Origin of the sequence: Aliidiomarina indica (assembly GCF_015354615.1) — a bacterium.
GTDB lineage: Bacteria > Pseudomonadota > Gammaproteobacteria > Enterobacterales > Alteromonadaceae > Aliidiomarina > Aliidiomarina indica.
In genome coordinates this window covers 57,672-173,014 of the sequence record NZ_JACAVQ010000001.1, presented here as the reverse complement: position 1 = coordinate 173,014, position 115,343 = coordinate 57,672, and the positions used below count along the sequence as shown (strand labels likewise).

Genomic DNA, 115,343 nt, shown 5'->3' with positions numbered 1-115,343 from the left:
AGAAATTTCATTAAAACTGGCGAACTCGCCCTGGACTCGCCCCGAGCTATTATCAAAAACCAACTCAACACTGGCCTGAGATACCGGCTTGCGCGATTGCGAGCCGTTAAAGATAACGTCGGTCATGGCATCGCCCCGCAAGTTCTTCGCGGAGCTTTCCCCTAGCACCCAGCGCACGGCGTCAATCACGTTGGATTTGCCACAGCCGTTCGGCCCAACAATACAGGTCATTTGCTCGGGAAACGCCACTTTCGTTGGATCAACGAAGGATTTAAAGCCAGCAAGCTTAATATGTTTTAATCGCATGAAATCCGTTTAGGGGGCTGTGCCCTCGTTATACTTATGATTATCATCAGATTTCCAAGCCTCAGCGGAATTGGCCAATGCTTAGTGAATGCTTCTCTAATGCTTCAGTGTAAAGCGAAAAGGTATAATGAGACAACATCTCTACATTTTCCTTACACGATAATTCTTGCGCCCGTCTCCTAGGCCTTTTAAGATCTGGTCTGATCTGGTTTGTGCTAGTCTAAGTACTTGTTATTAACGACGCTGTCAGGCACGGGTTTAAAATGCTTATTGATGTAAGCGATGCGGTAACCCAATTAGGAAGGAAAAGGATCGATTGATGTATCGAAACGGAAGGCGAAAATCTCACTTGGTTGCAGTAATGCTGGCAAGCTCTAGTCTGATCGGCGGAGCTTACGCTTACGATGATCACGCTCATTCCTCGGCAAAAGACTACGAAGACTTTCGTTTTCAGTTGCATACATCGGTATTCACAACGCACTTCAACCCCAAACCAGAACACAATAACCAGCAAGACCTTATTGGTTTAGAGTGGTACGGTGACCGTTTTGAACCCACTTATTTTGAAGGGTTGCATGATTATTTTGGTTACGGGCGACCCTTGGTAGGGGCGGCCTGGTTTCAAAATTCATTTGCTCAAGAATCTATTTATCTCTATGGCGGCGTGCGACAAGATCTCATCCGCTATAACGACATCCAAACCTACGCTAAAATTACCGCCGGCCTGATTCACGGATATCGTGGTGAATACCGCGATAAAATTCCGTTTAATCAGTTTGGTATTGCACCAGCCATTATCCCGATGGTGGGCGCCAATTACGGCTGGGGTGTTGCTGAAGTCACTTTCTTTGGTTTCAGTGGTGTAATGCTCACGTTGGGCGCGCGCTTCTAAAGGCTATCGGCAATCGCGTATTTCTGCCCTTAACTATGTTGCTTGCCATCGTTGCTCGCTATTCTCTAGGTTCATTGACTCATTAACCTATGGATAGCGAGGTAAGGCATGGACGTCTCAATCGCGGAGCACCCTTTCGATAACGCAAGTGTACGGGAACGCCCCTTTCTTTATACAGGGGATCCTAACCGACATCTTATTCACAGCGACCTGCGCAAGCCCTTCGGATTTATTTGCGTCCATGCTCGCACAAACAATGTCATCTTTTGCCCGCGTGCCGCCCAAATTCACGGCGAATGGCGCGCCAGCCGATACTCGCTTCAAGGATTCTCGCAATGGTATGAACCAGAGCAGCGTAATTTGCTGATACAAAGCTTATTGCTTGAGTCAGAGCACACGGGGTTTCAAATTGATTTGCGTATCGCTTGGAATCAACAAGCGATACGCATTTGGTTCTTATCGTGCCGTCTGCACAATGAACTATTCCGCTGCGGATGGGTAAGGCCTTTAATCAGCCATCAATCTTTCGAGGAGGCCTTTGGCAAGGTATCAGGGTCGCTGTCATCGTCCTCATCGTTGAGAAAGGCTTGATCGATGCGCTTGCCTGGATTCACCCCTAACTGGCGAAATTTCTCAACACGGCCAACAATATTACCGCGCCCCGTCGACAATTTATTGAGGGCGCTTTCATAGTGCTTGCGGGTGGTATCCAAGGAGTTACCGATTTTACTCAGGTCCTCTAAAAAGCCCACAAACTTGTCGTACAGCTTACCGGCATCGGCAGCGATCTGTTGGGCATTTTGACTCTGATGCTCATACTGCCAAATATTGTGTACCGTGCGCAGCGCCACCAACAAATTAGTGGGGCTGACCAGCATAATTTGATTATCCAGCGCTAAGCGAATTAATTCAGGATCCCGATCCACCGCTAATAAAAACGCTGGTTCGACTGGCACAAACAGCAACACATAATCAAGTGTACGTACGCCTTCCAGTTGCTGATAATTCTTCTTGCCCAGCTCGCGGATATGATTGCGCAACGAGGTGACATGGTCACTCAATGCTTTCTCCCGCACCACATCATCGTCGGTATTAAAATAGCGCTCATACGCGGCCAAACTCACTTTCGAATCAATGATTACATCCCGTTGATTCGGCAAATGAACGATGACATCCGGTTTGTAACGCTTGCCTTCATCGCTTCGGTGCTGACCTTGGGTATCGTATTCATACCCTTCGCGCAGTCCAGATTGTTCCAGAATTCGCTCAAGCACCAGTTCTCCCCACGCGCCCTGTTGTCGAGAGTCGCCTTTAAGAGCACGGGTAAGGGCTTCTGCCTCACTGGCCATCTGTTGATTCAGTTCTTTCAGGGTTAAAATTTCCCGCTGCAAGCTTGAGCGTTGTTTGGTTTCCTCGGTAAATTGCTCATTCACTTGTTTTCGGAACGTATCTAAATGTTCTTTCAGAGGTTTTAAGGTGGCACTGAGGGTTTGATTTTGCCGGGTTTCAAACGCTGCAGACTTCTGCTCAAAAATTCGATTGGCAAGATTCTCGAACTCTTTTTGTAAACGGGTTTCACTTTGCTGCAGTAGCGCTAATTTCTCTTCTAGGTGTTTTTGCTCTCGCTCCGCTCCCGTGCGTGTTGTTTCCAGCTCGGTAAACCAGCGTTGTGCTTGGCGTTGTTCCTGCTCTAGCTTTTCTTGCAAGGCGCGCAATTCAGCGCGCACTTGTTGCTCACCGGCGCGCACAAATTCCACCTCTTGGCTGGCTCGTGCCACATCAGCGCGCTCCCGTTGCAAAAGCACGCGCATCCCGAGTCCAACAGCAAGCCCACCAATGGCAACACCTATGATGCCCGCTAGCAGTATCCAAATAATTGATTCTACGCTCATCTGCTGTTCTCTTTTTTATGAATCCATGAATGGTGAAGCGTCCCTGCTCCGTAGACAATTGCAGAAATAATTAACTCATTTCAGCAATTTTCACAGCCCACACTGCAGGGCCTGTTTCGTGTGCATTTGCGCCATTGCTATCCACGGCCACCGTCACCGGCATGTCTTCCACTTCAAATTCATAAATGGCTTCCATACCCAAATCTTCGAAAGCGACCACTTTCGCTTGCTTAATCGCTTTCGCCACCAAGTACGCTGCGCCACCAACCGCCATCAAATACACGGCTTTATGCTTTGCGATACTGGCCACGGTAGCTTTACCACGCTCAGCTTTACCAATCATACCAATGATACCGGTTTGCTCGAGCATTAAATCCGTAAACTTATCCATGCGCGTTGCTGTTGTTGGACCAGCAGGCCCCACCACTTCATCACCCACAGGATCAACAGGACCAACGTAATAGATAAATTTATTGGTAAAATCGACCGGTAACGTTTCGCCCTTATCGAGCATGTCCTTAATGCGTTTGTGGGCGGCATCACGACCAGTCAATAACTTGCCGCTGAGCAGTACAGTTTCACCCATCTTCCACTCACGCACATCTTCTGCGGTTAAAGTATCGAGGTTTACACGACGCGCATTATCGCCCACTTCGAAGGTGATATCTGGCCAATCTTCTAATTTTGGCGGCTGCAGCTGTGCTGGCCCACTACCATCTAAGTGAAAATGAACATGGCGTGTCGCCGCGCAGTTTGGAATCATGGTCACCGGCTTCGAGGCCGCGTGTGTGGGCAATGCGCGAATCTTCACATCCACCACCGTAGTTAAGCCACCCAGCCCTTGGGCACCAATGCCCAGCTTGTTTACCCGCTCGTAGATTTCGAGGCGCAGTTTCTCTTCGGCATTTTGTGGTCCACGCGCGATTAATTCTTGAATATCAACTGGGTCCATCAATGATTCTTTTGCCAGAACCGCTGATTTTTCCGCAGTACCACCAATACCAATACCTAGCATTCCTGGTGGACACCAGCCTGCACCCATTTTAGGTAAGGTTTCGACCACCCAATCCGCGATGGAATCACTGGGGTTAAGCATTGCCATTTTAGTTTTATTTTCAGAACCGCCGCCTTTTGCCGCAATCATCACTTCGATGTCACCGCCTGGGACCATATCGATGTGAACCACGGCCGGTGTATTGTCTTTGGTGTTTCTGCGGGCACCTGCAGGATCCGCAACAATAGAGGCGCGTAATGGGTTGTCGGGGTTGTTGTAGGCTCGGCGGGTGCCCTCATCCACCATTTCTTGAACAGTTAAATCGGTTTTATCCCAACGCACATCCATACCGACCTTCACAAAACAAGTCACTATCCCAGTATCTTGGCAAAGGGGACGATGGCCCTGAGCAGACATCCGCGAGTTCACAAGCATTTGCGCAATCGCGTTTTTTGCCGCTTCCGACTGTTCTTTTTCATAGGCTTCGGCAAGGGCGTTCACAAAGTCTAACGGGTGATAATAGGAAATAAACTGAAGCGCATCTTCAATGCTATCAATAAAATCTTGCTGTCGAATCGTTGCCATCGGAAAACCTCTTACGGGCCAATCAATCGTATACTGAAAAAGTGCCCGTTATGATACTCTGTTCTCTATGGTGTCGCCAGTGAACCCAGATAGGAATCATGTTAGAACCTGTTGTTTTTTATGAATTGCCGTACGCTCAATACCATGATGCGCAGCGTCTATTTGCGCCGTTTTGCGACGAGCCCTGGGCGCTTTTTCTCGATTCTGCGAACGCGGAACATCCAAACAGTCGTTTTGATATATTGCTGCGCCAGCCGATTCGTACCTATCGCTATAGCCACACACACACGGATAGCCGCGATCCATTTTCACATTTAAACGCGTGGTTAGGCGCGCGCGCGCCCGTTGCGCCTGAGTATGAGCACCTACCCTTCCAAGGCGGGTTAGCCGGCCTCTTTGGTTACGATGCGGGACGCGCGATTGAGCGCTTGCCCGATACCCACAGCACGGATATTGACATACCTGATATTGCCGTGGGCTACTATGTTCATGCACTGGTGATTGATCATGCACGACAACGCGTCACTGCCATTCATCCGCAGAACTTTCAACAAAGTCCGGAAGCGTTCTGGCAGGACGAGTCACCTAAGCGTCCCTCATTTCGCCTTACCAGCGCTTGGCATAGCAATATGACGCGCTCCGATTACACCCAGAAGATTCAGCAGATTCATGACTATTTGCGCGCCGGCGATTGTTATCAAATTAATCTTGCTCAGCGTTTTCAAGCGGAGTTTCAGGGCCATCCTTGGCATGCTTATGTTGCCTTACGTCAGGCCAATCAAGCGCCGTTTTCAGCTTACTTTAATTTGCCTGAAGGTCAGATTCTCAGTGTTAGTCCTGAGCGTTTTCTGCAAACCCATGCCGATGGTCAGGTAGAAACACGACCTATTAAGGGAACGCGCCCACGCCATCCTGATCCTGAACAGGATCAACGCAATATTGCTCAATTGCAGGCGTCAGAGAAAGACCAAGCAGAGAACTTAATGATTGTGGATCTGCTTCGCAATGACCTAAGCCGAGTATGTTTGCCGGGCAGCGTCCATGTTCCTGAACTCTTTGCCATTGAATCATTTCATGCGGTGCACCACTCAGTGAGTACAGTGCGAGGGCATTTAAATGCCGATAGTTCAGCGCTGGCGCTGTTACGTGCTGCGTTTCCCGGAGGCTCCATTACCGGCGCACCGAAGATTCGAGCCATGGAGATTATCGAGGAATTAGAGCCTCACCGACGCAATGTTTATTGCGGCAGCATAGGCTACTTTAGCCAACATGGGCATAGTGATACCAGTATCACTATTCGCACCCTTTGCTGCAGCAAGGGGCGTATCTATTGCTGGGCTGGCGGCGGTATTGTGATCGATTCAGACGCTGATGCGGAATATCAGGAAACCTTCGATAAAGTTGCCCGAATTTTGCCGGTACTTGAATTTCTCGGCGATGACCCCGAGGTATCCAATACAACGAACACACCCATGCAACGTGAATCGTCCCATGACCCGAAGTGAATTTCTGCGCCGATATTATTTACAACCCGCGCCCGAGGTTTCTTGGCAAGGTCCTCTGTGGGATGATATTCAGCTGCGCCAATCTGCGGTTTTAGTCGCGCTACAAGAGCGGGAACACGGGCTTGACCTTATTCTCACCCGACGTCCTGCACACATGCGCTTTCATGCGCATCAAATATGTTTTGCTGGCGGCCGGAGAGATTCAGACGACCCTTGCTTGCAAGCCACAGCTCTACGCGAGGCAGAGGAAGAACTTGGCCTAGGTCACCAACATGTGGAATTGCTTGGTCCATTACCGCCACAACCTGTGCTGACACGCTTTATGATACATCCGTATTTAGCCTTTATTGATGCAAATGTGCAGTTACAGCCTGACCCAAGCGAAGTTCAAGAGGTGGTGCGAGCCCCCTTGCACCGCGTGCTCGACCACAGTCGCCATTATACTCAGCGCGTTGAGCGCTTGCTTTATCACGAATTAGTGTTTATCCCTGTAGATGGTCAGGTGATTTGGGGCGCAACAGCTGCTATCATCCGTCGCCTTGCGGATCACCTCTACCCGCAACGACGTTCGCTGTACCGACCAGTCCGTTAAGGGCTTGCGAATCAAGCAAAGAGTCACCACACTACACGCAGATAATTGAACGGAGTATTCATTGTTATGATTAGCGTATTCGACATGTACAAAGTTGGAATTGGCCCGTCCAGTTCTCATACCGTGGGCCCTATGCGTGCAGCACGAGAGTTTATGTTACATGTTGAACGAGAGTTCGGGCTCGACGATATCACTCACATCAAAGTCGAGCTTTTTGGCTCACTTGGGCAAACCGGTAAAGGCCACGGCACTGGTAAAGCTGTAATCCTCGGGTTAGCCGGCGAGTCGCCAGAAACCGTTGATACCACAAAGGTGGATCAGTTCCTCAGTGAGGTTTCGGAAAAACAATCGTTATCGCTACTTAGCAAGCACAGCATTGAATTTCCCCGAGAAGGCGCCATCACCTTTCATCGTCGCAAAACGATGCCCAAGCACGCAAATGCGATGGAACTTAAGGTGTTTAAAGGCGATAAAGTGCTGTTTAGTGACCTTTACTACTCTATCGGCGGTGGTTTTATTGTTCGTGATAAGGACTTCGAGGATTCGCTCGAAGAAGCCATTGAACAAGATAGTAAGCCAATCCCCTATCCGTTTAATTCGGCGGCAGAGTTACTGGCACAATGTAAAGAGCACGGCTTGCGGGTAAGTTCGCTGATGCTCAAAAACGAAATGGTATTCCGCTCTGAGCGAGAAATTAAAGACGGACTCATGCATATCTGGAAAACAATGGATGAGTGCATTGATCGCGGTATCCGTACCGAAGGTATTTTGCCGGGTGGCTTAAAAGTGCGTCGGCGCGCTCCCGATTTGTATCAACGTTTGAAAACAGAAAAATCGGCAGACCCAATGCAGGTTATGGATTGGGTCAGCCTTTACGCACTGGCTGTGAATGAAGAAAACGCGGCCGGTGGCCGCGTGGTTACCGCACCTACCAATGGAGCTGCTGGAATCATTCCCGCCGTGATGAAGTACTCGGATAAGTTCATTCAACCGCTTGATGAAGATGCGGTCACCCGTTTTCTGCTGACCTCAGCGGCCATCGGCATTCTTTACAAGAAGAATGCGTCTATTAGTGGCGCAGAGGTAGGCTGTCAGGGTGAAGTGGGTGTCGCCTGCTCAATGGCCGCAGGTGCACTAGCGGAGCTGATGGGCGGCGATGTGATCAAGGTTGAGAACGCGGCCGAGATCGGCATGGAGCATAACCTTGGCCTTACCTGCGATCCCGTTGGTGGACTTGTGCAAGTGCCCTGTATCGAGCGCAATGCGATGGGCGCTGTAAAAGCCATTAACGCTGCTCGACTCGCCTTGCGTGGCAGCGGCGATCACAAGGTATCCCTAGATAAAGTGATTAAAACCATGTGGGATACCGGCAATGATATGAAAACAAAATACAAAGAAACTGCCCGTGGCGGCTTAGCGGTCAATATTATCGAGTGCTAACACCCACCGCGTTGGGGGGTTAGGCTCCGTCTGCCCCCCGTAGCCCACGCACTGCGTTGGCCAAGCTCCGTCTGCCCCCCGTAGCCAACGCACTGCGTTGGCCTGTGCTTCCGCTTAAACACGGAAACTACACAGTCGAACTCGCCATTTTCAAACAAGTTAGATTAATACGTAGGGAGCTGTTTATCTTTAAACATCGCTTCGATTTCATCGTGATGGCGTAATGAAACCGCTTTATCAACCACATCGCGAGTTAGGTGGGGCGCGAACTCTTCAATAAAATCATACATATAACTACGCAAGAAAGTGCCACGGCGAAAGCCAATTTTTGTGGTACTTGGACGAAATAGATGGGCCGCATCAATGGCAACCAAGTCACTGTCTTTTGGTTTTTCATAAGCCATGGTCGCCACGACCCCAATCCCTAATCCCATGCGCACATAGGTCTTTATTACATCCGCATCAGTTGCCGTAAACACGATTTGTGGGCTTAAACCCGCCTCGTTAAAGGCTTGGTCTAAACGCGAGCGACCGGTAAAGCCATAGACATAGGTAACCAGCGGATACTGGGCGACATCTTGGATGGTCACATGATCGCGCTTGGTTAATGGATGATTGGGCGGCACTAGAATACTGCGGTTCCAGTGATAGCAGGGCAGCATAATGAGGTCTTGGTACAGATGTAGGGCTTCAGTCGCAATGGCAAAGTCCGCCTGCCCTTTTGCCGCTGCCTCACTAATCTGTTGCGGTCCCCCTTGGTGCATGTGCAGAGATACCGCTGGATATTTTTCGATAAAGCGCCGAATTACCTTAGGCAACGCATAGCGTGCTTGGGTATGGGTTGTGGCGATATTTAGCTTACCTTGATCAGGGCGCGTATGCTCGGCCGCAACTGCTTTAATACCTTCAACTTTTGATAAGATCTCTTGGGCGATCTTGATCACATCTTGGCCGGCAGGGGTTACATGGGTTAAATGCTTACCACTGCGACCAAATATTTGAATACCAAGCTCATCTTCAAGCATACGCACCTGCTTTGAGATGCCCGGTTGCGAGGTATATAAACTCTCGGCGGTAGCCGAAACATTCAAGTTGTTATTAAGTACTTCAACGATATAACGAAGTTGTTGCAGTTTCATGTGACATGACGTCCATAATTTGCCGAGATGAACGAGCGTAAAATGAAAACTCGTTATTCTTTTATGGACTAAGATTGTCAGTAAGTATGCTTTCTGTCAAACCAAATCCATGGGAATCCTGTTCCCGATCTGGTGTGCGAGTCAGGCTTTCGTTACACTTACCCACAGTGAACCAAAGGAATTGATATATGTCGTTGAAAGACCAGCTTTCCACTTTAGTGTATTCAACCGATAGTGGTCGCGTAAAAGAAACTGTGCAACCCGAACAGGCCCCGGTTGGTGATGGCATTGTCCGCATTAAACGGGAAACCAAAGGCCGCAAGGGCAAAGGAGTAACCACGATTCATGGGGTTCCGGGAACTGAAGCGGAATTAAAAACGCTCGCTAAAGCACTCAAACAACGGTGCGGTGTTGGCGGCAGCGTGAAAGATTTCGTGATTGAGATTCAAGGGGATCAACGGGAAAACTGCAAAAGCTATTTGCAACAACAAGGGTTTACCGTCAAGTTAGCCGGTGGTTGAATCTGGTTATTCGTAGGGTAGTTTGTCCAATGGGAAATTAAACTCAATACAACGGCCATTTTCACTCCAGCGCAAGTCTCTTGTTAACTCCCGAATGAGGTGCAGCCCGCGTCCAAAGGTGTGCTCCTGAGCCATGGGCTGATCCTGATGGTCAAAACGAAAGCCCTTACCTGAATCGCGCACTTTCACTGCAATCACCGCGTCGTCGGGTTTATAGCTAAGTTCAATATCAATCTTTCCTCGTTGGAGTCGCGCTAACCGTCTACTGCGCTCCATATAGTAACTCTCAAACCCCTCACTTGACTGTTTTGGCGCCGAAGACATATTCAACAAGCCGTGCTCTAACGCATTGTTGTAGGCTTCTGAAAGCGCGGTATATAAGCTCGGACGAAACTTCGATAGCCCTTCGACTTGGCACACTCCCCGGATAATCGTGGATACCGGATCCAGTGTGCGTGCTTCATTCGGGCCAATACGCACCTTCATCTCGAACGGAAGCCGCGAACGTTCGTCGTCTTGGTTTGGCTCTTCAAAACCAGTATCACTGCAGCGCAGCATCACGAGTGATAAATCATCATGGGGCTCACGCTCGGTCAGCTCTTTCTCAATGAATTCACATATCCCAGGCATCTTCCACTGCAGTGCTTTGCATTGCTCAAGGAAGCCATCCACACCGAGAGCGTCTTGCTGCGATATGCCAAGCTCAATAACGCCATCGGTATACATCAGCAATTGGCTATTCATGGGAACCCGCGTGGAGGTGATACCACTTTCAAATTCAGCATCTGGAAGAATTCCCAAAGGGAGGTGTTGCGGCTGTAGATAATCACTAGTGTCACCCTTTGGGTTAATAACGACAGCCGGGGGCATCCCCCCACTCCACCAGTTTAATCGATCACCGCGTGCTGAGAGCTCAACAATCAAGCCACAACAGAACATATCCTCAGGGAGTAGTTGATGCAGCTGACGATTCACCTCACGAGCAATTTGGCTTACTGGTCGGCCGCGCTCAGCCATTGCGAAAAACGTTTGCGATGCGGGAATAGTACCAATGGCAGCGGGTAGCCCGTGGCCAGTAAAATCACCTAGAAACAAGTACAGACTGCCAGTGCCGCCTTTCGCGGCGAGAAATAGATCGCCGTTATAACTCGATAAGGGGCGAAGTAGTGTTTGAATATGCGGATCAGACACCAAAGAGCGACTATAAGCATTGGTAAATATATTGTGGACTATTTTCTGTTCTTGGCGAATTCTCTCTTGCTGTAATCCCAGTGCCTTTTTTTGTTCCTGCGCTGCCTTCATTAATTGCTGATGCTCTGCAACACTCTGCAAACGCATTTTGAGCGCTACATCAAACATTGGCAGATACCACACATCAATTGCCTCGGGTGGCAGCTGTGATTGGTCAAGCTCACTCACTTGCGACAGTAAAATCACGACATGTGGGGGGTTCGTCTGAAACACTTGAGATTGGGAATGGCTATCACGGAATGAGAGATAGTGAGCCAATGCCGGTTCAGGAATCAAGATAACCTGAGCAGCGTCGGCGCTGAGAACATTGCTTAACTTATCAATAGAAGCAACTCTGGCGTGCGCAACGTCACATCGCTCTAACTGCTCCCGTAACGCTTGTAGATGTGGTGCGTCATCAGCGAGTGGTGAATCAACCGAAAGAAACCGCACAAATTACTCAATAACGAAAAGTTTATCAAAGCGCGATATGTCGAGAACTTTACGCACATCTGGACGGCAGTTAACCAAGTGAATGCTGCGGCTTCCAGCCCCCAGTGATTTGCGCATATTCAGCAGCATACCAAGCGCTGAACTATCGATATATTCAGTTTCGCGAAAATCCACGATAACGGTTCCAATTTTTTCACTCAAACCTTCGTACGCTTGGCGAAAATCATGAACCACACTGAAATCAAAAGTTCCTTTCACATGGATAATAAAATGTTTGCCATCGTTGGCATATTCAGTAAACAAATTCATTACAGCATCCCTGTTCTGACAGTTATATTTAGTTGTTATAGCATCAATGTAAGATCAAAAGCCACGCTTCGCCAGTGCTTTTAAACCAATTATATACAAACCCTAATGGATGTATAAAAAAGAGCGCTCTGCAGTACAGAGTGCTCTTTTAGTCATATCAGAATTAGGCCGTCAGCTTATACCACCGGAGCTGTTAATACGCAGCTATTAGTCAGCGTTTAAGCGTTCTTGATATTTCTCATACAGCTGACGTTGGCGGTTGCTTAGGTTCACTTCTCGACCATCGATAAACATATAAGTAATGGATTGGCCCAAGTGATCCAGTACATCGCCTTTAGAGACAATCAAGGTTGCTTGCTTCCCTGTTTGCAACGATCCCAACTGCTCCTCTACACCCAGAATTTTGGCCGGCGCGTAGGTGATTGCCGTGATTGCGGCATCATAATCAAGACCAAAGGCCACAGCATGACCCGCTGCAAACGCAAGGTTTCGAGTATCCCAAAAGCCGGGGTAAGCGATGGCAAAATCAACGCCCGCTTCGGCTAGCTTCGCTGGCGTACTAAAGGCCATATCATAGGCGTCATCGACTCTGCTTGGCAGTCCGTAGGGAGCGCCAAAGACCACGGGAACATCCGCTTCTACCAGTGCATCGGCTTCCATCCACGCGTCGCGGCCACCGACAATCACTAAATCAAACCCAAACTCTCGGGTAAACTCCAATGCTTGCACTATTTGGCGGCGATCATCAGCATGTATAAACAGCTTGAGATCACCCGTAAACAGCGCTCGCATCGCTTCCCAACGCTGATCAACGCGGTTCAGTGCACCGGCTAATCGTGCCTGATGATATGCTTTTGCCGTATTAAAGGTATCCCGTAAACGCTCTAACTGTTCCTCATTGGCCTTGCGCTGCGCCTCAGGCGAGCGGCGTTCCCACCAGGCCGTATTTAAACCGGCACGTGGCCAGGTTAAATGCATGCCCACAGGGCCTTTCTCAAGGGCATCTTGCCAATTCCAGCCATCCAATTGCATCAAACTGGATTGTCCGCGCACTAGGGGGCCTTGAGGAACTACTTGAGCGTGGGTAATACCGTTATAGCGGACCGTAGGAATAATTTCCGAGTCTGCATTAAAGGCTTGATGGGCCATAACTTCAGGAGTGACTAATCCCACTTCATTGGTATCCACGGTGGCACGAATCTGTGACATCTCAACCAACCCTAGGGTTGTGTCCATCGCAATCAGACCCGGATACACATGCTGTCCGCTAATGTCGATAACACGTGCACCTTCTGGAACCGCAAGGCCAGTTCCAATTTCGGCAATCTTACCATCCAACATTAGGATATCGGTGTTTTGCAAGGTTCCTTGGGTCACGGTATATAGCGTGCCGCCTTGCAGCAGTACCGCTTGCTCGGGCGATGAACCTGGGGTGACATTGTGTGCCTGAGCAAAAAATGAAGCACTACTAAGTGCAATAACGCATGCTAACTTTTTCATTAGTGTGCTCCTCCAAACTCATGGCCATGATGATGATCGTGATGGTGCTCGCCAAACCAATCGAGCCAGACATCATGGTTATCTTCACAATGCCATGTCGGTTGTTGTTGGCGATAGTTCGAGCGGTTGCCACGCTGGGCTTCGCTGCCGGCGGCTAGCACTTTTTGAATCAAGGCTTGCCGTTCCTGCTCCAATGCTTCGCGTTTCGCCAGATCGTCGGCGCGATCGAAATATTTACGACCTTCGATCCAGGTTTGCTGCACTTGTGCATAAGCCGATAGCGGATGATTATTCCAGAACACTAAATCGGCGTGTTTGCCTGGAGTAATGCTTCCCACATAGCGGTCAATTTCTAGTTGCTGCGCTGGGTAGTAAGTAATCATTTTCAATGCATCATGTTCATCCATACCACAATAGCGCACTGATTTTGCCGCTTCGGTATTCATTCGCCGCTGCAAATCATTACTGTCAGAGTTAATGCTGGTTAGCACGCCGGCCTCCATCATTAAGCACATGTTGTGTGGAATCGCATCAAAGGCTTCGATCTTAAATGCCCACCAATCAGCAAAGCTGGAGGCACGGGCGCCATGCTCACGCATTTCATTGGCAACCTTGTACCCTTCGAGAATGTGAGTAAAGGTATGAATACGGAAACCTAACCGTTCCACCACATCCATCAGCGCCAACACTTCAGAGGCTACATAGGAGTGCACGTGGGTATGGCGATCATTGTTCAAGATCTCCACCAAGGCCTCTAAACGATAATCCGTGCGTGGTGGCGCAGTACGACGGCGATCGGCGCGACTTAGATTTTCATAATCACGCTTTGCCTGCTCGTATTCGCGTGCTTGTTGGAAAGCATCTTGAATGATAGTGGCAACACCCATGCGGGTTTGCGGATAGCGAACCCGATACAGATCGCCCCAGTTACTTTGTTTCACGTTTTCGCCCAAAGCCATTTTGATCGTTGGCGGGGTTTGCGTGAACTTCATGTCCTCGGCAGAAGCGCCCCAACGCAGCTTAATGGTTTGCCCTTGGCCGCCAATTGGGTTGGCAGAGCCATGTAACAAGTGGGCTACTGTAGTGCCACCCGCCAGTGACCGATAGATATGAATGTCATCTGGGTTCACCACATCACCAATACGGGTTTCCGACGTAATAGCCTCGGTGCCTTCGTTCACACCAGCGGAAATGGCGATGTGTGAATGCTCATCGATGATGCCTGGCGTTATATGCATACCTGAGGCATCAATTACTGTATATCCGCGCGGTGTCGATAAATTCTGACCGACACGATGTATCAATCCCGAGCGCACAATAATATCTGCATTCTCTAGAATACCTTGATCATCGGCTGTCCATACCGTCGCATTGCGAATATGAAGATTTTGCTGAGATGGTGCTTCAGTGCGGCCAAAGCCCACATTCGGAAAGGTTAATTGACCAACAAAATCGGCCACTGCACTGGCATCATCACCACCATTTTCGCTAGCCGCTTCGGTGCTGTCAGAATCGGCTTGAGCATTAATGGCGTGTACACGCCCCATGGCATCTTGAACGGTGCCGCGCAATTGTCCAATGGCACTTTGGTTGAGTGAGAAACGGAAAACGCCTGGCATGCCTAAATCCGTTAGATCTGCACTAAAGCGCACCCGCGCGTCGGTTTTCGAAGCATTAAATAGATTAACAGATTCGTCACCAACCGAGAGCTTGCCTTGTATCCGAGTGTTGTCCGTCAATTCTAACGTCAATTCGGCACCGTCAAGCACGAGGCTGTAAGTTCCCGATAGATTACTAGGATGCATCGGCTTAAGTTTAGTCTCTTCACCTTGCAACCACACCGAGACAATTTCACCGTCGCTAAATAAATCACCACGGGCAACCAAGAAGTCTGCATTGTAACCTGCAGCTAAGCGGCCGCTTTCACCCGCAACACCTGCAAAGCGCGCCGGTATCGTGGTCAGAGCAGCAAGTGCTTGGTCCTTGCTCAAGCCGTGAGCCACTGCTTTGCGCACATTAGGCCAAAAATCACCGCGTTTACTCATACCATGCAAAGTGAACGCAAATTCAATGCCTGCTTCCGCTAAAATAGCAGGATTCGCAGGCGCCCGTTCCCAATGGCGTAAATCAGCGACGGAAACATCAAGCTCTGCGAATTGCTCAGACAAATCCGGAGCCGCAGGGAAATCCAAAGGCAGGATTAAACGCGTACCCGATGCTTTAATTTCATCTAGGCGTGAATACTCAAAACCCGAACCCACTGCAGTAATAGGAATTTCAAACTCTGCAAATACACGCGCCGCTCGCAACAGATCTTGCTCATTGTTGCTATGGAAAATGACGCCCTGTTCGGTCAGATTTTGTAACGCCGCCAATGCAGCGTTGAATTCAACACGCCCAGAACCCGTCGTTTTTCCCTGTGCTTCGCCATACCAACGGGCATCGGCCAGAGTCTGGCGGATAAGGGCGATACTCCCCATTAACGAATTCGGATATTGCTGAGTAGAACTGCCCTTATCAAAAGAGGCAAACTGTCGTGTTCGCGCTTGGTAAATTGCATAATTAGGCAAGGTGTCGGCAAGAGACACTGTTGTTGCACGACCTTGGAAAATACCATCGAGACGCGCACTTTGTACGGTAGTAAAACCATGCTCAACGTAAGCTTTGGCGGCGTCCGTATCAGCCTTAAAGGTGCTGTACCAATCTTTCTGCGAATGAATAGCCATATTCGAGGCATTCCCGCCTTCTCGCTCATTGGTATACTCCGGACTTGCACTGCGTCCGGTATTCGCCGAGCGTCCAGCTGCCTCTACACCATAATTGCTGTAGGGATCGATAAATCCTGGATAAAGCGTATAACCCGAGGCATCAATCACTCGCGCCCCAGCAGGCGCACGGTTATTTCGCTCGATAGAACGAATCTTGCCGTGTTCTATCACCAGTGTCGCATTTTCAATTCGTTGACCAGGCTCGGTCACGAGTGTTGCGTTGGTAAGGGCAACGAGGGTGGGGTTATGATGGTGGAGTCCTTGCACTGGGGTTGTTTGCCCCGCTGCGCTCGACCAAGCAACCGTCACCGCGAGTATGCCACTGCTGCAAAGTGCTGCAATTCGCTTCATGCTGTGCATCCTGTGAGTCATCGATGGTTATTTAATATAATTTTAAGCACCCCATTAAAGCGCGTCTAACCTTTACATTCAACGTTCGCAGCGATGAAATGCCCACTTAACCCGACCAAGCTCAATGCTAAATTAACGAAAATAAAACAAAATATCGTTATAGTACGTATGCTATGAATGGTAAGCGCCTCAACAGCGCCAAAATTTAAGTAACCGACACGACTATTCTGGAGTTTGGATTATGTCAATGAAAGCATGGACCATTGCCGCTTCAATCAGCGTTATCGCTATCACGGGACTAGGCATCACTGCCAATCATGCCGCTGCGAGTGCATTTACCACCGCCAGTGATGCCGTTGAATACCGCCAGAAAGCGTTTTCGCTTATTCGCGAAAACTTCGCCTATATGTCTGGCATGGTGCGGGGCGAACGAGATTATGATGCAGACGCCTTCAAGCAACGTGCCCAGGCGCTTTATCACCTGAGCTATATTCCATTTGAAGCCTTTAGCGGTGCAGGCGAAAACGTGACCGCCAATAGCGATGCCCTTCCAGTGATCTGGGAAAATTGGTCTGACTTCGAAGCGAAACGCGACACCTTCCAAGCCGCCGTAAAAGAATTAGTCAATGCCGCTGCCTCAGAAAATATGCGTGAAATTCGTCCAAAATTTATGGATACCGCACGTGGATGCCAGCAGTGCCATCAAGGTTATCGTGCCGACTAATCCGTAGATTCAAGGAGAACGGGGCATGGTTGTCACTCTATGGGATGCCTTTATAAGAGGCTTTCACTGGTTATTGGTGTTGGTTGTAACCGGCCTGTGGTTAACCGGCGGCAACATCACGTACATCGATATTCATCACAAACTTGGACTAGTGGTCCTCGCTTTGCTGCTTACCCGCATCATTTGGGGCTTTGTTGGCAGTGAATCAGCGCGGTTTCGCACCTTTCTTCGTGGGCCGCGCGCAATGATCAGCCATATCCGAAACCCTCTAAAAGGAACCTGGCTCACCCATAACCCAGTGGGTGGTTGGGCGGTTGTGTTGATGATTCTGGCCTTGCTAGCACAAGCGATCACGGGTTTGTTTACCGATGACGCTATCTTCTTTCGCGGACCCCTCGCCCATCTACTCAGCAACGACTGGGTGCGCACGCTAACGAGCTATCACAAGCAGGCTTTCGATTGGATTCTCATCTTATTGGCCATTCATATTCTCGCCAATGCGATCTATTCAATCAAAGGAAAGCGCCTGATGGGGGCCATGGTGACAGGCAAGATAGAGTCGCAAGAGCCTGTAAAACAACCAAAAGTCGTCCATGGCGGCTATGGTTTTGCCCTACTGGCGTTTAATCTCATCTGGATTTTCTGGTGGCTTGGTTAAGCGAACCGGTTCTCTTGTCGCCACGCACTCGCTTCGGGTAAATTGACTCTGAAGCATGTGCATGGCAGTCTGCACTTAAATTCGTTAATCACGGTTCGCTATGTCTACCATCCTTATTGCCGACGACGATTTCATTAGTTTAGAAGTACTCAAAGCGATGCTTAGTGCATTCCCTGTAGAAGTCATTGCAGTCACCAACGGAAGGGATGCCATTGCCCAAGCGCAAGCGCAAAAGCCAGATCTCTTGATTCTCGACTATGAAATGGGTGAACTGACCGGGGCAGAGGTCTGTACAGAGCTACGCAGCCAAGATGCGTTTAAAACCACCCCAATTATCGCCCTCACGGGACATCAAAGCCAAACCGAGCTCGATCACTGCCGCAACGCAGGTATGGACCAAACCATCCATAAACCCGTCGCGCCCGACGTTCTATCCCAACTTCTCACTACCTACAAACTCATCTAATGTACCCAACGCATTGCGTTGGCTACCAATGTCCACCGGACAAGCTAGCTCCTCCGCCCTCGAAGCGCAGGCAGAAGCTTCGAGAGCAAGGCATAATTGGAGCGATTGAGGGAGCGTACCTTAATGGTACGTGACCGATTGAGCTTCAATTATAACGCGGCTATCGGAGTTTCTGACAAGCTAGCCCCTCCGCCCCCGAAGCGCGGGCCGGCGCGCCAATAGCAAGGCGCCGGCCGAATCGAGTGAGGGAGCGTACATAAAGTACGTGACCGAGTGAGTGAGGTCGGCAACGCAGCTAGTGGGGATGCCGGACAAGCTAGCTCCTAGAGTCGGAGGTGTGTTGGAGTAAGTTGACACTCTCCCTCAAAAACTCCTCCGCATGAGGTCCAAACCAAAGTGAAACTTTTTCAAACTCACGGATAAAGCCCTCTCGGCCTTCGCTTTCTAATAGCTGTAATATGTTATCGAAGCGCTTCAAATAGCGCCGCACCATCTTCATTTTATCTTGATCCGAGAGAATAATGTCCGCATAAAGCTCACCGCTTTGCGCGAACAAGCGTCCGACCATCATGAGTTCTAACCGATAGATCGGCGAGCTTAGTTTTAAGAGTTGCTCGAGATCTGCATTCTCTTTACTTAAGTGATAGCCGTATACAAAAGTGGATAAATGTCGCATCACCTGAATCATCGACATCGCCTGATCGTGCTGTTCGGCGCCTATTTCATGTAGTTGTGTGCCCCAAATGGCAAATTGATCAAGCAGCCATTGCGCCGCTTGGCTGTCACGGCCGGGCGCGACCAAGATCGTTTGCTTAGCGAGCGTGGGTACTGACGGCCCGAACATAGGGTGTAAGCCGAGAACAGGCCCGGAATGTTGGCGCAACATGGCCTCAAGCGGTGCGCGTTTAATGGAAGTAACATCGGCCAAAATACAATCGTCGGGAAGATTTGGAAGTTGTTCAATCACATCAACGGTTTTGGTAACAGGCACTGCAACTAAGACCAAGGCTGCATCTCGTACCGCAGATTCCAGTTCATGTTGATTATCAATATCGATCACGCACACACTGTAGTTGGATAATTCTAACCAACGCACAAACAAGCCGCCTAATGCACCACGACCACCAATCACGACGATCGGGCGCTCACCACTACCCGTACGGCGAAAACCTTGGTGTTTTTGTCGTTGATAGGATTCTCGCATGGTACGGCGAAGTACATCTTCAATGAGATCCCCAGGAATACCGGCGGCCTCCGCTTCGTCACGACGCGCCTTAATCAGCTCGGCTTCGCGCTGAGGAACATAAAGAGGTTGCCCGAGCTCGTGTTTAAGCTGGCCAATGGCGCGGGAAATATCCATGCGTTTCGCAAGGAGTCGCACAAGTTCAGAATCGGTGTCGTCTATTTCCTGACGCAAAGCATTTAAACGAGGGTCCATGGCATCCTTCTACAACTCTCCTGACACGGGACTCTCCATACTAGCCAACTCATAGAACGATGCCAATGATTAATAGAGGTACTGCATTTGGATCTGCAGGAACAATCTGTGTTTGCTTTTTACACGTTAGAAATTTGGCAATAAAAAAGGGCCTCCCAATGGGGAAGCCCTTTTCTTGATCCAACAGGACCGGAAGCTTAGTTAAGCTTCTCTTTGATCCGCGCAGATTTACCGCTACGCTCACGGAGGTAGTACAGTTTCGCACGACGAACTGCACCACGACGCTTAACAGTCACGCTGTCGATCAGCGGGCTGTGCGTTTGGAACGTACGCTCAACACCTTCACCGTTCGAAATTTTACGAACCGTAAATGCGCTGTGCAGACCACGGTTACGCTTACGAATCACCACGCCTTCAAAGGCCTGGATACGCTCGCGCTCACCTTCTTTAACCTTTACATTGACGATAACAGTGTCACCAGGAGCAAAGCCTGGGACGTCTTGCTTGAGCTGCTCATCTTCGATTTGCTTCAAGATGTTTTTGTTCACTTTAGCCATGATAATCTCCGCCTAGAATATACTACCCGAGTTTCTTTTCCTGATTGGCAATGTATGCCTCAAGGAGTTTTTGTTGCTCGTCAGTCAGAGCTAGGTTATTTAATAATTCTGGTCGCCGTTGCCAGGTGCGCCCAAGCGCCTCTTGCAACCGCCACCGGCGTATTTCTTCATGGTTACCACTCAGAAGTACTGGTGGAACCTGTTTACCGTCGAGAATTTCTGGCCGCGTATAATGCGGACAATCCAATAATCCATTCACAAAAGAATCTTCTGTGGCGGAATCTTGGTGCCCCAATACACCCGGGACTTCGCGTGCTAACGTATCAATCAGAACCATGGCTGGGAGTTCGCCGCCCGAGAGAACAAAGTCTCCAATCGACCACTCTTCATCAATGTCTGCTTCAATCACACGCTCGTCAATGCCCTCGTAACGTCCGGCTACTAAAACAATACCTTGGTATTGCGATAGCTCCTTCACCCCTTGCTGATCTAACTTTCTACCTTGCGGCGATAAGTAGATTACACGAGGCTCCACGCCAGCTCGCTCCCGGACACCTAACTTGGCATCCTGAATTGCAGCTCGCAGTGGTGCGACCATCATCAGCATTCCTGGGCCACCGCCATAAGGGCGATCATCCACAGTGCGATGTTTGTCAGTGGCATAATCGCGAGGATTCCAAGCGCTTACACTAAGTAAACCATCTTGGACCGCTCGACGTGTTACGCCATACTCAGTAACCGCGGTGAACATCTCTGGAAATAAAGAGACAACACCTACATGCAGCTGTTCAGCCATTAGAAATCCGCTGGCCAGTCTACCGTAATCACCCCTGCTTCCTGATCTACCTTCACAATATATTGTGATTGAATAAACGGAATCAGGCGCTCGCGCTTACCGAATGCATCGTTACGATTTGCATTCACTACCAACACATCATTTGCGACTGTCGGTAGTAAGTGATTGACGGTTCCCATGTCGTAGTTTTCTGTATTCACGACACGAAGACCAATCAAGTCACGCCAATAAAATTCGTCGTCAGTTAATTCGGGCAATTCACTTGCCACGACAGCGATTTCCTTCCCGGTGAACTGCTGTGCAGCCTCTCGGTCGTCAATCTCTGCGAACTTGGCAACAAGGCCGTTATTGTGCCAGCGCCATTGGCTGACTTCGATCTTGTGCCAATCTCCGTTGTGCCCAATGAGCCACGGAGTGTAATCAAAAATGCCTTCTTGATTCTCAGTGTATGCGTTAATCCGCAACCAGCCTTTGATACCGTATACAGCACCAATGGTGCCGAGTACTACATGATCATGCTGCTGAGCATCTGTCATATGCGTTTGACCACCAGGTATTTACGCAGCTTTACGCGCGTCTTTAACCAACTTAGCAACACGATCAGACAAGCTTGCACCTTGACCTACCCAGTGATCAACACGGCTTAGATCGATACGTACTTTCTCTTCCTGACCACGTGCTACCGGGTTAAAGAAACCGACATTCTCAATGAAACGTCCATCACGGGCGTTCCGGCTGTCGGTAACTACCATTTGGTAGAATGGACGCTTTTTCGCGCCACCACGTTGTAAACGAATGGTTACCATTACCGTCCTCTATACTTTTTCAATGTTTTCAAAGGTTAAAGAAACCTACCTGATACTAGATCAGGAGGCCGCATTATTCTACGGATTTCCCCCGCAAATGCAAGAAAGAATGCGCGTTTCAGCGTCCAGGAAACATTCCTGGAGGCATCTTGCCGCCCATTTGACGCATCATTTTCGCCAATCCGCCGCCTTTCATTTTTTTCATCATCTTCTGCATTTGGGTAAATTGCTTAAGCAATTTGTTCACGTCTTGTACTTGGACGCCTGATCCAGTGGCGATCCGACGCTTACGCGAGCCTTTAATAATATCTGGGTATTCGCGCTCTTTTGGGGTCATAGAATTAATAATCGCTTCCATACGAATTGTCGTTTTGTCATCCATCTGACCTTGCATTTTTCCTGCCATCTGGCCCATGCCTGGAAGTTTATCCATCAACCCCATCATACCACCCATACTGCGCATTTGTTGCAGTTGGTCGCGGAAATCTTCAAGGCTAAACTTCCCGCTTTTCATCACTTTTTTCGCAACTTTCTCTGCTTTGTCGCGATCAACCTTAGCTTCAACTTCCTCAATCAGCGACAGGACATCGCCCATCCCGAGGATGCGCGATGCAATCCGATCCGGATGAAAAGGCTCAAGTGCATCGTTCTTCTCGCCAACCCCCAAAAACTTAATCGGCTTGCCGGTAATATGACGAATCGATAATGCCGCACCACCACGGGAGTCACCATCAACCTTGGTCAGAATAACACCGGTTAACGGCAGCGCTTCACCAAAGGCCTTTGCGGTATTTGCCGCATCCTGACCGGTCATGGCGTCAACGACAAACAAAGTTTCAATAGGATTAATCGCCGCATGCAATGCTTTGATTTCATCCATCATGGCTTCATCCACCGCTAATCGACCCGCGGTATCCACGAGCACGACATCGATAAACTTCTTCTTCGCGTATGCGATAGCCGCGTTGGCAATATCAACAGGTTTCTGCTCAACCGTTGACGGAAAGAATTCCACATCCACATCGGCAGCAAGTCGCTCGAGCTGTGCAATGGCGGCGGGACGATACACATCCGCACTCACGACCAATACTTTTTTCTTTTGTTTTTCTTTTAAGAAACGTGCCAATTTACCCACGGAGGTGGTTTTACCCGCCCCTTGCAAACCGGCCATCATCATCACCGCCGGCGGCTGTGTAGCTAGATCCAGTGGAGCATTGCCCTCACCCATCGCCAGCTCAAGTTCCGTGCGTACGATTTTTACAAACACCTGTCCCGGATTTAGGTTTTTATTCACCTCGGCACCGAGTGCCCGTTCTTTTACTTTCGCTATAAAATCTTTGACGACCGGTAATGCAACATCAGCTTCGAGCAATGCCATGCGCACTTCTCGGAGGGTATCTTTGATATTGTCTTCGGTGAGTCGACCTCGCCCACTAATATTTTTTAGTGATTGCGTTAATCGTTCGCTCAGGTTTTCAAACATGCGATCTTCCTGTCAGCAGAGTTTCAGGTATTATAACGGAATAAGGTTGGGTTTGGCGATGCAGACGCCTATGATAGAACAGCAATAAGGGTGACCTGCATATATTTCAAGGCCACTGAGCATTTATCACATGTGACAGAAGGAATCAGGACCCGTGGTTTTTAGCACTCTTACCGTGATTAGTATTGTCGCCTACATTTCCGGCGCGGTGATTCTCAGCCAGCGTATGGCCGGTCCGAATCGAATGCTCCGTCGCTCCCTAGGGCTAAGTGTGATTGCGCTTATCACTCACTTTGCGGTTCTCGCGCTCCAGTTTACTGAAAACGGCTTGGTATACATAAATCTGTTTACAACGCTGGCCATGATTACTTGGCTACTCAGCTTGTTAAACACATTGAGGGGCGATCACCCGGCCAGTCTATTACTCCGCCCTGCCATATTTTCCTTAGCCGCGGTAAGCCTTGTGGCTATGGCACTGGTTCCGGCTGATGTCGGTCGACCTGTGGACATGACCCCAATCTTTGCGTTACACATTAGCTTAGCGCTGCTGGCTTCAGCATTGCTTACCTTAGCAGCCTTCTACGGTGTGCAGTTACTTTATGTGAATCGGTTGTTAAAGGCGCGCAGTGCCAAAGCACTTTCCGAGCGGCTACCACCGTTGATGTCGATCGAACGCTATTTCTTTCACCTGCTAACCGCAGGCACAATTTTACTAACCCTCGCCATAGCCGTTGGATTTATCTATCTCGATAATTGGTTTGCGACAGGGCAATTGCATAAAACAATTTTATCGCTATTAGCCTGGCTCAGCTTTGGCTCCATTGTTATCGTGCATTATTGGCGCGGCCTGCGCGGCCGATTAGCGGTGTACTACACGTTAGGCGCCAGTGCATTGCTAATTCTCGGCTATTTTGGCAGCCGTTTTGTACGCGACATTCTTCTCACTTAATCATATATTTCTTGGCGCAGCCGAGCGACATTACGCTCGGCTGACTTAATTTATTCTTGACTTCGCAGGGCGTGCCCCTACATTAGGAGTCTGAGGCCACAACATAGGGTAATCTCTTGGACGACATAGCGACGAGTACGTTATTTTTCGTACTTTTCATCCTGATTCTAATTTCAGGTTATTTCTCCGGTTCTGAAACTGGCATGATGTCGGTGAACCGGTACAAGCTTCGCCATCTTGCCCAAAGCGGTAATAAATCAGCGAAGCGCGTTGTGCAGATGTTAGAGCGCCCAGATCGCCTGATTGGTCTTATCCTTATCGGCAATAATCTGGTCAACATCGCGGCATCGGCCATTGCTACCATCATCGGACTCCGTTTGTATGGTGATTACGGTATCGCCATAGCCACCTTAGTTCTTACCTTGGTTATTTTGATCTTCGCCGAAGTGACCCCTAAAACAATTGCGGCCCTACATCCAGAACGCGTGGCATTTCCAAGCTCGTTTGTGCTAAACCCGCTGATGAAGATTTTCTACCCGCTAGTGGCGGCAGTAAACTTTATCACCAACAACATTATGCGATTAATGGGTATTAATCCGAATGCGGCAAAAAAAGATACCCTTACCGCAGAGGAGCTGCGCACCGTTGTTCATGAAGCAGGATCGTTAATTCCATCACGCCACCAAGAAATGTTGATCAGTATTCTCGATCTTGAGAAGGTCACGGTGGATGACATCATGATTCCGCGCAATGAAATTGCTGCGATCGACATTAATGACGACCTTCCACTCATTATCAAGCAATTAAGCAATATGCAGCACACCCTAGTGCTGCTGTATCGAGCAGAAATTGACGATGCTATCGGTTTTCTTCACGCCCGCGACATGCTGCGACTACTTACACGCCACCATGCCGAGCCCGACAAGGCTTCTCTAGTTAGGGCGGCGCGTGATATTTACTTTATCCCCGAAGGCACCGCACTGAGCGTGCAGCTAATAAAGTTTCAACACAATAGAGAACGTATCGGATTAGTGGTAGACGAATATGGTGATATTCAAGGCTTAGTAACCCTTGAAGATCTTCTCGAAGAAATTGTCGGTGATTTCACCACGACCATTGGTGGGCAACCTCACGAACATGTGACCCGTTTGGCTGATGGCAACTTCCTTGTAGAAGGAACCGTCAACTTACGTGACCTTAATAAAGAGTTAAAGATTAACCTGCCGATTGATGGACCAAAAACCTTGAACGGCCTTATTATCGAAGAATTCGGTGATATTCCGGAAAATCCAATGTGCGTAAAAATAAATGGTTACGGCATAGAGATTCTTGAAGTGACCGATAATCGCGTTGAGAAAGTACGCATCCAGCCCAAGCCCAAACGCAAACGCAAGAAGTAGCCAACGCATCGCGTTGGCTACTCGATGCCGGACAAGCCCCCCACCGCACTCGAAGCGCAGGCCGGCGCGCCAATAGCAAGGCATAAACCGGCCGATTGAGGGAGCGTACCTTGATGGTACGTGACCGATTGAGGACGGTTTATAACGCAGCTAGTGGTGATGCCGGACAAGCTAGAACCCCACCAAACTAGAAGCGCGGGCAGAAACCTCTAGGGCAAGGCATAATTGGAGCGATTGAGGGAGCGTACCTTGATGGTACGTGACCGATTGAGCTTCAATTATAACGCAGCCATAGAGGCTTTCTGACAAGCTAGAACCCCACCAAACTAGAAGCGCGGGCAGAAACCTCTAGGGCAAGGCATAATTGGAGCGATTGAGGGAGCATACCTTGATGGTATGTGACCGATTGAGCTTCAATTATAACGCAGCCATAGAGGCTTTCTGACAAGCTAGAACAAAAGCCGGCGGAGCCATCCTCGGTCTAGCCTATCCCTACACTCATTCAACTGATGCGCATAGCGATTAGAGCGCGCATCTACCCGGCGAGCAACTTCGAGCAGCCAACCCTTTTGATTGTGGGTTTGCCGTTGATAACCGCCCCAACCTTCGTGGTAGTTGAGATATTGTGCGTAGGCATCGTGTTTAGAGACACCATTTACACGGTGGGTTTTATCGATATACCACCCAATAAAATCAATCGCATCAGCAAACTTGTCGCGGCGCGCACGACGATTTCCTGTTTCTTTAATATAGTCGTCCCATGTCATGGTCTTTGCTTGCGCGTAACCATAGGCATCGCTCATTCGTCCCCAGGGGATAAACCCAAGTACGTAGCGACGAGGCGGTTGTGCCCGCGCTCGGAATGAGCTCTCTTGGTACATAATGGCCATGGGAACATGAATAGGTACATTCCATTCTTTATTCATGGATTTTGCAGCACGCCACCAAGACCGGTGCTCTTCAAAAATCTCGCAAATATTCTCAGGTTCGCGTGGGGGCGAGGTCGCACATCCTGCGCTTAACATGGCAGCGAGAACCAGCACTCCCATACGCAGAAAAACTTTTTTTCGCGATGAATGAAACTTTTTATTTATTGCAGGCTCTGATTGAGTACATGCAAGGTTCATCTCATGTTATCCCCTGGTAAGAATCACTTTACGCGCCTTTATGGCGCGTTTTTTTTAATTAGCGCACGGCGAAAATAATCCGCCAAATAATCTTCGTAGCTACCTTTATCAGCGGCTTCAATTTCAGCTTGTTCAACTTGCGACTGCTCGGCCCAAGTTTTAAATTGTTCGGCCGTGTAATACTCAAATGATGATTCGAGCAAATCCTGCTTATATCTGTTTGCAAAGCCTAAGCCTAGCTGCTGAAAATTAGCAACGGCATTGTGATAATCGTGCAAAATACGTCCTGATAAGGTTTGTTCAGGATCCGTTATGGCCCGCGCGAAACCATCTAACACCCTTTGGTAGGCCTCACTATCGGCACTATTACTCTCGTTTTGGGCCTTACCGTCAAGCATACTTGCAATATCTTTGAGTTCGCCAAACAGGAACTGCAAACGACTTTGCACGCTGTGCTCACCGGATTCATCAACGAGTGTGAGTCCTGGCTCGCGACCGCGAAGCACGACACGGTTCAAGTTTTGCTCGGTCACGCGTTGGGCTTCAAAGCCTAAGGGTGGGCTATCGGTTAATAAACAATAAAGTAAAAATAAATCGAGAAACCGCATTTGCTCTGCGGTAATTCCAACGGCGGTGTATGGATTCACATCGACCGCCCGAACCTCAATATATTGTACCCCGCCGCGCTCAAGTGCTTGCGTGGGCGTTTCACCCGATTGCGCGACACGTTTGGGGCGAATGGGCGAATAGAATTCATTTTCGATTTGGAGAATATTGTCGTTCAACTGACGCCATTGATCGCCGTCGCGAATACCAATGCCCGCAAACTGCTCTGAACGCGTAAATACCGCGTTCCGTAAGCCATCGATATATGCTTCAAGCGAATTGTAAGTAATCTTAAGCGCAGCCTGCTCTTTATTGGTGTATCCCAAATCACTCATGCGTAATGAGGTAGCGTAGGGAACATAAACCATGCCACCACCGAGCTCGCGGAAGTCGAGATCTGCACTACTGTGCTTTAAAAATGATTTGCACAATACCGGCGAAGCGCCGAAGAAATAGGGGATAACCCAAGCCCATCGCTTAAAGTTACGCAACAAGCCAAAATAACCCTGAGAGCGAAATTCAGCGGTATCTTCGCTGCCGTTGCGCGCGGCCAGAATACGCCATAACTCGTCGCTTATCGACCAATTAAAATGCACACCAGAAATGGTTTGCATCACCGCTCCATAGCGATGGGTTAACCCCTGTCGATAAGTGGTTTTCATGCGACCAATATGGGACGTACCATAGTTTGCCAACTCTATGTCTGTCACTTCATTGAGGTAGCAAGGCATGCTTAATGGCCAAAGAAGCTCATCACCAAGTGCCTGATAGGTCGCGCGGTGAATATCGCGCAATTGCATCAAGGTGGTATCGATATCAGTTTCTACAGGCGTAATAAACTCTAACAATGCTTCCGCGTAATCGGTGGTGATGAGTGGGTGCGTAAGCTTAGAGCCGAGTGATTCCGGATGTGGCGTCGTGGCGAGTCGACCTTCCGGTGTAATGCGCAAGCATTCGCGTTCAATCCCGCGATTCATGGTGCGCAAAGCAAGTTGCCCTTCAGCGCTTTGAAGCTGGTCTAAAGATGCGGATAGCAGAATTGACAAGGCTACATCCCGATAATTGTCTGTTATGATGTGGCTAGTGTGCCACATTCAATTGAAAAAAGCAGCGTAAGGGAAGCACTTTGAACGAACGATTTCAGCAATTAAATCAGTGGATTCATCGCTATTTTGGCGTTTTGTTGTTGGTATTAGTGGTTTTGCTTTTATGGTTGCCCGCGCCCTGGCATTTTATTGCCATTTTTATGGGGCTTTTATTGGCGCTTTCACATGGCGTATTCCGTCGCCAAAACGCGGCGGCCATCGCCTCACCCTCCCCCGAAAATGAAACCGCGCAAGCGTCAGATCTTGGCTTCTCTGAAGTGAATGAACAGTTACTGCAACATGTCTTTAATGATTTACCCATCCGCGTGTATTGGCGCGACCGAGATATGCGCTTTATTGGTGCGAATCCCGGCTTTTTGCGGGATTTTGATATTCAAGATATTCGCGGATTGCGGGATGAAGATATCCCTCAACTGAATGCGAACTCTGGCTTGCGCGCGCGTGACTTACAAACTTTTTCCTTACGCAGCGCAGCATGCAACCAAGAAATGCAACTCAACCTTAGCCATGATGAAGCACAAACACGCTGGGTCGAGCATTCCAGTGTCCCTCTGTATGACGAACAAGGTCAAATTGTCGGCGTGCTCGGCAGCTACTACGATATCTCTAGTATTAAACGGGCATCTGAAGAGATGTCTCAGGCTCGGGAAAGCGCCGAAAAAGCCCGTGCTGAAGCGGAAGCGGCAAACTTAGCTAAAAGCGATTTCTTAGCCAACATGAGCCATGAAATTCGCACGCCTATCAACGCGATTGTTGGCATGGCAAATCTTGCCATGAAAACCGATTTAAACGACAAACAACAACGCTATATCAAGGTCATTGACTCCTCATCACAAGCCCTGCTCGGGGTCATTAACGACATCCTTGATTTTTCTAAGATTGAAGCGAACAAGCTCACCATAGAGCGCATTCCCTTTGATTTAGATGAAGTTTTAGGGACCTTGGCGGACATGTTCGCCTACAAAGCCTACGATAAGGGGCTTGAGTTTATTATCAATCTGCCCGCCAACATTCCTACCTTGCTCGTCGGCGACCCGCTGCGCTTACAGCAGGTTTTGATTAACTTGGTAAGCAACGCTATTAAGTTTACCGAAGATGGCGAAATTAATGTTTCTTGTACATTGCTGGATCAGAATGATGAAAAGGTGTGGTTGCGTATTGAAGTAAAAGATACTGGCATGGGCATGACCCCGGAGCAATCGGCGCAACTATTTCAGGCGTTCACTCAGGCGGATTCATCCACTACCCGTAAGTTTGGTGGCACCGGTCTGGGGCTCACTATTTCAAAACGCTTGGTCACCTTAATGCAAGGTGATATTGGGGTCAGCAGTAGCCCGGGTCAAGGCTCTAACTTTTTTATTGAGTTGGTATTACCTCTGCAAGAAAGCCAAGATCGCTCCCATCATCAGCTGTTAATGCAGCGTTTAGAGGGCGTTCGCGTACTTGCGGTAGACGATAACACCAGTACCCGTGAAATGCTCAAAGAAACCCTGCGATCCTACCAAATGGATGCGCATACTTGTCATAGTGCCGAACAGGCACTACGCAAACTGCAGGAAGGAATTGCAACGGAAAAACCATTCCAGCTCGCTCTGATTGACTGGCGCTTGCCCGGCATGGATGGACTTGCATTAGTCGAACAAGTAAAAGAAAAACTTCCCCAAGACTTCCAACCTCGTATGATTCTGGCCACCGGATACTACGCCGAGGAACTGGCTGAGAAAGCGCGACAGGTAGGTACCGATGACTTTATTACAAAACCTTATACCACGGCTACGCTAGCGCGGGTTATGACGTCGGCCCTGTTTGGTGCCCGAGTTGCCGCCAAAGATAGCGCAAAGACCAGCTTGATTCCGGATAACCTGCAAGGAGCACCACTTTTAGTCGTGGAAGATAATGAAATCAATCAGCATGTCGCCAAGGAAATGCTCAGTGGCCATGGATTTCAAGTGGATATTGCCGAAAACGGCGAAGTGGCAGTGCAGAAAGTTCAAGAAAAATCATACGCGTTGGTGTTGATGGATATTCAAATGCCGGTGATGGATGGCTACCGTGCGTCCGAGACGATTCGCCAGTTTTATAGTTATCAACAGTTGCCGATTCTTGCGATGACCGCGAACGCGATGAGCGGCGATGCCGAGCGTTCCCTTGCTGCCGGCATGCAAGGGCATATACCCAAGCCAATTGATGAGCAGCTGCTGCTTTCTCAAATTAGCAAATGGGCACTGGCAGGACCTTATTCTAAACTTACACCGACCTCAGAAACAAAAGAGGCAAAAACAACCGAGCCTAGTTCGCGCCGTTATCCACAAATTAAAGGCATGGATTTGGAGCAAGCGTTGCAACGCTTAAATCATAATGTGGGCCTTTATGTTCGTTTGCTAGAACAGTTGGTGAGTAGCTATCGCGGCAGTGCCATTAAGGTTTCTGAATTTATCAGTCGGGGACAGCACGATGAGGCGCGCCGTTATTTCCATTCGCTGAAAGGAGCGGCTGCCAACCTTGGACTTACCGCCTTAACAAAGAAAGCGGGAACATTGGAAACAGCTATCGTTAATCGCGATGTAGGATTAGTGGCTGATCAAATTACCGGGCTTGAATCGCTGCTCGATTTAGTTGAGCAAGCCATCGAAGATCTACACACGAGCGAAAGTGCAGAAAATTAAGTACCGACTTGGATTTATAAAGAGAGGATATCGCAACTATGATACGTTTTTTGTTCTTGATTCCCGTTGTTCTGATATTGCTGTGGACGTTGTGGTTGCAACTGAATGGCTACCGGGTTCGTGATGGTATTCAAGGATACAAGTACATCCTCATTGTGAGCAGCGTGATTGCTGCGTTTTATGGAATGATGTGGTGGCTCACAAATCTGTGAGCCACCCGCCAATCTCGACTAGAATTAGCCGGCCAAGGCCAAAAGAATACCAGCAGCCACTGCCGAGCCAAGAACACCCGCCACATTAGGTCCCATCGCATGCATCAGCAGGAAGTTATGCTGATCTGCTCTTAGCCCTTCTTTATTTACTACGCGCGCCGCCATGGGCACTGCAGACACGCCTGCGGCACCAATCAGCGGGTTAATCGGCTGCTTGCTAAACAAATTCAGCAACTTCGCCATCACAATGCCCGCAGCGGTACCAAAAACAAAGGCCATGGCCCCTAGCACTAAAATACCTAAGGTTTCGATGGTTAAGAATGAGCTAGCGGTGAGCTGCGCACCCACGGCGAGGCCGAGGAAAATGGTTACCAAGTTAATTAATTCATTCTGAGCCGACTTGCTTAAGCGCTCTACTACGCCAGATTCACGCATTAAGTTGCCTAAACAGAGCATACCCACCAGCGGTGCAGCGGTCGGCAGCAATAGAACGGTGAGCAGTAACACCATGAGTGGAAACAGAATTTTTGCCCGCTTTGACACTGGCTTTAGCTGTTCCATTTTAATGGCACGTTCTTTCTTGGTCGTAAGCAGGCGCATAACCGGCGGTTGTAATACCGGAACCAGTGCCATGTAGGAATATGCCGCCACTGCTATAGCACCGAGTAACTCCGGAGCCAACTGGGAGCTAAGGTATATCGCGGTCGGTCCGTCTGCGCCACCGATGATGGCAATCGCAGCCGCCTGCTGGATAGTAAACTCAACACCGGGTATCCAATTTAAGGCAATAGCACCAATTAAGGTGGCAAAAATACCAAATTGCGCAGCAGCGCCTAGCAATAGCATCCGAGGATTAGCCAATAAGGCGCTAAAATCTGTCATCGCGCCCACACCAAGGAAGATTAGAAGAGGAAATATCCCCGTGGAAATCCCCACTTCATAGAACGCATAGAGAATGCCCCCTGCTTCATTCATGCCCGCCAATGGAATATTGGTAAGAACGGCACCGAAGCCAATCGGGAGCAAAAGTAACGGCTCAAATTTGTGAACAATCGCTAAGTACACCAGCACCAAGCCGACAACTATCATCAACAAGGCACCCCAGCTCATGGCAGACAACCCGGTGCTCTGCCAAAGTGTTAACCATGTTTCCATGTTACTTGCTTCCCTCAAGAGTCAGTAAGGCATCACCCGAGATGACACTGTCCCCTTCCCGCGCGGTCAGTTCAGCAACTACACCATCGCGGTCGGTTCGTACTTCTGTTTCCATTTTCATGGCTTCAAGGATCACCACTACATCCCCGGATTTTACTTTATCCCCAGGCTTCACTTTGTACTTCCACAAGTTTCCGGATAGAGGTGCATTCACCGGCCGTGTGTCACCGCCTGCAGACTTTTTACTCGTCTTCGGTGGTGCTTCAGACTCGTTTTTTTGATCGTCGCCTGCATCCTTATCGGCCGTTTGCGAGGCGCGCAAGCTGCCATCAGGACCCACTTCTACAGAGAAACATTCTCCGGAAATACACACATCGTAACGCTCAATGCTGTTATCACCTGTTTCCGCTTTCGGAACCGGACGATCGGTTTCTACACTTGGAGCGGGTTCAAAGGCATCAGGATTGCCACGATTCTTCAAAAACTTAAGGCCAATTTGTGGAAACAGCGCATAGGTAAGCACGTCATCCACTTCAGAATCAGCCAAGGTAATCGATTCTTTTTTCGCAATGCCACTGAGCTCTTCAGTGAGCTTATCCAATTCATTATCAAGCAAGTCAGCTGGACGGCAGGTAATCGGCTCGGCATCACCCAGAACTGTTTTCTGCAGTTCTTTATTGACCGGCGCAGCAGTTGCCCCATATTCCCCTTTCAGCACGCCTGCCGTTTCTTTAGAGACGGATTTATAGCGTTCGCCCGTGAGCACATTGAGTACCGCTTGTGTGCCTACGATTTGCGATGTCGGTGTTACCAATGGAATAAAACCAAGATCTTCGCGAACCCGAGGGATTTCATTGAGCACTTGATCAAATTTATCCAGCGCCTTTTGCTCACGTAGCTGGTTTTCCATATTGGTCAGCATGCCACCAGGCACCTGCGCAACCAGAATGCGGGCGTCAATGCCCTTTAGTGATCCTTCAAAACGTGCATACTTACGACGCACGCCGCGGAAATATGCCGCAACCTCTTCTAAATCGGTGAGTTTGATGCCGGTATCACGTTCGGTGCCCTCAACCATAGCTACCACGGTTTCCGTCGCGGTATGGCCATAGGTCATACTCATGGAGGAAATAGCTGTATCTAGCATATCGATGCCAGCATCGATTGCTTTTTGGTAGGTTGCTGTACTCAAACCTGTGGTCGCATGGCATTGCATGGCCACGGGCACTTTCAGCTTTTGCTTCAAGGTGCCAATCAGTTCTTCCGCGTCGTAAGGGCGTAACAAACCGGCCATATCTTTAATACAAATAGAGTGACAACCAAGCGCTTCCATTTCTAGCGCCATATCCACCCATTTGTCTAACGTGTGCACTGGGCTCACGGTATAGGATAACGTGCCCTGAGCATGACCATCATTAGCAATCGTTGCTTCAATTGCGGTTTTTAAATTGCGCACATCGTTCATGGCGTCGAAGATACGAAATACATCGACACCGTTCTCACGCGCACGCTCGACAAAACGTTTAACGACGTCGTCGGCGTAATGGCGGTAGCCTAATAAATTTTGTCCGCGCAGTAGCATTTGCTGACGCGTATTAGGCATGGCTTTTTTCAGTTCTCGCAAACGTTCCCACGGGTCTTCGCCCAAATAGCGAATACAGGCGTCAAAGGTTGCGCCGCCCCAAGTTTCCATAGACCAATATCCCGCTTGATCGAGTTTCTCCGCGATCGGAAGCATATCGTCGAGTCGTAATCGCGTTGCCAGCAACGACTGGTGGGCGTCGCGCAACACCAATTCTGTCAACAATAACGGCTTGGCCATAGTTTAATCCTCTGGTTGGTCTGCACGTCCTCGTGCATTGCGGTATTTTTGAACTGCAACAGTCACAGCGGCAAGCTTACTTGCCTGCGAGTTTTCATGATCTTGAGGTGGTGGGTTCGCCGGCGCACGCAACGGCGTGTTCTCCGGACATAGTCGTGTGAGCAGCATCACGGCTACAGTAAGAATGCATAAAAAGATAAAGACAACACTCATGCCCGCGAGCATGAGCTCAAGTGCTTGCAAAAACAAATCCGCCATTGCAATTCCCTGCGCAGTTCACATCTTGTGTGTGAATTATAAATTGTTAGTTAATTGTAGAGTTCTGAGCAGCGAAAAGGAAGCCTTTCCCTATGCAGCACAAAAATAGAGGGTATTTATGAGGGTGTTAGTTGCTGACTCATGCACGCAAACTAGGCGATCACGGGGGGAGATGAGAAGAAATGGCGCGCTCGGGAGGATTCGAACCTCCGACCGCCTGGTTCGTAGCCAGGTACTCTATCCAGCTGAGCTACGAGCGCGCTGTATGATTTTAGGAAAATGGCGCGCTCGGGAGGATTCGAACCTCCGACCGCCTGGTTCGTAGCCAGGTACTCTATCCAGCTGAGCTACGAGCGCGTCGTTTAACCTAAACTTTCTTCACTTGCATGTTGCGGTGACAAATGGCGGTGAGGGAGGGATTCGAACCCTCGATAGGGCTACAAACCCTATACTCCCTTAGCAGGGGAGCGCCTTCAGCCTCTCGGCCACCTCACCGCGACTTGATGGGCGTGAATGATAGCGATTTGTCAGACGTTGTCAAACGCTTTTTGCCCATCCGCTGTCTAACTGCGTCATAATTAAACAGTCTGCGTAGATTTTGACACTTTTTTGCTACTGAAGGCAATTCTACTGAAACCTTTATAGCCACCTAAGGCAAATTGATTCTGCGGTTTGCTCGCGCACAAAAAACAAAAAGCCGGCATCAATGCCGGCTTTTCTGCACGTATATTACTTTACTCAGTGCGCTCGTCGGTATCTTTTTCCGCTTGGATTCGCATATAAATTTCTTCGCGGTGAACCGATACGTCTTTCGGAGCATTGACACCAATACGTACCTGATTTCCTTTGACGCCTAGAACGGTGACGGTGACGTCATCGCCTATCATCAGTGTCTCTCCGACACGTCGCGTTAATATTAGCATCTTCTCTGCTCCTTCGTTTCGACTTCTCATCCTGCGACATGTGGCGACGCATTACTTGGATAAGATTCGCATACTACCAACTTCTCTGAATTCTGCGATATGACAACTCTCATATATTTTACGCAAAATCAAAGCGACAAATCAGACCAAGTTCTTAGCGTTCCAATGCTATCAACTGCGAACGCTAACTTCTTACTATCAGCATAGCACAGCATCAGCAGCGTCACGGTTAATTCATCGTTAATGTGCTAAAAAAATGCGCCTGACTGCACACCAACACGACAATTTATGTCGCAACCTAACGAATCCTTGTCCAAACTAGCGCCAAGTTGGCTTCTAACCGGCTAATTTGTCCTTCAACCATGTTTTCGCACTCGCAAGGGCTGAATCCAAGTGTTCTGGTTCGCTTCCCCCTGCTTGCGCCATATCCGGCCTGCCGCCACCTTTGCCTCCAACGTGCTGAGCAATTAGGTTTACGAGCTCACCGGCCTTCACTTTGCTGGTTAACCCAGGGGTAACACCAACAATCAAGCTTACTTTACCTTCTTGACGCAATCCGAGCACCACCACACCTTCGCCTAAACGGTTCTTTAAATCATCAACCATTTCGCGCAAGGCTTTTGCTTCAACTTGCGTAACTTCTGCCACAATCACTTTGTGGCCACCGATGTCTTCGGCACTATCTGTCAGATTGGCGCCTGCCTGCTGGGATAGCTGACGTTGGAACTCGGCTAATTCTTTCTCTAGCTGCTTTTGGCGCCCTAATAACTGTTCAATACGTTCCGATACTGCGCTTGGATCAGCCTTGAGTGCGCTTGCAATGGCATATAAACGTTGCTGTTGCTGCTGGGTATAGAGTACCGCGTTCGCGCCCGTGGTTGCCTCTACACGACGTACACCCGAGGCAATCCCTTGTTCTGAGAGAATGCGAAAACTGCCGATATCACCAGTACGCTGTACATGGGTTCCGCCACAAAGTTCCAAAGAATAGGGGCCCATCTCAACCACGCGAACGTGATCATCGTACTTCTCGCCAAACAACGCCATTGCGCCCCGAGCTTTCGCTTCTTCAATGGGCAAAACGTCTGTGGTTAATGGCGTGTTTAATCGAATCTGCTCATTCACCTGTGTTTCAATCGACAGCAATTCTGACTGGGTTAACGCCTGCGGATGCGCGAAATCAAACCGCAACCGTTGTTCATCAACCAAAGAGCCCTTTTGCATCACGTGCTCGCCTAATACATTGCGAAGTGCTGCATGAATTAAATGGGTCGCTGAATGGTTACGACGAATGGCCCAACGGCGTTCATCGTCAACCAATGCCAGTACGCTATCGCCCACGCTTAACAGCGCTTCTGCATTGCCATGATGTGCGATGGCTTTGCCAATATACTGGGTATCATTCACCACAAATGCCGGCTCACCATCAACTTCAAAGACGCCAACATCCCCCACCTGACCGCCGCTTTCTGCATAAAAGGGAGTCTGGTCGAGAACGATAATGGCATCTTGGCCGGCGGCTACTTGATCAACCGATTCGCCCTCGACAAAGATCTCACGGATAACCGCATCACTTTCGTAATCGCTGTAGCCTTTAAAATCTGAAATTGTTTCTGCCGCAATGCGATTGCTATAGTCAGCACCAAACTGAGAGGCCTGTTGAGCACGCGTGCGCTGCTCTGCCATTGCAGTATCAAAGCCCGCTTGGTCAAGGGCGAAACCACGCTCTCGCAAAATGTCGGCGGTAAGATCATAAGGGAAGCCGTAGGTATCGTAGAGTTTAAACGCTATCTCGCCAGATAGTGCATCGCCCTCGGCTAAATCCGCCATTGCCTCTTCTAACAAGCTCAAGCCCCGTTGCAAGGTGCGGGCGAACTGTTTTTCTTCTTGTAGTAAAGCTTGTTCTATACGGGTTTGTGCCTGCGCTAACTCAGGGAATGCTTCCCCCATTAATCGCACTAATTCAGCCACTAAGGTATGGAAAAATGGCTCACTGGCACCCAATTTTGAACCGTGGCGCACCGCGCGGCGGATAATCCGACGCAACACATAACCACGGCCTTCATTGGATGGCATCACCCCATCGGCAATCAGGAACGAACAGGAGCGAATGTGATCGGCTATGACACGTAATGATTGCGCTGAACGATCCTCTGTACCCACGGCTTTCGCGGCTGCATCGATTAACTGTACAAAGGTATCGGTTTCGTAGTTTGAGTGCACGCCTTGCAACACCGCAGCAATGCGCTCAAGGCCCATTCCCGTGTCGACAGAAGGCTTCGGCAGTGGTTCAAGGGTGCCGTCAGGCTGGCGGTTAAATTGCATAAACACGAGATTCCAAATCTCGATATAGCGGTCGCCATCTTCCTCAGGTGTTCCCGGAGGACCACCCCAAACATCAGGGCCGTGGTCATAAAAAATTTCAGAGCATGGACCGCAAGGGCCAGTATCGCCCATTTGCCAGAAATTGTCTTTCGCACCAATACGGGAAATTCGATCCCGCGGCACACCAATATCATTGGCCCAAATATCGTAGGCTTCATCGTCTTCTTCAAAAACCGTTACCCAGAGTTTTTCTTTGGGCAATCCCAATTCTTTCGTGAGAAAAGCCCACGCGTAATCGATAGCGTCTTTCTTAAAGTAATCGCCAAAACTGAAGTTACCCAACATTTCAAAAAACGTGTGATGACGTGCGGTGTAGCCCACATTTTCTAGATCGTTATGTTTGCCACCAGCACGCACACAGCGTTGAGAGCTCGTTGCCCGCGTGTAATTGCGCTTGTCCGTGCCCAAAAACACATCTTTAAACGGAACCATTCCGGCGTTAGTAAACAATAAAGTGGCATCGTTTCCAGGAATTAACGATGCACTAGGCACGATCTGATGACCACGCTCAGCAAAGAAGTTCAAAAAGGCTGTACGAATATCGGCACTGGTCATACTCATAAATAATGTCCTGCTATGACTACACGTTTACGGAATAAGATCCGCTCTTAAGAAAGTGGCTAAGATTATCATAATGATGGGTCAGAAAATAGTCGCCAAAGCCTAGTCGTCAGGGTTTTCCTGCGCATTTTCAATGGCCCGACGAATGTGATCTGCGCTGAATCCGCGCTGCGCTAAAAAGCGCATTCGACGCGCGCGTTCTTTTTGATCCCCCGGCGCCACAGGCGACTGCCCAAAACGCCGCTGATAGCGTTCACTAGCAAGGGCCGCCCAATCGGTTGCATAGGTCTCAAAACAGCGCTGAATTTCATCATCGCTAAGGCCTTTTTGCTGCATTTCCTGACGTACTCGGAGTGGTCCATACCCTTGCATCACACGTTGGCGATAAAATACATCGGCGAACCGTGTATCCGATTGCCACTCACGCGCTTCTAGCTTCTGTATCACGCGATCTATCGCGTCGCGAGCAAACCCTTTTTGCTGCAACTTAATGCGCAGTTCAAACATACTGTGTTCTCGGCGACTCAGTAACTGCACCGCGCGCGCTTCAATAACTTGTTCGTCTTCCGGATCAGTAGGGGAAGGTCGCACAGTGCCACCCTCCTCCACCCACCAGCAAATGTCGTGCCGGGGCCAAGATAACCTCAGTTTCAGGCATCAATTGCTGCATTTGATCTCGCGCTTTTTCGTCGCTTGGTAAACCAAACGCCGGCATCACAATCAAATCGCCGTCGGCATAACGAACCCGTAAGAAATTGACATAACTTGCCATCAGTTGCATGCCGGCGATGCGTTTTCGCACGCCTGGCCGATGGGCAATAGCCACTGCTTCTGCAGCGCTCAATCGCGGCGAACGCGGCAGCGGCAAAGTGTGGACTTTGATAGGTCGCCCTTGCGCATCGGTGCTGTTGGCAAGAAAGTCATACACGCGTCGGCAGGTTGCGTAATCCGGGTGCGATGGATCGCCAGTATGGGCAACAACAACTTCACCAGGTCGGATAAAACAGGCCAGATTGTCGACATGACCGCCCGTTTCATCAGCGCTCAGTTTTCCGGGTAACATCAGCAGTTTTTCAATGGCAAACGCCTGCTGCAGATGTTCACGCAAAATTCGGTCCGTGAGTCCTTGGTTACTGGGGCGGTGTAAAATACTACCGGCACACGCTATCGCCGTTCCCTCACCGTCATGATGCAAGGCCCCACCTTCAATCACCCAGTCGTGAGACTCGGTTTTCAAATTCAGCGTATGGCTCAACCAATCCCGAGCACTTCCGTCGAGGGCCTGTTGGTCATCTATGCCACCCCAACCATCAAAATCATAATGCAGAGCGACACCGCCCTTCTGATCAATAAAAGGCGCGCAATCGCGTAACCAAATATCTCCAAAAGCAATTCGATGCACCTGTACGTTGTCCGATAAGTTAGCAGGCATGGGCTCTTCAGGATGTACCTGTAAAGCCACGGGTATATTGCGCTGGGCTAACTCAGATAAAAGCTCACGTACCTCTGCATGGACCGCCTTGCCAGCATCGGGCCAGATATCACGGCGATAGGGCCAGCGCATCCAAACACGCTGACTGGGCGACCATTCGCTACGCCATTGAATTGCCTGACTTGAGGAGACTACCGGTTCACTCATAACTATTTCCGTTTTGTTCCTGCATGTTGTCTCTGCGGGCGGTTACTGCGCGGCTTTTGTGGCCGCTTGTCGCTGCGTTGCTGAGAACGTTCATCTTTGTTGGCGCCTTTGCGGTTATCCTTGCGACTGTCTTTCCCGACCTTACCACTCGTTTCCGATGCAGAGTGGGCACGAGGATCTGGACGAGAACTAGATCCTGTCGCCGCGCGTGGAGATTTCCCCTGCTTGGCTTTTTGCTCATCACGATGACGTCGACTACCGCGGCGAGCTTGCTTAATCTGACGCTCTTGATCATCTTTAGTAATGATTGGTGCAGACTCGAGCAAAGGCAGCTCCACCAAGTTGCGTAAATAATTCACTTCGTCCATGGCAAGCTCAACCCAACCACCTTGCACTAACCCTTTCGGCATGGTGATCTCGCCCATACGCACGCGCATCAAGCGGCTTACGGTGGCACCTTGAGAATCCCACAAACGACGTACTTCGCGGTTGCGACCTTCAGTAAGGGTGACGTGGAACCACTGATTCATGCCTTCGCCACCGCGGCGACGAATACGCTTAAAGCGCGCGACGCCATCTTCTAGTTCAACACCACGCAGCAATTTTTGAATTTGCGCTTCAGTGACTTCTCCAAATACGCGCACCGCATATTCCCGTTCCACTTGATAACTGGGGTGCATAAGGCGATTGGCCAATTCACCATCGGTGGTGAGAAGAAGTAGACCTGAGGTATTGATATCCAGTCGACCAACCGCAATCCAACGAGCGCCCGATAAAGGCGGCATGCGTTCATAAACAGTCGCTCGACCTTCTGGATCTTTTCGGGTAACTAACTCACCCTCGGGCTTGTGATAAACCAACACGCGGCACGGGACGGCGTCTTCGGATTTCACTTTTACAACATGGCCGTCAATACGAATCACCGCATTTGGGCTAACACGTTCCCCTAAAGTGGCTACATGATCGCCAACGCGAATACGCCCATCACTAATCATGGATTCTATTTCACGACGCGAACCGTATCCTGAGCGGGCGAGAATTTTCTGAAGTTTTTCGGTATCTTTCACTGCGAGGTTTCCTCTTGGTTGTCACGCTCCCGCGTGTCATCAGTGTGCAATTCTAATTGATTCTTCGACGATGCAATAGCGCTATTGTCGAAAATTTCCTCAAGTTCAGGTCGGGGCTGAGAAAGCGCCGGAATATCGGCTACCGACTGCAATGCAAAATAGTCTAAAAAAGCCTTTGTGGTGGCGTAAAGGGCCGGACGACCGGGAACCTCTTTATGCCCAACCACTTTCACCCATCCCCGCTCTTGCAGGGTTTTCATAATTTGCGTACTCACCGAGACGCCACGAACCGCTTCAATCTCGCCACGAGTAACCGGCTGTCGCCAGGCAATTAAAGCTAAGGTTTCAAGTAGCGCCGCCGAGTATCGAGGGGCGCGCTCGGGCCACATATGCACCAAGGCAGGGCCAAGTTCTGGTTTGGTTTGAAAGCGCCAGCCCGAAGCCACTTCGACCAATTCAATACCTCGGTCTTTATAATCCTCTTGCAGACCATCTAAGACTTGTCGTAAACGCGGCTTGTTTAAGCGAAAATCGGCAAGCACACCATTGAGGAGCTGATCCAAGGTCACCGGATCTTCTGCGGCAAATATCGCGGCTTCCACCAATTGCTTTAATTGCTGATCAGAAATCATAGCGCTTCCTCTCTGCTCGATTGCTTTGCGCGGCTCACATAGATGGTCGAAAACTCTGTTGCTTGGGTCAGTACAATAAGACCCTCTTTGTTAAGCTCCAAAATAGCCAAGAAACTCACCACCACCCCAGAGCGCCCCTCATTGATAGCAAACAAGCCAGAAAATTCAACGCGCTCGGTAGACTGCAATAAATCGAGCACTCGACTCATGCGTTCCCGGGTGGAAAGAGCTTCGCGTTTAATATGGTGATGGGCTTGTACTTCCACCAACTGCATCACTTTTGCAAGCGCCAAGGTAAGATCTTCCATGCTTACATCCGGTGGCGCTTGCCCAGCCAGATCGCGGGCATCAGTGACCGCATGGGCAGGAAAGAAATCCCGTTCTTGCTGAGGCTGCTGATCCAGCTGGTTCGCCCCTTCACGGATAATCTCGTATTCCTTCAGACGACGTACTAGCTCAGCACGGGGATCGTCTTCATCGTCATCCGTGTCGCTAATCGTCGGCAGTAACATGCGGCTTTTAATTTCCGCCAGCATCGCTGCCATCAGTAGGTAATCTGCGGCTAATTCAAGCTTGAGCTCTCGCATCATATCTACGTACTGCATGTATTGTTCTGTGATTTTCAAGATAGGAAGATCGAGAATATCCATTTTCTGTCGGCGAATCAGATACAACAGCAAGTCCATGGGGCCCGAAAACAAATCGAGCATGAGTTCCAGTGCTTCTGGCGGAATATAGAGATCTTCCGGTTGATCAAAAACCGGCTCTCCGCGTACAAATCCTAAAGGCAGCGATTGCTGCGCTGACACTAAATCACTCATCCGTTGTTTTTCTATACTCTTCCCGTATTCAAGAAATCAGCTCTACTATTGAAACGGTGTTGGATCCCCTTCACCGATACGAATAATTTCCATCTCATCATCAACCAAGTCAACGACGGTGGTCGGTTGTTCCATCAAATGCCCGCCATCAATCACCAAATCCACCAGTTTTTCCAAACGCAGTCGAATTTCATAAGGGTCGGGCTCCGCAAATTCTTCACCAGGGAAAATAAGCGTCGTCGACATCATCGGCTCGCCAATCTCAGTCAATAACGCTTGCGCAATCGCGTTGTCGGGTACCCGCAAACCAATGGTTTTACGCTTTGGATTCATTAAGCGTCTTGGCACTTCCTTTGTGGCCTTTAATACAAACGTATAGGGGCCGGGCGTATTATTCTTAATCAAACGAAATGCCTGATTTCCGACTCGAGCGTACACTGACAGCTCGGTTAAATCTCGGCACATCAAGGTGAAATTATGTTCACTGCCGAGCTGGCGAATCCGTAGAATCCGCTCGACCGCATGTTTATTCTGAAGCTGACAGCCAAGGGCATATCCAGAGTCGGTTGGATAGACAATAACCCCTCCTCCGCGCACGATATCTGCCGCCTGCTGAATGAGACGGTTTTGCGGGTTTTCTGGATGGATTTGAAAAAACTGACTCACCCCTTACTCCTCTATTGCCATAAAGCCCACACCGGGGTTACCCCTTCCGGCGGGCGTAAATTGCGTCCAAGTTCTCGATATTTTCCCGGATGGTGAAAATCAGAACCTACGGACATATAAAAACCATATTCTTGCGCCAACTCAGCGAGCCACTGACGCTGCCAGGGCGCTTGTTGCGACGAAACCACTTCCATCGCTTCAGCACCCGCCTGCTTTAACTCAACGAGTAATTTTCGCAGCCATTTATTACTTAAACTATAAGCGAGGGGATGAGCAAGTCCGGCAACCCCTCCGGCACCACGAATCGCATCAATAGCCTCATCAATGGAACACCACTGACTACTCACATACGCGCACTGGCCCTTACCTAAATAGCGCTCGAACGCACGCTGAATATCTTTACAGTAGTTTGCCTGCACCAAGGCTTGTGCAAAATGTAAGCGAGTCAGCACTTGTCCCGGCGCCATGCTCGTTACATCGGGCAGATCTGCCGCCTGCACTCCCTGTTGCACTAATTTTTCATAAATTGCCACACTGCGTTCGCGGCGCTTGCGTTGTTGATCGTCGATCAACCCTTGCAAAGCACTATTGTCGACCGAAAAATTCCAACCCAAAATATGGATTTCGTAACCATTCCACAAGCAGCTAATTTCAACGCCCGGAATAAGCACCGGCGATGTTAGATCATGCTCCAGTTGTGCTTCACATGCGGCTCGATAACTGCTGAGCGAATCATGATCCGTTAACGCCAGTACCTCAATTTGCATCGTGTGCGCCCGCAGAATTAATTCTGTGGGGGTAAGGCTGCCATCTGACAACTTACTATGACAATGCAAATCAATGCGTTCGGCATGCGCTGGGATCCGCACCAAATCACGATGACTCGCGGCTGAATTTGCTGTTTTAAGGGTATTTTCCATGCAATTATCATACGCCCTTTCGTCGGCTAAAACTAACCTTGGCTGTAATTTTTTCAACTTTCTATTGACACAAAACCTGCTCTGCGTTTACCTTTGCGTCATATCTTATTTTCGTACAAGTAAACTGAAGTTGTATAAACAAATGCGCACACTCATTTCACACCTTACATCCTTGCTTCACACGCCTGTAGTGCGTGCGCATGCTTGGTGGTGGCACTTCCCTCGCGGGTAGTGTTGTGTGACAGCATGTGCCAACGATAAGCAGAAAATTCGCTCTCGTTGACCAAGAATTCACAACAAGCCCGCTCAGTTGAGCGGGCTTGTTTCGTTTAAGGGAAAGGAAAATTTGATGAAACAGTTAGCGGACGATGCCACGTATTCCGTTGCTACCATACGTTTAGGGCTCGATTATCAAGCTGATCCAGTGCAAATGTTTCGCCGTTTAAGCGCAGGCAACACCCCGCAGCGTGGTCGTATATTACTCGAGTCAGCAGAGATTAACTCACGGCAGAACTTAAAAAGCTTGATGATGGTCGATGCCGCATTGGAACTTCGCTGTGATGGACATCGCGTAACCATTCAAGCGCTATCTGACAACGGGGCTGTACTGTTACCGTGGATTGAGCAGCAGCTCTCTGACCATGCAACGGTTTCCATGGATATGCCAAACCAACATTTACGTGTGGACTACGCACCAGCACCGGACAATCTCACTGAAGCTGAACGTCTGGCCTACCCCAGTAATGTCGAACCATTACGGGTACTGCAACACCAGTTAAAAGCGTCCCACGATCATCCATTGGCGGTATTTCTCAGCGGCGTTTTCGCATACGACTTGTTGGCAACCTTCGAGCAGCTTCCAGACGTACCGACTGGCGCCAATACCTGCCCAGATTATTTATTTTACTTGGCAGAAACCTTAGTGGTCGTCGATCATGAGCGAGAGCATACGGAACTGCTTGGTCTGTTACCGGGAGGAAGCGAGCAGTCCGCAAGAAAACAGCAGCTCTGTCAACGCATGGGCGAATTGATGGCCCGACTACAAGCCCCACATGCATCAACTAGTCCGGTACCCTCGGCGGGATTGCGCGCAGCGGCGGATTTCAGTCAGGTTGTCGCCAGTCCATCGCGGGAAGACTATGCGGCTAGTGTGGTGTCACTGAAATCACACATTCAGGCCGGCGATATTTTCCAAGTCGTGCCCGCGCGCAGCTTTACCTTGCCATGTAGCGACGCCCTCGGTAGTTACGAACAGTTAAAATTGAGTAACCCAAGCCCCTACATGTTCTATCTGCAAACACCAGATTTCGAACTCTTTGGCGCCTCGCCCGAATCAGCACTGAAATTTACCGCAGACAGCCGGCAAGTTGAGCTCTATCCAATTGCCGGTACCCGTTCACGCGCTCGCGATCAACAGGGGAATATTTTGCTCGATCACGATAGTCGCATTGAGCTTGCCCTGCGCCAAGACACAAAAGAGCTTGCAGAACACATGATGCTCGTTGATCTGGCGCGCAATGACCTCGCTCGCATCGCCAAAACCGGTAGTCGCTATGTCGCCGATTTACTAAAAGTCGACCGCTACTCTCATGTCATGCACTTAGTATCACGAGTGGTCGCCACCTTAGCTAGCCAGTACGATGCCCTTGATGCCTATCGGGCCTGCATGAATATGGGCACCCTCGTCGGCGCACCCAAAATTAGCGCGGCGCAATTAATTCGTGAGGCCGAGCAGCAGCGCCGCGGCAGTTACGGTGGCGCCGTCGGCTATTTAAATGGGCATGGCGATATGGATACCTGTATTGTGATTCGCTCTGCCTTTGTTCAACATGGCACAGCCACCGTGCAAGCGGGAGCCGGCGTGGTGTTCGATTCTTCACCGGAAGCAGAAGTACGTGAAACCGAGCAAAAAGCAAATGCGGTGATTCAAGCGATCCAGCGTCAACAAGCCCATCTCGATACAGCGGAGGTGACAGTATGAATAAAGGCCACATTATTTTTATCGATAATATTGATAGCTTCACCTACAACTTAGTCGATGAGCTTGCGCAACTTGGCTACAGTCTCGCCGTATATCGCAATACCGTGAGCGCTAATTTCGTTGCCGAGCAGTTGGCCACGGCAGCGCAGCAAGGCCCTGTTATTTTGTGTTTGTCACCGGGCCCAGGTCATCCGCGCGCCGCGGGCAATCTGATGCAGGTGATTGAACACGCGGCAGGGCGCTATCCGATGCTCGGTATTTGCTTAGGCTTTCAAGCGCTGATTGAGTTTTGTGGCGGACAAGTTGATCGTTGTCACGAGACAGTGCACGGCAAAACAAGCTATATCGAATGTGACAATCATTCCATTTTCTCAGGCCTAAGCCACCCCTTACCGGTGGCGCGATATCATTCCTTGCAAGCCATTCGCGTGCCTGATTCCGTCACTATTTTGGCCCATGTCAACGACATTCCAATGGCTTTTGAAGCGACCCATCTGTGTGCAATTGGCTTTCAGTTCCATCCAGAGTCTATTATGACCAGTGAAGGTAGTCAGTTGCTCAAGCAAACCATTGATTATTTATCTCAGTGCAACATGCCATCCCTGACAACAAAAACCCGGCCGCCTAAGGAGTCTGCATGCGCGAACTAGCGAAACTACTCAATGGAGAGGTACTCACGCTCTCGGAAACTGAAAAGCTATTTAAACATTTGCTTGCAGATCAGCTGACTCAAAATCAGATCGCCGCCATGCTCGTAGCAATGAAGGTTCGTGGTGAAACCCCGGCAGAAATTGCCGGGGCAGCAAAAGCGCTCTTAGCTGGGTGCAAACAATTCCCCACGTTAGACTTTCCAGTGGCCGACACTTGCGGTACCGGTGGCGATGGCAGCAACACCATTAATATATCCACCGCAGCGGCTCTGGTATCTGCCAGCATGGGCATTGCTGTGGCCAAACATGGTAATCGCAGCGTGTCGTCACGATCAGGCTCGGCAGATGTACTGGAATCATTAGGGGTACCGCTTGATTTGTCACCGGACGAGAACCATCAGCTACTGAAAGAACATAAATTCTGTTTTTTATTTGCCCCTCATTATCATCCCGGCGTTCGCTACGCGATGCCCGTGCGACAAGAATTGAAAACCCGTACCATGTTTAACTTACTCGGGCCTCTAATTAACCCCGCCCGTCCAAAAGCGCAACTGTTGGGGGTCTACACCCCAGATTTATGCTTACCATTGGCTCAAACCCTGCAATTGCTTGGATGCCCACGCGCCATGGTCGTGCACGGCAGTGGTCTCGACGAAGTGGCGCTGCACGGCCCGACGAAAGTGGCGGAGGTAAACGGGGATCAGATCCGAGAATACGAAATTAGTGCGACCGACTTCGGTTTGCCGGAAGCGGGTCTGAGTTCTTTACGGGGAGGCGATGCAGATCAAAACGCACGCATGTTAAAATATGTCTTCGCCGGACAAGGTGCCGCCGAGCATCGCCACGCCATTGCCATGAACGCCGCGTGTCTGCGCTACTTGTTAGGCTACTCTGAATCACTTGCGGAAGGCACCGACGCGGTTTTGCAGCACCTCACAGAAGGTCATGCCCTCACTCACCTACAGCGGATGCAGGAGGCATTTAAACATGACTAAACCAGAACCAGTATTGCAGCAAGAAAACGCACGTGGATTACAAGAAACCCTAGAAAACGCCCCGTCGGTGTTGCGGAGTATTTGCGAGCAACGGCAAATCAGTTTACAGCGATTGCAGCAACACTACCCTGAAGACATGGTGATGGCCGCTGCTGCCACTCATACTCGGCCCATTCGTGATTTCACCGCCGCGCTTCGACAAGGATCGGCTCAATTTATTTTTGAATGCAAAAAAGCATCGCCTTCGAAAGGATTAATTCGTGAGAGCTTTGATCCCGTTGCCATCGCGCGTATATATGCCAGCTATGGTGCCGCCATTTCTGTGCTGACCGAACCGGATTACTTCCAGGGTGACTTTAGTTATTTGCACGCAGTAAGCCAGCAAGTCACGGTGCCTGTATTGTGCAAAGATTTTATTTTTAGTCGTTATCAGGTGGCGCTCGCGCGCTACTTTGGCGCCGATGCAATTTTATTAATGTTGTCCGTACTTGATGACGCCACATACCAAGATCTTGCGACCTATGCTGAAGAGCTCGGCTTACATATATTAACGGAAGTGAGTGATGCGGACGAAATGGCGCGGGCATCGGCTTTAGCAGCACGCGTGATCGGCATTAATCATCGCAATCTTCGCGATCTATCTGTGGATATTCACCGTAGTGAGAAGCTAGCGCCTCTTGCGCCAAAAGACGCTATCGTGATTGCTGAGTCGGGTATTCATCACCATCGTGATATTCGTCAGATCGCACCTTTTGTGAACGGCTTTTTGGTGGGCAGTTCGCTAACCTCACAAGAGGATATCGATTACGCTTGCCGTGCGTTGGTATATGGCAAACATAAAGTGTGTGGGATTACCTCACAAACGCAGGCCTTGCAGGCAAGGGCAGCAGGCGCGGTATATGCGGGCATGATCTTTGCGCAACGTTCTCCGCGCAGGGTTACCATTGATCAGGCAAAGTTCATTCGCAAAGTGCATGGCTTAACCTATGTCGGCGTGGTCGCGCTAGAGGACTACCCCACGCGCACCCCAACCGAAATTGCGGGGGCCTTGCTTGAACTAGTGAATAGCGCGTCGTTAAATGCCATTCAAGTGCATGATCTTGGCCGTATCGAAGCCCAATCGGCTGACGCTGCCGCGCTTTTTATTCAAGCATTAGGACGCGCTTTACCGCATCAATGTGAATTATGGGTGGCTACTGCTATTGAGGATCTCGAACAGCGGCGCGCTACCTATCCTGATGTACATCGTTGGGTGGTGGATAGTGGCCAAGGCGGCAGCGGCGTGGTCTCTAATTGGCAACAATTACCCACCCACAATAGAGAACAACTTATTTTGGCCGGTGGTTTACATCCAGGCAATGCACAAGCGGCAATGGGCACAGGCGTAGGAAGCTTAGATTTTAACTCTGGTCTTGAGCTTGAACCCGGCCTGAAGTGTCCGCTTAAAACCCGTGCCGCATTTCACCAAATTCGAGAATATGGTCGATCTTAGAGGCGCCTAGCTAAAAGATCCCACAATGTGACGTAACAGGCTCAATCACATTTATTTGAGCCGTAAAAGAGGCAGTAACCATGACGCAATCGAGCCAGGAAACGACCCGCGAGCGCCTTAATCCCTACTTTGGGGATTTCGGTGGCCAGTTCGTCCCTGAAATTTTGCTTCCCGCGCTTGATCAACTTGAGCAAGCCTTTGTGGATGCACAACAGGATCCTGAATTTCAACGGGAATTTCAGCATTTATTAACCACTTATTTGGGGCGCCCCACCCCGCTTTCTTTATGTCAAAACCTCACCAAAGGCTCGCCAGTTAAAATCTATATGAAGCGAGAAGATTTGCTTCACGGTGGTGCCCATAAAACCAATCAAGTACTGGGGCAGGCGCTCTTGGCAAAACGCATGGGTAAGCAGCGCATTATTGCTGAAACTGGTGCAGGTCAGCATGGTACCGCAACGGCCTTAGCCTGCGCACTATTAGGCCTTGAGTGTATTATCTATATGGGCCGCAAAGATGCCGAGCGTCAGCAACCGAACGTATTTCGCATGGAATTAATGGGGGCAAAAGTTGTTCCGGTGGACGCCGGCAGCGGCACATTAAAAGATGCGGTTAATGAAGCGATGCGCGATTGGACAGCAAGTTACCCAACCACCCATTACCTGTTGGGTACCGCTGCGGGCCCACATCCTTTCCCTACCATTGTACGTGAATTTCACCGCATGATTGGCGCCGAAGCAAAGGCGCAAATCCTTGAAGCGGAAGGTCGCTTACCAGACGAAGTGATTGCATGTGTTGGGGGAGGGTCCAACGCCATTGGCATGTTTGCTGAATTTATCGATGAACCCGGCGTGCGCCTAACGGGCGTTGAGCCAGCCGGCAAAGGCGTGGCAACCGGGGAGCATGGCGCCACCTTATCGGCGGGCAAACCGGGCGTGCTACACGGCTGCCGTTCGTTTTTGATGCAAGATGATGACGGTCAAGTGGAGGAGTCTTATTCGGTATCGGCTGGCCTCGACTATCCCGGTGTCGGGCCACAACATGCTTATTTACATGCCATTGGCCGCGCCCAGTACACTAGCGTGACCGACGAAGAGGCCCTTGAAGCCTTTCAACTGATTTCGAGTCACGAAGGAATTATCCCAGCGCTTGAATCTGCTCATGCGATGGCGTACGCCATCCGCCGTGCCAAAGAGTCCGATAAGCCAGAGATTTTGGTCGTCAATTTGTCCGGTCGCGGCGATAAAGATATCGATCACGTTCGTCGAATTTTAGCGCAACGAGGAGCCTAAACATGAGTCAACGCTATAACCACATGTTCGCGGCCCTCAAAGCACGCAATGAAGGGGCATTTGTACCTTTTGTGACGATTGGAGATCCCGACTTAAAGACCAGCGAAGCGATTATTCGAACCTTGATCGAGGCGGGTGCTGACGCCCTCGAACTGGGCCTGCCCTTTTCTGATCCGGTGGCCGATGGCCCGGTGATTCAGGCGGCAAATATTCGTGCACTTAAACATCATATCACCACGCAGCAATGCTTCGAATTGCTTGCCCGTATTCGCGCTGATTACCCCGATATTCCTATTGGGTTATTAGTTTACTGTAATTTGGTGGTGGCAAATGGCACCTCTACTTTCTATCAGCGCGCAGCCGCGGCAGGTGTCGATTCTGTGCTCATTGCAGACGTACCGCTTCGCGAGGGCGTACGTTTTATTCCGGAAGCCCAAGCGCACGGTATTGCGCCTATTTTCATTGCGCCACCCGATGCGAGCGATGCCACTCTCAACGGCGTCGCGCAAGCGAGCGAAGGCTACATTTATTTACTCAGTCGCTCCGGGGTTACCGGCGCCAACGATGCCGTGGCCGCCCCTGCCGAAGCGCTTATACAGACACTTCAGAACGCTGGAGGGGCACCCGCTTTGTTAGGATTTGGTATTGCCCGACCTGAGCACGTAAAAGCCGCCATCGCTGCAGGCGCCGGTGGCGCCATTAGTGGCTCTGCGGTAGTAAAGCTGATTGAGCAACATCAGCAAGCACCGGAAACCATGCTGCAAGCGCTCGCTGAGTTTGTCCGGAGCATGAAAGCGGCCACCCAAGGCGTCTGATCACGCCAAGGGTAATTAGCTTTTGGGCACGTCGGCCTGTGTTTCTTGCAGCGATGTGCCCTCTTCCATCCGATTAATTTCATCACCACTGAGTAAAATAGCCAACCACCGAGTCCCAGGATTTTCTTCAAAACCAATTTTCACCATCATGGTTAAGGGAACGGATAGCAGCATTCCCACCGGTCCTAGCAACCAGCCCCAAAACAGTAACGAGAGAAAAACAATCAGCGTAGATAAGCCAAGGCCCCGTCCCATCACACGCGGCTCAATCACATTACCAATAGACACGTTGATCACTAGATACAGCACGACGACAGCACCGGCCATAATGGGCGAAAATTGAACGAGTGCCATAATCACGGCGGGAATGGCCGCTAAAATAGAGCCTATGTTTGGAATGTAGTTAAACAGAAAAGCGACCACCGCCCACAAAATGAAGTGATCAACGCCAAGTAACCATAAACCAATGCCAACCAATAGCCCGGTCACTAAACTCAGCATTGTTTTTAATGCGAGGTATTTATTAATCGACAGAAGCATCGTACTCATGCGCTGCATTTGTTTTTCGGGATGCGGAAAGGCAAGACCAATCTTACGGGGCATTAACGCAGTTTCACCCAACATAAAGGCGACAATTAATAGAATAAGCACGATATTGGTGAGCATATTGCCCAAGCTCGAAAGAATGTTCACCGCCATCGACATCAGCCGCGACGGATCTAAGTGCTGCTCCAGCAACGAGCTATCAAGATTAATATTAAGCATGCCGGCAATGTGCGTAAGCTCGGAAAATTGCGCCGTCAGCTTTTCCCGATACTCGGGAAGTTTGACGGTGAAATCATTCACCGATTGCATAATCAAGCCAGCGAGTCCAAAGCCCGCAATCAATATCACCAGCAATATGGCGAAGATGGCCACATAGGGAGGTAAGCCCTTATGTTGGAACCAAAGAATCACTGGCTGAAAAATAATTGAAATAAACAGCGCCAAAAGGAATGGCACGACGATAACGCTCGCCGCTTTAATCCCTGCCAAGATAATTATAATTGCGGCCGCCACCAAAATAATTTTACTCACTGGCGATAACATAGTGGGTTGGTCCGTCATGGCCAATTCTCCGTATCCAAAATTCGATGCTAAGCTTAAAACGATACGCCAATGTAACAAGGCTCACAAGCATCTTACTTCAAGGAGCGTTATGAATATTCTCATTACAGGCGGCACTGGCCTCGTTGGCTCGCACTTTATCCAGCGCTATGGTGATGACCATAGTATTACCGTGCTTACGAGACATCCTAAAAATGCACGCAAGAAATTAGGCCCCACCGTCTCCCTTTTAGCGAGCCTCGGTGAATTAGAAAATCTCAATCACTTTGATGCAGTGATCAATTTGGCGGGCGAACCGATTGCAGAGAAGCGCTGGACGGACGCTCAGCGCGAACGCATCGAACAAAGTCGCTGGCATATTACCGAATCCTTAGTCGGTCTATTTGCTGCGTCAGAGACGCCGCCACATACTTTTATATCCGGTTCTGCCATTGGTTATTATGGCCGTCAGGGTACTACCCCAGTCACTGAAGCTGAGCATACGCCAAATGATGAGTTTAGCCATCGATTGTGCAAGCAATGGGAAACCATCGCATTGCGCGCCGAAAGTAGTAAAACGCGCGTGTGTCTATTGCGAACAGGAATTGTACTCTCCCGAAATGGCGGTGCCCTGAAGAAAATGCTGCTTCCGTTTCGTTTAGGATTAGGTGGCCCGATGGGAGACGGCAAGCAAATGATGTCATGGATACACATCCATGACATGACCGCAGGTATTATGTTTTTATTGGAGCATCCGGAGTGTTCAGGCCCCTATAATTTCACCGCACCTAAGCCAGTCAATAACGAAACCTTCAGTAAAACCTTGGGTAAATCCTTGCATCGCCCTGCTTTTTTCCGGGCCCCTGCATTTGTTTTGCGCTTAGCCTTTGGTGAGATGTCAGATCTTATGTTAACGGGTCAAGCTGTCTTGCCTGAGCGATTAGAGCAAGCAGGGTATACGTTTGAATACGGGGAACTGAAAGAGGCATTAGACGCATGTGTGTAATCCACACATGCGTCTTTGCCAAGGCGTTACTGCAGACGACGTATTAAGGTTCCGGTGTGGTGTTGCAGCAAGCGATAACACACCGCCCACCCTAGTGCCGCCACAACAAAGGCACCAATCGTCGGGCCCAGTACCCAAAACCGCCAATGGAATGTTGGTTGCATATTAAACACCTGGGTTTGTAGGGCATACACCGCAACCTCCATGGCAATGGTGGCAATTAAGCCTGCCAATGCGCCGAGCACCACGAATTCGTAACTTACCGCCCGCGACAATAACGATGAACGCGCACCCAAGGTACGTAAAATCACTAATTCCTGCCGCCGCTCATCGAGTGATGCCTGCACTTGCGCAACCAACACTAAGGCGCCGGCAAAAATCACCAGCACCATGACAAAGGTAATCGCCAAGGACACATGGCCAATCACATCGCGAATTTGCGTGAGAATATCTTCCACATCAATCAACGAGGCTTGTGGGAAATCACGGAACAAACGATAGAGCTCTGCCCGCCGCTCTGTCGGCAAGTGGAAGCTGGCGATATAGGTTGCCGGCATCCCTTCTAACAGATCGGGACTAAACACCATGTAGAAATTTGGCTGCATGGTATTCCAATCCACTTCTCGAATACTTGTCACTGGCACGGTAAATTCATCAGCGGCAACCCGGAAGGTCAGCTCATCACCGACGCCCACGTTAATCCGCTCAGCGACCTGCGATTCTACCGAGACGCCCGCTTCTCCAGGCGAAAACCATTGCCCTTGCAAAATGCGATTCTCTGCCGGCAGATTCGCTTGCCAGGTTAATTGCAGTTCGCGCCCGAAGCCTTCTCGAAACTCACTGTCATCGCGTTCTTCTTTCGTTACCGCATCACGTACCATAGTGCCATTAATGGCCACCAAGCGCCCGGGGACAATCGGATAAAGCTCCGTGGCTTGAATCGATTCAGCCTCGAACATGTCCTGCATGGGCTGTACTTGATGGGGGGCAACATTCACCACAAAATAATTGGGGGCATCGTCTGGGAGCTGACTTTGCCAATCATCAAGTAACTCATTGCGTAGTGCCAGCACCAATAAAAGCAGCATAATGGCAATTGAAAAACTGAGCATCTGCATGCTGTTTTGTGCTGCCCGACGTTGTAATCCCGCCATAGCCAAGCGCCAACTACTACCTGCTTGCATCCCAGCGCTGCGGCTTGCCCGAATAAACAACCGACCAATGCCAAGAAGCAAGAGCATGGCCACAAGACCACCGGCGAATAACGCCGATGAGAGCATCAGAGAACCGCTATAAATCACCATGAGTAGGAAAATGGTAGCGCCTGCGATGAGCCAGTGCAGCCATTTTCCCAATCCTTGCGCAGTAATTTCCCGGCGTAAAACTCGCAACGGTGGGATCTTCAACAAGCGCAACAGTGGATACAAGCTGAACATCAACGCACACAGCAGGCCGGTTGCAATGGCTAACACATAAGGCCCACTGCCGCCGCTCGGTAAGGCATAACCTAATTGATCGCTTACCCACCAGATCACCCCGTATTGCAAGGCATTCCCTAGCAGCAAGCCTAATAAGATACTGACCACCGTGAGTAACAGCAGGTGCAAGGTGAAAATGCGCGTAATTTGCGGGGTACGGCCACCTAAGGTTTTCATAATGGCCACGGCATCGAAGTTTCGCTGCGCGTACCGCTGCGCTGCTACCGCCACCGCTGTCGCCGCTAATACTACGCCCAACAAACTTGCCAATAGCATAAATCGCTCGGCGCGATTCAGCGCGGCAGATAACGGTGAATCACCATCTTGAATGCTCGTCCAGCGCTGTGTGACATCGTCGAGCTGAGGAACTAACCAAGTCTCAAAGCGTTGGATATCGCTCGGTTCACCGGCAAATAGGTAATTGTAATTGACACGGCTGCCTGGCTGAATCAACCCAGTTCGGTCAAGCTCGTCAATATGAATCAGTACCGTGGGGCTATCAGTAAATACGTTAAAGCCGGCGTCAGGCTGATGACTTAACACCTGAGTCACCGTGAACTCTGCATCACCGATTTCTAGCACACTGCCAATTTCTAGGTTTAAAGTTTGGAACAAACTACCCTGCACCCACGTTTCACCGGCCTGAGGCAGGTTTTCGACACGCTCACCTTCCGTGTATGGCGCAGACGCCACTTCTAAATGACCACGCAAAGGGTAGCCATCACCCACCGATTTTACATCCACCAAGGTCATTTCGCCGTGGGCAAATGCCATTGAATTAAAGGTGACCCGCTGTGTCCACGCCACGTTGTCTTGATCAGCGCGTTCAAGCCACTCGGTAGGAATTTCCGCACCTCGGGCACGCAGCACGCGATCTGCGGCAAGAAACTCAGAGCTGCGATCGAGCAAGCCTAGCTGCAAACGTTCGCTAAACACTGACAAACTCAGCACCGCGCACACCGCTAGGGCAACGGCCGCCGCCATAATCGTTAACTCACCACGGCGTAACTCGTGTTTTAATAAGCGCCACGAAATCTTAGGCCACATGCTGTTGCTCCACGAGTTGACCGGCATCTAAGCGCAAGGTGCGATCACAGCGCTGCGCCAGCTTATCGTCATGGGTCACCACCACCAGCGTTGTGTTAAATTCACGGTTAAGCTCAAATAACAAGGCCTCGACGCGTTCACCCGTTTTACTATCTAAATTGCCCGTGGGTTCATCAGCAAACAGAATTTGTGGCTGCCCTATAAATGCCCGAGCGATGGCTACGCGCTGTTGTTCGCCGCCCGAGAGTTGGTTTGGATAATGGGTGAGACGCTCACTCAATCCCACTTTGGCCAACAGCTCACGGGCCTCTTGTTCAGGATTAGGACGCCCCGCCAGTTCCGCAGGCAACATCACGTTTTCCAAAGCGGTTAAACTTTGGATCAAAAGAAAGGATTGGAATATAAACCCAATTTTATCGCCACGAAGAATTGCACGCTGCTCTTCATCCAAATCGTTCAAATTTACGTTATCTATAACAACCTGCCCTGTGGATGGCAGATCTAAACCCGCAAGTAACGAGAGTAAAGTTGATTTACCGGAGCCGGATGCCCCTACCACCGCAACCACTTCACCACGGTCGATCGAAAAGCTTAACTCGGATAAAATTTGCAATTCACCGTCGCTGGTCGCAACATTGCGAGAAACTGATTGAACTTGAATAAGTGCCATATGTTTAAAAAATTCCTTTACATCATTGTAGTCATTGGCCTTGCCGTATCTGGTTCAGTACGTGCGGCAGACCAAAATGTATCATTATTAGTTCTCGGTGATAGCCTCAGCGCTGGCTATGGTATCGCAGAAGCGGATACTTGGGTGGCAGAAATTGATCGCACATGGCAAATTCACCATCCTCATTTGCGTATTATCAATGCCAGTATCAGTGGCGAAACCACTCAGGGCGGCCTGTCTCGGCTCGAATCTTTATTAGAACGCCATCAGCCGGATATTGTATTTATTGAGCTCGGCGGTAACGATGGCTTACGTGGGTTTAATCTCAACACCATGGAAGCTAATTTACGGGAGATGGTAAAGATCCTCCAGTCCAGAAACGTTCAAGTGGCGCTGAGCGAGGTGGAAATTCCACCTAATCTCGGACGACGCTACACGCGCATGTTTCGCGATGTGTTCCACACGGTCGCCGAAGACAAAGATATTCCGTTAATCCCGTTCTTTATGCGTGAGGTCGCCTTGAATCCTAATTACATGCAAGCCGACGGTATTCATCCAAATCTAGCGGCACAACCCGTCATAGCCGATTTAATGGAACCCCAGCTACGCGCTCTTCTGGAGGCCCTGTGAGCCAACCTAAGACGTTACACTACTTTTACGTGAGCATCGGTAGCAACCTTGCACCTGAGCGCCACGTTGCTCAGGCTATTGGCGAATTGAGCCAACGCTTTGGTGATGTCTTGGTGTTTCCCATTGTAAAAACCGAGCCATGCGACATCCACACCGATCACCCGTTTTTTAATACCTTAGTGATTTTCGCAGCCCACGACGCTGCGGACACGATCAAACACTGGTTTAATCAACTAGAAGCTGCGCACGGTCGCGACCGTAGCGACCCTATGCGCAGTAAAAAAGACCGTACGCTCGATCTTGATATTTTGCATGTTCAGCAACAACTAGACATGCAGGCAACACGAAGTTTTGATGAACCTTATACACAAGTGTGCATTGATGCGGTCACCTCACCACAAAACACGCAAAGCATTACACTAGGTCGTTTTCAACTAGGCCACCGACCTGCCACCGTCTACACGAAACGAGGCAGCAGTGATGTATTCGTTGTTGAGGATACTCTTAATCGCCTGCTCCAACGCTTCGAAACCACCCTCCACCGGGAGCAAGGTCTCGCTTAACACCTTTTCTTTATCCCCCGAGCTATGTTCAGGAAGAAATTTAATCGGCCCCGGCTGAATCGCGTTCACCCGAACTTTCGGTGCCAAGCGTTTGGCAAAACTAATCATTAAGTTTTCTAATCCTGCTTTCGTAGAACAATACAGGGCATACGCTGGATTGGGGTTGTTTGCGTATATATCGGTGATATGAATCACATTTGCCGTGGGTCGAACGCTATTTTCCAATAGTTTGCGCAGATGAGTGTTCAAGCGTGCCGGCAATTTCATATGGACGTGATAGAGCGCGTCATAGAATTCGCACTCATCTTTTTCGTGGGCAGCGTCTTTTTCATAAATAGAGGCATTGTGCAGCATAAAATCGAGATGTGAGGCTTGCGCTTGAATCGCGCCAATCGCGTTCTCTACACTCTTATCATTCAGCGCATCACAGGTCACTATACTAAGCCCTTGAGCCGTTGCTGCCAGCGCGCCTAGCTCACCATCTTCGCTCCGCGATAACGCTATCACCCGCCAGCCATCAGCCAGCAAGCTACGGGTCATGTGCAGTCCCAAGCGGCGGCCAGCGCCCGTAATCAAAGCAATGGGTTGTGTCGTCATTATCAACTCCGTTAGTTCATGCTGATAGCTTAACGCACTTTACCTCAAATAGGATCATCCACGTAGCCAACGCACCGCGTTGGTCCTCGCTCGAGGCTGACAATGACACCGCACTCACATCCAGAAGCACACGTAGCCAACGCACCGCGTTGGTCTTCGCTCGAGGCTGACAATGACACCGCACTCACATCCAGAAGCACACGTAGCCAACGCACCGCGTTGGTCTTCGCTCGAGGCTGACAATGACACCGCGAGGGACGCCACGAGTGCATCCATGCAGGCTTGGCTGCCGCATCCCTGCGGCAGACACCCTCGCGGTGTCTTTGCGAACCTCGCACTCACATCCAGAAGCACACGTAGCCAACGCATCGCGTTGGCCCAAGATCGGATAAAGATAGTGAACGGCGGACACAAAAAAACCCGCTAACGTAGCAGGTTTCTAAGAATAAGTGGCGTCCCCTAGGGGATTCGAACCCCTGTTACCGCCGTGCCAAAGGTTTAGCGCGGTGTCCTGGGACAGCGCCCGCGCTGGCGTAGCAAGCGCCTCACGGCGGACACAAAAAAACCTGCTAACGTAGCAGGTTTCTAAGAATAAGTGGCGTCCCCTAGGGGATTCGAACCCCTGTTACCGCCGTGCCAAAGGTTTAGCGCGGTGTCCTGGGACAGCGCCCGCGCTGGCGTAGCAAGCGCCTCACGGCGGACACAAAAAAACCCGCTAACGTAGCAGGTTTCTAAGAATAAGTGGCGTCCCCTAGGGGATTCGAACCCCTGTTACCGCCGTGAAAGGGCGGTGTCCTAGGCCTCTAGACGAAGGGGACCCGGAACTTTTACTGCGTCAACGCCTCACGGCGTCAACAAATGCCTATCGGCTCTTCTAAATTAGTGGCGTCCCCTAGGGGATTCGAACCTCTGTTGCCGTCGTGCCAAAGGTTTAGCGCGGTGTCCTTGGACAACGCCTCACGGCGTCAACAAATGCCTATCGGCTCTTTTAAATTAGTGGCGTCCCCTAGGGGATTCGAACCCCTGTTACCGCCGTGAAAGGGCGGTGTCCTAGGCCTCTAGACGAAGGGGACCCGGAACTTACTATCAGTTCTGTTGAAAAAGTGGCGTCCCCTAGGGGATTCGAACTCTTGTTGCCGTCGTGCCAAAGGTTTAGCGCGGTGTCCTTGGACAGCGCCTCACGGCGTCAACAAATGCCTATCAGTTCTGTTGAAAAAGTGGCGTCCCCTAGGGGATTCGAACCCCTGTTACCGCCGTGAAAGGGCGGTGTCCTAGGCCTCTAGACGAAGGGGACGCATTTCTTTTTCTATCCGAAATTTGGTGGAGCTAAGCGGGATCGAACCGCTGACCTCTTGCATGCCATGCAAGCGCTCTCCCAGCTGAGCTATAGCCCCACTATCGGAAATTACTGCTTCGGACTGTGTCCTGACAGCGAGGCGCATTCTAAGAATCCACCGTACCACTGTCAACTGTTTTTTCGGACTTGTGACCTGTTCGGCTATTTTTTTGCCAATATGCACTCTTTTTCAACAATTGGCCTGAATTACTCTTCATCAGATTGTTCATCTGAACAATATTGATAAATAGGTTCAACGCCTTCTTTCCCTGTAATTGTACAGCCCAAATCTTTCAATAACCCATCTTTTACGCTGTAAATCCAGCCATGAATCGACACTTTTCGCCCACGGTCCCATGCTTCCTGAATAATATGATTCCGAGACAAGTTTCTTACTTGTTCAAGTACATTCAATTCGCATAAACGGTCGAAACGAGACGTATATGGCATCTCGCATAGCTGCGGTTCGTTGTGCCGATAGATATCCTTGATCGGGTGCAACCACTGATCGACCAATCCATGACGATTGCTCTCCATGGCGGCGGCCACCCCACCGCATCCATAGTGGCCGACCACCAAAATATGTCGAACCTGCAGATTTACAACCGCGTATTCAAGAACGGCCAGACAATTAAAATCTGTTTGGATCACTTGGTTGGCCACATTGCGATGCACAAATACTTCGCCTGGCGCTAATCCAACGATCTGATTCGCGGGTACTCGGCTATCAGAACAACCAATCCAAAGATACTCTGGGTTCTGTTGTTTCACTAACCGCTCGAAAAACTCTGGGTCTTGCTCCACTTGGGTCTCTGCCCATGCTTTATTATGTGCTAGCAATTCACGAATTTTCGGCATGTTATGCGTTCTCCTCACGCGCTTGAATAAATTGCAGGGCGAGATCAATGCGAGCGACAACTACAGGTTGTGGCAACAACGCCAAGGTGACATCCAACGACGGTGAATTGCCGCCACCTGTGGCGGCAACACGCAGCGGCATGCCGACTTTGCCCATGCCAACGTCTAAGGCGGCACAGGTGTCCTGAATCGCTTGATGAATGGCTTCGGGAGTCCAGTCAGTAAGCTGACTTAAACGCTGCTGAATATCCGCCAAGGGCTCTTTCGCCACCGGCCGTAAGTGCTTTTTCGCCGCATCTGCGTCGAATTCGGTCACTTCTTCAAAGAAATAACGGCTGATCTCGGCCATTTCCCGCAACGTTTTTACTCGATCTGCCTGCAGTTTTACAACCTCGACCAGTGCTGGTCCGCCCTCAGTACTCACGCCTATTTGCTCAAAGTGCCACAGCAATTCTGCAGCGACTTGGGCTGGCGGTAAGGTTTTCATATAGTGCTGGTTCAGCCAGTTAAGCTTCTCGGTATTAAACGCTGATGCCGCTTTGTTAATGTCGCTGAGCTTAAACAAGCGAATCATTTCTTCGAGGGTAAATACTTCCTGATCACCATGGGACCAGCCTAAGCGGACCAAGTAATTCAACATGGCCTCCGGCAAATAGCCTTTATCCCGATACTCGGTAACACTGACAGCTCCATGCCGCTTGGATAATTTTTTACCGTCATCGCCTAAAATCATCGATACATGGGCGTATTCAGGAATGGGGGCGCCGAGCGCTTTGAGGATATTAATTTGACGCGGCGTATTGTTAATATGGTCTTCACCACGTACCACGTGGGTAATACCCATATCCCAATCATCCACAACGACACAGAAGTTGTAAGTTGGCGTTCCATCGGTGCGGGCAAGAATCAAATCGTCGAGTTCTTTATTGGCAATTTCAATGCGACCGCGCACATGATCTTCAAACACCACACTGCCCTCTTGTGGATTACGAAAACGAATCACGTATGGCTGTCCGGGCTTATCTTCAATATCACGACACTTGCCGTCGTAGCGCGGCTTGAGTCCTGCTGCCATTTGCTCTTCACGCATGGTTTCTAAGCGCTCCTGCGAGCAGTAGCACTTGTATGCCTTACCTTCGGCCATCAATTGGTCGATGATTTGCTGATAGCGATCAAAGCGATGGGTTTGAAACACGGGTGTCTCATCCCACGTAAGGCCTAACCACTCCATGCCTGCAAAAATTGCATCAATAGCTTCTTGGGTTGAACGTTCGCGATCGGTGTCTTCAATTCTCAGTACAAATTTACCACCAGCAGCACGAGCAACTAGCCACGCATACAACGCAGTTCGCGCACCACCGACGTGGAGATAACCAGTTGGGCTAGGCGCAAAACGAGAAACAACAGACATGGTTCTTCTTCCTGTGATTGAAGTGCAAAAATCAATAGGCGCAGAGTATACCAGAAAGAAAATCGCGGAGGTATGTAGGAGAAGCTGATGATACAAACGGGGAAAGTACAAGTCTGGGACTGGGGTGCAACATCCTTGTCGCAAAGTCATCCAGGAATTCGTTCATCCTAAACGAGTCGTTCCGCTCATCCAGTGCGGAGAACGCAAAGCAGTGTCTTCAAATCCATTCGAGGAGTTTCATTGCGTAACGGAAGCCATACTAAAGGATAGGTCGGGATTACCCTAGTCAATATTTGTTACAAAATATTTCCCTACGGCGTAAAAAATTAAGAAAGATCAGAAAGAAAGACGTGTGGAGCAATGTTACATTTGGAGTTGAGCGAGGAACTGGCATAAAAAAACTGCCTGAAGGCAGTTAGAAAATGGTGGATGGTACTGGGCTCGAACCAGTGACCCCCGCCTTGTAAGGGCGGTGCTCTCCCAACTGAGCTAACCATCCACGTTGGGGCTTACTTTTTTGCAATGTACTGGTCAATCACTGGTGGATGGTACTGGGCTCGAACCAGTGACCCCCGCCTTGTAAGGGCGGTGCTCTCCCAACTGAGCTAACCATCCATTTGTGGTTGTTCAGTGATTGCATGCAACGCAGTTGATGTTCCCTGTGTTGCGAGGCGCTATTATAGGGCGGTGCTTTGCTCTGTCAACAGGAAATTGTTCAGAGTTTTACTGACTGTTGAAAAAAACGACGCTTCGCCCTAAAAATAGCCGAATTCAGAGTTTATGCATAGGTTTTTAGCTGTTCTCTTAGCTCATGCACTTCATCGCGAATTTTTGCTGCTTTCTCAAATTCCAGGTCTTGAGCGGCCTGATACATTGCCTTTTCTCGTTCTGAAATTGCATCGGCAAGGGCTTTCGGGCTCTTGTACTCGGGAATTTTAATGCCTCGCGCCACTGCCGCAGCCCGTGCTTTATCGCGCTTGCGTTTGCTGGTGTCACCACCTAAATCGAGCACATCGTTTACTTTCTTTATCAGTCCTTGCGGCGTAATACCATGGGCTGTGTTATGTTCAATCTGTTTACTACGGCGCCGCTCGGTTTCATCAATGGCCTTTTGCATCGACTTCGTGATGCGGTCACCATACAGGATAGCTTTACCATTTAGGTTACGTGCCGCCCGACCGATGGTTTGAATAAGCGAACGCTCAGCCCGCAAGAAGCCTTCCTTGTCGGCATCAAGAATCGCGACCAGAGACACTTCTGGCATATCTAAGCCTTCCCGCAACAGGTTAATCCCAATCAGCGCATCAAACTCGCCCAAGCGCAGATCGCGAATAATCTCCATGCGCTCCACGGTATCAATGTCCGAGTGCAAATAACGCACACGAATGCCATGTTCATCGAGATAATCGGCTAAATCCTCCGCCATCTTTTTCGTTAACGTGGTAATTAAGGTGCGCTCGCCCAGCTCAGCGCGCAAACGCACTTCCGACATCACATCGTCTACTTGCGTCGCCACCGGACGTACTTCAATCACAGGGTCAATCAAGCCCGTTGGCCGCACTACCTGTTCAATCACTTCGGTATCTGAGCGGCGAATTTCGTAATCTCCGGGCGTGGCTGACACATAAATAGTTTGCGGAGATATGGCTTCAAATTCTTCAAATTTGAGGGGGCGATTATCCAATGCGGAAGGTAACCGAAAACCGTACCCCACTAAATTTTCTTTACGGGAGCGATCGCCTTTATACATAGCTCCAATTTGCGACACAGTCACATGGGACTCATCGATAATAAGTAAGGCATTATCAGGTAAGTAATCCATGAGCGTCGGCGGTGGCTCGCCAGGCGCACGCCCTGATAAATAGCGTGAGTAGTTCTCAATGCCCGAGCAATAGCCCAACTCCAACATCATCTCAATATCAAATTGGGTACGTTCACGAATGCGCTGCTCTTCAATTAGCTTATGTTCGCCCAAAAACTGCTCTCGGCGCATCTTCAGCTCACCTTTGATGCCTTCAATGGCCTCAATGATTTTTTCCCGAGGGGTCACATAATGGGTTTTTGGATACACGGTAAAACGCGCAATATCCGCTTGGGTCACCTGCCCTGTCAGCGGCTCAAAAATGCTAATGCGCTCAATTTCATCATCAAATAGTTCGATCCGTACCGCCATATCGTCGGATTCTGCCGGGAAGATATCGATCACTTCACCGCGTACCCGGTAGGTACCGCGCGTAAACGCCTGATCATTGCGGGTATACTGCAAGGTCGCAAGGCGCCGCAAAATATCTCGTTGATCAACGATATCGCCTCGGCGTAAGTGCAACATCATTTTCATGTAGGATTCAGGATCACCCAAACCATATATCGCCGACACCGACGCGATCAGCACAACATCGCGACGTTCCATCAACGCTTTTGTCGCAGACAAACGCATTTGCTCGATATGCTCGTTAATGGACGCGTCTTTCTCGATAAAGGTGTCCGTCGTGGGCACGTAGGCTTCAGGTTGGTAATAATCGTAATACGAGACGAAATACTCCACTGCGTTGTTCGGAAAAAACTCTTTCATTTCTCCGTACAGCTGGGCAGCGAGTGTTTTATTGTGGGCAAGGATCAAGGTGGGCCGATTGGTTTGAGCAATCACATTGGCCATGGTGAACGTTTTCCCCGAACCGGTCACCCCCAGTAATGTTTGATGAGCTAATCCAGCGTTTAGATTATCAACCAAGCGATTAATCGCCTTGGGTTGATCACCAGCCGGTTGATACTCAGACACAAGCTTGAAATCACGCGCCATAACGTCCTTCACCTTCTTTACTGCTGGCAGCGGCTAGCGCCTTTACCCGTTCAGCCGCTTCCGCATTTCCACGTTCAGCATCGGTCAAGCGCATAAACCAACGATACGAAATAATAGCGGTGAGTACATTGGCGATAACACCGCCAATAAACAAACCAACTAACCCTGCCAATTGATTTCCCAACCAAGATAAGGGTACGAACATCACAAATAGACGAACGATGCTCAGTAACAATGCCTGGATAGGATGATGCAACGCATTAAAAGCGGAGTTGGTTAAAATAATACAGCCTTGCACACCATAACCAAGCGGCATAATAAATACAAAATAGGCAAGCACTTGCGCCACCGCTTCTTCACGTGCAAAGGCCGCTTGGATCACCGGCAGCATGGCCACCATCACCAAATACATGGCGGCCTGCAATAACAGCACAAACTTCAGGGCCGTCTTATATGCTTCCTGTACGCGTCCGATTTTACCCGCACCAAAGTTTTGACTAATAAACGGCGGAAGCGTCATCGACAGCGCTAAAATCACGATCGATGCAATAGATTCCAAACGCGCGCCGGCTCCAAAAGCCGCTACTGCAGGGGCGCCGTGGGTTGCCACTATCGCTGTTAAGATCCCCAAGGCAATCGGGGTCAACATATTCGCCCCGGCCGCAGGTAAGCCGATCGTCAGTAGCTTTCGCGTGGAATTGAAAAATTCTTTGAGCGATGGCGGCAACGGATCGATTAAACGCCGCTTTTGCACCAACAAGTATATAATCAGCGTAAATCCGACCGCCCAGGCAATCACGCTAGCGAGCGCGGCACCTTGCATACCCATGGCCGGGAACGGGCCAAGACCAAAAATCAGCAGCGGATCAAGCACCGCATTCATCAGGCCGCCGAGGGCCATAATCATGGATGGGGTTTTGGTATCACCGGAGGCCCGCATGATGCTATTACCAATCATCGGAATCACAAGCAGCACGGCACCGGCATACCAGATATTCATATAATCGCGGATCAGTATTTGAATGTCCGCTGAAGCACCTAGCACACTAAAAATCGGATCGGCAAACACCCACCCCAGCAGAGCGAGAGTTCCCACCAAAAGCGCAGACAGCCAGAGTGCCGAACTGCCCACATGGCGTGCCTCTTCGTCCTGATCTGCGCCCAGTTTGCGGGCGATAACGGCACTCGTGCCTATGCCTAAACCAATGGTTAAACTGATCACGGTAAAAGTCACCGGAAAGGTGAAACCAATCGCGGCCAATTCTTCGGTACCAAGCAGGGAGATAAAAAAGGTATCGACAACATTGAAGCTGATTAACGTGGCGATACCGAAAATCATCGGCCAAGTCATGCTCCATAACGTAGGGCCGATGCGCCCGTTGAGCATTTCTTGCTTACGCGAATGCGGGGTTGATTTCTGCTTCGCTCGGTTTGCTCCGGCAGATTCCGGCGGCAGGCCCGAAGATCGCGATGACATCTAGACTCCTCAAGAATTTGCAGATCATGCCGAATTGAACCAGCATAAAAAGGAAGCGCTCAGTATACCCAAAAGTACGTACTCTGACTATGTTAAACCGTGATTCCGGGCGTGAATTGAATGCGACAAGCCGATGGGTTCCTCTAGACTTTTTCACCTCATCCACTTATAGTGACTGCCTTATATTCACCCCAATTTCTCTTTCCAAATAACATACGCAGACAGGTGCTTTGTGGACTACAAACTTTCACAGCGCGTCAACGCCATTAAACCATCACCTACTTTGGCTGTAAGCCAAAAAGCTGCCGAGCTAAAAGCAGCAGGCAAGGATGTGATTGGTCTGGGTGTTGGTGAACCGGATTTCACGACTCCCGAATTTATTTGCAGTGCCGCCAAGGCTGCGATTGATGCAGGCTACACGCGCTATACTGCGGTCGATGGAATTCCCGAGTTAAAAAGGGCCGTATGCGACAAGTTCGCACGGGATAACAATCTGCAGTATGACCCCGCCGAGATATTAGTTTCCGCTGGGGGCAAACACAGCATTTTTAATCTTCTCACTGCTTGGCTCGACGAAGGCGATGAGGTGATTATCCCTGCGCCTTACTGGGTATCATACCCTGATATGACGTTATTGGTGGGAGCACTTCCCGTGGTGATCGAGGCGGGTATCGACCAAGCCTACAAAATCACCGCAAGTCAGCTTGAAGCAGCCATTACGCCGAAAACAAAGTTATTGTTTTTGAATAGCCCTTCAAACCCGACCGGCATGGCCTACTCGGCTGAAGAGTTAGAAGCGTTGGCCGCCGTGCTGCGCAAATACCCTAATATCTTGGTTGCAACGGATGATATGTACGAACATATCCTCTGGACCGAAGAAAAGTTTGTTAACCTGCCAATGGTCGCGCCCGATTTAAAAGATCGCACGGTCATTTTATCGGGTGTGTCTAAAGCTTACGCGATGACCGGTTGGCGCATCGGCTATGCGGCAGGCCCTCGGCCAATTATCGCCGCTATGAAAAAAGTGCAGAGCCAAAGCACCTCAAACCCGGCGTCTATTTCACAGCATGCGGCATTAGCAGCCCTGACCGGCGATCAGTCATTCATTGGCGAAATGGTTACTGAGTTTAAAGCACGCCATGATCGGTTGGTGGCAGGCCTTGCAGCTATCCCCGGACTTAAAGTGCGTTCCGGCGATGGTACTTTTTACGCATTCCCTAATATTGAAGGGTTAATGCAGGCCGTGGGCGTCGATTCCGATATTGAGTTGTGCGAACGTTTGCTGAGCGAAGCCAATGTCGCGCTCGTGCCTGGCTCCGCGTTCGGCGCTCCAGGTCACTTCCGACTGTCGTTTGCCGCAAGCCGGGCAATACTTGATGAAGCTGTGGAACGAATTGCTGCCTTCGCGACGAAATATACAAGGTAGCAGGATCTAACTACCCACATACGTCTCAGAGCGCCTAAAACGCCCGAGATGATGATTTAATAGCGCCAGTGCCTCACGGACTGGCGTTTTCTTTTGCGCGTCTATAAGGCGCGTTTTAGGCCTTTTAGGACTCAATATACTGAATGCCCCAAAAGAGGTAGTTTAAGGAGCAATTTATGCCCTATTTAGTACATAAATACATCGCTGAGATCAAAACGGTAACAATGTAATCGTCAGATGATAGTGCTGGCAGGTTTGCAGTTACTTCGCAGGAAAGCTACGTAAATTTAGGGCTTATGTGAATAAATCTGCGAGAAGTAATTCACAGCATCACCTACAAGCTGTTGTTTTTTCATTCGGGAATCGAGCAAAAACCACACTTTTATTTTACCACTACGTAAGATATTGTTTTTAAAGTATTTTAAAAAGCGTGCCAGTTTTTAATCAGGACTAAAAATCAGCTATAACCTACGTTTTGTAACGGGTCTCACAGACTTAACCACAAGGTTATCCACAGAAAAAGTGGATAAGATCACAGGGGCCAGTAAAACCGCGACTTCAACCGAGTTGTGGATAAAATGTTAACGGAATAAATCAGAAAGTGAGAAAATAAAAACATTGATAATAAGCAAAAAATGATATTCACCGCCCAAAGCCAAGAAAGTCCACAAAAAGTCGAAAATCTGCGCAATTAAACCAATCTCAGAAAATTTATCGGGTTCAGATGTTGACACTTCTCGGGCATCCCATTAAGATTCCGCCCCGTTAAGCGATTCCCCAGTAGCTCAGTTGGTTAGAGCGGTGGACTGTTAATCCATGTGTCGTTGGTTCGAATCCAACCTGGGGAGCCACTTGCTTAACACCCTCAAAATCAAAGCTTTTACGCGAGAACCTTGCGCCAAAGCCTATCAATTCCCCAGTAGCTCAGTTGGTTAGAGCGGTGGACTGTTAATCCATGTGTCGTTGGTTCGAATCCAACCTGGGGAGCCATTTTTCGGCTCCTTTTTTATTTTCCCCGTGACCAACGCGATGCGTTGGCTACAAGCAGGTGGGTGCTTCGTTACCAACGCAATGCGTTGGCTACAGCCAGGTTGGCGATGCGTTGGCTACCTAATTGCAGCGATCAAAACAAAGCGACTACGAGTGCTGCAATCGCCGTCCCTAATATCGCCCCCGCAATTACATCGCTAGGATAATGCACGCCCAATGCCACGCGAGAAATAGCGACTAAGGTGGCCCATCCGTAGAAAAGTGGGGCCCAAACGGGAAAACTGGCGATCACCAATGCCGCAAACAAAAACGCTGCGGTGGCATGGCCTGATGGGAAGGAAAAACGATCAGCGGGTTTTATGACAGGTTTTACTTTACGTCGTAACCAAGGGCGATCCCGCCGTAAGAGATTTTTTAGCCCCATAAATAACGGAATTTCAATTGCAAAAGCCACTAGCGCCCGTTGAATAAACAACAGGCTACCCTCTACTGCTGCAATCGCGGCAAAGAGCGCGAACAAAGCGTAGTAAGGACCATCGCCACTGCGAGATAGCCAAAACGCCAAACGGCTTTTACGAAGGCTGCGGGTTGATCGAAACAACCAATCAAAGGTTAATTCATCAAGCGCGCGCAACCGAGAAAAAAACTGAGTCACACAAACATCCTCGTCATAAAACTAACGCCTTCGCGAGCGCGTGAACCCATCAGTTTACTTGAAACCAGCCCACCTGCCTATGGATTCTCAGTTTTTCCAGAAAAACCTACGTTCTGTAAGTTGTTTCCGAGCGCCTAAAAACGGATAATAGCTAAAATTTTCCGAATTCTCCTGACAATCGGTGCAGCATTGACATGACCGAAATCTTATTGCTCCTGATCGCGACCGTACTTGTGAACAACTTTGTGTTGGTCCAATTCCTCGGCCTGTGCCCGTTTATGGGGGTTTCTAACAAGCTAGAAACCGCTATTGGGATGTCGATGGCGACAACGTTCGTTTTAACATTGGCGTCTGTGAGCAGTTATTTGGTAAACCAATATATCTTGCAGCCTCTCGATTTGATGTCGTTACGGACGCTAAGTTTCATTTTAGTTATCGCCGTGGTGGTTCAGTTCACCGAAATGGTGGTGCATAAAACCAGCCCTACGCTGTATCGCCTCCTCGGCATATTTTTACCTTTGATTACCTCTAACTGCGCGGTGTTGGGTGTGGCCTTGTTAAATGTGAACGAGCAACACAACTTTATCGAATCTATTGTTTATGGATTTGGTGCTGCAGTCGGTTTCTCACTTGTGCTTATCCTGTTCTCAGCCCTGCGCGAGCGCATCGCCGCCGCTGATGTTCCCCTTCCCTTTAAAGGGGCTGCCATCGGGATGATTACTGCTGGCCTGATGTCGCTAGCATTTATGGGCTTTGCCGGCTTGGTGAGCTTCTCATGAGTTGGATCATCGGCATTATTGCCCTATCCGTTCTCGCTCTGGTGGCTGGGTTAATCCTCGGCTTTGCCGCCATTCGGTTTCGCGTGGAAGGGGATCCGATCGTCGAACAAATCGATCAGATTCTCCCGCAAACGCAATGTGGCCAGTGTGGATATCCTGGGTGTCGCCCTTACGCCCAAGCTATTGCGGATGGCGATGAGCTCAATAAGTGTCCCCCTGGCGGACAAGCGACCATCGATCGACTTGCCGACTTACTGGGTCGCGAAGCGAAGCCATTAGACGCCGCTCATGGCGCTGAAGATGTGAAGAAGGTCGCCGTTATTCGTGAAGATGAGTGTATCGGCTGTACCAAGTGTATTCAGGCATGTCCGGTGGATGCCATTATGGGCGCAACACGACAAATGCATACAGTGATTGCCGATGAATGCACCGGCTGTGACCTCTGTGTAGAGCCTTGCCCGGTCGATTGTATCGATATGCTGCCGTTACCGAGCAAACCAGAACGCTGGACTTGGAACCTTGAACAAATTCCGGTTCAGAATATTACCGATGCCGCGACCGCCCAGCAATCTCAGGGAGGTGAGCGATGAGTGCGGTACAGAAGTACAGCGGCAACGACGCAGATATTCGCTTATGGAGTTTTCCCGGCGGCATTCATCCCCCCGAGCGCAAGGCCCCAGCGAACCAAGCACCGATCCAGCGACTTGCTCTCGCTGATGAGTTTATTATTCCACTGCGCCAGCATATCGGTGCCTTAAGCGAGGTGCAGGTTGCAGTCGGCGATCACGTTCTTAAGGGCGATTTACTGAGCGCTCCTGGTATCGAACATGGGCTTCCCGTACATGCGCCAACGTCCGGTGAAATTATCGAGATTGGCGAATTTCCGCTAAATCATCCGTCTGGTCTTTCTGGTCCCGGTATTCGTTTGCGCAGCGATCATCTCGATAGCTGGGGTGAACGCAAGCCTCTTGCCGACTACCAACAGCATAATCATCTGGAAGTTCTGGAACATTTGCAACACATGGGTATTGCAGGCCTGGGTGGGGCTGGATTCCCCACTGCGCGCAAAGTGGCCAGTGCGCAGGGCATTGATTGTTTGATTATCAACGGTGCTGAATGTGAACCATACATTGCTGCCGATGACCGCTTGATGCGCGAGCATGCAGACGAAATTGTTCGCGGCAGCTTAATCTTGCAGTGGCTGACTCACGCCAAATCAATTCTCATCGCGATTGAAGATAACAAGCCTGAGGCTATTGCTGCGATGCGTAATGCTCTCGCGCAAGCAAATGAGAACACGCTTGCAACGCAAGCATCAGAGCTGGCTCTGAAGGTGGTGGTGATTCCCACAAAATATCCTTCAGGTGGCGAGCGCCAGCTCACTCAAATCCTTACCGGTAAACAAGTGCCCGCCAACGGACTGCCGGCAGATATTGGCATTTTAATGCACAATACTGGCACTGCTTGGGCGGTATGTCGGGCGATCGACCATGGCGAGCCCTTGCTTGAACGGGTCGTTACTCTTACCGGAGAGGCGATACGCCGCCCCTGCACCGCATGGGTGCCTTTAGGTACACCCGTTCAGCACTTACTGGAACAAGTCGATTTTCAACCTGAGGCGCAACAGCGAGTCATTATTGGTGGCCCCATGATGGGCTTTACCCTCCCCCACCTTCAGGTACCGGTGATCAAGACCACCAACTGCGTTCTTGCGCCCACGCGCAAAGAATTGCCACCCGCCGGGCCGGAAATGCCCTGTATTCGCTGTGGTGCGTGCGCCGATGTCTGTCCTGCAAGCCTGCTGCCCCAACAACTTTATTGGTTGGCAAATGCCAATGATTACGATGGGCTTAAAGCACATCACTTGGCCGACTGCATCGAGTGTGGTGCCTGCGCGTACGTGTGTCCCAGTGAAATCCCCTTAGTGCAATATTACCGCCAAGCTAAAGCGGAGATGCGTGAACAAGCAATTGAACACCATAAGGCCGAAATTGCACGACAACGTTTTGAAGCACGACAGGCACGGCTTGAACGAGAAAAACAAGAGCGCTTGGAGCGTCATGCTCAGGCTGCAAAAGCACGTGAAGAAGCCTTAGCGGCGCGCAAACAACAACCGCAAGCAAGTGACGATGGTGCACCGCGTACACCAGCTAAGCCAGATGCAAACACCGACCCGGTCGCATCTGCCGTTGCTCGCGCGAAAGCGAGAAAGGCCGAGCGTGAAGCAGCCCGTGCTGAGAGCAAGGAATCACCCGCAGAATCGGCCACAGAGGCAGCGCCCCCTGAGGATCCCAAGAAAGCCGCAGTCGCGGCAGCCATCGCCCGTGCCAAGGCACGCAAGGCTGCAAAACAGAAGGACGAGGATTCATGAGTTTCTTTATCGCCTCCTCACCCCATCATCATTTGCGCCGCAGTACCGCCGATCTGATGCGTTTGGTGCTGATCGCAATGATTCCGGGTGTACTCGCGCAATGGTACTTCTTTGGCTGGGGCGTCATTTTACAGCTAATCCTTGCTATCGGTGTTGCCCTTGCGGCAGAGGCCGTATGTTTGTTGGCGCGCAATCGGGAGCCCAGTAGCGGCTTACGCGATTATACAGCGGTTGTTACCGCAGCACTGCTGGCCGTAAGTATTCCACCACTCGCCCCGTGGTGGGTTATTGTGATTGGTACCTTGTTCTCGATTGTTATCGTTAAGCATCTGTTTGGCGGGGTTGGCCACAATATTTTTAATCCGGCAATGGCCGGTTATGTGCTGTTACTGGTTTCGTTCCCGGTACAAATGACCAGTTGGTTACCTCCTGCAACCATCGCCCAAGAGCTGCCAGGGTTTTGGGATAGCGTTCGTGTGTTGCTGTTTGGCTTTACCGGCGATGGCTATAGCCTCGAGCAAATTCGACGGGTAGACACCGGCGCCATGCTTGATGCTGTGGTCATGGCAACGCCTCTGGATCATATAAAAACCGAATTAGCACAAGGCTATACCCTGTCTGAAGCCAAAAGCGCCATAATTTTTCAGGGCGCCGCCGGCACTGGTTGGCAGTGGGTGAATCTGGCCTACTTAGCCGGTGGTCTATATCTGTTAAAACAACGGGTTATTACTTGGCATATCCCCGGCGCTTTATTGGGAAGTCTCGGGTTGCTCGCATTGATTGGGGCCGTCTTTGCACCAGATTCACTGCCTAACGTGGATATTCATCTTCTCAGCGGTGCAACTATGTTAGCCGCCTTCTTTATTGCCACCGATCCGGTATCGGCTGCAACATCAACCCGGGGCAAGTTGGTCTATGCTGCTTTAATTGGTCTTCTCATCTATGTGATTCGCACCTGGGGCGGTTATCCCGACGCAGTTGCTTTTGCCGTGCTGTTAGCTAATCTTTGCGTGCCGGTGATCGATCAATACACCAGACCCACCGTGTATGGCCACCATGAGGAGCGCCGCTAATGCTAAAAACGATGCAAAAGAACGGCCTCATTCTTGGTGGCTTCGCGGTACTGGCAACCACGTTGATTATTATCGCCCAGTTGTTAACTGCCGACCGTATTGAAGCGCAGCAACGACAAGAGCTCATGCGTACTCTGAATACTCTGATTCCACCCGCTCTACACGATAATGATCTGTATAGCGATTGCATTCTGCTCAATCGACCTGAGGTATTAGGGTTAGCCGAGCAACCGGTGTATCGCGCTCGCATAAATGGCGCGCCGAGCGCTGTAGCTATCCGCACCACGGCTCCAGACGGCTATAGTGGTCAAATCCACTTGCTTGTGGCGCTTACCCCTCAAGGTGTGGTCAAGGGCGTCCGCGTGTTGCAGCATCGAGAAACGCCTGGGCTAGGTGACAAAATTGAAGTGGAACGCAACCCTTGGATTCTGGGTTTTGATAATCAACGCATGCGTAGTGAAAACGACGCCCGTTGGGCAGTCCGCCGCGATGGTGGCATGTTTGATCAGTTTACCGGAGCGACCATTACGCCTCGGGCCGTGGTCAATGCGGTTGCCCGCACCACGTGGTTTGCTCAAAATGAAATGGACGCTTTATTTCAGGCGCCGTCGAATTGCCTAGGTGATCCAGAGCAATGGTTTGAGGAGCAATCATGAGTAGCGAGTACCAAACCTTAACCAAGAATGGCTTGTGGGAAAACAACCCCGCGTTAGTTCAGCTATTGGGGCTTTGTCCGCTGCTTGCAGTGACAGGCACGGTTACCAACGCATTAGGTTTGGGTATTGCCACCATGCTGGTACTGATCGGTTCCAACGTCACTGTCTCTTTAGTGCGTAATTTCGTGCCAAAAGAAATCCGCATTCCAGTTTTTGTGATCGTGATCGCCACCTTCGTTACCCTCGTTGAGCTTCTGATGAACGCCTTTACCTATGGCCTCTATATGGCCTTAGGTATCTTTATCCCACTTATCGTCACTAACTGTGCCATTATTGGCCGAGCTGAGGCCTACGCATCAAAAAATCCGTGGCCGCAGGCTGCTTTTGATGGCTTTATGATGGGCTTGGGTTTTGCCTGCGTATTAGTCGTTCTTGGCGCTATGCGAGAACTGCTGGGTCAAGGCACTTTATTTGATGGGGCTGAAATGCTCCTCGGCGAGTGGGCTCGTGATTTACGCATTCAGCTGGTTCAGTTTGATTATCCACTTTTACTAGCCATCTTACCCCCGGGCGCATTTTTAGGAATGGGTTTTCTGATTGCGGGAAAAAACTGGCTCGATGGACGGCGCCTACAAAAAGCGCAACAATCACCGGTCGTTAAGGCGCAACGCGCTCGGGTAACCACCGTAAACTAATAAACGCTATTTGAAACGCTTATGAACCAACAAAAACGGATTGAAATACTCACGCGATTGCGCGACGCAAATCCGCACCCAACAACCGAATTAAACTTTAGTAACCCGTTTGAGCTGTTAATTGCTGTATTGCTCTCGGCTCAAGCCACTGATGTCGGTGTTAACAAAGCAACGGGTCCCTTATTTGCCGTGGCGAATAACCCAAAAGATATGCTCGCGCTTGGGGTTGCTGGGGTGAAGGACTACATCAAAACCATCGGCTTGTTTAATACTAAAGCTGAGAACGTGATTAAAACGTGTCGGATTCTAGTGGAAAAACATCAGGGCGTGGTACCGGAAGATCGGGAAGCCCTTGAAGCGTTACCGGGCGTGGGCCGAAAAACCGCAAATGTGGTATTGAACACTGCTTTTGGCTGGCCCACCATTGCCGTGGATACCCATATCTTTCGGGTTAGCAACCGTACTAAATTTGCGCCTGGGAAAACCGTGGATGCAGTGGAGCAACGATTGCTCAAAGTAGTCCCCGCGGAATTTAAGGTCGATGTGCACCACTGGCTGATCTTACATGGTCGTTACACCTGTATTGCCCGTAAACCCCGCTGCGGATCCTGTATCATTGAAGATCTGTGTGAATTTAAAGATAAAATCGATATTTAAGGATATTCATGACGACCACTAAACCGCAGATCAAAGATCGCTTTCGCGGCTACCTCCCTGTCGTCATCGACGTTGAAACGGCAGGTTTTCATGCCAGCACCGATGCCTTGTTAGAAATTGCAGCGGTTATTGTTGATTTTAACGAGCAAGGCGAATTAGTGCCTGTGGCTACCCACCACGCGCACGTGGAGCCTTTTGAAGGGGCCAATATTGAACAAGCCGCCATTGAGTTTAATGGCATTGATCCTTTTAACCCGTTACGTGGCGCCGTGTCCGAACGGGATGCCCTGCACAAACTATTTAAAGCCATTCGCAAAGCACAAAAAGAAGCCGGTTGTCAGCGCAGTGTGTTGGTCGGCCATAACGCCACCTTCGATTTGGGCTTTGTTATGGCGGCAGCGGAGCGCGCTGAATTAAAACGAAATCCGTTTCATCCGTTCGTTACCTTTGATACCTCGGCCATGGCCGCCCTTACGCTCGGCCAAACCGTATTAGTAAAAGCCTGCCAAGCGGCGGGTATCCCCTTTGATGGTAAGTCGGCCCATAGCGCGCTGTATGACACTGAGCGCACCGCAGAGCTGTTCTGCTGGATGGTGAATCGATATCAAGCACTCGGCGGCTGGCCGTTAGATACAGAGACCGACAGCGCGTAACCAACGCACCGCGTTGGTCAGCAGCGAATGAAATACCTCGCTGTCGTTCGGGTCGGCTGCCTTACCAGATAAAAAAAACCGCGCCGAAGCGCGGTTTTTTGTGTCCGTTCCACCGTAGCCAACGCATTGCGTTGGTACGCTTTCTCGCGGGAACCAACCCATTGCGTTGGTTCCACTACCTCACTAGCACTTACAGCTTAGCGCTGTTCTTGCTCAGGTATGCAGCAACACCAGCAGCGTCAGCTTTCATGCCTTCGTCGCCTTTGTTCCAACCTGCAGGACACACTTCACCGTGCTCCTGGTGGAATGCCAAGGCATCAACCATACGCAGCATTTCGTCAACGTTACGGCCAAGTGGCAAATCATTGATTACTTGATGACGCACCATGCCTTCCTCGTCGATCAAGAACGATGCACGGAACGCAACGCCTGCTTCTGGATGCTCAACATCATAAGCTTTGCAGATTTCATGTTTTACGTCAGCAACAAGCGGGTATTTCACTTCGCCGATACCGCCCTTGTCTACTGCCGTGTTACGCCATGCGTGATGCGAGAACTGAGAATCGATCGAGACACCGATTACCTGTACACCACGACTTTCAAATTCAGCTAAACGCTTATCGAACGCGATCAGCTCAGAAGGACACACAAAAGTGAAGTCCAACGGATAGAAGAAAACCACTGCTTTCTTACCGCGGATGTGGTCGCTTAACGTGAAGTTGTCAACAATTTCACCGGTACCCAATACTGCAGCAGCAGTAAAGTCAGGGGCCTGGCGGCCAACTAATACAGCCATGTAGATCTCCGTTATTTCAAAAAATATAGTTTTAATAGCACGCCTTCGCAGAACGAAAGCAACGAGTTAAACAATGATGTGTTAGGACGACGCTTCGTCGTCTACCGCTGGAGCCGCTTCGTCGATGAGCGGTTGCAGCTCATTTTGCTGGAACATCTCTAAAATGATGTCGCAGCCACCAATGAGTTCACCTTTTACCCATAACTGAGGGAACGTCGGCCAGTTTGCAATGCGCGGGAGTTCAGCCCGAATATCTGGGTTTTGCAGAATATCCACATACGCAAAGGGTTTGCCACAGGCCATCAGCGCCTGTGATGCCTGAGCAGAAAAACCACAGCTCGGAAGTTTCGGTGAACCCTTCATGTACAACAGCACCGGGTTTTCCTCGATTTGCTGACGAATACGAGCTTCGGTATCTTGCGCTTGATCTGGTTGCATATCTTGCATAATGGCTCCTTCACGCAGTCTGGGTAATTTCGGTACGCAAACATTCATTGTTTGCTACATCCCGACAAAATCGGCGCCGAATTATAACACAAATGCAGTGCAAGGATGAAGCCACCCGTATCCGCAAAAACAAATTTCTGCACCCTTGAAAACCAGATGGAGTAACTCCATGTATATAGAATGGTGAGGGAAAGTGTTTCATTTAAGAAGCGCTCCGCTATACTTACATTATTCACCGACATCGGTATTCTTTTTTTGAGCAAAGCCGATGTCAGCATTTGCACCTAGAAATGGAGAAGCACATCATGGCTTTCGAACTACCCGCTTTGCCTTATGAGAAAAACGCATTGGAACCGCATATCTCTGCCGAGACCCTTGAGTATCATTACGGCAAACATCACCAAACCTACGTAGACAAGCTGAACGGTCTGGTTAAGGATTCAGAGTTTGCGGGTAAGTCTCTTGAAGAAATCGTGAAAACCTCCAGTGGCGGTATGTTTAACAACGCTGCGCAGGTATGGAACCACACCTTCTACTGGCATTCGCTAAGCCCTAATGGCGGTGGCAAGCCTACCGGTGCATTGGCTGAAGCGATTGACGACAAATGGGGCTCATTTGAGAAGTTCCAAGAAGCGTTTAACAACAGCGCGGTGAACAACTTTGGCTCATGCTGGACATGGCTAGTGAAAACGGCCGATGGTAGCTTGGATATCGTTAATACCAGCAATGCAGCAACACCGCTTACGGATGATAACCTTACCCCAATCCTAACGGTCGACTTGTGGGAGCACGCCTACTACATCGATTACCGTAATGCCCGTCCAAAATACTTGGAAGGCTTCTGGGCGTTGGTTAACTGGGAATTTGCTAGCAAAAACTTTGGCTAATCCCCATTAAAAAAACCGCAGAAGTGAATGCTTCTGCGGTTTTTTTGTGCGCGTAGCAACGAGAGCTTTATTCTACCAAGTTCTCAGGAATGGTATCGCGCAAATCTTTCCAAATTGCAGCCGAGTCATAACCATACTGGCGCACTAAATTCGTTGAGCCATTATAGTCTTTCGCTTCAACCAACTTGGTAAGCTCTTTGTAATACTGACGTGCAAGCTCGCGGCCTTTTGCATTTGAGAAGTAGAACTGACCAATGCGCGCGTACAGCCCTTTGAAACCATTTAGGACGAGCACATAAATCGGGTTACCCGATGCGTGGGCGAGTTCATGGTTCAAATGGTAATCAAATTCCGCAAAGGCTTTCGCCGTATCTTCTAATTTCTCTGAATCACGTAACACGCTGAGGGCTTTCTCGCTGTCATTACGGATGGCTTGGCGGATATATATGGCGCTAATATTGGTACGCGCCGATAACAGATGGTCGACCAGATCGGGCATCCCTTCTTCATCTAACCGCGCCAGCGTTTCAAGAATATTTAAGCCCGATGTTTCCCAGAAGTTATTCACGCGGGTGGGTTTACCATGTTGAATCGTCAACCAACCGTCACGTGCCAACCGTTGCAGAACTTCCCGCAACGTTGTTCGAGTTACCCCGATTAGTTCGGATAACTCACGCTCGGCGGGGAGAATAGAACCTGGTGCAAAATCGCCTTTCCAAATTGATTTTACAATAAACTCTTCCGCAAACCCCGCAGGGCTCTTCGCTTTGATAAACATAAATGCCTTTTTTCCATCTAATGGAGTCACGCTAGCGTATTCCAATACGAGTTATTTCCGCTTATGATGCGCTAAGTACTAGCAACGTCATTACCTTGCTATGTCTGCCCGCTCGAGTCAAAGACCGATATGGCAGTAGCATCGTAGAGCAGATGCGTTAAGATGCAGACAGAAAACGATTGTAACGTGCTGCTAATGGTCGGACAAGTTTTATCATACTTACTTCCTACACTTAGAGCACAGTAATTAAATATAGAGACCATTGTGAGTTTAATAAATCTTCATTCCGTTGCCCACTGGCCGCAACAACGTGGCCCTTGGTTAATATTGGCAACCTCAGCCACCATTTTGGTTCTTATTGCCCTCTGGTTTCAGCATGTTCAGGGGCTCGTTCCCTGCGTGCAGTGTATCTATCAACGCACCGCCATGATTGCCATTGCCCTGTTCGGCTGGATTGGCGTGTTGGCACCACACTATTTGACCGTGCGGCTTGTGGCTATGCTAGGTTGGCTCGCAAGCGCCGGCGCCGGGTTTTATTCCGCGCATCATCATATCTACCTGCAAACCAAAGCAAATCCGCTATTCACCAGTTGTAGTCCGTTTCCCGATTTCCCGCAGTGGGCACCATTGCATGAGTGGTTCCCGAATTTGTTCGGCGCGGGCGGGCTATGCACAGATATCGATTGGTCGTTTCTAGGTTTGAGCATGCCGGGCTGGCTGCGCATTATTTTTGCCGTATATTTTATAATTGCCCTGTTTGTTCTCGCCACGCGGTTGGTGCGGCTGCAGCGATTATAGCGGCACGGTTTTCATTAGGGCTGGTATTTTAGCGGCCAGCGCACAATCTCACCGTCTTCAGGGTCACATTCCGTGTCATGCACGAGCCTGTGGCCCACAATCGACATTCCAGCCTTACGCATAGCCTCTTGGCTACCTTGATGTCGTAATGGGTGCCAACTGGGTAAATCATGTCCTTCGTACAGGCGTCGATAAGCGCAGGATGGCGGCATAAAGTGGATTGATTCAAGGTTATCCGGCGTCAGTACAACACAGTCCGGCACTGTTTTCAGCCGATCGGGATAGTCACTACACCGCCCACTGGAATGGTCAAGAAGTTGGCATGTCACATGGGTAAAATGCGCCACTTCATCGGCGCTCATAGGGCGCTGCGGATCGCCCTCGTCAGCGTCAATTAATTTGTGTAAACAACATTTACCACAACCATCGCACAGCGACTCCCATTCCTCGCGAGTCATCTGAGCGAGGCTCTTATGCTCCCAAAATGGCTGTGACTTATTATTCATGGCTTCGCCGCCACAACAACCTGCCATTGCACACATTGTTTGCTGCCTGTCACAAGCTCAAGGGTAAGCTCATCTCCTGCCTGCAATGGTCCCACGCCTGCCGGTGTGCCAGTAAGCACCACATCACCAGGCTCAAGGGAGAACACCTGACCCATCTCACGGATGAGCTGGGCAATAGAGAAAATCATCTGCTTCGCCTCACCCTCTTGCTGCACATGACCATTGCGCAGTAGACGCAAACGCAGGTCCGTCATCGGTCCTGATTGTGCCACGGGTACAAAATCCGTAAGTGGGCAGCTACCGCGAAAGGCCTTGGCCCGCTCCCAAGGCTGGCCCGATTGCTTCAGCGCCGTTTGTACATCACGCAAGGTTAAATCCAGCGCCAACCCGACACCACTAATGGTCGCCAGTAAGGGCGCATCGTTGTTGTCGCCAAGGTGCGCCAACAGCGCTTGATTCACTGGCTTACCTATCAGCAAGGCAATCTCAAGCTCATGATGGCATTCGCCCTGATCGCTCGGAATCTCGATGCTATTAAGTTCACCTTGTAGCAGCTGCTGAAGCGAGGAGGCTGGCTTACTAAACAGTAATGGGGCTTCGGGAACTGCGTTCCCTAACTCGGCGGCGTGGGCGGCGTAATTGCGACCCACACAGTAAAAAGTACCCAAAGAAAACGGCGCCAGCGCACCGTTTATATACACAAGAGAACGACTCACAAACTACCGTCCCATTTGAATGCGGTCAGCAAGATGCCCTACCGCCACCACAAAATAATTTGAGCGGTTCCAACGCATCAATACGTCCCAATTGTGATAGGCCAGATAGATACGACCGGTTTTGTCGTCGGGAATAATCAAAGACGCATTAATATCGCGGGTTGGGAGGTCACTGCCATCGTAACGACGAACCCCTAACTCTTGCCACTCTGAAAGCGATTTTTTGGTCGTAAGACCTGCCACGCTGGTATCAAAATCCGCCGGTAAACGCACCTGACGTCCCCAGGTCTTGCTGTCGTCCCAACCAACCTGTGATAAATAATTGGCCGCCGACGCGAACACATCTGGATAGCTGTTCCAAATATCAATTTTGCCATCGCCATCGTAATCAATCGCGTAGCTTAAGAACGAGCTAGGCATAAATTGGGTTTGTCCCATTGCACCGGCCCAAGAGCCGCGCATTTGCTCCGGTTCAATGTGGCCTGCATCAATAATTTCCAGCGCTTGCATCAATTGACGTTTAAAGAATTCTTCGCGACGGCCTTCGTACGCTAAGGTCGCTAATGCAGAAACAACCCTAAAGTTGCCCGTATAGCCACCATAGTTGGTTTCAATTCCCCACAAAGCGACGATAAAACGCGGCTGCACACCAAATTTCTCGCCAATCTCTTCAAGCAGCTCTCGATGTTCTTGGTATTTGCGGATGCCTTGCTGCACTTTCCAATCTGGCACTGCTCGGGGCAAATAGGTATCCAGTGTGATCGTAAACTCAGGTTGGTTGCGATCAGCGCTCACGGCGCGCGCATAAAATTGCGGATCGGTAAACGCACGTTCAATCGCGTTTTCCGATATACCGTGCTCCCTGGCCGCTTGTTTCAATGTTTCGACATAAGCCGGAAATCCGTCCGGATCCACCGCATGTGCCGCTGGAATCACAAAGCTAGCTGAAGATGCTAATGCCACTGCCCCTATAACAGGCAGGGAAATAAGCCGACGCACACGAGCAAACCATACTTTACGCATCAGGAACACTCCTCTCTGACGGGATCGATAAATCAATCGTTTAATGTTGCCAACATATTCACTGGCGGAGGTGGTATCTGTAGATAGTACCCCTCTGTGCTCAGGTGTTCCAGCAGCTTTACACCGTCTAAACGGGCAAACTTGCGCTCTGGGGTCACCAAGAGACGTGTTACTTCGTGCTCAGGGGTAAATAAGGTTTGCAGTGTATCCGGTAACTCCGACACCAATGCGTCGGCCGGTATAAATAAGTAGGTATCCGCTTTGCGTGGTGAACGCAGGATGCGACACAACATATAACAACTCCGGGCTATTCTAAAATAACGAAATAAAGCCAATTAAAACAATGTTTGCAATGGCTCTTTTAACAGCCTACCGCGCCAACCGCTGTATAAATCCGGTGCGTCAATCTGCTCCCGGGTTGCGGCCGGTGTGAAATGTTCCCACAGGTAAACCTCATTAATCTGTTTGCGCGATCCGAGCATGCTAGCGGGTATGTCATTGGCTTCCGCAATATCTTTCAACAAGGCTTTCGCCGCTTTAAAAAAGCGCTTATAGGCACCATCTTGATCAAAACGTGGAATCGCTTCTGGGTGCTCTGACTCAGGCACCGCCAATCCTTGTTCGACACAGGCTAACAATTCTTTGCTGTAACGGCGCAGCGAAATGGGGTGCAGCTCCTCAATTTGCGATAGCTGATAACGGTTTTGAGCTTCGCTTCGCGCGATTTCGATGAGGGCGTTGTCTTTCGCAATGAATGGCAACGCAATGTTGCGCTCCCGAGCGATGTGCAAACGCCATTTGGTTAGTTCGCGAAGAATAGCGCGTTGTTGGCCATTGAGAACCGATACCCCTCCTACATCGCGCCAGGCAAACTCCGCGTTTACTTCACGTCCGCGCTTCGCGACCTGTTCCGCACACTCGGCAACGACAAGTGCATCCTTGCCCGACTCAATTGCCTTGGCGCGTATCCGCGGATACATTTCTGATAAATATTCCACGTCGGCAGCAGCATAATCGAGTTGTTGTTGCGTCAGCGGACGCTGCAACCAATCGGTGCGAGATTGGCTTTTATCAAGCTCAATATTGAGCATAAGCTCAACCAAACCCGCATAGCCAATTTGTTTGCCATCGGTCAAAAAACCATGGGCAATTTGCGTATCAAATAGATTCGCCGGCGCGCCCTGCGCACGATGGAAGATCTCTAAGTCTTCTCCCGCCGCGTGAACCACGGTAACCATCGTTGGATCGCGTAACAACGACCACAAAGGGGTCAAATCGATATCCAGTAGTGGATCAACCAAAATGAGTTGGTCACCGGCCTTGGCCTGCAACAATCCAAGCTCTGCGTATAAAGTCCGGGTGCGAACAAACTCAGTGTCCACCACTAACCAGCCATGTTGTTTTGCCTGATCGCAAAACGCCACCAGTTCCCCGGTGGCGTTAATTACACGGTACGTTATCGATTCCGTCATTCGTCACGCAGCTCGCGACGAAGAATTTTACCGACATTGGTTTTTGGCAGTTCATCACGGAACTCAACCAATTTAGGTACCTTGTATGCAGTTAGATTTTCGCGACAGTAATCAATGATTTCTTTTTCACTGAGTGAGCTGTCTTTCTTCACCACTACAATTTTCACAACTTCGCCAGACGCTTCGTGCGCAACGCCTACCGCAGCCACTTCCAGCACTTTCGGATGGCTCGCTACAACGTCTTCAATTTCATTCGGGTAGACGTTAAATCCAGACACGAGAATCATGTCTTTCTTACGGTCAACAATTTTGAAGAAGCCATCTTCGTCCACAGTACCCATATCGCCGGTTGCAAACCAACCGTCTTTAATCGCTTCCGCAGTCGCTTCCGGACGACCTAGGTATCCGGCCATCACTTGCGGGCCTTTGACCATAATTTCGCCAGGTTCACCCATGGGCACTTCGTTACCCTCTTCATCGACAACTTTCACATCGGTCGACGGCAGCGGAATACCAATGGAACCGGTATAGTGCTCGATATCAAATGGATTTGCAGTCACCACCGGTGAACATTCTGTAAGGCCGTAACCTTCCAGCAATGCCGAACCTGTCACTTTCTCCCAATTTTCAGCAACCGCACGTTGCACGGCCATACCGCCGCCAAGTGCAATTTTAAGTTCGCTGAAATCAAGATCTTTAAAGCCGGGGGTATTCAACAAACCATTAAACAAGGTATTCACACCAGAGATCATGGTGAACTTATGCTTACCGAGTTCTTTCACAAACGCCGGCATATCACGAGGATTGGTAATCAGAATGTTCTTACCACCAAATTTCAGGAACGCTAAGCAGTTCGCGGTCAGAGCGAAGATATGATAAAGCGGAAGTGCCGTAATCACGACTTCTTGCCCGTCGCTTAAGCGCGGCAAAATGAAAGCCGAAATTTGATCAAGGTTCGCCACCATATTACGGTGCGTGAGCATTGCACCTTTGGAAACGCCTGTGGTTCCGCCGGTATACTGCAAAAACGCCAAGTCGTCGCCCGTCATATTCTCAGGACGCTTGTACGTCGATTTCGCACCCATACTTAAGGTATCGTTAAATTCAACGGTATTGCTTAGGCTGTAGGCGGGTACCATTTTCTTCACGTACTTGACGACGCCATTCACAATCCAGCGCTTCGGCACCGGCATCATATCGCCGATACCCGTCAGCACCACTTTATCGAGCTTCACATCTTTAATGATTTTCTCGAGGGTGTGGGCAAAGTTTTTCAGAATCACAATAACTTTGGTACCCGAGTCGGTCAGCTGGTGTTTCAACTCACGCGCGGTGTACAGCGGATTCACATTTACCACAACCATGCCCGCACGGAGAATTCCAAACAAGGCCACTGGGTACTGCAATAGGTTGGGCATCATTACGGCCACGGGATCGCCTTTTTTCAATCCCAAGCTTTGCAGGTAGGCAGCGAACTGTTCCGTGAGTTGGTCTAATTCTTTGTAGGTGATGTCTTTATCCATGTTCTGGAAAGCCACCTGATCCGCGTATTTCTTTACGCTCTCTTCAAAGATCTCCACCAACGAAGGATAATGATCCGGGTCAATTTCTGTGGGTACGCCATTTGGATAGCGCTTTAGCCAAATCTTTTCCACCTTGATTGCTCCTAATATTTTTTTACTTTTATTCGAGAAGAAAACACGTCATATTCTCATATCGGACCAGTTGATCCTAGTAGTGATCACGACTTTTCAGTGATGCCGCTCACAATTTGTGCTACCTGCTGCGGCTGTTCCATATGAACGTGATGCCCGCCTTGCAGTCGGTGAACCTGAAGTTGTGGAAGGTACGCTTCCCAAATCTTCAATCCGCGCACGATATCCGGTGTGCCTTGGTCACCAAGAATCAAATCCACCGGACATTCAATGTGTTTCAACATATCGACCGCTTGCTCTGCTGTAAAGCGAAATGGTGATGCCAAGCGAACACGGGGATCAACCGTCCACGTATATCCCTGCTCCACCGAAACAAGATTTCGCTCTACAATTAAACGCGCTAAATCTGTATTCAGATTGCTTTTCTCCGCTCGCAGGCGCACCAAACGTTCCTTATCGGAATACACAGGAGGACGTTTCGCCACAAGATTTCTGCGGTCAATCAATGCTTTTTTCAGATGTTCGACAAACTGGCCGCTCGGACTAATCCAGAGTCCAAATGCTTCAATCAATGTTAGTCGAGAAATGCGCTCAGGGCATAATGCAGCAACAACTTGTGCGACAAAACCACCCATACTGTGGCCTAACAAATGAATTGAATGCCAATCTTGCGTCTCTAGCAACTGCACGATGTCGGCCACATATTCGGTAAAGTAATACCAGGCCCCAGCAGCACGATGATCCGATAACCCATGGCCGGCAAAGTCGACCGCAACGGCTTTCTCATCGTTCCACAAAGCAAACAACGGTTGAAAGCTGGCCGCGTTATCGAGCCAGCCATGCAGCGCCAGAATAGAAGGAGAAACAAAGTCGCCGGTAGCTACACCGGCGAGATGAAATGAACGCTGAGCGTCGAGCGGATAGCGAGTCGCGATCACTGTTGCTGACGTATGTCTGTTCGAGATCGCGGGCTCTCGGATTCTACCCGTGGACGTCGCTGCTCAGGAGGACTCGATGGTTCCGGAGCACGCTGAATCGGACGTGTTCCATAAGGGAAATAATAGGGGTGATAGCGATACGGACCGGTGCCATACAAATAATGGCGATACCAAGGCGAGAACGGATCGCGATGCCATACCTCAATGCGCTGCGGATCTTCGCGCCATAGTTGCACGCCCCGCGAACTTACAATCGGAAAGCTAAATTCATACTCGCCGATGAGGTCTGTTTGAAAGCCTGAGAGTTCACCTAACACGGTCACTTCACGACCAACACGGTAAATTTCTGGATCTGCAAACCCATCCACAATAAAGCGAAAGCGTCCTGGGGTTTCATTGCTTACCCAAGGTCGGCCAGTGCCGCGAAGCGTAAAGTAAACCACCTCAATTTCAGAGTGGTCTTTACGATTATGAACCGCCGCAATAACACCACCCCAACGCAGGGACGTCCCTATCGCTTGTTCGCTCTGCTCCACTACCGCCCGGTAGGTCGTGGTTTCGGGGATATCACCACGAATCGGTTCAGGTAAACGGGACGCACAGCCGCTGAGCAACAGCAGTGCTGTCGCTGAGACAATTATCGCTTTCATTACGGTCATGGCTTTCATTTGAGGTTACCTCTACAACTTAAGTGCGCCTATTCGCGCCCGGGCAATTTCTGCCACGTGACTTCATTGCGCACATACTCCACATCAAATTGTTCAGGGCGAACGGCCTTTCCAGCTTGCCACGCCGCCTGCGCTAAAACTAGCATATCTTCAGCGTGCGGGAAGCGCACATCCGCCAAATGTGGAATATGAGCAAGCTCTGATGAAGCCCGCAGTGCTTCCGGCAATTCATTCGCATAGGTTTCAAACCCTGTTCCTACGCCATGCCACTGTGTATCCACCGCTTGATTCGAGGGTACACTCACCTGTGAAGGTGGACATACTCGCGCGGGATCGTCCATAACCATCAGACCATGCTGCAGGGAACAGGTTCCCCAGTACACTTCTCCCATCCGCGCATCAATGGCCGCAGCAACATGATGAACAGCGTGCTTACGATACGCCTGTTGTGCCATTGCCTGTAGGCTAGACACCCCAATCAGAGGAATATTTTGGCTAAACGCCAAGCCTTGGGCAACACCGGCGGCAATACGAACCCCAGTAAAGCTACCAGGACCACTGCCAACAGCAATAGCGTCGAGATCTGCAAGCGTCATTCCCGCTTCTGTCAGTACATCTTGCACATAAGGCAGCAGCAGATTTGCATGTTGCCGGGGCGCTTCTTGCCCCCGCACAAATACCTGATCGCCCTGTTGAATCGCCACAGAACAAAATTCTGTGGCGCTATCAATTGCTAACAGCGTGGGTTTGCCTGCTTTGTTGTTCATTGAATCCTTACCTACTGAGTACGAACGTATCGTTATCGCATTTAGATGTCAGGTGTCGACGTCGACACCGCTTTCAATTCTTCATCCCCTGCCGGGTCATTACTTTGTGGCGGTGGCGCCTTCTGCAAAAAATCTAATGCTTGCTGTAGCGAACGAGTTCGCGCCATCGGTGGCAAGCTGGCAAGAAAGGTCGCCCCGTACTGGCGCGTTACCAAACGATTGTCACAGATAATCAGTACGCCGCGGTCGGTAACATCGCGTACTAATCGTCCCGCGCCCTGTTTCATGGTAATCACTGCTTGCGGAATTTGAATACTGGCAAAAGGATCGAGTCCGCGCAATTTCGCATCTTCCACTCGCGCTTGCAGCAGAGGCTCATCAGGCGAGCTAAAGGGGAGTTTGTCGATCATAACACAGCGCAACGCGTCTCCGCGCACATCTACGCCTTCCCAGAACGAGCTGGTACCCAAAAGTACGCCATTGCCCGCCTCAACAAATTGATTGAGCAGCTCCCGTTTGCTGGTTTGCCCCTGAATTAATACGGGTCGTGAGAGCGTATCTTGAACCAGCCCAGCCACTAATTGCAGCATACGGTGGCTGGTAAACAGTACAAAGGTACCCCCGCTATTGTGAGCAACCACCTGCCTGACAATATCAGCCAGTGCTTGGGGCATTGCGCGTTCGTGAGGTTCGGGTAAATAGCGCGGCAAACACAGCATGGCCTGTTGCTGAAAGTCAAACGGACTATCCAGAATCATGGTGTTTTCATTCGACACACCCAGACGCTCACAAAAATAATCAAACGAGCCATTCACGGTGAGTGTGGCCGACGTAAATACCCAACGGGCATCTTGTTCTGCCAGTTGCTTGCCGAAAGGCTCCGCCACCGATAATGGCGTGCGGTGCATACTGACATGGCGCGGCGTGCTCTCAAACCAATAGCTATAACCGGTTATTTGGGTGGCTTGCAGCAATTCCCAGCGCTTGTGAATAAGCTCTAAGCGCTCATAGCAATTATCTAAATCTTTATCGCGCCCGAGCAATTGTTTGCAAATGGCCCGCGCTCGACTAATCAGTTCCCCCAAGCGTGTGCTCGATTGGCTTAAATCGTCTTTTTGCAGGGCGTCACGCCAGTTCCCACGCTCCGGATCAATCGGGAAACACAGCCTTAAATCACGGGCGGCGCGCTCGAGCTGATCCGCAATCTGTGACAGGCTTCGCGCATCGCGCACCACGGTTTTATACAGAAGCTGAATATCGCGACACCATTCCACGATTTGCCGTGTCGAGACGGTATCACTGAAATACTGGCTGGCGATATCCGGTAATTGATGTGCTTCATCAAATACAATTAAGTCCGCGGCCGGGATCAGCTCACCAAACCCGGTATCTTTCAACACCAAGTCTGCGCAAAATAAATGGTGGTTAACCACAACGATATCGGCTTCTAACGCTTCCTTGCGTGCTTTTACCAGATAGCAGTCTTCATAATGGGGGCATTCACGGCCCAAGCAATTATCAATGGTGCTGGTTACACGGGGCAACACTGGTGCATCTTCGGGAAGAGTGGTCAGTTCGCTCAAGTCACCGCTTTTACTGCGATTGGCCCAGTCGCGCACCGTTTGGAGTTGATCGAGTATTAATTCATCGGCATCCACCGGATGGCGAATATTTTGCTCTAAACGCTGAATGCACAAATAATTGGAGCGTCCTTTTAGTAAGGCCGCCACTGCCCTCGGAGCAAGCGCTTCACGCAAACGCGGCAGATCACGATGAAATAGCTGTTCTTGCAAATTGCGCGTACCGGTCGACAAAATCACTTTGCCGCCTTTCAGTAACGCCGGTGCCAAATAGGCGAATGTTTTGCCAGTGCCCGTTTCCGCTTCCACCACGAGCTGCGCGCCAGCTTTATCTAAAGCCGCAATTGCGGCGGCCATAGCCTGTTGCGCTGGCCGCGGCTGAAAGCCGGGAAGTGACTGACTCAGGGCACCTTCCGGTGCAAAAACTGCGCGAACCTCTGACATCCATTCGTCCTTTGCGATATGCTGTCGGTTATTATTTCATAAGTCGTGTGGGAAACCGAATGTTATGAGGTGTGGGTACATGCTTAAATTACCTTTTAGGGTGCAATTTATCGTGCTCAGCGCACTGTTGCTGAGCGTGCTGTTTACCCCAGTGAGCTATGCGCAAAGCCGCGATAGCTTCTCAGCGGAAGAGCTGCGCGCAGCCTACCTCACCAGTGTTGTGAATTACGTCACTTGGCCCGATGAAGAAAACCGGTCTGAGTTAACCATTGGTATTCTTGGCTATCCCAGCGTGTATGAAGAAATGATCAACGCGCCACTCTCCCCAGTGCGCGGCATGACCTTAAATGTTCGCTCGATAAATCGTGCCTCCCAATTAACCGGCGTCGATTTAGTGTATGTGGGCCCAAGCGCCAGCAATCAGTTAAATGCGGTATTCAATACGGCCCGAATTCGGCCCTTACTCGTCATCTCCGAGCATTCTCAAGTGCGTGAAGATATGATGGTAAACATTATACCCACCACTCAGAACCGCTTGGCATTTCAAGTCAACATGGATCGCATCAACGATACTGGGTTGCGTGCATCCGGTGATTTGTTGATGCTGCGCGGCAGTGAGCTCGAGGCGGCGGTAAATCTTCGCCGCGCGCAAGGGGCCTTGCGCGACATGATATCCGAGCGCCGCCAATTACGGGCAGAGATTGAACAATTAACCCAGCAAAATGCGCAATTGCATAATCGCATCGACGTGCTGGAGCAAACCGTTCGCGAACGCGACTCGGTTTTGCGGGCGCAGCAAGGCACCTTAGAAGACAAACAGCAAGTGATGGAAAGCCAACAGTCGGTTCTTCAAGAGCTTCTTGAAGAGCTTGATGAGCAGCGAGAAATCCTGTTTGAACGAGAAACCCAGCTACAGGAAATTCAACGGGCCTTAAGCGACAGTGAACAAGCGCTGGAAGAACAACAACAGCAATTACGGCAAAAAGAGTTTCAATTACGGCAAAAGCAAGTTGAAAGTGACGACTTAGCCGAGCGTATCGCCACTAACCGTACCGTGTTAGCGGCGCAACAGCAGCAACTTCGTGATCAGCGCACGGCATTGGCCGAACAACTGGCGTTACTGGAGTCTCGAGAGCGTACCATCGACCGCCAACGTCTCTACTTGTGGGCTATCGGCGTGGTGTTCCTATTTGTACTGCTGTTTTTACTCACCACCGTTATCCTCTTTATGAAGAGTCGCAAGCAGGCGAATCAATTGCGTTTAACTCTCGTTGATTTGCATGAAGCGCAAGATAAATTGATCGAATCAGAGAAGATGGCCGCCTTGGGTAACCTGGTTGCCGGCGTCGCCCACGAAGTAAACACGCCGCTGGGTGTCGCCATTACCGGGACATCCATGGTGCATGATCGCCTTACCCTGTTGAATGAACAGCTAGAGCAAGGAAATCTCACCCGCGACAATCTGCAAAGCTTCATTGGCCGGGCGACGGAATCGTTATCTCTCACCCAGAAAAATCTCACCCGCGTGGGTGCCCTGATTACCAACTTCAAGCAAATTGCCGTTGACCAAATGGTCGCGGAGCAACGGGAAATCGATCTGAAAGTGTATCTTGAAGAGGTGATGTCGACGCTCTCAATTGAATTGCGTCGTGCCGGAATTCAATATGAAATCGATATTCCCGATGAATTAAGGATGGTGACGATTCCTGGCGCCATGGCACAAATTATTACCAATTTGGTGACCAATGCCATACGCCATGCCTTCGATGAACCTAGCGGTCAGTTACAGCTAACGGCTGAATCCGTTGCCGGTAATCAGGTAAAACTGATGTTTAGTGATAATGGTAAAGGGATGCCACCGGAAATTCTTAACCGTATTTTCGATCCCTTCTTTACAACCAAGCGTAATGAAGGCGGAACGGGATTAGGGATGCCGATTGTGTACAACTTGGTGCGCCAGAAGCTAAAAGGCGACATCTCCGTGCGCAGCGTTCCAGAGCAAGGCACCACCTTTACCCTCACCTTACCGCGACGCATCTAAAAGGCGCCGGTAAGGTTACACAAAAGAGTGCTTGCTTTTTTATACTTGGCTGATAGAATTCATACAACTTTTTCAGGAAAGACAGAAAATCAAGGCGTAGATGATGAATTATCTATACAACTTCAATCAAGGCATAGTGAACGCATCACCGCGTTCAGGCGTTGTATTGCATCATCATCACCATCCCCACTGAGCGGCCTTTCCACAGTGAGGAAGGACCGTTCCTATCCGGTACCTTCCAGAATCAATCGAAAAAAGCCCCGGAAGCGTACCTTACCGGGGCTTTTTTAATGAATTTGTAAGACCAATACAGGACATACACCATGAGCAACGAACGTTTAACCATCGCGGTACAAAAATCAGGGCGCCTGAGCAAAGAATCAATGAAATTGCTCGAAGCCTGCGGGGTGAAATTTAACCTGCACGAGGCCCGGCTCATGGCCCACAGCACGAGTCATCCGGTCGACTTATTGCGCGTGCGCGATGACGACATTCCTGGCTTAGTGATGGATGGGGTCGTTGATTTAGGTTTAGTGGGCGAGAATGTGTTGGAAGAAGAGCGTCTCGAACGCGCCATTAAACAACAAGCTAACGGCTTTACACCATTACGCCGTCTCGATTTTGGCTTCTGCCGATTGAGTGTGGCGGTTCCGAAAGAAGAGAACTATCAAGGGCTACAGGATCTTAACGGAAAGAAAATTGCCACCACTTACCCACGCTTGCTTGAAAGCTACTTAAAGCAACAAGGCGTTAATGCGCGCACCGTGATGCTCACCGGTTCCGTAGAAGTGGCCCCGCGGGCAGGTCTGGCCGATGCCATCTGTGATTTAGTATCAACCGGCGCAACCTTGGAGGCCAATGGCCTGGTTGAACAGGAGGTCATCTTCCGCTCGCAAGTGCAAATCATCCAACGCTCAGAGGCCTTAAGTGCATCAAAACAAGCCCTCGTGGAGAAACTGCTTACGCGTCTAGATGGCGTGCAACTTGCGAAAGAAAGCAAATACATCATGCTGCACGCACCGAAAGACCGGCTTGAAGAAGTCGAGGCGATTTTACCTGGCGCAGAACGCCCCACCGTGCTGCCATTGAGTCACAGCGACAGCCAAGTTGCGGTTCACGTGGTCAGTACCGAGAACTTGTTCTGGGAAACCATGGAACAACTGAAAGCCTTGGGCTGTAGCTCAATTCTAGTGATGCCGATTGAAAAAATGATGGGGTAAGCCATGCAACAAATTCTGAATTGGCAAACAATGGACTCGGCGCAGCGCACACAATGTTTGCGGCGGCCGGTGCAAGAGGTCAGCGCCGCGCTTCGAGAGCAAGTAGCGACCATTATCGCCGATGTCAGCACCCGTGGCGATGCGGCGCTGCTGGAACTAACTGCCCGTTTTGACAAGGTTCGCCTCACCCAAACGGAATTGCCCATGCGTCGGGTGCGTGCCCTTGCAGAACAAACCCCGAGCAACGTGAAGGCCGCCATTGATACCGCCTACAACAACATTCGCTGTTTCCACGAGGCGCAACAACCCACCGCCGTAAAGGTAGAGACCATGCCGGGCGTGCAATGCGAACAGCGCTTTGCAGCCATGGGTTCGGTAGGTCTTTATATTCCCGGAGGGAGCGCCAGCTTACCCAGCACCGTACTTATGTTGGGGGTGCCGGCGCAAATCGCCAACTGCCCTACCCGTGTCTTAATTAGCCCACCTAATAGTGCCGGCGAATTAACACCAGCGATTTGTTACGCTGCCGTGCAATGTGGTGTCACCGCGGTATATCTTGGCGGCGGAGCACAGGCAATTGCGGCCCTAGCGATGGGTACCGAAACCATTCCAGCGGTAGATAAAATATTTGGCCCTGGTAATAGTTATGTTACCGAAGCCAAGCAACAAGTCAGCCAGCGCGCTGGTGGGCCGGCAATTGATTTACCTGCAGGTCCCTCGGAACTGCTCGTTATCGCAGATGATTCCGCAGAGCCGGCGTTTGTTGCTGCCGATTTACTATCACAAGCAGAACACGGGCCTGATTCACAGGTGATTTGCTTAAGCCCTTCGATGGCATTGCTAGAAGCCGTCCAAGTCGAACTAGAAAGCCAATTACACGCTTTGCCACGACGGGATATCGCCGCCCAAGCCATGGCCGCCAGCAGTTTAATTCGCACCCAAGATCTTGCCGAAGCGGTAGCCATTAGCGAATCTTATGCCCCTGAGCATTTAAGCATTCAACTCTCGGCGCCTGAAACTTGGCTTGATCAACTCACCCGCGCTGGATCTATCTTTGTCGGGCACTACACGCCCGAGTCTGGGGGCGACTATGCCACAGGGACCAACCATGTATTGCCTACCTACGGGTTTGCGCGTAACTACAGCAGCTTAGGATTGCTTGATTTTTACCGCCGCTACACCGTACAAACCGTGAGCGCCCAAGGTTTAGAGGCACTCGGTAGTGCTATTATCGATCTGGCCGCAGAAGAATCTCTCGATGCGCACTTGCGCGCCGTATCCTTGCGTTTAGATAGCGAGCGTTTCAGCAGGGATCGCGCGCAACAGGAGTCACAGTCATGAATCAATTATCTTGGATTCAATCGATGCTGCGTCCACACCTGCGCAGCTTTACCCCCTATGCATCAGCGCGCCGCAGCATGTCGGGCGGTTCAATTTGGCTCAATGCCAATGAATCGCCCTTTGGTCGTGCCTATCAGGTTGCTACGGATGATCTTAATCGTTATCCAGACTTTCAAAATCAAGCACTCAATAAAGCCTATGCGGATTACGCTGGCGTGAACCCAGAGCAAGTGGTAAGCCACCGGGGCAGTGATGAAAGTATAGAGCTACTCATTCGCACCTTTTGCGAGCCTGGCCGCGACCAAATTCTAATTTGTCCGCCTACCTATGGGATGTATGCCATTTCGGCGGCGATTAACCATAACGAAACCATCACAGTGCCACTACAAAAAGAAAATTGGCAACTTGATTTAAAAGGCATCGAAGCGGCGCTAAACGACAGTGCAAATTCGGTGAAAGTCGTGTTTTTGTGCAACCCATCAAACCCGCTAGGTAATCAGTTGCGTCAGCAAGATATGGAAGCCGTGATTGCCATGTGTGCAGGTAAGGCGCTGGTGGTGGTGGATGAAGCCTATATCGAGTTTGTCGATCAACCAGCCTCGACCACTATGGCGCGCTATTTGGACCAATACGAAAACGTGGTAGTGATGCGCACGTTATCGAAAGCCTTCGGGCTTGCGGGAATTCGCGTTGGCTTCACCTTAGCCAATAAATCTATCGTAGATGCGCTGTTGCCTGTGCTAGCTCCCTATCCACTGCCCGATGTGAGTGTGCAAATTGCCCGTCAGGCGCTCAGACTCGATGAACGCTTGGTAACCCGACAAAATACCATTGAGATTGTGGCGGAACGAGAAGCCTTACTGACCGTGCTTCCTACGTTTTCTTGGGTGCGTACCATGGTACCGAGCGTCACCAACTTCATTTTGATTCAGGTGGAAAATGCCGCAGCGCTTATGCAGCACTGTCAGGCAGAAGGTATTCTGCTGCGCAATCAATCGGCGCAACTAGGGCTTAGCGAATGCGTGCGTATTACTGTAGGCAGCCCCGAAGAGAATGAACGATTATTAGAGGTGCTGGCAAACTACGCGCCAGCGGCTTAATCCCGGAGGATTTTATGGCACAGCAAAAGATTTTATTTATCGACCGGGACGGCACCCTGGTAGAAGAACCCCCTATTGATAAGCAACTCGATCGCCTCGATAAGCTGGTGTATGAGCCCCATGTCGTCAATGCATTGCAAGATCTGCAGGCAGCGGGCTATCGCTTGGTTATGGTCAGTAACCAAGACGGTCTGGGAACCGACAGCTTTCCGCAAGCAGACTTTGATGCCCCCCATGACGCCATGATGGCGTTATTTGCAGCCCACGATATCCGCTTTGATGAGGTGCTTATTTGTCCTCACTTTGAGGACGACAACTGCACCTGCCGTAAGCCCAAGCTCGGCTTGGTGCAGCGGTATTTACAGGAAGGATTAGTCGATTTCACCCAATCCGCTGTCATTGGTGATCGTGATACTGATTTGCAATTGGCCGCCAACATGGGCATTAAAGGCATTCGCTATAGCCGTGAAACGAATGGTTGGAAACAGATCGTCGCACACTTAACCTCGGCTCCGCGCACTGCCAAAGTAACCCGTACTACGAAAGAAACTGATATAAACATTGCGGTGAACTTCGACGCCCCCGGCCCTATCGCCATTCACACCGGACTTGGTTTTTTCGACCACATGCTGGAGCAAATCGCCACCCACGGCGGCTTTTCATTGCAAGTGTCGGTAACCGGTGACCTTCACATTGATGATCACCACACCGTGGAAGATACCGCGCTCGCTCTCGGTGAAGCGCTGCACAAAGCATTAGGTGATAAACGCGGAATCGGACGGTTTGGGTTTGTGCTCCCTATGGATGAATGTCGCGCCGAGTGCGTATTGGATATTTCCGGACGACCCTTTCTGGTTTTCGATGCCGACTTTAGCGCGGAAACCGTGGGCCAATTGGGTACGCAGATGGTACCGCACTTTTTCCGAAGCCTATGCGATACCATGAAAATATCGCTGCACTTAAGTACCACCGAAGGCAACGCTCATCACCAGGTTGAAAGCTTGTTTAAAGTATTTGGTAGAGGCCTACGCCAAGCCATTCGTAAGCAAGGCAGCGAAATGCCATCGAGTAAGGGAGTGTTGGCATGAGTCTGGTGATTGTGAACACACGGGTTGCCAATTTGGCCTCAGTCGATTTTGCCTTTCGCCGCTTAGGCGTAACCCCAATCATTAGCGCCGATCCAGAGATTATCCGTAATGCTGAGCGCGTAGTGCTGCCCGGTGTCGGCACGGCAGCCGCAGCAATGCGCTCTTTACATGGGCTTGCCCTAGTTGATACGTTGCGCTCGCTAACCCAGCCAATGCTTGGGGTGTGTTTGGGCATGCAAATGCTAACCGAAAGTTCCGACGAATCTGCTAGCGGACGAATTGATTGCTTAGGTGTTATTCCTGGCAGTATCGAGCGGATGACGACAGCCAAGCATAAGCCGTTACCTCATATGGGGTGGAATCAAACGCAAGTGGGCGATCACCCTCTGTTTGCCGGTTTACAGGACCCTTGGTTCTATTACGTGCACAGTTACGCGGCCCCGGTTTCAGAGTTCACCATTGCCAAATGCGAGTACACGCAAGCGTTCTCGGGGGCCATAGCCCGAGATAATTTTATGGGGGTGCAGTTTCACCCTGAACGTTCAGGCTCCGATGGAGCCCGCGTATTAAAGAATTTTTTGGAGTTATCATGCTGATCCCTGCCTTAGACCTCATTCGTGGCGAAGTGGTGCGTTTATACCAAGGTGATTTTAACCAACAAACTACCTATCATGCTGATCCCATTGCGGTGGCCACAGCCTACCGCGATGCCGGTGCCAAGTTTTTGCATTTAGTGGATTTAGACGGCGCCCGAGATATTGAAAAGCGCCAACTGCCGCTACTACAAGCCATAACCGAAGCCACCGGCTTGCCTATCCAAACCGGCGGAGGCATTCGTACTCGCGATGATGTAGTCGGCCTGCTAGACGCGGGTGTAAAACGTGCGGTGATTGGTTCTAAAGCCGTGAAGGATCCTGAGACGGTGTTGGCTTGGCTGGACGAATTTGGTCCAGAGGCGATTGTACTCGCGCTGGATATCTTTATCGATGACAACGGGCAACGTTGGCTAGCCACAGAGGGTTGGCAAGAGAAAAGTAGCGTTACCCTTGATGATTTGCTCAACCAGTATATAGAACGTGGGCTGCGTCATGTACTTTGCACCGATATTAGCCGCGATGGCACCTTGCAAGGCTCAAATGTGGCACTTTATGCCGACCTCAAAAGTGCTTATCCAAGCATTGTTTGGCAAGCTTCGGGTGGCGTCGCTAGCCTCGATGATCTGGTTCAACTCGCCGCGGTGAATTGCGATAGTGTGATTTTAGGGAAAGCCCTACTAACCGGGAAGTTTACCCTTGAGGAGGCACTCGCATGCTGGCAAAACGCATAATCCCGTGTCTTGATGTGCGCGCCGGTCAGGTGGTGAAAGGCGTGCAATTTCGCAATCATGAAGTGGTTGGCGATATCGTACCCTTGGCCACCCGCTATGCCGCGGAAGGTGCCGATGAACTGGTATTTTACGATATTACCGCCAGCTCCGATAATCGTGTTGTGGATAAGTCCTGGGTGAGTCGTGTGGCGGAAGTGATCAATATTCCGTTTGCAGTGGCCGGCGGTATTCAAAGCGTCGAACAGGCACGGGATATACTGGCCATGGGTGCCGACAAAATTTCGGTGAACTCCCCGGCGCTGCGGCGCCCCGAGCTAATTAATGAATTGGTTGATGAGTTTGGACAGCAATGTGTGGTTATTGGGGTAGATAGCTTCTTTAACGCAGAATCTGGCGAATATGAGGTGTATCAATTTACTGGCGATGAAACCCGAACGCTCAAAACGCAATGGCAAACCGCTGATTGGGTGCAAGAAGTGATTGCGCGTGGTGCCGGTGAAATTGTACTCAATTGCATGAATCAGGATGGCGTTCGGCAAGGCTACGATGTGAAGCAACTTGCCGCAATTCGCGCGCAATGCAGCGTCCCCTTAATTGCATCTGGCGGCGCCGGGGCGATAGAACACTTTATCGATGTTTTTCGTGAAGCCAACGTCGACGGCGCCCTCGCCGCCTCCGTATTTCACAAAGGCATCATCCCCATGGATGAACTCAAACACCAGTTACGCAACGCCGGTATCACCATCCGCGCCTAACAGTTCCGCCCCTGGGGTGGAACTCAACGGCGACACCAAGTTCCACCCCAGGGGCAGAACTCGACGGCAGTGCGTGTTGAAGAACGATTTACACAGAGTCAAAAGGACGATGTTATGAAAATTAACCCAGACAACCTCAATGAGCTGGCATGGGATAAAATGCAAGGGTTACTCCCATGCATGGTGCAGGACTTTGAAAGTGGTCGCTTACTTATGCAAGGCTATATGAATGAAGAAGCACTACAATCAACCTTGAGCAGCGGCAATGTTACCTTCTTCAGCCGCAGTAAACAGCGCCTGTGGACGAAAGGAGAAAGCTCCGGCCATACCCTCAAACTGGTGTCATTAACCGCGGATTGTGATAACGATGCCATTTTGGCGCTTGCCCACCCTCAAGGTCCTACCTGCCACTTAGGCAACGAGTGTTGCTGGTCGCCGGAAGAGCAGCCTGTCGCCAGTGAATTGATTGAGTTAGAACGCACCATTGCTGCGCGCAAAGCGGCATTAGCTGCTGGCGATGCAGGGTCAAGCTATACCGCAAAACTACTTAGCGATGGCATTCGTCGCTGTGCGCAAAAAGTAGGAGAAGAAGGGGTCGAAGTGGCTCTCGCTGCAGTGGCACAAGACGACGACGCCCTACTCAATGAAAGTGCCGATTTGCTTTATCACTTATTGGTCGTGCTGCAAGCGCGCGATCTTTCCCTCACCGACGTCGTCAACACCCTGCGCAGCCGCCGTAAATAGCTCTACCCCTGGGGTGGAACTGTTTGCCAGCGGCGGTGGACGCGGAAGAGGCGGATGGTGAGGAGAACGGCGGCCACGCTGAGGCCTGATATAAAGCCGATCCAGAAGCCAGCGGCACCCATGCGCGGCACCACCCAATCCGTTAATCCCAGAACGACGCCTACAGTTAATCCAAAGGGCCAATAGGCGATTAAGGTAACGATCATCGAAGCGCGGGTATCTTTATACCCCCGCAATGCGCCAATTGAGATGGCTTGAAAGGTGTCAGACACCGTAAAAATGGCGGCCAAGGCTAACAAGGTGCCTGCCAATTCGATGATTTCTCGGTTCTCGGTGTACAAACTTGCCAGCCATTGCCCACCAAGCCACATCCCGAGGCCATTCACGGCAGCAAAAGTCACACCCATCAACATGGCTATCTTATACGCATTCATGGCATCCTCGGGCTTCTGAGCGCCCAGAGCGAAGCCAACCCGCAAGGTGACTGCCATACTTAAGCTCAACGGCACCATATACACCACCGAGGACACGTTTAAAGCGATTTGATGGCCCGACACCATGATGGTGCCTAACGGCGCAATCAGAATAGCCACTGCCGCAAACAAGCTAGTTTCGAAAAATAGCGCCATCGAGATAGGAAAGCCTAAGCGCACAAAGTGCCACATGTCATCCCAGTCCGGCAGATGCCACTTTTGCAGTAAATTGAGTTTACGATAGCGCTGTGAGCACAGCACATACAGCAATAAACTCGCCGCCATTCCCCACAATACAATAGCCGAAGCAATGCCTGCCCCAGCACCACCGAAGGCCGGCATCCCGAACTTGCCGTAAATAAAGATATAGTTGGCTGGAATATTAATCAGCAAGCCTATCACGCCAATGACCAGCGACGGCATGGTGTGCGACAAACCCTCGCAAAAATTGCGCAGCACCACATACACAACGAAGGCTGGCAGCCCCCACAAAATGTAGCGCAAATAATCCATGGTCATGGTCCGAAACGCCGGCTCTACATCCATGACGACCAAAAAATAAGGGGCGAGCAATAATAGTAAACCGGTGAGTACCGCGGAAATCGTGCAGGTATAAAAACTTTGTTGAACATGACGCCCCAGCGCGCTGCGATCGCCAGCACCATCACAATGGGAAATCACTGGCGCTAGCGCCAAGCCCATACCAAACACCAACAGCGTTAACGGGATCCAAATCGCACTACCGACCGCTACCGCGGCTAAATCAGTTGGCCCCACCCGCCCTGCCATCAGGGTATCCACCACGCCCATCAGCATTTGCGTGAGTTGCGCAATCAAAATAGGCCCAGTAAGCAGAGCAAGCTTTTTGGTTTCTGGCCACAAATGGCGCATGTTCATTCTCCGTCGCGCTAACTTAACGCGCGAGCAGCTGTTCGATTGCTTTTACTATATGCGGATTGACCAAGCCTGGCTCGGTTAACGGCGCCATGTGCCCTGCAGGTATTTCAATGCAGTGGCAATTGGGCAGCACTGAGGCTAACAACGCGGCCACAGTTCGGCTCGATAACGGTGATTCGCTGCCATGCAATAAATGCACAGGGCAACTCACACTCTGATAATCAGCTAATCCTGCCGGCTCATCGAGAAGAGCATGAAAATCTGCTTGAACCTTGCGTTGCTGCGCCACCATCATCTCTTTCACTCGCCCAGGCAAGCGCGCAAAATAGCCCGGATGATTCCAGTAATCGACAAAGGCTTCGGTCGCATCGACATCACTGAGTTCATCCATTTTCTGGGCGATGGCAACAATTTCCGCGCGCGCCGGCTCATCTTTGGGTAGTACATGAAAAGCCACCGGCTCATACAAAATAATGCCAAGCACCTGCTTGCCTAGCTCGCGGGCAAGCCGCAGCGCCAGGGCACCACCATAGGAATGACCCAGCAAAACTAACGGCTCATCACCGTGCAAGGAGCCATCGACATGAAGCGCCTTGAGTTCATCATCAAATCGAAACTCATGGGGCGACTTCATCAGTGCGGGCCCTTGCCCGTACCCAATCAAATCAACGGCCTCTAAACGTAACTCTGGCATAGCTGCGTGAAGCGCAGTTTGCAGGCTACGCCATTGGCCACTGTGACTTTGCGAGCTATGCAACGCAAGAATTCTCACATCATTCATGAAACACACATTCCTTGTTTAAAGTTGCGAACCTAACACGTAGCCAATCAAGTAAGCGGCACTTACCAACAACATCACGAAGGTTCCAAGCACACCAATGGTGCGATAAATCGTTGGGCCAATCGAGCGGGTAAGACCAATGGCATGATTAATTCGAGCCACAAATAACAACCCGCCTAGACCATAAAGCAGCATCGCATTGGCCCCGGTAAATTCAATCAACGCCAACAAAATCAATGCAAGCGGAACATACTCGACGAAATTGCCATGAATGCGCACGGCAACTTCTAAATCCTTGCTCTCACCTAGGCCAATGCCCACGCGATGGCGCCAGCGCAGCTGAATAATCCGCACAGATAGTACAATCAATAACAGGGTTAATAGCCCTGCAAATAAACTGGTAATGGGTAACAACATAAAAGCCTCGTTTCTATTTTTTGTGATTAGGGGTGTTGTTTCTACCGCTGCGCCCCGAACTAACAAGCGCTCCAAAGTATACGAGAAATTAACCTAAATAACCGCACGCCGTCACAGATTCCATAAAAAAGGCTGCCCAATGGCAGCCTCTTGGTCAACAGGGGTGGATTATCCCAGCCGCTTTTTCAAATCGGCAGTAACTTCTTCAACAGAGCGGGTGCCATCTACCTTGTGGTACTGCACAACGCCCTGCTCCGCCAGACTTTGATAATAAGAAACCAATGGTTTGGTTTGCTCGTGATAAATCGCCAAACGTTTACGCACTGTGGCTTCTTTATCGTCTTCGCGAATCACTAAGTCGTCGCCGGTGACGTCGTCTTTGCCTTCTACTTTCGGCGGATTATGGTCGACATGGTATACCCGACCTGATCCAGGATGCACACGACGTCCTGCCATGCGCTTCACAATCACGTCATCGGGTACATCGAACTCAAGCACCACATCGACATCGATGCCCGCTTCTTGCATGGCATCTGCTTGGGGAATCGTGCGTGGAAATCCGTCGAGCAAAAAGCCATTTTCACAATCACTTTCGCTAACGCGTTCTTGGACCAAACCAATCATAATATCGTCGGAAACTAACTGCCCCGCATCCATCACTTCCTTGGCTTTTTTGCCCAATTCAGTGCCGGCTTTAATGGCCGCCCGAAGCATATCTCCAGTGGAAATCTGCGGAATATTAAATCGTTTCATCAGAAATTGGGCTTGCGTGCCCTTCCCTGCGCCTGGCGCACCCAGCAGGATGATCCGCATGGTAAGTCCCCTAAAATATTAATCATCGGAAGTATCAAAAAATTATGCGCCCAACTTTACCTTTCAATGCCCCAAATAACAAGGCCGACCATCGTCGACCTTGTGTTAAGAGCAGCTTTTGTGAGACGCTGTTTCGCTGGCTTTGCTTCCCTTTAAACAGCCAGCAGAAGTTTGTTTAATCGGCGAATAAAACTTGCCGGATCTTTCAAACTTCCCCGCTCAGCTAAAGTCGCTTGTTCAAGCAACACTTCAGCCCACTCGCCAAACTGGCTTTCGTCTTGTTCACTCGCAATACGTTGCACCAGCGGATGTTCAGGGTTCAGCTCAAAAATGTACTTGGTTTCCGGTACTTTCTGGCCAGCCGCTTCCATCAGTTTTGCCATTTGCGTCGACATATCATGATCGTCGGTAACGATACAGGCCGGTGAATCCGTCAAGCGGTGGGTAACGCGAACTTTCTTCACTTTATCACCCAATGCTTTGGCAAAACGTTCCCGAGTGCTATCAAAGTCTTTCTCAAGCTTCTCTTGCGCTTCTTTGTCAGCCTCGTCTTCCAGTTCACCTAAATCGAGATCACCGCGAGTAACCGATTGGAACTTCTTCTCTTTGTATTCGTCAATATGGCTCATCAGCCATTCATCAATGCGATCCGACAGCAATAGCACTTCCACGCCTTTCTTGCGAAACACTTCGAGCGCCGGGTTGTTCTTCGCGGCATCATGACTATCGGCAACAATATAGTAAATCGCCTCTTGGCCTTCTTTCATGCGCTCAATGTAGTCATCTAGTGACACCCGCTGTTCGGCGACATCATCATGGGTAGAAGCAAAGCGCAGAAGCTCAGCAATGCGTTCTATGTTGCCCTGATCTTCCGCCGGACCTTCCTTCAACACATTACCGAAGTTGTCCCAAAAGTCATGATACTTTTCAGGCTCATTTTTGGCTAAGCGAGCGAGCGCTTGCAACACCTTTTTGGTGCTTGCACTGCGCATGGCGCGGGTCACTTTATTGTCTTGCAGAATCTCCCGTGAAACATTCAAGGGTAAATCATTGGAATCGACTAAACCGCGCACAAAGCGTAGGTAGGTCGGCATAAATTGCTCAGCGTCATCCATAATGAAGACACGCTGCACATACAACTTAATGCCCTTCTGGCTTTCTCGATTCCACAAATCCCAAGGGGCACGTTTTGGGATATACATCAAACTCGTATATTCGTGCTTCCCTTCCACTTTGCTATGCGTCCACAGCAAGGGCTCATCAAAATCATGGGCCACGGTTTTGTAAAACTCTTTATATTCGTCGTCGCTAATGTCGCTTTTTTCACGTAGCCACAGTGCTTTCCCTGCATTGACCGTTTCCCAATGACCCGGTACCGCTTCAATTTTCTCGCCGTCGGGGCCTTCGCGCTCCTCTTCCGCGTCTTTCCACATCTGCACCGGAATGTTGAGGTGGTCCGAATAGGTTTTAACAATCGAACGCAAGCGCCACGCATCAGCGAATTCCTTCGCATCTTCACGTAAATGCAAGGTGATTTCGGTGCCGCGCTCGGGCTTTGTCACCGGCATAATGGTGAACTCACCGTCGCCCGACGATTCCCACTGAACTGCCTCTTTCTCTCCGGCAGCACGGGTGCGCACCGTTACCCGATCAGCGACGATAAACGCGGAATAGAAACCCACGCCGAACTGACCAATCAGCTGAGAGTCTTTTGCTTGGTCACCGGAAAGTTGGCTAAAGAATTCCTTTGTACCTGATTTAGCGATGGTGCCTAGGTTCGACATCACCTCATCTTTAGTCATGCCAATACCGTTATCTGACACGGTCAGTGTATTTTGCTCGGCATCCACGCTAATCCGCACGCGCAACTCACCGTCCCCTTCCATCAGGTCGTTATTTTGCAGTGCTTTAAAGCGCAATTTGTCGGCAGCATCCGACGCGTTTGAAATCAGCTCCCGAAGAAAAATCTCTTTATTGGAATACAAGGAATGAATCATCAGATGCAAAAGCTGTTTTACTTCTGTCTGAAATCCGTGCTTTTCAGCGTGCTGACTCTCAGCCATGGTGCGTGTTCTCCATTCAGTATCAAGGTAATTCAAGAGCATGCAAACACGAGTTGGCGCGTTGCCAAGCCGGTGTCGCCTGATCATGTTGTCTAAAGGAGTAATGGGGATAGCCCGAGAAAAATTCAACCGTAAATTGAAGGGCTCATTAAAAAATCTAGGGGGGAAACATGCTTAAAGAACGGTTTTACGACCAGAGAAGGCGTGACCCAAGGTGGTATGATCCACATATTCAAGTTCGCCGCCAACAGGCACGCCATGAGCGATGCGCGAAGCTTGGATGCCGTAACGACGCGCCAAATCTGCGATAAAGTGCGCGGTGGTATCGCCTTCAAGGGTTGGGTTGGTCGCCAGAATCGCTTCCCGCACTTGGCCTTGCTGAAAGCGCGCTTCCAAACGGTCCAAACCGATATCTTTTGGACCAATACCATCGAGAGGCGAAAGCCGGCCCATTAGTACAAAATACTGACCTTGGAACTGCCCGGTTTGCTCCACTGCCAATACGTCGGCGGGAGATTCAACAATACAGAGTAAGCCCGCTTCAGCACGCGCTGGGTCGGCACAAATTGGACATTCTGGAGTTTCACTTAAGGTACGGCAGGTCGTGCATCGGCCCACTAGTTCAAGGGCCGAGTGCAGCGCTGTCGCCAGGTGAGCTGCACCCTCCCGTTGCCGGTCCAGCAATTGAAAAGCCATGCGCTGTGCAGTTTTCTGCCCCACACCAGGGAGCACCCGTAGGGCGTCAATCAACGCACTTATCGCTGGACTAAACTTCTTCATGAATCAGACGACTCGATATTAGAACGGCAGCTTCATTCCTGGCGGTAATCCCATACCACCAGCCACTTTACCCATTTTCTCTTTGGTCGTTTCTTCCACGCGACGCACTGCATCATTGGTGGCGGCCGCGATCAGGTCTTCCAACATTTCGCGATCGTCTTCATCACCAAATAAGCTTGGGTCGATGGTGACACGCTTCACATTGTGATTGCCATACATGGTTACTTTCACCATGCCGGCGCCGGCTTCACCGGTCACTTCCATGCTAGCGATTTCCTGTTGCGCACGCTGCATTTGCTCTTGCATCTGCTGCGCTTGCTTCATCATGTTACCCATTCCACCTTTGAACATGTTCTCTTCTCTCTTTCGTTTACAACGTCAACATTAGACGTCCATCTTACCATGAAATTGGTAGCAAACGCCTCTATTCTGGCGTGACCGATTTAACCTCAGCGGAAAATGCACCGAGCAACGCCCGTACCTCAGAGTGAGCAATTACTTTCTCTTCCGCTGCTTTTTGGCGCGCTTGATCAATGGCCTGCTGAATATGAAACGGTGTATTTTCAGGCTTGCCGAACGTAATGGTCAAGGCTCGACCGGCCAATGCCTCGCGCAACAACTGCTGAAGCGCATCATGCATCGCTTCACCAAGCAGGGCTTGTTGGTCTTCATCCACCAAAAGTTCGGCCTCAGCCTCATTCCAGAGTGAATGCAATAGTACCTGCCGCGTTAGACCAATCACATTAAACTGATCAATCTGGGCACTCCAAGCATCTACTTGACGCGCAAAACGCACTTCTTCCGAAGCGGCTAGCAGCGTTTGCGTTGGGGAACCATCCGCTGTTTCCGCTACGGGTGTCGCTAATGCCGTAGGCGTAACTTGGCATTCGGGATCAGCTGCCGATTCCACCGCAACCGGCTCTGTCGGCGCTGTTTGTTGATCGTGCACCGTTTCTTTCGGTGCCGGCGCTTGGTTGTTCGATTCCGTTGGCTCCGGTTCGGTCACTGGCGCCGGTGAGGCCGACTCAGGCTTAGGCTCAGACATAGACACTGTAGGTTCGCGCGCTTCGATATCTAAGCCCGATTTCGCCTCGGCAGCGCCATCGGATTTGCCTTTACCTCGGCGTAATTGCGCCAAGCGATTACGCGTGGCCATCAGCGCGTTTAAGTCAACGGTATCAACCTGCGCTGAGGATTCTTTGCTGGTTGAGGGCTCTTTGTTGGCTGAAGGCTCTTTGTCCGCTGAAGGCTCTTTGTCGGCTGAAGGCTCTTCTCCATCGCGCTTAGGCGATGAGGATACACGTGCAGTCTGAGTCTCTTGTTCTAGCTGCGCTTGTTGCGCATATAAGTCAGCTAAATCATCGTCGTCTTCATCTAGCCACTCAGGAACACTCGGCTCATCGTAGCGGACAGCGTCGTGTTGCTTAGGTTTTTCCGCAGACGCAGGAGAATCTGAAGGTATATCAGGCGTGAGTTGCGTATCTTTTGATTTCGCCGCGTGCTCAGGTTCTGCAGTGGAATGTTCAATTGCTGGGCTTTTCGCAACAGGACTAGGAGAAACTACCGCCGCTACCGGCTCATTTTTTTTTTCGCCGCTGGGCTGCGATTTACTCTGAAGGTCAGGCGCGCCCAATACCGGAATAGATTCAGGTTCCAGTTGAGGGCGGAAGGCAAGTAAACGCAAAATCGTCATTTCTACCCCAGTTAACGCATCTGGAGCAAAGGCGAGTTCTTTACGACCCTCTACCACAAGCCGATAGTACAGGTGCCAAACCGATGCCGGCACAACCTGATTTAGCTTTGCAATATGTTCACGATGGGCCCCAAACTCAACATCCAAATCGTCGGGCAGCGCTTGCGCTAACGCCAATTGATGTAGAGTATTCTGTAATTCGGGAAGTAAGTGACTTATATCCGCTAGCTTATCAACCAACGAGCGCACTTGTGCCAATACATCCGATTGCTGCCCTGCCACAATGGCCGCCAACAACCGCAATATATTATGTGGATCGATACGTCCCAGCATTTGGGCGACCTGATCTTCCCGAAGCTCTTGGTTGCCCTGAGCAATCGCTTGATCCGTGAGGCTCAGCGCATCGCGCATCGAGCCTTGCGCAGAACGTGCTAGCAGCTGCACCGCCGCGGCATCAAAAGGAATCGATTCTGCCTTTAAGATGTGTGCTAACTGGCCACTAATTTCATCACGGGTGAGCGCACGCAAATGAAACTGCAAACAACGCGACAGTACCGTGATTGGCAGCTTATCTGGATCGGTTGTCGCAAGCAGGAAAATAACGTGAGGAGGCGGCTCTTCGAGCGTTTTCAGCAAGGCATTAAAACTGTGTCGCGAGAGCATGTGCACTTCATCAATAAGATACACTTTATAACGCCCAGCGGTTGGCCGGTATTGCACGTTTTCAAGAATCTCGCGAGTATCTTCCACCTTAGTGCGCGACGCCGCATCGATTTCCATTAAATCAACAAAGCGACCTGCATCGATATCCACACAGGCAGAACATTCACCGCAAGGCGTTGCGGTAATGCCAGTGACACAGTTCAGTGAACGGGAAAGGATGCGCGCAATGGTGGTTTTACCGACACCGCGCGTACCCGTAAGCAAGTAAGCATGATGAAGACGCTGGTGCGTAAGCGCATTCGTCAGAGCTTCGAGCACATGTTGTTGCCCGACAACCTCAGAAAAATTACGCGGCCGCCATTTTCGGGCCAGCACCTGATAACTCATCGCGACTCCATTATTATTGTTTTGAGTAGTATTTTGAGTAAATTTACTCCACACGCTTATTTATAACGTGTCTGCTTGCGCAATGCACTCAGCTTCTCAATTATTCGTCAAAAGCGCAAATGGCGTAACTGTTAACACCAATCTTATCCAAGGCTTTACGACCATTGAGATACAATAACTCGCACACAAATGCAGTTTCATAAATCGTCGCTGGGGTTTTTCGCACCAGTTCTACAGCGGCACCCATAGTGCCCCCGGTCGCTAACATGTCATCCATAATAATGACCTTGTCGCGCGCCTTTAACGCATCTTTATGCAATTCTAAAATGTCACCACCGTATTCGAGCATATAGCTTGCTGAAAATACATCGCGCGGCAGCTTGCCAGGCTTACGAATCAAGGTTAAACCAATGCCTAACCGATCCGCTAAGGCCGCAGAGAAAATAAATCCGCGCGCTTCGATGGCAACAACCTGCGTTAAACCCACATTTTCATAACGCTCCGCAAACAAATCAATACTGTTACGTAAGGCGCGGGGATCTTGCAGGGCCGGCGTAATATCGCGAAAACGAATACCCGGTTGTGGAAAATTATCTACCGGCGTAATCCGCCGGGCAATATGATTGCTGCGCATGTCCGCAGCGACATAATGTGTCATTAGGCTACATCGCGTGGTGAAAGTTGGCGTAATTTCCTGAGCAATTCGTCCGAATCGAGCGGTTTACCAAGCACAAGATCTGCGCCCATACGCTCTGCTTTTTTACGAACTTGCTCAGGCTCCGAGGTCGTCATAAACAGAATCGGTGTTTGAGCGTAATCTGCATCATCACGCAGATTCTTAACCAATAAAAGGCCATCCATTAATGGCATTTTATGATCAACCAAGACCACATCAAAACACGCTTTTCTGGCGCGGTTCAAGCCGTCGAGTCCATCAACTGCAATCTCAACCTGATAAGGGGTTTGCGCAAGCATTCCCATAATCTGGTCACGCGTCCGTGCGTTGTCTTCAACCAGTAACAGCGATAATGCCATGTCTTCCTCGTTTTCAAAAGTCTGAATGTTGCTCCTGCACTAATGTGCAGAAATCAACGATTGTTCACCAAGTGAACAAAGGGGGTGAAATTCTCATTACGCGCCTGTTGCAAGCTCAATGACACGCAACACCACAGGTAATAGGGCAATACCTACGAAAATAACGGCAGCTAGCAATAGATGTCTTACACGCGTTTTTTCTTTAAATTCGCCATGTTCAGCCATGGGGCAACTCCTCGTACAACATTATCGAAGGGACGCGATCATATCTGATCCTGAATCCTTTGGAAAGTTCCCTACTTTAGGTTCCGTAATTGCGACTTTGATCTGCAACGTACCCAACGCACCGCGTTGGTCCACCCCCGCCACAACGTACCCAACGCACCGCGTTGGTCCCTTTCTGACGACATGCCCCACAGATTCTCTTCGCACCTGACCAACGCATTGCGTTGGTTACAGATTTCACCCAAAAAAAACCGGAGCACTGGGCTCCGGTTTATTTCTAATGCTAACTACTAAAGCGAACTAGATACTAACTCCGCGGCGCTCTGCCGTGTCCTTAATATAGTTTGCCCAGCTCTCTGCATTGCGACGTGTCGAGGAGAAACGTTGTGCTTGTACAGCTGCTTCATGTGCCTGACGGTACTGATTGCTGTAGAAGAAAGCTTCTGCCAATGACATGTATAAGCGGCCTGCATCTTCACCCCGAGGAAGCAAACGAATCGCTTCTTGGAATGCTGGTGCTGCTTCACGATAACGCTCGGCTAACAGGAGCGCATCACCAATACGGCGATAGTATTCCTGTTGTTGCTCTGAATCATCAGAAGCGGCGATCGCTTGACGATACGCATCTGCTGACTTGCGGAATTCACGTGCAGAATGATACGCACGAGCCGCGTTGGCATAGTTAGACGCAGTAGGCTCCACTTGGCCACGATCGATATGACGTGTCATGATTTCGCCAGCATGAAATGGAATACCGTTGTTGGAGAATAACTGCACCAACGCACGGAAATCATTTTCACGCTCTAGATAACCTGCATCATAAGCGATCTTCATGGTTGCGAGAGCACGATCGTAGTTCTCGTTCAACATGTAGAACATGCCCAACTGCGACCACCAGCCATGTTCACCAGGGAGCACAGTAATACCGCGTTCCAAGGCGTCAATGGCACCCGTCACATTATTTGACTCATAATGTGCGGCGATCATTAGCAAGTACGGATTACGATTAGGAGAATCGTAATGCTTAATCGCTTTCTCAGCAAAGGCAACGACTCGGCTATAGTTTTTAAGTTCCATGTGTGAAGACGCCATACGTACAAGTATGTCTGCGTCCCACTCACCGGTGAACTTTAAATACCGCTCAAACCAAATCAACGCATTCTGATAATCTTCCTGAGTCAGGTAAAGATTCGCAAGCAATTGCAAACCAGCACGTTGGTCATTCCAGCCAAGTACATCTGGAACCACCGCAGCACGCAGGTTTTCAACGGCCAGCGACGGAGCGCGTGGATCGTCTTCTAACGCTGCATACATGGTGCCTTTGAAACGCGCTACATAAGCCCGATCGTAATCGGTACGTAATGTTGCACCTTCCAAGGTTTGAATCGCACCACGGATATCGTCTGCCTCATAAAGCTCAAACGCATCCATAACGCGACGTGCAACACGGTCTCCCAACGCTTGTGAGCGTCGGTTGTCCCGTTGTTCTTGCACCTGCGCTTCGGTTGGAATCGTAAAACCAACATCAATTGATTGCGCGACTGAAGGAGCGGATAGCAAACCCATCGCCACGACCGCAGCACACAGTGTTGTTGTGATTCGTGTTTTCATAGGTTAGTCCATAGTAAAGTCGAGTTGAACAGTAAGCCCTTCTTGACGCTGCGGACGACCATCAACCACTTTCGGCGCATAACGCCAGCGCGCCAATGCTCGGCGAGCTTCCTGGTCAAAGATCCGACGTGGCTGTGCATCAATAATTTCGATGTCAGTCACACCACCCGTTTCGTCAATCGTAAAGCGCAGTCGTACCCATCCTTCAATGCCGTCTCGTGCTGCCGCTGGTGGATAGCGAGGCTCAACCCGTACAATCGGTTGTGCGTCACCATCACGACTTAGCGCACCCGGACCGTCAAGTCCGGTGTTCGCTGAGCCCAGGTCTACACCACCCAGATCCATGCTAAAAGACACGGTATCGTCAGAGGCATCCGGTTCAGTCTGAGGACTTTCCGGTGGTGGCTCTGGCGGCTCTGGTGGCGGTGGAGGCGTCCGACGACGCGTATCCACATCCTGCTCCGGTGGAGCTCCAACAATATCAATCCGTGTTGGAGGCTCAGACGGTTCTGCCCGCTTCTCTCCACCACTGATTAGATATGCCATAAAGACAAACAGCAGGAAGGTAACAGCGGCGCCTAGTAAAATAGATACTAAGATGCGCACCATATTAATCGTTCTCCGCTGCTATCGAAATTTGGGCAATACCAGCTTCTTTAATCTGGTCCATCACTCGCACTACAATGCCGTGACGGGCGCCTTCGTCAGCCTGAATAACCACCATATCGGTAGGTTGTTCTGCCAAGAGACGTTCCAGGTTAGCTGCAACCCGCTCAATATCGACCTGACGGCGGTCCATCCACACTTCACCGTTTTCACGGATCGCGATAAAGATGTTGGCCGAAGGTTTTTGCGTCGCCTGTGAAGCTTCAGGACGATTTACATCGATACCTGCCTCTTTCACGAACGATGTCGTTACGATAAAGAAGATCAACATGATGAACACGATGTCGAGCATCGGAGTCATGTCTAATGTTGCCTCTTCATCTTCGCGTAGACGTTTACGTGCCATAATTCTTCTCTCTTAATGATGTGGCATGTTGTCGATTAAATGCTCTTTTGCTGCCTTGATGCGACCATCAAGACGTTGCGCAAAGAACATCCCGGACAACGCTGCCACCATTCCCGCCATAGTCGGAATCGTAGCCATGGATATACCACCCGCCATGAGACGAGGGTTACCGGTACCTTGAACCGCCATAATTTCAAATACGGCGATCATCCCTGTGACCGTTCCCAAAAGTCCGATCAATGGACAAATGGCGATCATAGTTTTCAGCACCAGCATCCGCGCTGTAAGTTTTTCGGACGCTTCGGAAATCCATGCTTCACGGATTCTATGTGCGTACCAGGAGGTGGTGTCTTGCCGGGCCTTCCAGGCCTCGATGATGCGTTTCTTCTCGCGAGGAAACACACCAAAGAGGAACCAGGCGCGCTCAATCATTACAATCCACATGATCAATAGCGCAATGAACACCAGGTATAAAACGTCACCACCTGTGCCAATAAAATCCCTGACAGTTTCCCAAAGTCCCATCAGGTAAAATTGCATGGCTTACGCTCCCTTCTTCTCAGCGTGAGAAGCGACAATACCTGCAGCCTGTTCGTCCAACACGTGGAGAATAGACTTGCTCTTCGACGCAACAATCGAGTGAATCACGATAAGTGGCAATGCTGCGATTAGACCCATAGCGGTCGTTACGAGAGCCATCGAGATGTCACCGGCCATGATACGTGGATCACCGGTACCGAATAGTGTGATTGATTGGAAGGTACCAATCATACCTACTACCGTACCTAACAGACCCATCAACGGCGCGATTGCAGCAAGAATCTTGATAATGTTTACACCCGCTTCGATGCGCGGCGTTTCACGTAGAATCGCTTCATCGAGCTTGAGTTCAAGGTTCTCAGCGTCGGTATTTGGATTTTCATGGTACACCTTCAAGATACGACCCAGTGGGTTGTTTGAAGAAGGTGAATCTGTGTTCTTCAACTGACGGCGAATCGCACCGCCTACTGCTGTGAGAGTCACAAGCTTGTAGATGGCAATGATGAAACCGAGGATAAGAACAACAGTGATTGCATAACCAACGGTTTGACCTTGGTGATAACGCTCAGACAATGTTGCTTTCTGGGTTAACAAGCTCAAGATTGCACCACGTGAAGGGTCAACAAACACGCCGGCGTAACCGTCGGTGGTGTTTTCAAAGTTACGTGCTGCACGCAGAACGTGGCCTGCTGGCTGACGGCCAAGAGGCTGTACTTGTTGCGTTGCATCGTTGTACAGGAGGTATTCACCGTCAGAAATCAGGTTGAATGCACCGATACGAATGATGTCACGAACTTCTGAACCACCGTCAAGCAGGGTCACTTCGCCTTGATAGCGAGCTACTTTGCCTGATTCAGTCATTTCAGTAAGAAGTGCTAACCACAACTCTTCCAGTTCGTCGATGTTTGGAAGCTCACGTGCTTGTGCCAAGCTTTCCAATACTAAGTGACGGTCTGGGAATTGCGCACTTACGATAGAAGTTGAGATACGACCAATGGTATCTGAGGCTGCACCACGGATTACACCGAAGATTTCACCCAAGGTTCCCACCATGTTGTCGAGCTCGGTTTCTTTATTACCGATATCGATTTCATTTTGTGCATATTGCTCTTGAAGACGCTGACTGCGACGCTCTTCGTTACGCAGGTCTTGTTGCGCCTGACGTAGTAGAGCTTGCTTGTCTGCACGGTCGTCCATAAAACGACGCTCACGCTCTTGGTCAATGCGTTGTGACGCTGCACGCTGCTGTTGAACCTGTTGCAAGAGCTCGTCTAGTGATTTTGCTTCCTGTGCTGACACAGAGAAAGCAGCTGTGGCTGCAAGGCTTAATCCTGCTGCCGCTACCATAATTGTCTTTAATACTTGTTTCATTCTGCAGTCTCCGCGGCAAAGATTGGCAGACGCACCACGTCATACGCAGTTTGACGACGTGACATACGAATAGCCTGTGTGAGAGGGCTCAAGAATGAATCATCAACGCGCATCCACTCACGATTGTCGTTATCCCACAACCATGCATTACGCATATCCAACGATTGTGCCATGAATGCAACACGACCCATGTGGAAATAATCGACCGCGATGTCTTGACCACCGAAGGTTAGGTTTCCTTGATATGCAATCAAGCCCACACCGTAGTCCATCTCGATTTGATAGGCTTCAACGATCTGACGGAATTTCTCAGAGTCAGTGACGTTAGAGCGCGTCATAATCTCACGCAGACGCTCAACTCGACGTTCCCGCTGCTCGCGATGAATTGGAATATCCAGCTGAACGAACTCGTCCAGTGCATCAATCATTTTGTACATCAGAGGTACAACACCCTGACGTGTCTCTTCGATGCCATCGATTTGACGCTGTAACGACTGAAGTGAGTCGTTTTGGTCATCGACCAAACGCTGCACGTGATCGTTATACAACTTCAAAGACTCGTACTGAGCAACAACCGAGCGGTACTCACCAAGGAGTTCACGGCTTTGTTCAAATAAAGAGTCGATGCGCTCTTGAGAAGCAGCTGAAGCGCGACTGGTTTGCATCTGCTCCGACTGTAACTGAGACAGGGACGTATTGCTTGCAAGAGCAACGGTCGTTCCCGTCAGCGCCATCACACCTACCACGGCGGCAGCGATTTTGCTTCGTTTGATTACTGTGGTCATAGTTCCCAACCAATTTGACTTAACTTTATCCTTCGCGGTTAGCAGGCTAGAACGCAGAGAGGTACGTCACCTGGTAATGCTCGGGACCCAGTTGTGTGAGTGATGAAAAAAGACTTTCTACACCAAATATACGCTATTTTCTAAAAATAGCATTGTCTGAATACTCCCACGAAGTCGCGGAGCGTGTCAACCGGGCTTTTTTGATCATCCGATGACCCTGATGTTCAAGATCCGGTACAACAAAAAA

Annotated in this window: 107 protein-coding genes, 11 tRNA genes and 1 pseudogene (1 of these 119 only partly in view); 43 read left to right on the top strand and 76 right to left on the bottom strand. The window is 50.2% G+C overall.

Features of this window, described 5'->3' with window-relative positions; genetic code table 11:
- Positions 1-306: the beginning of a chromosome segregation protein SMC gene (gene smc / locus HXZ99_RS00855; protein WP_194755386.1), read on the bottom strand. 3,159 nt of this gene lie to the left of the window's left edge; the window shows 306 of its 3,465 coding nt (coding positions 1-306); the start codon lies at positions 304-306; its stop codon lies beyond the left edge, outside the window.
- Between the two features lie 319 nt (positions 307-625).
- Here smc and HXZ99_RS00850 point away from each other — a divergent pair, with 319 nt between their 5' ends.
- Complete coding sequence (locus HXZ99_RS00850) at positions 626-1,198, top strand: sn-glycerol-3-phosphate transporter (RefSeq protein WP_269434572.1); 573 nt, start codon at positions 626-628, stop codon at positions 1,196-1,198.
- Positions 1,199-1,716: 518 nt separating this feature from the next.
- Here HXZ99_RS00850 and rmuC read toward each other — a convergent pair.
- On the bottom strand, positions 1,717-3,090 hold the full coding sequence (rmuC, locus tag HXZ99_RS00845) for a DNA recombination protein RmuC (protein ID WP_194755385.1): 1,374 nt from the start codon (positions 3,088-3,090) through the stop codon (positions 1,717-1,719).
- Positions 3,091-3,160: 70 nt separating this feature from the next.
- Positions 3,161-4,669, bottom strand: a complete 1,509-nt coding sequence (locus HXZ99_RS00840) for a fumarate hydratase (protein ID WP_194755384.1) — start codon at positions 4,667-4,669, stop codon at positions 3,161-3,163.
- Between the two features lie 98 nt (positions 4,670-4,767).
- Between HXZ99_RS00840 and pabB the strand changes: the two genes are divergently transcribed.
- From pabB to HXZ99_RS00825, 3 genes are all read left to right on the top strand, one after another.
- A complete protein-coding gene (gene pabB / locus HXZ99_RS00835; RefSeq protein ID WP_194755383.1) occupies positions 4,768-6,174 on the top strand; it encodes an aminodeoxychorismate synthase component I in 1,407 nt (468 codons plus the stop codon).
- Positions 6,161-6,766, top strand: a complete 606-nt coding sequence (locus tag HXZ99_RS00830) for an NUDIX hydrolase (protein ID WP_194755382.1) — start codon at positions 6,161-6,163, stop codon at positions 6,764-6,766. Before pabB ends, HXZ99_RS00830 begins: the two co-directional genes overlap by 14 nt.
- Positions 6,767-6,832: 66 nt before the next feature.
- Positions 6,833-8,206, top strand: coding sequence for an L-serine ammonia-lyase (locus HXZ99_RS00825; RefSeq protein WP_194755381.1), 1,374 nt, complete (start codon positions 6,833-6,835; stop codon positions 8,204-8,206).
- 164 nt (positions 8,207-8,370) lie between these two features.
- Here the strand turns inward: HXZ99_RS00825 and cysB are convergent, their stop codons facing one another.
- The gene (cysB, locus tag HXZ99_RS00820) at positions 8,371-9,345 is read right to left on the bottom strand and encodes an HTH-type transcriptional regulator CysB (RefSeq protein ID WP_194755380.1); all 975 of its coding nucleotides are present in this window, start codon (positions 9,343-9,345) and stop codon (positions 8,371-8,373) included.
- A gap of 188 nt (positions 9,346-9,533) precedes the next feature.
- On the opposite strand from cysB, the gene yciH reads away from it, so the two are divergent.
- Positions 9,534-9,866 (top strand): stress response translation initiation inhibitor YciH, encoded by a 333-nt coding sequence (gene yciH / locus HXZ99_RS00815; RefSeq protein ID WP_194755379.1) that lies wholly within the window; start codon positions 9,534-9,536, stop codon positions 9,864-9,866.
- Between the two features lie 6 nt (positions 9,867-9,872).
- Here yciH and HXZ99_RS00810 read toward each other — a convergent pair whose 3' ends face one another.
- The 4 genes from HXZ99_RS00810 to HXZ99_RS00795 all read right to left on the bottom strand — a co-directional run bounded on the left by HXZ99_RS00810 (position 9,873) and on the right by HXZ99_RS00795 (position 16,477).
- Positions 9,873-11,549 (bottom strand): ATP-binding SpoIIE family protein phosphatase, encoded by a 1,677-nt coding sequence (locus HXZ99_RS00810; protein WP_194755378.1) that lies wholly within the window; start codon positions 11,547-11,549, stop codon positions 9,873-9,875.
- Positions 11,550-11,552: 3 nt separating this feature from the next.
- Positions 11,553-11,858 carry an STAS domain-containing protein gene (locus HXZ99_RS00805; protein WP_194755377.1) on the bottom strand — a complete coding sequence of 102 codons (306 nt, stop codon included), beginning with the start codon at positions 11,856-11,858 and terminating at the stop codon, positions 11,553-11,555.
- 207 nt (positions 11,859-12,065) lie between these two features.
- Positions 12,066-13,358: an amidohydrolase family protein gene (locus tag HXZ99_RS00800; protein ID WP_194755376.1), complete on the bottom strand. Its 1,293-nt coding sequence runs from the start codon at positions 13,356-13,358 to the stop codon at positions 12,066-12,068.
- Positions 13,358-16,477, bottom strand: coding sequence for an amidohydrolase family protein (locus tag HXZ99_RS00795; RefSeq protein ID WP_228517486.1), 3,120 nt, complete (start codon positions 16,475-16,477; stop codon positions 13,358-13,360). Before HXZ99_RS00795 ends, HXZ99_RS00800 begins: the two co-directional genes overlap by 1 nt.
- A gap of 241 nt (positions 16,478-16,718) precedes the next feature.
- Here HXZ99_RS00795 and HXZ99_RS00790 point away from each other — a divergent pair, with 241 nt between their 5' ends.
- The 3 genes from HXZ99_RS00790 to HXZ99_RS00780 all read left to right on the top strand — a co-directional run bounded on the left by HXZ99_RS00790 (position 16,719) and on the right by HXZ99_RS00780 (position 18,325).
- A complete protein-coding gene (locus tag HXZ99_RS00790) occupies positions 16,719-17,201 on the top strand; it encodes a c-type cytochrome (RefSeq protein ID WP_194755374.1) in 483 nt (160 codons plus the stop codon).
- A 25-nt stretch (positions 17,202-17,226) separates the two neighbouring features.
- Positions 17,227-17,859 (top strand): cytochrome b/b6 domain-containing protein, encoded by a 633-nt coding sequence (locus tag HXZ99_RS00785; protein WP_194755373.1) that lies wholly within the window; start codon positions 17,227-17,229, stop codon positions 17,857-17,859.
- 100 nt (positions 17,860-17,959) lie between these two features.
- Positions 17,960-18,325 carry a response regulator gene (locus HXZ99_RS00780; protein WP_194755372.1) on the top strand — a complete coding sequence of 122 codons (366 nt, stop codon included), beginning with the start codon at positions 17,960-17,962 and terminating at the stop codon, positions 18,323-18,325.
- Between the two features lie 316 nt (positions 18,326-18,641).
- Here HXZ99_RS00780 and tyrA read toward each other — a convergent pair whose 3' ends face one another.
- From tyrA to ffh, 6 genes are all read right to left on the bottom strand, one after another.
- A complete protein-coding gene (gene tyrA / locus HXZ99_RS00775) occupies positions 18,642-19,763 on the bottom strand; it encodes a bifunctional chorismate mutase/prephenate dehydrogenase (RefSeq protein WP_194755371.1) in 1,122 nt (373 codons plus the stop codon).
- 197 nt (positions 19,764-19,960) lie between these two features.
- Entirely contained in the window at positions 19,961-20,320 is a 360-nt protein-coding gene (rplS, locus tag HXZ99_RS00770; protein WP_143234617.1) for a 50S ribosomal protein L19, read from the bottom strand.
- 22 nt (positions 20,321-20,342) lie between these two features.
- Positions 20,343-21,116, bottom strand: coding sequence for a tRNA (guanosine(37)-N1)-methyltransferase TrmD (gene trmD / locus HXZ99_RS00765; RefSeq protein WP_228517484.1), 774 nt, complete (start codon positions 21,114-21,116; stop codon positions 20,343-20,345).
- A complete protein-coding gene (gene rimM / locus HXZ99_RS00760; protein ID WP_194755370.1) occupies positions 21,116-21,652 on the bottom strand; it encodes a ribosome maturation factor RimM in 537 nt (178 codons plus the stop codon). The genes trmD and rimM overlap by 1 nt, the downstream gene beginning before the upstream one ends.
- Positions 21,653-21,673: 21 nt before the next feature.
- Positions 21,674-21,922, bottom strand: coding sequence for a 30S ribosomal protein S16 (gene rpsP / locus HXZ99_RS00755; protein ID WP_194755369.1), 249 nt, complete (start codon positions 21,920-21,922; stop codon positions 21,674-21,676).
- A gap of 118 nt (positions 21,923-22,040) precedes the next feature.
- Entirely contained in the window at positions 22,041-23,405 is a 1,365-nt protein-coding gene (gene ffh / locus HXZ99_RS00750) for a signal recognition particle protein (RefSeq protein ID WP_194755368.1), read from the bottom strand.
- 154 nt (positions 23,406-23,559) lie between these two features.
- On the opposite strand from ffh, the gene HXZ99_RS00745 reads away from it, so the two are divergent.
- Positions 23,560-24,354 (top strand): cytochrome C assembly family protein, encoded by a 795-nt coding sequence (locus HXZ99_RS00745; RefSeq protein ID WP_194755367.1) that lies wholly within the window; start codon positions 23,560-23,562, stop codon positions 24,352-24,354.
- A 116-nt stretch (positions 24,355-24,470) separates the two neighbouring features.
- Positions 24,471-25,754, top strand: coding sequence for an HlyC/CorC family transporter (locus HXZ99_RS00740; protein WP_194755366.1), 1,284 nt, complete (start codon positions 24,471-24,473; stop codon positions 25,752-25,754).
- Positions 25,755-26,203: 449 nt separating this feature from the next.
- On the opposite strand, the gene HXZ99_RS00735 is transcribed toward HXZ99_RS00740, so the two are convergent.
- Complete coding sequence (locus HXZ99_RS00735) at positions 26,204-26,803, bottom strand: transglycosylase SLT domain-containing protein (protein WP_194755365.1); 600 nt, start codon at positions 26,801-26,803, stop codon at positions 26,204-26,206.
- 116 nt (positions 26,804-26,919) lie between these two features.
- Positions 26,920-28,533 (bottom strand): glutamate--cysteine ligase, encoded by a 1,614-nt coding sequence (gene gshA, locus HXZ99_RS00730; RefSeq protein ID WP_228517482.1) that lies wholly within the window; start codon positions 28,531-28,533, stop codon positions 26,920-26,922.
- Between the two features lie 80 nt (positions 28,534-28,613).
- Between gshA and HXZ99_RS00725 the strand changes: the two genes are divergently transcribed.
- Together HXZ99_RS00725 and HXZ99_RS00720 are read left to right on the top strand one after the other, a co-directional pair.
- The gene (locus HXZ99_RS00725) at positions 28,614-31,259 is read left to right on the top strand and encodes a PAS domain-containing hybrid sensor histidine kinase/response regulator (RefSeq protein ID WP_228517480.1); all 2,646 of its coding nucleotides are present in this window, start codon (positions 28,614-28,616) and stop codon (positions 31,257-31,259) included.
- A 38-nt stretch (positions 31,260-31,297) separates the two neighbouring features.
- On the top strand, positions 31,298-31,471 hold the full coding sequence (locus HXZ99_RS00720; RefSeq protein WP_194755363.1) for a hypothetical protein: 174 nt from the start codon (positions 31,298-31,300) through the stop codon (positions 31,469-31,471).
- A 24-nt stretch (positions 31,472-31,495) separates the two neighbouring features.
- Here the strand turns inward: HXZ99_RS00720 and HXZ99_RS00715 are convergent, their stop codons facing one another.
- The 15 genes from HXZ99_RS00715 to HXZ99_RS00645 all read right to left on the bottom strand — a co-directional run bounded on the left by HXZ99_RS00715 (position 31,496) and on the right by HXZ99_RS00645 (position 44,320).
- Positions 31,496-32,626 carry a sodium ion-translocating decarboxylase subunit beta gene (locus HXZ99_RS00715; protein ID WP_194755362.1) on the bottom strand — a complete coding sequence of 377 codons (1,131 nt, stop codon included), beginning with the start codon at positions 32,624-32,626 and terminating at the stop codon, positions 31,496-31,498.
- A 1-nt stretch (position 32,627) separates the two neighbouring features.
- Entirely contained in the window at positions 32,628-34,448 is a 1,821-nt protein-coding gene (gene oadA, locus HXZ99_RS00710; protein ID WP_194755361.1) for a sodium-extruding oxaloacetate decarboxylase subunit alpha, read from the bottom strand.
- A 3-nt stretch (positions 34,449-34,451) separates the two neighbouring features.
- On the bottom strand, positions 34,452-34,706 hold the full coding sequence (locus HXZ99_RS00705; RefSeq protein ID WP_194755360.1) for an OadG family protein: 255 nt from the start codon (positions 34,704-34,706) through the stop codon (positions 34,452-34,454).
- Positions 34,707-34,889: 183 nt separating this feature from the next.
- Positions 34,890-34,966 (bottom strand) — tRNA-Arg (locus tag HXZ99_RS00700).
- A 20-nt stretch (positions 34,967-34,986) separates the two neighbouring features.
- A tRNA-Arg gene (locus tag HXZ99_RS00695) sits at positions 34,987-35,063 on the bottom strand.
- A gap of 45 nt (positions 35,064-35,108) precedes the next feature.
- Positions 35,109-35,201: transfer RNA gene (locus HXZ99_RS00690), tRNA-Ser, on the bottom strand.
- A gap of 239 nt (positions 35,202-35,440) precedes the next feature.
- Positions 35,441-35,629, bottom strand: coding sequence for a carbon storage regulator CsrA (gene csrA, locus HXZ99_RS00685; RefSeq protein WP_194755359.1), 189 nt, complete (start codon positions 35,627-35,629; stop codon positions 35,441-35,443).
- A 336-nt stretch (positions 35,630-35,965) separates the two neighbouring features.
- Positions 35,966-38,575 (bottom strand): alanine--tRNA ligase, encoded by a 2,610-nt coding sequence (gene alaS / locus HXZ99_RS00680; RefSeq protein ID WP_194755358.1) that lies wholly within the window; start codon positions 38,573-38,575, stop codon positions 35,966-35,968.
- Between the two features lie 102 nt (positions 38,576-38,677).
- Positions 38,678-39,166 (bottom strand): regulatory protein RecX, encoded by a 489-nt coding sequence (locus HXZ99_RS00675; RefSeq protein WP_194755357.1) that lies wholly within the window; start codon positions 39,164-39,166, stop codon positions 38,678-38,680.
- Positions 39,147-40,214 carry an agmatine deiminase family protein gene (locus HXZ99_RS00670; protein WP_194755356.1) on the bottom strand — a complete coding sequence of 356 codons (1,068 nt, stop codon included), beginning with the start codon at positions 40,212-40,214 and terminating at the stop codon, positions 39,147-39,149. Before HXZ99_RS00670 ends, HXZ99_RS00675 begins: the two co-directional genes overlap by 20 nt.
- Before the next feature lie 2 nt (positions 40,215-40,216).
- Positions 40,217-41,281 (bottom strand): 23S rRNA pseudouridine(2605) synthase RluB, encoded by a 1,065-nt coding sequence (gene rluB, locus HXZ99_RS00665; protein WP_194755355.1) that lies wholly within the window; start codon positions 41,279-41,281, stop codon positions 40,217-40,219.
- Positions 41,278-41,913, bottom strand: coding sequence for an SMC-Scp complex subunit ScpB (gene scpB, locus HXZ99_RS00660; RefSeq protein ID WP_194755354.1), 636 nt, complete (start codon positions 41,911-41,913; stop codon positions 41,278-41,280). Before scpB ends, rluB begins: the two co-directional genes overlap by 4 nt.
- The gene (locus tag HXZ99_RS00655; protein WP_194755353.1) at positions 41,910-42,734 is read right to left on the bottom strand and encodes a segregation and condensation protein A; all 825 of its coding nucleotides are present in this window, start codon (positions 42,732-42,734) and stop codon (positions 41,910-41,912) included. Before HXZ99_RS00655 ends, scpB begins: the two co-directional genes overlap by 4 nt.
- 45 nt (positions 42,735-42,779) lie before the next feature.
- Positions 42,780-43,400: an L-threonylcarbamoyladenylate synthase gene (locus HXZ99_RS00650; protein ID WP_194755352.1), complete on the bottom strand. Its 621-nt coding sequence runs from the start codon at positions 43,398-43,400 to the stop codon at positions 42,780-42,782.
- An 11-nt stretch (positions 43,401-43,411) separates the two neighbouring features.
- Positions 43,412-44,320, bottom strand: coding sequence for a PHP domain-containing protein (locus HXZ99_RS00645; RefSeq protein WP_194755351.1), 909 nt, complete (start codon positions 44,318-44,320; stop codon positions 43,412-43,414).
- Between the two features lie 349 nt (positions 44,321-44,669).
- Between HXZ99_RS00645 and HXZ99_RS00640 the strand changes: the two genes are divergently transcribed.
- From HXZ99_RS00640 to trpA, 6 genes are all read left to right on the top strand, one after another.
- Positions 44,670-46,301 carry an anthranilate synthase component 1 gene (locus HXZ99_RS00640; RefSeq protein WP_194755350.1) on the top strand — a complete coding sequence of 544 codons (1,632 nt, stop codon included), beginning with the start codon at positions 44,670-44,672 and terminating at the stop codon, positions 46,299-46,301.
- Positions 46,298-46,951 (top strand): aminodeoxychorismate/anthranilate synthase component II, encoded by a 654-nt coding sequence (locus tag HXZ99_RS00635; RefSeq protein ID WP_194755349.1) that lies wholly within the window; start codon positions 46,298-46,300, stop codon positions 46,949-46,951. The genes HXZ99_RS00640 and HXZ99_RS00635 overlap by 4 nt, the downstream gene beginning before the upstream one ends.
- A complete protein-coding gene (trpD, locus tag HXZ99_RS00630; RefSeq protein WP_194755348.1) occupies positions 46,939-47,946 on the top strand; it encodes an anthranilate phosphoribosyltransferase in 1,008 nt (335 codons plus the stop codon). The genes HXZ99_RS00635 and trpD overlap by 13 nt, the downstream gene beginning before the upstream one ends.
- Positions 47,939-49,438: a bifunctional indole-3-glycerol-phosphate synthase TrpC/phosphoribosylanthranilate isomerase TrpF gene (trpCF, locus tag HXZ99_RS00625; protein ID WP_194755347.1), complete on the top strand. Its 1,500-nt coding sequence runs from the start codon at positions 47,939-47,941 to the stop codon at positions 49,436-49,438. The genes trpD and trpCF overlap by 8 nt, the downstream gene beginning before the upstream one ends.
- Positions 49,439-49,518: 80 nt before the next feature.
- Complete coding sequence (gene trpB / locus HXZ99_RS00620; RefSeq protein WP_194755346.1) at positions 49,519-50,730, top strand: tryptophan synthase subunit beta; 1,212 nt, start codon at positions 49,519-49,521, stop codon at positions 50,728-50,730.
- A gap of 2 nt (positions 50,731-50,732) precedes the next feature.
- Positions 50,733-51,545, top strand: a complete 813-nt coding sequence (gene trpA, locus HXZ99_RS00615; RefSeq protein ID WP_194755345.1) for a tryptophan synthase subunit alpha — start codon at positions 50,733-50,735, stop codon at positions 51,543-51,545.
- 15 nt (positions 51,546-51,560) lie between these two features.
- Here trpA and HXZ99_RS00610 read toward each other — a convergent pair whose 3' ends face one another.
- Complete coding sequence (locus HXZ99_RS00610; protein ID WP_228517478.1) at positions 51,561-52,652, bottom strand: AI-2E family transporter; 1,092 nt, start codon at positions 52,650-52,652, stop codon at positions 51,561-51,563.
- 91 nt (positions 52,653-52,743) lie between these two features.
- On the opposite strand from HXZ99_RS00610, the gene HXZ99_RS00605 reads away from it, so the two are divergent.
- Entirely contained in the window at positions 52,744-53,637 is an 894-nt protein-coding gene (locus tag HXZ99_RS00605; RefSeq protein WP_194755344.1) for a TIGR01777 family oxidoreductase, read from the top strand.
- A gap of 26 nt (positions 53,638-53,663) precedes the next feature.
- Here the strand turns inward: HXZ99_RS00605 and HXZ99_RS00600 are convergent, their stop codons facing one another.
- Together HXZ99_RS00600 and HXZ99_RS00595 are read right to left on the bottom strand one after the other, a co-directional pair.
- Positions 53,664-56,162, bottom strand: coding sequence for an ABC transporter permease (locus HXZ99_RS00600; RefSeq protein WP_194755343.1), 2,499 nt, complete (start codon positions 56,160-56,162; stop codon positions 53,664-53,666).
- Positions 56,152-56,832: an ABC transporter ATP-binding protein gene (locus tag HXZ99_RS00595; protein WP_194755342.1), complete on the bottom strand. Its 681-nt coding sequence runs from the start codon at positions 56,830-56,832 to the stop codon at positions 56,152-56,154. The genes HXZ99_RS00600 and HXZ99_RS00595 overlap by 11 nt, the downstream gene beginning before the upstream one ends.
- Here HXZ99_RS00595 and HXZ99_RS00590 point away from each other — a divergent pair, their 5' ends adjacent.
- Together HXZ99_RS00590 and HXZ99_RS12125 are read left to right on the top strand one after the other, a co-directional pair.
- Positions 56,833-57,462 carry an arylesterase gene (locus tag HXZ99_RS00590; protein WP_194755341.1) on the top strand — a complete coding sequence of 210 codons (630 nt, stop codon included), beginning with the start codon at positions 56,833-56,835 and terminating at the stop codon, positions 57,460-57,462.
- Positions 57,459-57,779, top strand: a pseudogene (locus HXZ99_RS12125) (2-amino-4-hydroxy-6-hydroxymethyldihydropteridine diphosphokinase); the annotation flags it as partial. The gene HXZ99_RS00590 and the pseudogene HXZ99_RS12125, both read left to right, overlap by 4 nt.
- Before the next feature lie 117 nt (positions 57,780-57,896).
- Here HXZ99_RS12125 and HXZ99_RS00585 read toward each other — a convergent pair.
- The 11 genes from HXZ99_RS00585 to HXZ99_RS00535 all read right to left on the bottom strand — a co-directional run bounded on the left by HXZ99_RS00585 (position 57,897) and on the right by HXZ99_RS00535 (position 66,414).
- On the bottom strand, positions 57,897-58,622 hold the full coding sequence (locus tag HXZ99_RS00585; protein WP_194755340.1) for an SDR family oxidoreductase: 726 nt from the start codon (positions 58,620-58,622) through the stop codon (positions 57,897-57,899).
- Between the two features lie 742 nt (positions 58,623-59,364).
- Positions 59,365-59,440 (bottom strand) — tRNA-Glu (locus tag HXZ99_RS00580).
- Positions 59,441-59,619: 179 nt separating this feature from the next.
- Positions 59,620-59,695, bottom strand: a tRNA-Glu gene (locus tag HXZ99_RS00575).
- A 145-nt stretch (positions 59,696-59,840) separates the two neighbouring features.
- Positions 59,841-59,916, bottom strand: a tRNA-Glu gene (locus HXZ99_RS00570).
- A 24-nt stretch (positions 59,917-59,940) separates the two neighbouring features.
- Positions 59,941-60,016, bottom strand: a tRNA-Ala gene (locus HXZ99_RS00565).
- A 149-nt stretch (positions 60,017-60,165) separates the two neighbouring features.
- Entirely contained in the window at positions 60,166-60,816 is a 651-nt protein-coding gene (can, locus tag HXZ99_RS00560; RefSeq protein WP_194755339.1) for a carbonate dehydratase, read from the bottom strand.
- 1 nt (position 60,817) lies between these two features.
- Positions 60,818-62,227 carry a glutamate--tRNA ligase gene (gltX, locus tag HXZ99_RS00555; protein WP_194755338.1) on the bottom strand — a complete coding sequence of 470 codons (1,410 nt, stop codon included), beginning with the start codon at positions 62,225-62,227 and terminating at the stop codon, positions 60,818-60,820.
- A 423-nt stretch (positions 62,228-62,650) separates the two neighbouring features.
- Positions 62,651-62,726, bottom strand: a tRNA-Val gene (locus HXZ99_RS00550).
- Between the two features lie 40 nt (positions 62,727-62,766).
- Positions 62,767-62,842: transfer RNA gene (locus HXZ99_RS00545), tRNA-Val, on the bottom strand.
- A gap of 163 nt (positions 62,843-63,005) precedes the next feature.
- On the bottom strand, positions 63,006-65,027 hold the full coding sequence (uvrB, locus tag HXZ99_RS00540; protein ID WP_194755337.1) for an excinuclease ABC subunit UvrB: 2,022 nt from the start codon (positions 65,025-65,027) through the stop codon (positions 63,006-63,008).
- Positions 65,017-66,414, bottom strand: coding sequence for an MATE family efflux transporter (locus HXZ99_RS00535; protein WP_228517561.1), 1,398 nt, complete (start codon positions 66,412-66,414; stop codon positions 65,017-65,019). Before HXZ99_RS00535 ends, uvrB begins: the two co-directional genes overlap by 11 nt.
- Positions 66,415-66,736: 322 nt before the next feature.
- Here HXZ99_RS00535 and HXZ99_RS00530 point away from each other — a divergent pair, with 322 nt between their 5' ends.
- The 3 genes from HXZ99_RS00530 to HXZ99_RS00520 all read left to right on the top strand — a co-directional run bounded on the left by HXZ99_RS00530 (position 66,737) and on the right by HXZ99_RS00520 (position 68,920).
- Entirely contained in the window at positions 66,737-67,930 is a 1,194-nt protein-coding gene (locus tag HXZ99_RS00530) for a pyridoxal phosphate-dependent aminotransferase (protein WP_194755335.1), read from the top strand.
- A 774-nt stretch (positions 67,931-68,704) separates the two neighbouring features.
- Positions 68,705-68,781: transfer RNA gene (locus tag HXZ99_RS00525), tRNA-Asn, on the top strand.
- Between the two features lie 62 nt (positions 68,782-68,843).
- A tRNA-Asn gene (locus tag HXZ99_RS00520) sits at positions 68,844-68,920 on the top strand.
- Positions 68,921-69,053: 133 nt separating this feature from the next.
- Here HXZ99_RS00520 and HXZ99_RS00515 read toward each other — a convergent pair.
- The gene (locus HXZ99_RS00515; protein WP_194755334.1) at positions 69,054-69,575 is read right to left on the bottom strand and encodes a phosphatase PAP2 family protein; all 522 of its coding nucleotides are present in this window, start codon (positions 69,573-69,575) and stop codon (positions 69,054-69,056) included.
- A gap of 194 nt (positions 69,576-69,769) precedes the next feature.
- On the opposite strand from HXZ99_RS00515, the gene rsxA reads away from it, so the two are divergent.
- From rsxA to rnt, 8 genes are read left to right on the top strand one after another with little or no spacing between them, the layout of a single operon-like run.
- Positions 69,770-70,354 carry an electron transport complex subunit RsxA gene (gene rsxA / locus HXZ99_RS00510; RefSeq protein ID WP_194755333.1) on the top strand — a complete coding sequence of 195 codons (585 nt, stop codon included), beginning with the start codon at positions 69,770-69,772 and terminating at the stop codon, positions 70,352-70,354.
- Positions 70,351-70,944 (top strand): electron transport complex subunit RsxB, encoded by a 594-nt coding sequence (gene rsxB / locus HXZ99_RS00505; RefSeq protein WP_194755332.1) that lies wholly within the window; start codon positions 70,351-70,353, stop codon positions 70,942-70,944. Before rsxA ends, rsxB begins: the two co-directional genes overlap by 4 nt.
- Positions 70,941-72,725, top strand: a complete 1,785-nt coding sequence (rsxC, locus tag HXZ99_RS00500; protein ID WP_194755331.1) for an electron transport complex subunit RsxC — start codon at positions 70,941-70,943, stop codon at positions 72,723-72,725. The genes rsxB and rsxC overlap by 4 nt, the downstream gene beginning before the upstream one ends.
- A complete protein-coding gene (rsxD, locus tag HXZ99_RS00495) occupies positions 72,722-73,798 on the top strand; it encodes an electron transport complex subunit RsxD (protein WP_194755330.1) in 1,077 nt (358 codons plus the stop codon). Before rsxC ends, rsxD begins: the two co-directional genes overlap by 4 nt.
- Complete coding sequence (gene rsxG, locus HXZ99_RS00490; RefSeq protein WP_194755329.1) at positions 73,798-74,454, top strand: electron transport complex subunit RsxG; 657 nt, start codon at positions 73,798-73,800, stop codon at positions 74,452-74,454. Before rsxD ends, rsxG begins: the two co-directional genes overlap by 1 nt.
- Positions 74,451-75,149 carry an electron transport complex subunit E gene (locus HXZ99_RS00485; RefSeq protein WP_194755328.1) on the top strand — a complete coding sequence of 233 codons (699 nt, stop codon included), beginning with the start codon at positions 74,451-74,453 and terminating at the stop codon, positions 75,147-75,149. Before rsxG ends, HXZ99_RS00485 begins: the two co-directional genes overlap by 4 nt.
- 21 nt (positions 75,150-75,170) lie before the next feature.
- Positions 75,171-75,806, top strand: coding sequence for an endonuclease III (gene nth, locus HXZ99_RS00480; protein ID WP_194755327.1), 636 nt, complete (start codon positions 75,171-75,173; stop codon positions 75,804-75,806).
- Positions 75,807-75,814: 8 nt separating this feature from the next.
- Positions 75,815-76,459 (top strand): ribonuclease T, encoded by a 645-nt coding sequence (gene rnt / locus HXZ99_RS00475; RefSeq protein ID WP_194755326.1) that lies wholly within the window; start codon positions 75,815-75,817, stop codon positions 76,457-76,459.
- Between the two features lie 190 nt (positions 76,460-76,649).
- On the opposite strand, the gene HXZ99_RS00470 is transcribed toward rnt, so the two are convergent.
- Positions 76,650-77,255 (bottom strand): peroxiredoxin, encoded by a 606-nt coding sequence (locus HXZ99_RS00470; protein ID WP_194755325.1) that lies wholly within the window; start codon positions 77,253-77,255, stop codon positions 76,650-76,652.
- An 81-nt stretch (positions 77,256-77,336) separates the two neighbouring features.
- A complete protein-coding gene (gene grxD / locus HXZ99_RS00465; RefSeq protein ID WP_194755324.1) occupies positions 77,337-77,702 on the bottom strand; it encodes a Grx4 family monothiol glutaredoxin in 366 nt (121 codons plus the stop codon).
- A 305-nt stretch (positions 77,703-78,007) separates the two neighbouring features.
- Here grxD and sodB point away from each other — a divergent pair, with 305 nt between their 5' ends.
- Positions 78,008-78,589, top strand: coding sequence for a superoxide dismutase [Fe] (gene sodB, locus HXZ99_RS00460; protein ID WP_194755323.1), 582 nt, complete (start codon positions 78,008-78,010; stop codon positions 78,587-78,589).
- 67 nt (positions 78,590-78,656) lie between these two features.
- On the opposite strand, the gene fadR is transcribed toward sodB, so the two are convergent.
- Positions 78,657-79,367: a fatty acid metabolism transcriptional regulator FadR gene (gene fadR, locus HXZ99_RS00455; protein ID WP_194755322.1), complete on the bottom strand. Its 711-nt coding sequence runs from the start codon at positions 79,365-79,367 to the stop codon at positions 78,657-78,659.
- Positions 79,368-79,631: 264 nt separating this feature from the next.
- Here fadR and dsbB point away from each other — a divergent pair, with 264 nt between their 5' ends.
- Entirely contained in the window at positions 79,632-80,165 is a 534-nt protein-coding gene (dsbB, locus tag HXZ99_RS00450; protein ID WP_194755321.1) for a disulfide bond formation protein DsbB, read from the top strand.
- Positions 80,166-80,179: 14 nt separating this feature from the next.
- On the opposite strand, the gene HXZ99_RS00445 is transcribed toward dsbB, so the two are convergent.
- From HXZ99_RS00445 to HXZ99_RS00400, 10 genes are all read right to left on the bottom strand, one after another.
- Positions 80,180-80,671 (bottom strand): YcgN family cysteine cluster protein, encoded by a 492-nt coding sequence (locus HXZ99_RS00445; protein WP_194755320.1) that lies wholly within the window; start codon positions 80,669-80,671, stop codon positions 80,180-80,182.
- A complete protein-coding gene (locus tag HXZ99_RS00440; protein ID WP_194755319.1) occupies positions 80,668-81,387 on the bottom strand; it encodes a fumarylacetoacetate hydrolase family protein in 720 nt (239 codons plus the stop codon). The genes HXZ99_RS00445 and HXZ99_RS00440 overlap by 4 nt, the downstream gene beginning before the upstream one ends.
- Before the next feature lie 3 nt (positions 81,388-81,390).
- The gene (locus HXZ99_RS00435) at positions 81,391-82,410 is read right to left on the bottom strand and encodes a lytic murein transglycosylase (protein ID WP_194755318.1); all 1,020 of its coding nucleotides are present in this window, start codon (positions 82,408-82,410) and stop codon (positions 81,391-81,393) included.
- A gap of 32 nt (positions 82,411-82,442) precedes the next feature.
- On the bottom strand, positions 82,443-82,703 hold the full coding sequence (locus HXZ99_RS00430; protein ID WP_194755317.1) for a YcgL domain-containing protein: 261 nt from the start codon (positions 82,701-82,703) through the stop codon (positions 82,443-82,445).
- A 42-nt stretch (positions 82,704-82,745) separates the two neighbouring features.
- Positions 82,746-83,882 carry a ribonuclease D gene (rnd, locus tag HXZ99_RS00425; protein ID WP_194755316.1) on the bottom strand — a complete coding sequence of 379 codons (1,137 nt, stop codon included), beginning with the start codon at positions 83,880-83,882 and terminating at the stop codon, positions 82,746-82,748.
- Entirely contained in the window at positions 83,879-85,537 is a 1,659-nt protein-coding gene (gene fadD, locus HXZ99_RS00420; RefSeq protein ID WP_194755315.1) for a long-chain-fatty-acid--CoA ligase FadD, read from the bottom strand. Before fadD ends, rnd begins: the two co-directional genes overlap by 4 nt.
- Positions 85,538-85,623: 86 nt before the next feature.
- Positions 85,624-86,475: an alpha/beta fold hydrolase gene (locus HXZ99_RS00415; protein WP_194755314.1), complete on the bottom strand. Its 852-nt coding sequence runs from the start codon at positions 86,473-86,475 to the stop codon at positions 85,624-85,626.
- The gene (locus HXZ99_RS00410; RefSeq protein WP_194755313.1) at positions 86,472-87,143 is read right to left on the bottom strand and encodes a Slp family lipoprotein; all 672 of its coding nucleotides are present in this window, start codon (positions 87,141-87,143) and stop codon (positions 86,472-86,474) included. Before HXZ99_RS00410 ends, HXZ99_RS00415 begins: the two co-directional genes overlap by 4 nt.
- A 29-nt stretch (positions 87,144-87,172) precedes the next feature.
- On the bottom strand, positions 87,173-87,910 hold the full coding sequence (gene tsaB / locus HXZ99_RS00405; RefSeq protein WP_194755312.1) for a tRNA (adenosine(37)-N6)-threonylcarbamoyltransferase complex dimerization subunit type 1 TsaB: 738 nt from the start codon (positions 87,908-87,910) through the stop codon (positions 87,173-87,175).
- Positions 87,911-87,951: 41 nt separating this feature from the next.
- On the bottom strand, positions 87,952-89,934 hold the full coding sequence (locus tag HXZ99_RS00400; RefSeq protein ID WP_194755311.1) for an ATP-dependent DNA helicase: 1,983 nt from the start codon (positions 89,932-89,934) through the stop codon (positions 87,952-87,954).
- Positions 89,935-90,013: 79 nt separating this feature from the next.
- On the opposite strand from HXZ99_RS00400, the gene HXZ99_RS00395 reads away from it, so the two are divergent.
- The 9 genes from HXZ99_RS00395 to hisIE all read left to right on the top strand — a co-directional run bounded on the left by HXZ99_RS00395 (position 90,014) and on the right by hisIE (position 99,550).
- The gene (locus HXZ99_RS00395) at positions 90,014-91,975 is read left to right on the top strand and encodes a YfiR/HmsC family protein (RefSeq protein WP_194755310.1); all 1,962 of its coding nucleotides are present in this window, start codon (positions 90,014-90,016) and stop codon (positions 91,973-91,975) included.
- Between the two features lie 323 nt (positions 91,976-92,298).
- Positions 92,299-93,195: an ATP phosphoribosyltransferase gene (gene hisG / locus HXZ99_RS00390; protein ID WP_194755309.1), complete on the top strand. Its 897-nt coding sequence runs from the start codon at positions 92,299-92,301 to the stop codon at positions 93,193-93,195.
- A 3-nt stretch (positions 93,196-93,198) separates the two neighbouring features.
- Positions 93,199-94,536 carry a histidinol dehydrogenase gene (gene hisD, locus HXZ99_RS00385; protein ID WP_194755308.1) on the top strand — a complete coding sequence of 446 codons (1,338 nt, stop codon included), beginning with the start codon at positions 93,199-93,201 and terminating at the stop codon, positions 94,534-94,536.
- Entirely contained in the window at positions 94,533-95,636 is a 1,104-nt protein-coding gene (gene hisC / locus HXZ99_RS00380) for a histidinol-phosphate transaminase (protein WP_194755307.1), read from the top strand. The genes hisD and hisC overlap by 4 nt, the downstream gene beginning before the upstream one ends.
- Before the next feature lie 14 nt (positions 95,637-95,650).
- Positions 95,651-96,724, top strand: coding sequence for a bifunctional histidinol-phosphatase/imidazoleglycerol-phosphate dehydratase HisB (gene hisB / locus HXZ99_RS00375; RefSeq protein ID WP_194755306.1), 1,074 nt, complete (start codon positions 95,651-95,653; stop codon positions 96,722-96,724).
- Positions 96,721-97,320: an imidazole glycerol phosphate synthase subunit HisH gene (hisH, locus tag HXZ99_RS00370; RefSeq protein WP_194755305.1), complete on the top strand. Its 600-nt coding sequence runs from the start codon at positions 96,721-96,723 to the stop codon at positions 97,318-97,320. Before hisB ends, hisH begins: the two co-directional genes overlap by 4 nt.
- A complete protein-coding gene (gene hisA, locus HXZ99_RS00365; RefSeq protein ID WP_194755304.1) occupies positions 97,314-98,051 on the top strand; it encodes a 1-(5-phosphoribosyl)-5-[(5-phosphoribosylamino)methylideneamino]imidazole-4-carboxamide isomerase in 738 nt (245 codons plus the stop codon). Before hisH ends, hisA begins: the two co-directional genes overlap by 7 nt.
- A complete protein-coding gene (hisF, locus tag HXZ99_RS00360) occupies positions 98,033-98,806 on the top strand; it encodes an imidazole glycerol phosphate synthase subunit HisF (protein ID WP_194755303.1) in 774 nt (257 codons plus the stop codon). The genes hisA and hisF overlap by 19 nt, the downstream gene beginning before the upstream one ends.
- 114 nt (positions 98,807-98,920) lie before the next feature.
- Positions 98,921-99,550 carry a bifunctional phosphoribosyl-AMP cyclohydrolase/phosphoribosyl-ATP diphosphatase HisIE gene (hisIE, locus tag HXZ99_RS00355; protein WP_194755302.1) on the top strand — a complete coding sequence of 210 codons (630 nt, stop codon included), beginning with the start codon at positions 98,921-98,923 and terminating at the stop codon, positions 99,548-99,550.
- Positions 99,551-99,552: 2 nt separating this feature from the next.
- Here the strand turns inward: hisIE and HXZ99_RS00350 are convergent, their stop codons facing one another.
- The 17 genes from HXZ99_RS00350 to HXZ99_RS00275 all read right to left on the bottom strand — a co-directional run bounded on the left by HXZ99_RS00350 (position 99,553) and on the right by HXZ99_RS00275 (position 115,096).
- On the bottom strand, positions 99,553-100,914 hold the full coding sequence (locus HXZ99_RS00350; protein ID WP_228517476.1) for an MATE family efflux transporter: 1,362 nt from the start codon (positions 100,912-100,914) through the stop codon (positions 99,553-99,555).
- Positions 100,915-100,936: 22 nt separating this feature from the next.
- Positions 100,937-101,701, bottom strand: a complete 765-nt coding sequence (locus HXZ99_RS00345; RefSeq protein WP_194755300.1) for an alpha/beta fold hydrolase — start codon at positions 101,699-101,701, stop codon at positions 100,937-100,939.
- A gap of 18 nt (positions 101,702-101,719) precedes the next feature.
- The gene (locus HXZ99_RS00340; RefSeq protein WP_194755299.1) at positions 101,720-102,118 is read right to left on the bottom strand and encodes an MAPEG family protein; all 399 of its coding nucleotides are present in this window, start codon (positions 102,116-102,118) and stop codon (positions 101,720-101,722) included.
- Between the two features lie 168 nt (positions 102,119-102,286).
- Positions 102,287-102,931 (bottom strand): adenylate kinase, encoded by a 645-nt coding sequence (adk, locus tag HXZ99_RS00335; RefSeq protein WP_194755298.1) that lies wholly within the window; start codon positions 102,929-102,931, stop codon positions 102,287-102,289.
- 152 nt (positions 102,932-103,083) lie between these two features.
- On the bottom strand, positions 103,084-104,994 hold the full coding sequence (gene htpG, locus HXZ99_RS00330) for a molecular chaperone HtpG (RefSeq protein ID WP_194755297.1): 1,911 nt from the start codon (positions 104,992-104,994) through the stop codon (positions 103,084-103,086).
- 174 nt (positions 104,995-105,168) lie between these two features.
- Positions 105,169-105,774: a recombination mediator RecR gene (gene recR, locus HXZ99_RS00325; protein WP_194755296.1), complete on the bottom strand. Its 606-nt coding sequence runs from the start codon at positions 105,772-105,774 to the stop codon at positions 105,169-105,171.
- Positions 105,775-105,792: 18 nt separating this feature from the next.
- A complete protein-coding gene (locus HXZ99_RS00320; RefSeq protein WP_194755295.1) occupies positions 105,793-106,125 on the bottom strand; it encodes a YbaB/EbfC family nucleoid-associated protein in 333 nt (110 codons plus the stop codon).
- 73 nt (positions 106,126-106,198) lie between these two features.
- Positions 106,199-108,517 carry a DNA polymerase III subunit gamma/tau gene (gene dnaX, locus HXZ99_RS00315; RefSeq protein ID WP_194755294.1) on the bottom strand — a complete coding sequence of 773 codons (2,319 nt, stop codon included), beginning with the start codon at positions 108,515-108,517 and terminating at the stop codon, positions 106,199-106,201.
- 100 nt (positions 108,518-108,617) lie between these two features.
- On the bottom strand, positions 108,618-109,175 hold the full coding sequence (locus tag HXZ99_RS00310) for an adenine phosphoribosyltransferase (RefSeq protein WP_194755293.1): 558 nt from the start codon (positions 109,173-109,175) through the stop codon (positions 108,618-108,620).
- Complete coding sequence (locus tag HXZ99_RS00305) at positions 109,175-109,552, bottom strand: response regulator (protein ID WP_194755292.1); 378 nt, start codon at positions 109,550-109,552, stop codon at positions 109,175-109,177. The genes HXZ99_RS00310 and HXZ99_RS00305 overlap by 1 nt, the downstream gene beginning before the upstream one ends.
- 96 nt (positions 109,553-109,648) lie before the next feature.
- A complete protein-coding gene (locus tag HXZ99_RS12295) occupies positions 109,649-109,777 on the bottom strand; it encodes a hypothetical protein (protein WP_269434571.1) in 129 nt (42 codons plus the stop codon).
- A 300-nt stretch (positions 109,778-110,077) separates the two neighbouring features.
- Entirely contained in the window at positions 110,078-111,388 is a 1,311-nt protein-coding gene (locus HXZ99_RS00300) for a tetratricopeptide repeat protein (RefSeq protein ID WP_194755291.1), read from the bottom strand.
- Between the two features lie 3 nt (positions 111,389-111,391).
- Entirely contained in the window at positions 111,392-111,997 is a 606-nt protein-coding gene (locus tag HXZ99_RS00295) for an energy transducer TonB (protein WP_194755290.1), read from the bottom strand.
- A 1-nt stretch (position 111,998) separates the two neighbouring features.
- Positions 111,999-112,400, bottom strand: a complete 402-nt coding sequence (locus tag HXZ99_RS00290) for an ExbD/TolR family protein (RefSeq protein WP_143234778.1) — start codon at positions 112,398-112,400, stop codon at positions 111,999-112,001.
- A 12-nt stretch (positions 112,401-112,412) separates the two neighbouring features.
- Positions 112,413-112,940 (bottom strand): MotA/TolQ/ExbB proton channel family protein, encoded by a 528-nt coding sequence (locus tag HXZ99_RS00285; protein ID WP_194755289.1) that lies wholly within the window; start codon positions 112,938-112,940, stop codon positions 112,413-112,415.
- Positions 112,941-112,943: 3 nt separating this feature from the next.
- Positions 112,944-114,311, bottom strand: a complete 1,368-nt coding sequence (locus tag HXZ99_RS00280) for a MotA/TolQ/ExbB proton channel family protein (protein ID WP_194755288.1) — start codon at positions 114,309-114,311, stop codon at positions 112,944-112,946.
- Complete coding sequence (locus HXZ99_RS00275) at positions 114,308-115,096, bottom strand: DUF3450 domain-containing protein (protein WP_194755287.1); 789 nt, start codon at positions 115,094-115,096, stop codon at positions 114,308-114,310. The genes HXZ99_RS00280 and HXZ99_RS00275 overlap by 4 nt, the downstream gene beginning before the upstream one ends.
- Positions 115,097-115,343 lie beyond the last annotated feature (247 nt).

What these genes read in the sequence shown, in the direction of transcription:
- HXZ99_RS00850 (WP_269434572.1), top strand. Translation starts at nt 626, where the DNA reads ATGTATCGAAACGGAAGGCGAAAATCTCACTTGGTTGCAGTAATGCTG.
- rmuC (WP_194755385.1), bottom strand. Translation starts at nt 3,090, where the DNA reads ATGAGCGTAGAATCAATTATTTGGATACTGCTAGCGGGCATCATAGGT.
- HXZ99_RS00840 (WP_194755384.1), bottom strand. Translation starts at nt 4,669, where the DNA reads ATGGCAACGATTCGACAGCAAGATTTTATTGATAGCATTGAAGATGCG.
- pabB (WP_194755383.1), top strand. Translation starts at nt 4,768, where the DNA reads ATGTTAGAACCTGTTGTTTTTTATGAATTGCCGTACGCTCAATACCAT.
- HXZ99_RS00830 (WP_194755382.1), top strand. Translation starts at nt 6,161, where the DNA reads ATGACCCGAAGTGAATTTCTGCGCCGATATTATTTACAACCCGCGCCC.
- HXZ99_RS00825 (WP_194755381.1), top strand. Translation starts at nt 6,833, where the DNA reads ATGATTAGCGTATTCGACATGTACAAAGTTGGAATTGGCCCGTCCAGT.
- cysB (WP_194755380.1), bottom strand. Translation starts at nt 9,345, where the DNA reads ATGAAACTGCAACAACTTCGTTATATCGTTGAAGTACTTAATAACAAC.
- yciH (WP_194755379.1), top strand. Translation starts at nt 9,534, where the DNA reads ATGTCGTTGAAAGACCAGCTTTCCACTTTAGTGTATTCAACCGATAGT.
- HXZ99_RS00805 (WP_194755377.1), bottom strand. Translation starts at nt 11,858, where the DNA reads ATGAATTTGTTTACTGAATATGCCAACGATGGCAAACATTTTATTATC.
- HXZ99_RS00800 (WP_194755376.1), bottom strand. Translation starts at nt 13,358, where the DNA reads ATGAAAAAGTTAGCATGCGTTATTGCACTTAGTAGTGCTTCATTTTTT.
- HXZ99_RS00795 (WP_228517486.1), bottom strand. Translation starts at nt 16,477, where the DNA reads ATGAAGCGAATTGCAGCACTTTGCAGCAGTGGCATACTCGCGGTGACG.
- HXZ99_RS00790 (WP_194755374.1), top strand. Translation starts at nt 16,719, where the DNA reads ATGTCAATGAAAGCATGGACCATTGCCGCTTCAATCAGCGTTATCGCT.
- HXZ99_RS00785 (WP_194755373.1), top strand. Translation starts at nt 17,227, where the DNA reads ATGGTTGTCACTCTATGGGATGCCTTTATAAGAGGCTTTCACTGGTTA.
- HXZ99_RS00780 (WP_194755372.1), top strand. Translation starts at nt 17,960, where the DNA reads ATGTCTACCATCCTTATTGCCGACGACGATTTCATTAGTTTAGAAGTA.
- tyrA (WP_194755371.1), bottom strand. Translation starts at nt 19,763, where the DNA reads ATGGACCCTCGTTTAAATGCTTTGCGTCAGGAAATAGACGACACCGAT.
- rplS (WP_143234617.1), bottom strand. Translation starts at nt 20,320, where the DNA reads ATGGCTAAAGTGAACAAAAACATCTTGAAGCAAATCGAAGATGAGCAG.
- trmD (WP_228517484.1), bottom strand. Translation starts at nt 21,116, where the DNA reads ATGGCTGAACAGCTGCATGTAGGTGTTGTCTCTTTATTTCCAGAGATG.
- rimM (WP_194755370.1), bottom strand. Translation starts at nt 21,652, where the DNA reads ATGACAGATGCTCAGCAGCATGATCATGTAGTACTCGGCACCATTGGT.
- rpsP (WP_194755369.1), bottom strand. Translation starts at nt 21,922, where the DNA reads ATGGTAACCATTCGTTTACAACGTGGTGGCGCGAAAAAGCGTCCATTC.
- ffh (WP_194755368.1), bottom strand. Translation starts at nt 23,405, where the DNA reads ATGTTTGAAAACCTGAGCGAACGATTAACGCAATCACTAAAAAATATT.
- HXZ99_RS00735 (WP_194755365.1), bottom strand. Translation starts at nt 26,803, where the DNA reads ATGGGAGTGCTGGTTCTCGCTGCCATGTTAAGCGCAGGATGTGCGACC.
- HXZ99_RS00720 (WP_194755363.1), top strand. Translation starts at nt 31,298, where the DNA reads ATGATACGTTTTTTGTTCTTGATTCCCGTTGTTCTGATATTGCTGTGG.
- HXZ99_RS00715 (WP_194755362.1), bottom strand. Translation starts at nt 32,626, where the DNA reads ATGGAAACATGGTTAACACTTTGGCAGAGCACCGGGTTGTCTGCCATG.
- oadA (WP_194755361.1), bottom strand. Translation starts at nt 34,448, where the DNA reads ATGGCCAAGCCGTTATTGTTGACAGAATTGGTGTTGCGCGACGCCCAC.
- HXZ99_RS00705 (WP_194755360.1), bottom strand. Translation starts at nt 34,706, where the DNA reads ATGGCGGATTTGTTTTTGCAAGCACTTGAGCTCATGCTCGCGGGCATG.
- csrA (WP_194755359.1), bottom strand. Translation starts at nt 35,629, where the DNA reads ATGCTAATATTAACGCGACGTGTCGGAGAGACACTGATGATAGGCGAT.
- alaS (WP_194755358.1), bottom strand. Translation starts at nt 38,575, where the DNA reads ATGAGTATGACCAGTGCCGATATTCGTACAGCCTTTTTGAACTTCTTT.
- HXZ99_RS00670 (WP_194755356.1), bottom strand. Translation starts at nt 40,214, where the DNA reads ATGAGTGAACCGGTAGTCTCCTCAAGTCAGGCAATTCAATGGCGTAGC.
- scpB (WP_194755354.1), bottom strand. Translation starts at nt 41,913, where the DNA reads ATGATTTCTGATCAGCAATTAAAGCAATTGGTGGAAGCCGCGATATTT.
- HXZ99_RS00655 (WP_194755353.1), bottom strand. Translation starts at nt 42,734, where the DNA reads ATGAGTGATTTAGTGTCAGCGCAGCAATCGCTGCCTTTAGGATTTGTA.
- HXZ99_RS00645 (WP_194755351.1), bottom strand. Translation starts at nt 44,320, where the DNA reads ATGGAAAATACCCTTAAAACAGCAAATTCAGCCGCGAGTCATCGTGAT.
- HXZ99_RS00640 (WP_194755350.1), top strand. Translation starts at nt 44,670, where the DNA reads ATGAAACAGTTAGCGGACGATGCCACGTATTCCGTTGCTACCATACGT.
- HXZ99_RS00635 (WP_194755349.1), top strand. Translation starts at nt 46,298, where the DNA reads ATGAATAAAGGCCACATTATTTTTATCGATAATATTGATAGCTTCACC.
- trpD (WP_194755348.1), top strand. Translation starts at nt 46,939, where the DNA reads ATGCGCGAACTAGCGAAACTACTCAATGGAGAGGTACTCACGCTCTCG.
- trpCF (WP_194755347.1), top strand. Translation starts at nt 47,939, where the DNA reads ATGACTAAACCAGAACCAGTATTGCAGCAAGAAAACGCACGTGGATTA.
- trpB (WP_194755346.1), top strand. Translation starts at nt 49,519, where the DNA reads ATGACGCAATCGAGCCAGGAAACGACCCGCGAGCGCCTTAATCCCTAC.
- trpA (WP_194755345.1), top strand. Translation starts at nt 50,733, where the DNA reads ATGAGTCAACGCTATAACCACATGTTCGCGGCCCTCAAAGCACGCAAT.
- HXZ99_RS00610 (WP_228517478.1), bottom strand. Translation starts at nt 52,652, where the DNA reads ATGACGGACCAACCCACTATGTTATCGCCAGTGAGTAAAATTATTTTG.
- HXZ99_RS00605 (WP_194755344.1), top strand. Translation starts at nt 52,744, where the DNA reads ATGAATATTCTCATTACAGGCGGCACTGGCCTCGTTGGCTCGCACTTT.
- HXZ99_RS00600 (WP_194755343.1), bottom strand. Translation starts at nt 56,162, where the DNA reads ATGTGGCCTAAGATTTCGTGGCGCTTATTAAAACACGAGTTACGCCGT.
- HXZ99_RS00595 (WP_194755342.1), bottom strand. Translation starts at nt 56,832, where the DNA reads ATGGCACTTATTCAAGTTCAATCAGTTTCTCGCAATGTTGCGACCAGC.
- HXZ99_RS00590 (WP_194755341.1), top strand. Translation starts at nt 56,833, where the DNA reads ATGTTTAAAAAATTCCTTTACATCATTGTAGTCATTGGCCTTGCCGTA.
- HXZ99_RS00585 (WP_194755340.1), bottom strand. Translation starts at nt 58,622, where the DNA reads ATGACGACACAACCCATTGCTTTGATTACGGGCGCTGGCCGCCGCTTG.
- can (WP_194755339.1), bottom strand. Translation starts at nt 60,816, where the DNA reads ATGCCGAAAATTCGTGAATTGCTAGCACATAATAAAGCATGGGCAGAG.
- gltX (WP_194755338.1), bottom strand. Translation starts at nt 62,227, where the DNA reads ATGTCTGTTGTTTCTCGTTTTGCGCCTAGCCCAACTGGTTATCTCCAC.
- uvrB (WP_194755337.1), bottom strand. Translation starts at nt 65,027, where the DNA reads ATGGCGCGTGATTTCAAGCTTGTGTCTGAGTATCAACCGGCTGGTGAT.
- HXZ99_RS00535 (WP_228517561.1), bottom strand. Translation starts at nt 66,414, where the DNA reads ATGCTCAACGGGCGCATCGGCCCTACGTTATGGAGCATGACTTGGCCG.
- rsxA (WP_194755333.1), top strand. Translation starts at nt 69,770, where the DNA reads ATGACCGAAATCTTATTGCTCCTGATCGCGACCGTACTTGTGAACAAC.
- rsxB (WP_194755332.1), top strand. Translation starts at nt 70,351, where the DNA reads ATGAGTTGGATCATCGGCATTATTGCCCTATCCGTTCTCGCTCTGGTG.
- rsxC (WP_194755331.1), top strand. Translation starts at nt 70,941, where the DNA reads ATGAGTGCGGTACAGAAGTACAGCGGCAACGACGCAGATATTCGCTTA.
- rsxD (WP_194755330.1), top strand. Translation starts at nt 72,722, where the DNA reads ATGAGTTTCTTTATCGCCTCCTCACCCCATCATCATTTGCGCCGCAGT.
- rsxG (WP_194755329.1), top strand. Translation starts at nt 73,798, where the DNA reads ATGCTAAAAACGATGCAAAAGAACGGCCTCATTCTTGGTGGCTTCGCG.
- HXZ99_RS00485 (WP_194755328.1), top strand. Translation starts at nt 74,451, where the DNA reads ATGAGTAGCGAGTACCAAACCTTAACCAAGAATGGCTTGTGGGAAAAC.
- nth (WP_194755327.1), top strand. Translation starts at nt 75,171, where the DNA reads ATGAACCAACAAAAACGGATTGAAATACTCACGCGATTGCGCGACGCA.
- rnt (WP_194755326.1), top strand. Translation starts at nt 75,815, where the DNA reads ATGACGACCACTAAACCGCAGATCAAAGATCGCTTTCGCGGCTACCTC.
- HXZ99_RS00470 (WP_194755325.1), bottom strand. Translation starts at nt 77,255, where the DNA reads ATGGCTGTATTAGTTGGCCGCCAGGCCCCTGACTTTACTGCTGCTGCA.
- grxD (WP_194755324.1), bottom strand. Translation starts at nt 77,702, where the DNA reads ATGCAAGATATGCAACCAGATCAAGCGCAAGATACCGAAGCTCGTATT.
- sodB (WP_194755323.1), top strand. Translation starts at nt 78,008, where the DNA reads ATGGCTTTCGAACTACCCGCTTTGCCTTATGAGAAAAACGCATTGGAA.
- fadR (WP_194755322.1), bottom strand. Translation starts at nt 79,367, where the DNA reads ATGTTTATCAAAGCGAAGAGCCCTGCGGGGTTTGCGGAAGAGTTTATT.
- HXZ99_RS00445 (WP_194755320.1), bottom strand. Translation starts at nt 80,671, where the DNA reads ATGAATAATAAGTCACAGCCATTTTGGGAGCATAAGAGCCTCGCTCAG.
- HXZ99_RS00435 (WP_194755318.1), bottom strand. Translation starts at nt 82,410, where the DNA reads ATGCGTAAAGTATGGTTTGCTCGTGTGCGTCGGCTTATTTCCCTGCCT.
- HXZ99_RS00430 (WP_194755317.1), bottom strand. Translation starts at nt 82,703, where the DNA reads ATGTTGTGTCGCATCCTGCGTTCACCACGCAAAGCGGATACCTACTTA.
- rnd (WP_194755316.1), bottom strand. Translation starts at nt 83,882, where the DNA reads ATGACGGAATCGATAACGTACCGTGTAATTAACGCCACCGGGGAACTG.
- HXZ99_RS00410 (WP_194755313.1), bottom strand. Translation starts at nt 87,143, where the DNA reads ATGAAAGCCATGACCGTAATGAAAGCGATAATTGTCTCAGCGACAGCA.
- tsaB (WP_194755312.1), bottom strand. Translation starts at nt 87,910, where the DNA reads ATGAACAACAAAGCAGGCAAACCCACGCTGTTAGCAATTGATAGCGCC.
- HXZ99_RS00400 (WP_194755311.1), bottom strand. Translation starts at nt 89,934, where the DNA reads ATGTCAGAGGTTCGCGCAGTTTTTGCACCGGAAGGTGCCCTGAGTCAG.
- HXZ99_RS00395 (WP_194755310.1), top strand. Translation starts at nt 90,014, where the DNA reads ATGCTTAAATTACCTTTTAGGGTGCAATTTATCGTGCTCAGCGCACTG.
- hisG (WP_194755309.1), top strand. Translation starts at nt 92,299, where the DNA reads ATGAGCAACGAACGTTTAACCATCGCGGTACAAAAATCAGGGCGCCTG.
- hisD (WP_194755308.1), top strand. Translation starts at nt 93,199, where the DNA reads ATGCAACAAATTCTGAATTGGCAAACAATGGACTCGGCGCAGCGCACA.
- hisC (WP_194755307.1), top strand. Translation starts at nt 94,533, where the DNA reads ATGAATCAATTATCTTGGATTCAATCGATGCTGCGTCCACACCTGCGC.
- hisB (WP_194755306.1), top strand. Translation starts at nt 95,651, where the DNA reads ATGGCACAGCAAAAGATTTTATTTATCGACCGGGACGGCACCCTGGTA.
- hisH (WP_194755305.1), top strand. Translation starts at nt 96,721, where the DNA reads ATGAGTCTGGTGATTGTGAACACACGGGTTGCCAATTTGGCCTCAGTC.
- hisA (WP_194755304.1), top strand. Translation starts at nt 97,314, where the DNA reads ATGCTGATCCCTGCCTTAGACCTCATTCGTGGCGAAGTGGTGCGTTTA.
- hisF (WP_194755303.1), top strand. Translation starts at nt 98,033, where the DNA reads ATGCTGGCAAAACGCATAATCCCGTGTCTTGATGTGCGCGCCGGTCAG.
- hisIE (WP_194755302.1), top strand. Translation starts at nt 98,921, where the DNA reads ATGAAAATTAACCCAGACAACCTCAATGAGCTGGCATGGGATAAAATG.
- HXZ99_RS00350 (WP_228517476.1), bottom strand. Translation starts at nt 100,914, where the DNA reads ATGCGCCATTTGTGGCCAGAAACCAAAAAGCTTGCTCTGCTTACTGGG.
- HXZ99_RS00345 (WP_194755300.1), bottom strand. Translation starts at nt 101,701, where the DNA reads ATGAATGATGTGAGAATTCTTGCGTTGCATAGCTCGCAAAGTCACAGT.
- HXZ99_RS00340 (WP_194755299.1), bottom strand. Translation starts at nt 102,118, where the DNA reads ATGTTGTTACCCATTACCAGTTTATTTGCAGGGCTATTAACCCTGTTA.
- adk (WP_194755298.1), bottom strand. Translation starts at nt 102,931, where the DNA reads ATGCGGATCATCCTGCTGGGTGCGCCAGGCGCAGGGAAGGGCACGCAA.
- htpG (WP_194755297.1), bottom strand. Translation starts at nt 104,994, where the DNA reads ATGGCTGAGAGTCAGCACGCTGAAAAGCACGGATTTCAGACAGAAGTA.
- recR (WP_194755296.1), bottom strand. Translation starts at nt 105,774, where the DNA reads ATGAAGAAGTTTAGTCCAGCGATAAGTGCGTTGATTGACGCCCTACGG.
- HXZ99_RS00320 (WP_194755295.1), bottom strand. Translation starts at nt 106,125, where the DNA reads ATGTTCAAAGGTGGAATGGGTAACATGATGAAGCAAGCGCAGCAGATG.
- dnaX (WP_194755294.1), bottom strand. Translation starts at nt 108,517, where the DNA reads ATGAGTTATCAGGTGCTGGCCCGAAAATGGCGGCCGCGTAATTTTTCT.
- HXZ99_RS00310 (WP_194755293.1), bottom strand. Translation starts at nt 109,175, where the DNA reads ATGACACATTATGTCGCTGCGGACATGCGCAGCAATCATATTGCCCGG.
- HXZ99_RS00305 (WP_194755292.1), bottom strand. Translation starts at nt 109,552, where the DNA reads ATGGCATTATCGCTGTTACTGGTTGAAGACAACGCACGGACGCGTGAC.
- HXZ99_RS12295 (WP_269434571.1), bottom strand. Translation starts at nt 109,777, where the DNA reads ATGGCTGAACATGGCGAATTTAAAGAAAAAACGCGTGTAAGACATCTA.
- HXZ99_RS00300 (WP_194755291.1), bottom strand. Translation starts at nt 111,388, where the DNA reads ATGAAAACACGAATCACAACAACACTGTGTGCTGCGGTCGTGGCGATG.
- HXZ99_RS00295 (WP_194755290.1), bottom strand. Translation starts at nt 111,997, where the DNA reads ATGGTGCGCATCTTAGTATCTATTTTACTAGGCGCCGCTGTTACCTTC.
- HXZ99_RS00290 (WP_143234778.1), bottom strand. Translation starts at nt 112,400, where the DNA reads ATGGCACGTAAACGTCTACGCGAAGATGAAGAGGCAACATTAGACATG.
- HXZ99_RS00285 (WP_194755289.1), bottom strand. Translation starts at nt 112,940, where the DNA reads ATGCAATTTTACCTGATGGGACTTTGGGAAACTGTCAGGGATTTTATT.
- HXZ99_RS00280 (WP_194755288.1), bottom strand. Translation starts at nt 114,311, where the DNA reads ATGAAACAAGTATTAAAGACAATTATGGTAGCGGCAGCAGGATTAAGC.
- HXZ99_RS00275 (WP_194755287.1), bottom strand. Translation starts at nt 115,096, where the DNA reads ATGACCACAGTAATCAAACGAAGCAAAATCGCTGCCGCCGTGGTAGGT.